Source organism: Halalkalibacter oceani (assembly GCF_023715705.1).
Lineage (GTDB): Bacteria > Bacillota > Bacilli > Bacillales > Bacillaceae_D > Halalkalibacter > Halalkalibacter oceani_A.
The window spans coordinates 115344-230334 of sequence record NZ_JAMBOS010000005.1 but is presented as its reverse complement, the minus strand read 5'-3'; the positions used below and the strand labels follow the sequence as shown (position 1 = coordinate 230334).

The 114991-nt window shown below is 46.2% G+C and carries 121 protein-coding genes, 1 other RNA gene and 4 pseudogenes (2 of these 126 only partly in view); 101 read left to right on the top strand and 25 right to left on the bottom strand.

Going from position 1 to position 114991, the window contains the following annotated elements:
• The 34 genes from uvrA to M3212_RS07445 form a co-directional block, all read left to right on the top strand.
• Positions 1-245: the 3' end of an excinuclease ABC subunit UvrA gene (gene uvrA / locus M3212_RS07610; protein WP_251193351.1), read on the top strand. 2632 nt of this gene lie to the left of the window's left edge; the window shows 245 of its 2877 coding nt (coding positions 2633-2877); its start codon lies off the left edge, out of view; its stop codon occupies positions 243-245.
• 187 nt (positions 246-432) lie between these two features.
• Positions 433-1524 (top strand): DUF4097 family beta strand repeat-containing protein, encoded by a 1092-nt coding sequence (locus M3212_RS07605; RefSeq protein WP_251193350.1) that lies wholly within the window; start codon positions 433-435, stop codon positions 1522-1524.
• A 10-nt stretch (positions 1525-1534) separates the two neighbouring features.
• The gene (locus M3212_RS07600) at positions 1535-1741 is read left to right on the top strand and encodes a PspC domain-containing protein (RefSeq protein ID WP_251193349.1); all 207 of its coding nucleotides are present in this window, start codon (positions 1535-1537) and stop codon (positions 1739-1741) included.
• The gene (locus M3212_RS07595) at positions 1738-2082 is read left to right on the top strand and encodes a phage holin family protein (RefSeq protein ID WP_251193348.1); all 345 of its coding nucleotides are present in this window, start codon (positions 1738-1740) and stop codon (positions 2080-2082) included. The genes M3212_RS07600 and M3212_RS07595 overlap by 4 nt, the downstream gene beginning before the upstream one ends.
• 210 nt (positions 2083-2292) lie before the next feature.
• A complete protein-coding gene (gene hprK / locus M3212_RS07590) occupies positions 2293-3231 on the top strand; it encodes an HPr(Ser) kinase/phosphatase (RefSeq protein WP_251193394.1) in 939 nt (312 codons plus the stop codon).
• 14 nt (positions 3232-3245) lie between these two features.
• Positions 3246-4106: a prolipoprotein diacylglyceryl transferase gene (lgt, locus tag M3212_RS07585; protein WP_251193347.1), complete on the top strand. Its 861-nt coding sequence runs from the start codon at positions 3246-3248 to the stop codon at positions 4104-4106.
• Between the two features lie 35 nt (positions 4107-4141).
• The gene (locus M3212_RS07580; protein ID WP_251193346.1) at positions 4142-5095 is read left to right on the top strand and encodes a nucleoside recognition domain-containing protein; all 954 of its coding nucleotides are present in this window, start codon (positions 4142-4144) and stop codon (positions 5093-5095) included.
• Positions 5085-5732, top strand: coding sequence for a pyrophosphatase PpaX (gene ppaX / locus M3212_RS07575; protein WP_251193345.1), 648 nt, complete (start codon positions 5085-5087; stop codon positions 5730-5732). The genes M3212_RS07580 and ppaX overlap by 11 nt, the downstream gene beginning before the upstream one ends.
• Positions 5729-6241, top strand: coding sequence for an acyltransferase (locus M3212_RS07570; RefSeq protein ID WP_251193344.1), 513 nt, complete (start codon positions 5729-5731; stop codon positions 6239-6241). Before ppaX ends, M3212_RS07570 begins: the two co-directional genes overlap by 4 nt.
• Positions 6242-6315: 74 nt before the next feature.
• Positions 6316-6732: a disulfide oxidoreductase gene (locus M3212_RS07565; protein WP_251193343.1), complete on the top strand. Its 417-nt coding sequence runs from the start codon at positions 6316-6318 to the stop codon at positions 6730-6732.
• Positions 6733-7209: a thioredoxin family protein gene (locus M3212_RS07560; protein WP_251193342.1), complete on the top strand. Its 477-nt coding sequence runs from the start codon at positions 6733-6735 to the stop codon at positions 7207-7209.
• Positions 7210-7438: 229 nt separating this feature from the next.
• Positions 7439-7909: a DUF523 domain-containing protein gene (locus M3212_RS07555; protein ID WP_251193341.1), complete on the top strand. Its 471-nt coding sequence runs from the start codon at positions 7439-7441 to the stop codon at positions 7907-7909.
• 90 nt (positions 7910-7999) lie between these two features.
• Complete coding sequence (locus M3212_RS07550) at positions 8000-8305, top strand: putative quinol monooxygenase (protein ID WP_251193340.1); 306 nt, start codon at positions 8000-8002, stop codon at positions 8303-8305.
• Between the two features lie 244 nt (positions 8306-8549).
• Positions 8550-9788 carry a Zn-dependent hydrolase gene (locus M3212_RS07545; RefSeq protein ID WP_251193339.1) on the top strand — a complete coding sequence of 413 codons (1239 nt, stop codon included), beginning with the start codon at positions 8550-8552 and terminating at the stop codon, positions 9786-9788.
• A gap of 321 nt (positions 9789-10109) precedes the next feature.
• Complete coding sequence (locus M3212_RS07540; RefSeq protein ID WP_251193338.1) at positions 10110-11291, top strand: ATP phosphoribosyltransferase regulatory subunit; 1182 nt, start codon at positions 10110-10112, stop codon at positions 11289-11291.
• A gap of 1 nt (position 11292) precedes the next feature.
• Positions 11293-11931, top strand: coding sequence for an ATP phosphoribosyltransferase (hisG, locus tag M3212_RS07535; RefSeq protein ID WP_251193337.1), 639 nt, complete (start codon positions 11293-11295; stop codon positions 11929-11931).
• A complete protein-coding gene (hisD, locus tag M3212_RS07530; protein ID WP_251193336.1) occupies positions 11928-13202 on the top strand; it encodes a histidinol dehydrogenase in 1275 nt (424 codons plus the stop codon). Before hisG ends, hisD begins: the two co-directional genes overlap by 4 nt.
• Positions 13199-13789, top strand: a complete 591-nt coding sequence (gene hisB / locus M3212_RS07525) for an imidazoleglycerol-phosphate dehydratase HisB (RefSeq protein WP_251193335.1) — start codon at positions 13199-13201, stop codon at positions 13787-13789. The genes hisD and hisB overlap by 4 nt, the downstream gene beginning before the upstream one ends.
• 3 nt (positions 13790-13792) lie before the next feature.
• Positions 13793-14437 carry an imidazole glycerol phosphate synthase subunit HisH gene (gene hisH / locus M3212_RS07520; RefSeq protein WP_251193334.1) on the top strand — a complete coding sequence of 215 codons (645 nt, stop codon included), beginning with the start codon at positions 13793-13795 and terminating at the stop codon, positions 14435-14437.
• Entirely contained in the window at positions 14430-15164 is a 735-nt protein-coding gene (gene hisA / locus M3212_RS07515; RefSeq protein WP_251193333.1) for a 1-(5-phosphoribosyl)-5-[(5-phosphoribosylamino)methylideneamino]imidazole-4-carboxamide isomerase, read from the top strand. The genes hisH and hisA overlap by 8 nt, the downstream gene beginning before the upstream one ends.
• Positions 15165-15166: 2 nt before the next feature.
• Entirely contained in the window at positions 15167-15925 is a 759-nt protein-coding gene (gene hisF / locus M3212_RS07510) for an imidazole glycerol phosphate synthase subunit HisF (RefSeq protein ID WP_251193332.1), read from the top strand.
• A complete protein-coding gene (gene hisIE / locus M3212_RS07505; protein ID WP_251193331.1) occupies positions 15922-16554 on the top strand; it encodes a bifunctional phosphoribosyl-AMP cyclohydrolase/phosphoribosyl-ATP diphosphatase HisIE in 633 nt (210 codons plus the stop codon). Before hisF ends, hisIE begins: the two co-directional genes overlap by 4 nt.
• A gap of 411 nt (positions 16555-16965) precedes the next feature.
• A complete protein-coding gene (locus M3212_RS07500; RefSeq protein WP_251193330.1) occupies positions 16966-17508 on the top strand; it encodes a hypothetical protein in 543 nt (180 codons plus the stop codon).
• A 207-nt stretch (positions 17509-17715) separates the two neighbouring features.
• The gene (locus M3212_RS07495) at positions 17716-18756 is read left to right on the top strand and encodes a tetratricopeptide repeat protein (RefSeq protein ID WP_251193329.1); all 1041 of its coding nucleotides are present in this window, start codon (positions 17716-17718) and stop codon (positions 18754-18756) included.
• 94 nt (positions 18757-18850) lie between these two features.
• A complete protein-coding gene (gene trxB / locus M3212_RS07490) occupies positions 18851-19795 on the top strand; it encodes a thioredoxin-disulfide reductase (RefSeq protein WP_251193328.1) in 945 nt (314 codons plus the stop codon).
• A 333-nt stretch (positions 19796-20128) separates the two neighbouring features.
• A complete protein-coding gene (locus M3212_RS07485; protein ID WP_251193393.1) occupies positions 20129-20593 on the top strand; it encodes an NUDIX hydrolase in 465 nt (154 codons plus the stop codon).
• 25 nt (positions 20594-20618) lie between these two features.
• Positions 20619-21515, top strand: a complete 897-nt coding sequence (gene rapZ, locus M3212_RS07480; protein WP_251193327.1) for an RNase adapter RapZ — start codon at positions 20619-20621, stop codon at positions 21513-21515.
• Positions 21512-22456: a gluconeogenesis factor YvcK family protein gene (locus M3212_RS07475; protein WP_251193326.1), complete on the top strand. Its 945-nt coding sequence runs from the start codon at positions 21512-21514 to the stop codon at positions 22454-22456. The genes rapZ and M3212_RS07475 overlap by 4 nt, the downstream gene beginning before the upstream one ends.
• Positions 22457-22528: 72 nt before the next feature.
• Entirely contained in the window at positions 22529-23485 is a 957-nt protein-coding gene (gene whiA, locus M3212_RS07470) for a DNA-binding protein WhiA (protein ID WP_251193325.1), read from the top strand.
• Positions 23486-23513: 28 nt separating this feature from the next.
• Positions 23514-23768 (top strand): HPr family phosphocarrier protein, encoded by a 255-nt coding sequence (locus M3212_RS07465; protein ID WP_251193324.1) that lies wholly within the window; start codon positions 23514-23516, stop codon positions 23766-23768.
• Positions 23769-23907: 139 nt separating this feature from the next.
• On the top strand, positions 23908-24336 hold the full coding sequence (locus M3212_RS07460) for a DUF4362 domain-containing protein (RefSeq protein WP_251193323.1): 429 nt from the start codon (positions 23908-23910) through the stop codon (positions 24334-24336).
• A gap of 98 nt (positions 24337-24434) precedes the next feature.
• A complete protein-coding gene (locus M3212_RS07455) occupies positions 24435-26051 on the top strand; it encodes an ATP-binding protein (protein ID WP_251193322.1) in 1617 nt (538 codons plus the stop codon).
• Positions 26044-26754 (top strand): response regulator, encoded by a 711-nt coding sequence (locus M3212_RS07450; RefSeq protein ID WP_251193321.1) that lies wholly within the window; start codon positions 26044-26046, stop codon positions 26752-26754. The genes M3212_RS07455 and M3212_RS07450 overlap by 8 nt, the downstream gene beginning before the upstream one ends.
• A 72-nt stretch (positions 26755-26826) precedes the next feature.
• The gene (locus tag M3212_RS07445; RefSeq protein ID WP_251193320.1) at positions 26827-28506 is read left to right on the top strand and encodes an SLC13 family permease; all 1680 of its coding nucleotides are present in this window, start codon (positions 26827-26829) and stop codon (positions 28504-28506) included.
• A 476-nt stretch (positions 28507-28982) separates the two neighbouring features.
• On the opposite strand, the gene clpP is transcribed toward M3212_RS07445, so the two are convergent.
• The gene (clpP, locus tag M3212_RS07440; RefSeq protein ID WP_251193319.1) at positions 28983-29570 is read right to left on the bottom strand and encodes an ATP-dependent Clp endopeptidase proteolytic subunit ClpP; all 588 of its coding nucleotides are present in this window, start codon (positions 29568-29570) and stop codon (positions 28983-28985) included.
• Positions 29571-29868: 298 nt separating this feature from the next.
• Here clpP and rpoN point away from each other — a divergent pair, with 298 nt between their 5' ends.
• From rpoN to nfsA, 23 genes are all read left to right on the top strand, one after another.
• Complete coding sequence (gene rpoN, locus M3212_RS07435) at positions 29869-31203, top strand: RNA polymerase factor sigma-54 (protein WP_251193318.1); 1335 nt, start codon at positions 29869-29871, stop codon at positions 31201-31203.
• A 26-nt stretch (positions 31204-31229) separates the two neighbouring features.
• Positions 31230-31487, top strand: a complete 258-nt coding sequence (locus M3212_RS07430) for a glutaredoxin family protein (protein WP_434084035.1) — start codon at positions 31230-31232, stop codon at positions 31485-31487.
• A 218-nt stretch (positions 31488-31705) separates the two neighbouring features.
• The gene (locus M3212_RS07425) at positions 31706-32737 is read left to right on the top strand and encodes a sugar-binding transcriptional regulator (RefSeq protein ID WP_251193317.1); all 1032 of its coding nucleotides are present in this window, start codon (positions 31706-31708) and stop codon (positions 32735-32737) included.
• A 136-nt stretch (positions 32738-32873) separates the two neighbouring features.
• Complete coding sequence (gap, locus tag M3212_RS07420; RefSeq protein ID WP_251193316.1) at positions 32874-33881, top strand: type I glyceraldehyde-3-phosphate dehydrogenase; 1008 nt, start codon at positions 32874-32876, stop codon at positions 33879-33881.
• 90 nt (positions 33882-33971) lie between these two features.
• Complete coding sequence (locus tag M3212_RS07415; protein WP_251193315.1) at positions 33972-35156, top strand: phosphoglycerate kinase; 1185 nt, start codon at positions 33972-33974, stop codon at positions 35154-35156.
• Positions 35157-35185: 29 nt separating this feature from the next.
• A complete protein-coding gene (gene tpiA, locus M3212_RS07410) occupies positions 35186-35941 on the top strand; it encodes a triose-phosphate isomerase (RefSeq protein ID WP_251193314.1) in 756 nt (251 codons plus the stop codon).
• Positions 35938-37467, top strand: a complete 1530-nt coding sequence (gene gpmI / locus M3212_RS07405; protein WP_251193313.1) for a 2,3-bisphosphoglycerate-independent phosphoglycerate mutase — start codon at positions 35938-35940, stop codon at positions 37465-37467. Before tpiA ends, gpmI begins: the two co-directional genes overlap by 4 nt.
• Positions 37468-37613: 146 nt before the next feature.
• Entirely contained in the window at positions 37614-38903 is a 1290-nt protein-coding gene (eno, locus tag M3212_RS07400; RefSeq protein ID WP_251193312.1) for a phosphopyruvate hydratase, read from the top strand.
• A 178-nt stretch (positions 38904-39081) separates the two neighbouring features.
• Positions 39082-39312: a preprotein translocase subunit SecG gene (gene secG, locus M3212_RS07395; RefSeq protein WP_251193311.1), complete on the top strand. Its 231-nt coding sequence runs from the start codon at positions 39082-39084 to the stop codon at positions 39310-39312.
• Positions 39313-39538: 226 nt separating this feature from the next.
• On the top strand, positions 39539-40255 hold the full coding sequence (locus M3212_RS07390; protein WP_251193310.1) for an alpha/beta hydrolase: 717 nt from the start codon (positions 39539-39541) through the stop codon (positions 40253-40255).
• The gene (locus M3212_RS07385; RefSeq protein ID WP_251193391.1) at positions 40236-40982 is read left to right on the top strand and encodes an alpha/beta hydrolase; all 747 of its coding nucleotides are present in this window, start codon (positions 40236-40238) and stop codon (positions 40980-40982) included. Before M3212_RS07390 ends, M3212_RS07385 begins: the two co-directional genes overlap by 20 nt.
• Positions 40983-41029: 47 nt before the next feature.
• On the top strand, positions 41030-43339 hold the full coding sequence (gene rnr / locus M3212_RS07380) for a ribonuclease R (RefSeq protein ID WP_251193309.1): 2310 nt from the start codon (positions 41030-41032) through the stop codon (positions 43337-43339).
• 68 nt (positions 43340-43407) lie between these two features.
• Positions 43408-43878, top strand: a complete 471-nt coding sequence (smpB, locus tag M3212_RS07375; RefSeq protein ID WP_251193308.1) for an SsrA-binding protein SmpB — start codon at positions 43408-43410, stop codon at positions 43876-43878.
• Positions 43879-44000: 122 nt separating this feature from the next.
• Positions 44001-44360, top strand: a transfer-messenger RNA (tmRNA) gene (gene ssrA, locus M3212_RS07370).
• A gap of 178 nt (positions 44361-44538) precedes the next feature.
• Entirely contained in the window at positions 44539-45243 is a 705-nt protein-coding gene (locus M3212_RS07365) for a FadR/GntR family transcriptional regulator (protein ID WP_251193307.1), read from the top strand.
• Positions 45244-45563: 320 nt separating this feature from the next.
• Complete coding sequence (locus tag M3212_RS07360) at positions 45564-46298, top strand: aspartate/glutamate racemase family protein (protein ID WP_251193306.1); 735 nt, start codon at positions 45564-45566, stop codon at positions 46296-46298.
• Positions 46299-46333: 35 nt separating this feature from the next.
• Complete coding sequence (locus M3212_RS07355) at positions 46334-47353, top strand: sugar ABC transporter substrate-binding protein (protein WP_251193305.1); 1020 nt, start codon at positions 46334-46336, stop codon at positions 47351-47353.
• A 61-nt stretch (positions 47354-47414) separates the two neighbouring features.
• A complete protein-coding gene (locus tag M3212_RS07350) occupies positions 47415-48926 on the top strand; it encodes a sugar ABC transporter ATP-binding protein (protein WP_251193304.1) in 1512 nt (503 codons plus the stop codon).
• Between the two features lie 28 nt (positions 48927-48954).
• Positions 48955-49926: an ABC transporter permease gene (locus tag M3212_RS07345; protein WP_251193303.1), complete on the top strand. Its 972-nt coding sequence runs from the start codon at positions 48955-48957 to the stop codon at positions 49924-49926.
• A 23-nt stretch (positions 49927-49949) separates the two neighbouring features.
• Complete coding sequence (locus tag M3212_RS07340; RefSeq protein WP_251193302.1) at positions 49950-51314, top strand: dihydroorotase; 1365 nt, start codon at positions 49950-49952, stop codon at positions 51312-51314.
• A 12-nt stretch (positions 51315-51326) separates the two neighbouring features.
• Positions 51327-52580 carry a Zn-dependent hydrolase gene (locus M3212_RS07335; protein ID WP_251193301.1) on the top strand — a complete coding sequence of 418 codons (1254 nt, stop codon included), beginning with the start codon at positions 51327-51329 and terminating at the stop codon, positions 52578-52580.
• A 75-nt stretch (positions 52581-52655) separates the two neighbouring features.
• A complete protein-coding gene (locus tag M3212_RS07330) occupies positions 52656-53849 on the top strand; it encodes a pyridoxal phosphate-dependent aminotransferase (protein ID WP_251193300.1) in 1194 nt (397 codons plus the stop codon).
• Positions 53850-53937: 88 nt separating this feature from the next.
• Positions 53938-54675 (top strand): oxygen-insensitive NADPH nitroreductase, encoded by a 738-nt coding sequence (gene nfsA / locus M3212_RS07325; RefSeq protein ID WP_251193299.1) that lies wholly within the window; start codon positions 53938-53940, stop codon positions 54673-54675.
• Between the two features lie 349 nt (positions 54676-55024).
• On the opposite strand, the gene M3212_RS22385 is transcribed toward nfsA, so the two are convergent.
• On the bottom strand, positions 55025-55165 hold the full coding sequence (locus tag M3212_RS22385) for a histidine kinase N-terminal 7TM domain-containing protein (protein WP_434084034.1): 141 nt from the start codon (positions 55163-55165) through the stop codon (positions 55025-55027).
• A 2-nt stretch (positions 55166-55167) separates the two neighbouring features.
• On the bottom strand, positions 55168-55329 hold the full coding sequence (locus M3212_RS07320) for a hypothetical protein (protein ID WP_251193298.1): 162 nt from the start codon (positions 55327-55329) through the stop codon (positions 55168-55170).
• Between the two features lie 504 nt (positions 55330-55833).
• Between M3212_RS07320 and M3212_RS07315 the strand changes: the two genes are divergently transcribed.
• The gene (locus tag M3212_RS07315) at positions 55834-56865 is read left to right on the top strand and encodes a hypothetical protein (protein WP_251193297.1); all 1032 of its coding nucleotides are present in this window, start codon (positions 55834-55836) and stop codon (positions 56863-56865) included.
• A gap of 279 nt (positions 56866-57144) precedes the next feature.
• Here M3212_RS07315 and M3212_RS07310 read toward each other — a convergent pair.
• The 4 genes and pseudogenes from M3212_RS07310 to M3212_RS07295 form a co-directional block, all read right to left on the bottom strand.
• Positions 57145-57840, bottom strand: a pseudogene (locus M3212_RS07310) (IS3 family transposase); the annotation flags it as partial.
• Positions 57841-57947: 107 nt separating this feature from the next.
• Positions 57948-59111: a DUF418 domain-containing protein gene (locus M3212_RS07305; protein WP_251193296.1), complete on the bottom strand. Its 1164-nt coding sequence runs from the start codon at positions 59109-59111 to the stop codon at positions 57948-57950.
• A 16-nt stretch (positions 59112-59127) separates the two neighbouring features.
• Entirely contained in the window at positions 59128-59721 is a 594-nt protein-coding gene (locus M3212_RS07300; RefSeq protein WP_251193295.1) for a TetR/AcrR family transcriptional regulator, read from the bottom strand.
• Complete coding sequence (locus M3212_RS07295) at positions 59697-60212, bottom strand: hypothetical protein (RefSeq protein ID WP_251193294.1); 516 nt, start codon at positions 60210-60212, stop codon at positions 59697-59699. Before M3212_RS07295 ends, M3212_RS07300 begins: the two co-directional genes overlap by 25 nt.
• Before the next feature lie 367 nt (positions 60213-60579).
• On the opposite strand from M3212_RS07295, the pseudogene M3212_RS07290 reads away from it, so the two are divergent.
• Together M3212_RS07290 and M3212_RS07285 are read left to right on the top strand one after the other, a co-directional pair.
• A pseudogene (locus M3212_RS07290) lies at positions 60580-61164 on the top strand (dihydrofolate reductase family protein).
• Between the two features lie 166 nt (positions 61165-61330).
• Positions 61331-62200, top strand: coding sequence for a DNA-3-methyladenine glycosylase family protein (locus M3212_RS07285; RefSeq protein WP_251193293.1), 870 nt, complete (start codon positions 61331-61333; stop codon positions 62198-62200).
• A gap of 134 nt (positions 62201-62334) precedes the next feature.
• On the opposite strand, the gene M3212_RS07280 is transcribed toward M3212_RS07285, so the two are convergent.
• The gene (locus M3212_RS07280; RefSeq protein ID WP_251193292.1) at positions 62335-62490 is read right to left on the bottom strand and encodes a hypothetical protein; all 156 of its coding nucleotides are present in this window, start codon (positions 62488-62490) and stop codon (positions 62335-62337) included.
• Between the two features lie 201 nt (positions 62491-62691).
• Here M3212_RS07280 and M3212_RS07275 point away from each other — a divergent pair, with 201 nt between their 5' ends.
• The 3 genes from M3212_RS07275 to M3212_RS07265 all read left to right on the top strand — a co-directional run bounded on the left by M3212_RS07275 (position 62692) and on the right by M3212_RS07265 (position 65438).
• Positions 62692-63237 carry a cupin domain-containing protein gene (locus M3212_RS07275; RefSeq protein WP_251193291.1) on the top strand — a complete coding sequence of 182 codons (546 nt, stop codon included), beginning with the start codon at positions 62692-62694 and terminating at the stop codon, positions 63235-63237.
• 47 nt (positions 63238-63284) lie between these two features.
• A complete protein-coding gene (locus tag M3212_RS07270; protein WP_251193290.1) occupies positions 63285-64226 on the top strand; it encodes an AEC family transporter in 942 nt (313 codons plus the stop codon).
• A gap of 387 nt (positions 64227-64613) precedes the next feature.
• On the top strand, positions 64614-65438 hold the full coding sequence (locus M3212_RS07265) for an aldo/keto reductase (protein WP_251193289.1): 825 nt from the start codon (positions 64614-64616) through the stop codon (positions 65436-65438).
• 290 nt (positions 65439-65728) lie between these two features.
• Here the strand turns inward: M3212_RS07265 and M3212_RS07260 are convergent, their stop codons facing one another.
• On the bottom strand, positions 65729-66535 hold the full coding sequence (locus M3212_RS07260; RefSeq protein ID WP_251193288.1) for an enoyl-CoA hydratase: 807 nt from the start codon (positions 66533-66535) through the stop codon (positions 65729-65731).
• Between the two features lie 229 nt (positions 66536-66764).
• Between M3212_RS07260 and M3212_RS07255 the strand changes: the two genes are divergently transcribed.
• From M3212_RS07255 to M3212_RS07190, 15 genes are all read left to right on the top strand, one after another.
• Positions 66765-66950: a type II toxin-antitoxin system HicA family toxin gene (locus tag M3212_RS07255; RefSeq protein ID WP_251193287.1), complete on the top strand. Its 186-nt coding sequence runs from the start codon at positions 66765-66767 to the stop codon at positions 66948-66950.
• Between the two features lie 26 nt (positions 66951-66976).
• The gene (locus M3212_RS07250) at positions 66977-67393 is read left to right on the top strand and encodes a type II toxin-antitoxin system HicB family antitoxin (protein ID WP_251193286.1); all 417 of its coding nucleotides are present in this window, start codon (positions 66977-66979) and stop codon (positions 67391-67393) included.
• A gap of 410 nt (positions 67394-67803) precedes the next feature.
• A complete protein-coding gene (locus M3212_RS07245) occupies positions 67804-68823 on the top strand; it encodes a FecCD family ABC transporter permease (RefSeq protein WP_251193285.1) in 1020 nt (339 codons plus the stop codon).
• 13 nt (positions 68824-68836) lie between these two features.
• Positions 68837-69613 carry a heme ABC transporter ATP-binding protein gene (locus M3212_RS07240; RefSeq protein ID WP_251193284.1) on the top strand — a complete coding sequence of 259 codons (777 nt, stop codon included), beginning with the start codon at positions 68837-68839 and terminating at the stop codon, positions 69611-69613.
• Between the two features lie 15 nt (positions 69614-69628).
• Positions 69629-70645: an ABC transporter substrate-binding protein gene (locus M3212_RS07235; RefSeq protein ID WP_251193283.1), complete on the top strand. Its 1017-nt coding sequence runs from the start codon at positions 69629-69631 to the stop codon at positions 70643-70645.
• A gap of 24 nt (positions 70646-70669) precedes the next feature.
• Positions 70670-71359, top strand: a complete 690-nt coding sequence (locus tag M3212_RS07230) for a class I SAM-dependent methyltransferase (protein WP_251193282.1) — start codon at positions 70670-70672, stop codon at positions 71357-71359.
• A 305-nt stretch (positions 71360-71664) separates the two neighbouring features.
• On the top strand, positions 71665-71844 hold the full coding sequence (locus M3212_RS07225) for a Fur-regulated basic protein FbpA (protein WP_251193281.1): 180 nt from the start codon (positions 71665-71667) through the stop codon (positions 71842-71844).
• A 13-nt stretch (positions 71845-71857) separates the two neighbouring features.
• The gene (locus M3212_RS22260; RefSeq protein ID WP_349774175.1) at positions 71858-72184 is read left to right on the top strand and encodes an alpha/beta hydrolase; all 327 of its coding nucleotides are present in this window, start codon (positions 71858-71860) and stop codon (positions 72182-72184) included.
• A complete protein-coding gene (locus M3212_RS22255; RefSeq protein ID WP_349774174.1) occupies positions 72162-72629 on the top strand; it encodes an alpha/beta hydrolase in 468 nt (155 codons plus the stop codon). Before M3212_RS22260 ends, M3212_RS22255 begins: the two co-directional genes overlap by 23 nt.
• A 269-nt stretch (positions 72630-72898) precedes the next feature.
• Complete coding sequence (locus M3212_RS07215) at positions 72899-73846, top strand: metal ABC transporter solute-binding protein, Zn/Mn family (protein WP_251193390.1); 948 nt, start codon at positions 72899-72901, stop codon at positions 73844-73846.
• Position 73847: 1 nt separating this feature from the next.
• The gene (locus M3212_RS07210) at positions 73848-74612 is read left to right on the top strand and encodes a metal ABC transporter ATP-binding protein (RefSeq protein ID WP_251193280.1); all 765 of its coding nucleotides are present in this window, start codon (positions 73848-73850) and stop codon (positions 74610-74612) included.
• The gene (locus tag M3212_RS07205; RefSeq protein WP_251193279.1) at positions 74587-75513 is read left to right on the top strand and encodes a metal ABC transporter permease; all 927 of its coding nucleotides are present in this window, start codon (positions 74587-74589) and stop codon (positions 75511-75513) included. The genes M3212_RS07210 and M3212_RS07205 overlap by 26 nt, the downstream gene beginning before the upstream one ends.
• Positions 75510-76379, top strand: coding sequence for a metal ABC transporter permease (locus tag M3212_RS07200; protein WP_251193278.1), 870 nt, complete (start codon positions 75510-75512; stop codon positions 76377-76379). The genes M3212_RS07205 and M3212_RS07200 overlap by 4 nt, the downstream gene beginning before the upstream one ends.
• Before the next feature lie 333 nt (positions 76380-76712).
• Positions 76713-78002, top strand: a complete 1290-nt coding sequence (gene aceA / locus M3212_RS07195) for an isocitrate lyase (protein WP_251193277.1) — start codon at positions 76713-76715, stop codon at positions 78000-78002.
• A gap of 263 nt (positions 78003-78265) precedes the next feature.
• Positions 78266-78595, top strand: a complete 330-nt coding sequence (locus M3212_RS07190) for a hypothetical protein (protein ID WP_251193276.1) — start codon at positions 78266-78268, stop codon at positions 78593-78595.
• Positions 78596-78632: 37 nt separating this feature from the next.
• Here the strand turns inward: M3212_RS07190 and M3212_RS07185 are convergent, their stop codons facing one another.
• Positions 78633-78911, bottom strand: coding sequence for a cytosolic protein (locus tag M3212_RS07185; protein WP_251193275.1), 279 nt, complete (start codon positions 78909-78911; stop codon positions 78633-78635).
• 172 nt (positions 78912-79083) lie between these two features.
• Here M3212_RS07185 and M3212_RS07180 point away from each other — a divergent pair, with 172 nt between their 5' ends.
• The 6 genes from M3212_RS07180 to cydC all read left to right on the top strand — a co-directional run bounded on the left by M3212_RS07180 (position 79084) and on the right by cydC (position 85516).
• Positions 79084-79512, top strand: a complete 429-nt coding sequence (locus M3212_RS07180) for an SRPBCC family protein (protein WP_251193274.1) — start codon at positions 79084-79086, stop codon at positions 79510-79512.
• The gene (locus M3212_RS07175) at positions 79512-79832 is read left to right on the top strand and encodes an ArsR/SmtB family transcription factor (RefSeq protein WP_251193273.1); all 321 of its coding nucleotides are present in this window, start codon (positions 79512-79514) and stop codon (positions 79830-79832) included. Before M3212_RS07180 ends, M3212_RS07175 begins: the two co-directional genes overlap by 1 nt.
• Before the next feature lie 83 nt (positions 79833-79915).
• Positions 79916-80401 (top strand): MarR family winged helix-turn-helix transcriptional regulator, encoded by a 486-nt coding sequence (locus M3212_RS07170; RefSeq protein ID WP_251193272.1) that lies wholly within the window; start codon positions 79916-79918, stop codon positions 80399-80401.
• Between the two features lie 198 nt (positions 80402-80599).
• Positions 80600-81262 (top strand): NAD(P)H:quinone oxidoreductase, encoded by a 663-nt coding sequence (gene wrbA, locus M3212_RS07165; RefSeq protein ID WP_251193271.1) that lies wholly within the window; start codon positions 80600-80602, stop codon positions 81260-81262.
• An 811-nt stretch (positions 81263-82073) separates the two neighbouring features.
• The gene (gene cydD, locus M3212_RS07160; RefSeq protein WP_251193270.1) at positions 82074-83804 is read left to right on the top strand and encodes a thiol reductant ABC exporter subunit CydD; all 1731 of its coding nucleotides are present in this window, start codon (positions 82074-82076) and stop codon (positions 83802-83804) included.
• Positions 83801-85516: a thiol reductant ABC exporter subunit CydC gene (gene cydC, locus M3212_RS07155; RefSeq protein ID WP_251193269.1), complete on the top strand. Its 1716-nt coding sequence runs from the start codon at positions 83801-83803 to the stop codon at positions 85514-85516. Before cydD ends, cydC begins: the two co-directional genes overlap by 4 nt.
• Before the next feature lie 440 nt (positions 85517-85956).
• On the opposite strand, the gene M3212_RS07150 is transcribed toward cydC, so the two are convergent.
• On the bottom strand, positions 85957-86286 hold the full coding sequence (locus M3212_RS07150) for a hypothetical protein (RefSeq protein ID WP_251193268.1): 330 nt from the start codon (positions 86284-86286) through the stop codon (positions 85957-85959).
• A gap of 161 nt (positions 86287-86447) precedes the next feature.
• Positions 86448-87410, bottom strand: a complete 963-nt coding sequence (locus M3212_RS07145) for a DMT family transporter (protein WP_251193267.1) — start codon at positions 87408-87410, stop codon at positions 86448-86450.
• A 102-nt stretch (positions 87411-87512) separates the two neighbouring features.
• Between M3212_RS07145 and M3212_RS07140 the strand changes: the two genes are divergently transcribed.
• Positions 87513-88085 carry a helix-turn-helix domain-containing protein gene (locus tag M3212_RS07140; RefSeq protein WP_251193266.1) on the top strand — a complete coding sequence of 191 codons (573 nt, stop codon included), beginning with the start codon at positions 87513-87515 and terminating at the stop codon, positions 88083-88085.
• 336 nt (positions 88086-88421) lie between these two features.
• On the opposite strand, the gene M3212_RS07135 is transcribed toward M3212_RS07140, so the two are convergent.
• The 7 genes from M3212_RS07135 to M3212_RS07110 are packed head-to-tail and all read right to left on the bottom strand — an operon-like array spanning position 88422 to position 95220.
• Positions 88422-89636, bottom strand: a complete 1215-nt coding sequence (locus M3212_RS07135; RefSeq protein ID WP_251193265.1) for an MFS transporter — start codon at positions 89634-89636, stop codon at positions 88422-88424.
• Entirely contained in the window at positions 89633-90901 is a 1269-nt protein-coding gene (locus M3212_RS07130; RefSeq protein ID WP_251193264.1) for a CehA/McbA family metallohydrolase, read from the bottom strand. Before M3212_RS07130 ends, M3212_RS07135 begins: the two co-directional genes overlap by 4 nt.
• A gap of 12 nt (positions 90902-90913) precedes the next feature.
• Positions 90914-91759 (bottom strand): carbohydrate ABC transporter permease, encoded by an 846-nt coding sequence (locus M3212_RS07125; protein WP_251193263.1) that lies wholly within the window; start codon positions 91757-91759, stop codon positions 90914-90916.
• A 5-nt stretch (positions 91760-91764) separates the two neighbouring features.
• Positions 91765-92637, bottom strand: a complete 873-nt coding sequence (locus M3212_RS07120) for an ABC transporter permease subunit (protein ID WP_251193262.1) — start codon at positions 92635-92637, stop codon at positions 91765-91767.
• A complete protein-coding gene (locus M3212_RS22040; RefSeq protein ID WP_285874126.1) occupies positions 92627-92755 on the bottom strand; it encodes a hypothetical protein in 129 nt (42 codons plus the stop codon). Before M3212_RS22040 ends, M3212_RS07120 begins: the two co-directional genes overlap by 11 nt.
• Positions 92756-92766: 11 nt before the next feature.
• Positions 92767-94179 carry an extracellular solute-binding protein gene (locus tag M3212_RS07115; RefSeq protein ID WP_251193261.1) on the bottom strand — a complete coding sequence of 471 codons (1413 nt, stop codon included), beginning with the start codon at positions 94177-94179 and terminating at the stop codon, positions 92767-92769.
• Positions 94180-94203: 24 nt separating this feature from the next.
• Positions 94204-95220, bottom strand: a complete 1017-nt coding sequence (locus M3212_RS07110; RefSeq protein ID WP_251193260.1) for a LacI family DNA-binding transcriptional regulator — start codon at positions 95218-95220, stop codon at positions 94204-94206.
• Between the two features lie 355 nt (positions 95221-95575).
• On the opposite strand from M3212_RS07110, the gene M3212_RS07105 reads away from it, so the two are divergent.
• The 4 genes from M3212_RS07105 to M3212_RS07090 all read left to right on the top strand — a co-directional run bounded on the left by M3212_RS07105 (position 95576) and on the right by M3212_RS07090 (position 98574).
• Positions 95576-95752, top strand: a complete 177-nt coding sequence (locus tag M3212_RS07105) for a hypothetical protein (RefSeq protein ID WP_251193259.1) — start codon at positions 95576-95578, stop codon at positions 95750-95752.
• Positions 95753-96038: 286 nt separating this feature from the next.
• Positions 96039-96827, top strand: a complete 789-nt coding sequence (locus M3212_RS07100; protein WP_251193389.1) for an ABC transporter ATP-binding protein — start codon at positions 96039-96041, stop codon at positions 96825-96827.
• A 17-nt stretch (positions 96828-96844) separates the two neighbouring features.
• Positions 96845-97807: an ABC transporter substrate-binding protein gene (locus M3212_RS07095; protein ID WP_251193258.1), complete on the top strand. Its 963-nt coding sequence runs from the start codon at positions 96845-96847 to the stop codon at positions 97805-97807.
• A 23-nt stretch (positions 97808-97830) separates the two neighbouring features.
• Positions 97831-98574, top strand: a complete 744-nt coding sequence (locus M3212_RS07090) for an ABC transporter permease (RefSeq protein ID WP_251193388.1) — start codon at positions 97831-97833, stop codon at positions 98572-98574.
• On the opposite strand, the gene M3212_RS07085 is transcribed toward M3212_RS07090, so the two are convergent.
• Entirely contained in the window at positions 98571-99026 is a 456-nt protein-coding gene (locus M3212_RS07085; protein ID WP_251193257.1) for a winged helix-turn-helix transcriptional regulator, read from the bottom strand. The two genes, M3212_RS07090 and M3212_RS07085, sit on opposite strands and share 4 nt — an antisense overlap.
• Before the next feature lie 171 nt (positions 99027-99197).
• On the opposite strand from M3212_RS07085, the gene M3212_RS07080 reads away from it, so the two are divergent.
• Positions 99198-99725: a DUF4242 domain-containing protein gene (locus tag M3212_RS07080; RefSeq protein WP_251193387.1), complete on the top strand. Its 528-nt coding sequence runs from the start codon at positions 99198-99200 to the stop codon at positions 99723-99725.
• Positions 99726-99751: 26 nt separating this feature from the next.
• Positions 99752-100792 (top strand): acyl-CoA dehydrogenase family protein, encoded by a 1041-nt coding sequence (locus M3212_RS07075; protein ID WP_251193256.1) that lies wholly within the window; start codon positions 99752-99754, stop codon positions 100790-100792.
• Positions 100793-100939: 147 nt separating this feature from the next.
• Here the strand turns inward: M3212_RS07075 and M3212_RS07070 are convergent, their stop codons facing one another.
• Positions 100940-101341 carry a secondary thiamine-phosphate synthase enzyme YjbQ gene (locus M3212_RS07070; RefSeq protein ID WP_251193386.1) on the bottom strand — a complete coding sequence of 134 codons (402 nt, stop codon included), beginning with the start codon at positions 101339-101341 and terminating at the stop codon, positions 100940-100942.
• Positions 101342-101492: 151 nt separating this feature from the next.
• Here M3212_RS07070 and M3212_RS07065 point away from each other — a divergent pair, with 151 nt between their 5' ends.
• Positions 101493-102101 carry a polysaccharide deacetylase family protein gene (locus tag M3212_RS07065; protein WP_251193255.1) on the top strand — a complete coding sequence of 203 codons (609 nt, stop codon included), beginning with the start codon at positions 101493-101495 and terminating at the stop codon, positions 102099-102101.
• A gap of 34 nt (positions 102102-102135) precedes the next feature.
• Here M3212_RS07065 and M3212_RS07060 read toward each other — a convergent pair whose 3' ends face one another.
• The 3 genes and pseudogenes from M3212_RS07060 to M3212_RS07050 form a co-directional block, all read right to left on the bottom strand.
• Positions 102136-102276: a hypothetical protein gene (locus M3212_RS07060; RefSeq protein WP_251193254.1), complete on the bottom strand. Its 141-nt coding sequence runs from the start codon at positions 102274-102276 to the stop codon at positions 102136-102138.
• A gap of 120 nt (positions 102277-102396) precedes the next feature.
• Positions 102397-103281, bottom strand: a pseudogene (locus M3212_RS07055) (zinc-binding dehydrogenase); the annotation flags it as partial.
• Between the two features lie 174 nt (positions 103282-103455).
• Positions 103456-103704: pseudogene (locus tag M3212_RS07050) on the bottom strand (alcohol dehydrogenase catalytic domain-containing protein); the annotation flags it as partial.
• A 110-nt stretch (positions 103705-103814) separates the two neighbouring features.
• Here M3212_RS07050 and M3212_RS07045 point away from each other — a divergent pair.
• Positions 103815-104129 (top strand): hypothetical protein, encoded by a 315-nt coding sequence (locus M3212_RS07045; protein ID WP_251193253.1) that lies wholly within the window; start codon positions 103815-103817, stop codon positions 104127-104129.
• A 46-nt stretch (positions 104130-104175) separates the two neighbouring features.
• Here M3212_RS07045 and M3212_RS07040 read toward each other — a convergent pair whose 3' ends face one another.
• Positions 104176-105276 (bottom strand): CdaR family transcriptional regulator, encoded by a 1101-nt coding sequence (locus tag M3212_RS07040; RefSeq protein ID WP_251193252.1) that lies wholly within the window; start codon positions 105274-105276, stop codon positions 104176-104178.
• Positions 105277-105655: 379 nt separating this feature from the next.
• Here M3212_RS07040 and M3212_RS07035 point away from each other — a divergent pair, with 379 nt between their 5' ends.
• From M3212_RS07035 to M3212_RS07000, 8 genes are all read left to right on the top strand, one after another.
• Positions 105656-106789 carry a glycerate kinase gene (locus tag M3212_RS07035; protein WP_251193251.1) on the top strand — a complete coding sequence of 378 codons (1134 nt, stop codon included), beginning with the start codon at positions 105656-105658 and terminating at the stop codon, positions 106787-106789.
• Positions 106790-106812: 23 nt separating this feature from the next.
• Positions 106813-107886 carry a 2-keto-3-deoxygluconate permease gene (locus M3212_RS07030; protein ID WP_251193250.1) on the top strand — a complete coding sequence of 358 codons (1074 nt, stop codon included), beginning with the start codon at positions 106813-106815 and terminating at the stop codon, positions 107884-107886.
• A gap of 132 nt (positions 107887-108018) precedes the next feature.
• Entirely contained in the window at positions 108019-109281 is a 1263-nt protein-coding gene (larA, locus tag M3212_RS07025) for a nickel-dependent lactate racemase (RefSeq protein WP_251193249.1), read from the top strand.
• A 169-nt stretch (positions 109282-109450) separates the two neighbouring features.
• The gene (locus M3212_RS07020; protein WP_251193248.1) at positions 109451-109951 is read left to right on the top strand and encodes an RNA polymerase sigma factor; all 501 of its coding nucleotides are present in this window, start codon (positions 109451-109453) and stop codon (positions 109949-109951) included.
• The gene (locus M3212_RS07015) at positions 109941-111098 is read left to right on the top strand and encodes an anti-sigma factor (protein ID WP_251193247.1); all 1158 of its coding nucleotides are present in this window, start codon (positions 109941-109943) and stop codon (positions 111096-111098) included. Before M3212_RS07020 ends, M3212_RS07015 begins: the two co-directional genes overlap by 11 nt.
• A gap of 225 nt (positions 111099-111323) precedes the next feature.
• Positions 111324-113180 carry a sigma-54-dependent Fis family transcriptional regulator gene (locus M3212_RS07010; protein WP_251193246.1) on the top strand — a complete coding sequence of 619 codons (1857 nt, stop codon included), beginning with the start codon at positions 111324-111326 and terminating at the stop codon, positions 113178-113180.
• Positions 113181-113314: 134 nt separating this feature from the next.
• Entirely contained in the window at positions 113315-114589 is a 1275-nt protein-coding gene (locus tag M3212_RS07005) for a four-carbon acid sugar kinase family protein (protein WP_251193245.1), read from the top strand.
• An 11-nt stretch (positions 114590-114600) separates the two neighbouring features.
• On the top strand, positions 114601-114991 hold the start of the coding sequence (locus M3212_RS07000; protein ID WP_251193244.1) for a TRAP transporter substrate-binding protein. It continues 629 nt past the right edge of the window; 391 of the gene's 1020 nt are visible here — the first part of the coding sequence; it begins with the start codon at positions 114601-114603; the stop codon falls past the right edge of the window.

The window sequence follows — 114991 nt, the reverse complement described above, 5'->3', positions numbered from 1 at the left end:
ATAACGGTGATACGGTGCTTGTGATTGAGCACAATCTTGATGTGATCAAAACGGTTGACCATATTATTGATCTTGGCCCAGAGGGTGGAGACAAAGGTGGTCAAATTGTCGCTGAGGGGACGCCGGAGCAGGTCGCCGAGGTCGAAGCCTCCTACACAGGGCATTATTTAAAGCCGATTTTGGAACGGGATCGGGCGAGAATGGAAGAGCAGATAAAAGAAAAGGAATTGCAGAGTCAACAGTAGTATAAACTAAAGAGACTACAAGAAATTGTTTTTGATCGTGGCCAGACGGGTATGTCGAACAATGAAGAAAATGTGTAAAGTTTGCCCGGATGATGAAACCTGTTGCCTTTTCCCTCCGTATAGCAATGGTAGAGTGTGATGTTACTGATAGCTGTCTGATTTCACCAATTAAGGAGTGAGTCGAATCATGGAAGAACGTAAAATGATTTTGAAAATGATTGAGGATGGAAAGATTACAGCAGAAGAAGGGATCAAGCTGTTGGAAGCCATTGATAAGGGAGAAAAGGAGCAGCTGGAGACCGGCGTTTCAACAAAGGTGAACTGGGATGAAGGAGAGGGCTACCGGAAGCGTGCCCGTCAAACGACGGCGTCCGCAGCTAATATGTTTACTTCCTTTATTGAAAGCACCATTCAGAAGATTAAAGATGTCGATCTGGACTTCAACTTTGGACCGGCGATTGAGGTTGACCACATCTTCCAACATCGTGACGGCTCACCGACGTCGCTTGATATTTCGTTGGAAAATGGCTCCGTGTCTTTCCGCCCTTGGGATGAAGCCGATGTGCGGATTGAATGTCAGGCAAAGGTTTACCGGGTGAAGGACAGTGAAGAAGCTCGGAGCTTTTTCCTGCAACAGTCGACCTTCCGGGTCAATGAAAATAAGCTGATGTTCCATACGAAAACAAAATCAATGAAGGTCCAGGCAACGGTTTACGTGCCACGGACAACCTTCGATCATATTAAGTTGTACACGTTTAACGGTCAAATAAGCGGAAAAGGGATCGACACGGACACGTTGGATGTCAATGCGATGAATGGCGCGATTTCCTTTGAAGAGGTCAAGGCTAAGAAGGTGATCGCCGAAACAGTCAATGGAGCGATTGAATACAAGAATACGGAAATCGATGTGATCGATGTGAAGACCATTAATGGCGGAATCACATTGATTGGCACGATTCAGGACCTTGACGCCGAAACGGTAAACGGCTCAATCACCTATGAAATGGCAGGACTGAGCGAATCGGGCTATGCGGATTTGAAGGCGACGACCGGCAGTGTTCATTTGTTTGTGCCGAAGAAGCTGCGTGTCGAAGGTAAGTTGAAAACGAACGTCGGCAGCTTTGCCGTCGGTCTCGCAGACTATGAAGTGCTTGAGGAGAAAAAAGAATTTGCCCAGAAATCGTTGAGCTTTATCGGCAACCAGGATTCTTCTCCGCGCGTCAAAATCAATGCATTGACGAATACCGGTTCCATTCATGTGAAGGATTTATACGAATGAGGTGACGAAAGTGAAGAAGCGACTTTATCGATCGCAGTATAATCGAAAAATTGCCGGTGTATGCGGGGGATTGGCGGAATATTTCTCGATTGACGCGACAATTCTCCGGCTGGTGGCTGTGTTTTTATTAATCGTGACGATTGGTTTCCCGATGGTGATCGCCTATGTGATCGCCGCCGTGATTATTCCGAATGACGAAGACGTGAATCCGGCGTGAGATGGCTGATCGGCCTGTTAATCAATGCTGTTATTTTAATCGGGATTTCCTATCTGTTCGAAGGCTTTGAGCTGTCCGGTTTTGCAGCGGCGATTATCGCCAGTTTCCTTCTGTCGATTGTCAATGCGATTGTCAAGCCGATCCTCATTGTGCTAACGCTGCCGATTACCATCCTGACGCTCGGTTTCTTTTTATTCGTGATCAGTGCATTCACCTTGTTGTTAACGGCTGCTTTGATGGGCGATGCTTTTATGATCAGCGGCTTCGGAACGGCCATCGTGGCGGCTATTCTGATTGCGCTGATCCAGACATTCGTCGTGAAGCCGATGCAAAAAGGCTGATTGCACGGGAAACCCTGCTTCTCTCAACCTTAAAAAAGCTATAGCATGGCATTAGCCTGGGAAAAAAGGTGGAACGAACCTTTTTTCCCAGGCTCTTTGCTTTTTAGAATAACGGACTTTTCGGATTTCTGTTAGGTTTTGTGCTAATATATAGAATGTATTAGATTGGATAACGGACAGGATGCTTACGTGAAAGCGAGGGAACTAGCAGTGGATAAGGTAACCGCAAATAATTTGCTGGAGGATTTTCAATTCGAGCTTTTAGCTGGTGAAGAAGGGATTTACCGGCCGATAACGACGAGCGATATTTCCCGGCCGGGGATTGAGATGGCAGGATACTTCACCTATTATCCGGCAAGGCGACTTCAATTGCTTGGACGGACGGAGCTTGGCTTCTTTAAGCAGTTGAACGATCAAGAAAAAGAGAATCGGATGGAGAGGCTTTGTACATATGACACGCCAGGTATTATTATTTCCCGCGATTTGGAAGCGCCGAAGGAATTGCTCCAGGCGGCTGAGGAGTTTGGTGTCCCAATCTTGCGCTCCAGTATGCCAACAACGCGCTTAAGTAGTATTATTACCACATACCTTGAAAGCAAGCTGGCCCCAATGACGGCGGTTCATGGTGTGTTAGTCGATATTTATGGAATCGGCGTCCTGATAACTGGAAACAGTGGAGTCGGAAAAAGTGAAACCGCCCTGGACTTAGTGAGAAGAGGTCATCGCCTCGTCGCGGATGACTCAGTTGAGATCCGTCAGGAGAATGAGGGGACATTGGTCGGTCGTTCGCCTGATTTAATCAAGCATTTACTTGAGATTAGAGGACTCGGCATTATCAATGTCATGACCTTGTTCGGAGCTGGCGCGGTGCGGCCTTATAAACGGATCACCCTTTGCATTCATCTCGAGCTCTGGGATCAGAATAAAGCGTATGACCGTTTAGGACTAGAAGAAGAAAAAATGAGAATTATTGATACGGAAGTGACCAAACTGACTGTACCTGTCCGCCCCGGACGAAACTTAGCCGTTATTATTGAGGTCGCGGCGATGAATTTCCGATTGAAGCGACTTGGTTTTGATGCGGCACAGGAATTTTCCGAGCGGTTAACGGGCGTGATTGAAGCCGGGGATCATGATGAATTTAAATAAAATGAGGTGGCAAGATGGAGGAGACAATTGAACCATTAAGCAGGATTTTTCTTGAATTTGGCCCGATCCGGATTTACTGGTACGGGGTGATTATCGGTATAGGTGTGCTATTAGGCTACTTGCTGGCAGCGAGGGAATCGGTTAAGCGGGGGATGCCAAAGGAAACATTCGCCGATTTGCTTCTTTATGCAATTCCGATTTCGATTATTTCAGCACGAATCTATTATGTCATCTTTCGCTGGGATCAGTTTGCCGACGATCCGATTCGCGTTTTCTATATATGGGAAGGTGGAATCGCGATCCACGGGGCATTGATAGGCGGCGTTTTGACGGCTTATTTCTTCACTAAAAAACACAATCTCTCCTTTTGGCAGCTTGCTGACGTTGCAGCACCAAGCATCCTGCTCGGGCAGGCCATTGGCCGGTGGGGGAACTTTATGAACCAGGAGGTGTACGGAGGCCCTGTTACGAGAGAATTTCTTGAAGGCCTGCTGTTGCCGGAGTTTATTATTAACCAAATGTATATTGATGGTACTTATTATCATCCGACCTTTCTTTATGAATCGTTATGGAGCCTGGTAGGCGTTTTCCTGCTTTTATATTTACGGCGCCTCAACCTGCGTCAAGGGGAAATCTTTTTCACGTACGTCATCTGGTATTCAGTCGGCCGCTTTGTGATTGAAGGGATTCGTTTAGATTATTTGCTGATCGGTGGCGTGCTTAAAACCGCTCAGGTTATTTCGGTCGTCTTGATCGTCGGTGCAGTGATCCTGTGGATTTATCGTCGAAAACAAGGAAATACGCCGCGCTATCACGATCCGGCTCTTCCACCTAAGCAGCAGGCGAAAGGACGCTCAAAAAAGAAAAAGAAATAAGCTTTTAATGAGAGAAAAGAGTGGAGGAGAGACAAATGGGTGTAGTAAAGAGAGGCTTGCGGGTCGGGTTGGAAACGACCTGGACATTAGGTAAGATTATTTTCCCGATTACGCTGATCGTAACGATATTAGGCCATACGCCGGCACTCGATTGGATCGCACGGATGCTGGCGCCGGTAATGGGCTGGATCGGTTTGCCGGGCGAGGCGGCGATTCCGCTTGTTCTCGGGAATATTTTGAACCTATATGCCGGGATCGGCGCGATTTTAACGATGGACTTAACCGTCAAGGAAGTGTTCATCCTTGCTGTGATGCTGTCGTTCTCCCATAATTTATTAGTTGAATCGGCGGTTGCCGCAAAGGTCGGTGTGCGGATGTCGGTCATCCTTGCGGTTCGTATCGGTCTTGCTCTCATTTCCGCTTTTGTCATCAACCTATTTTGGCAGGGTGGCCAGGAAATGGCGCAGTACGGCTTTGTATCCGCCGCCCAGCAGCCGGAGTTGAACAGCTGGCTGGCGATTGGCTGGGATGGGGTCACGAGCGCGGCGCTCGGAATTTTTCAGCTGGCGTTGATCGTCATTCCGTTAATGGTCGTGATTCAGGTGATGAAAGAGCGCAATTGGATTAAGATCATGTCGAAAGCGATGAGACCATTAACGAAACTGCTGCGGGTGCAGGAGAATACGTCAACGACATTAGTCTCCGGCCTGACGATCGGCTTGGCATTCGGAGCCGGCGTGATCATTCAGGCGGCCAAGGAAGATGGAATTTCCAAAAAGGATATGTATTTGATCGTTATCTTTCTCGTCGCCTGTCATGCTGTCGTAGAGGATACGTTGATTTTCATTCCGCTTGGCATCCCTGTATGGCCGCTGCTGATCATTCGTATCCTCACGGCAATTTTGCTGACTTTGGCAATATCCGTCATTTGGGACCGGGTTGAGAAAAAACAAAAGCTAGAGAGAAAGGAAACGAGCTATGAATATTGATACACTGCTTTTTGATTTAGATGGGACGTTAATTAATACGAACGAGCTGATTATCGCGTCATTTCTTCATACGCTTGACAAATATAAGCCGGGTGAATACACACGCGAGCATGCGATTGACTTTATCGGGCCGCCTCTAATTGACAGCTTTCGTAAAGTCGACGCCGAGCGGGTTGATGAGATGATTGAGACGTACCGAGCTTTTAATCACGAAAAGCATGATGAGCTGGTCGAGGAATACGAAGGGGTCTATGAAACGGTTGAACGTCTCCACCAGCAAGGGTATAAGCTGGCGATTGTGACAACGAAAATTAGAAAGACCGCTTTGATGGGATTGAAGCTGACCGGGCTTGACCAATTTTTTGATGTTGTTATCGGACTAGACGATGTGACAAATGCGAAGCCGGATCCGGAGCCTTTGGAAAAGGCGCTGACCGCCTTGGGCGCAAGTAAGGAAACAGCAATGATGATCGGTGACAGTTCTTATGACGTGCAGGCCGGCAAGAATCTTGGCGTGCCAACAGCGATTGTCGGCTGGTCGATTAAAGGGGAGGAAAGGATTCGCTCCTATCAGCCTGATTATATTTTATCGAATATGCGCGATCTGCTGGCGATTATTGGAGCGGACGAATCATGAGCAGAAAAACAGAGCGTTTTCCTGTTGAAACGGCGAATTCACTCTGGCATATTTACAAGACCGTTCCTTTTTGGAAGGTCATGAAAAACTTTATGATCATCCAGCTAGCCCGTTATACACCCTGGCTCCGTCTGAAAAATTGGCTCTATCGGACATTTTTAAAGATGAAGGTCGGTGACGAAACAGCGGTTGCGTTAATGGTGATGATGGATATTATGTTCCCTGAAAAAATCTCAATCGGCCGTAACTCGATTATCGGCTACAACACGACGATTCTGGCGCATGAATATTTGATTAAAGAGTATCGCCTTGGCGATGTGGTGATCGGTGATGAGGTGATGATCGGGGCAAATACGACGATTCTTCCTGGCGTGACGATTGGCAACGGCGCGATCGTCTCGGCGGGGACGCTCGTTCACAAAGATGTCGCTCCGGGTACGTTTGTCGGAGGCAATCCAATGAGGGTGATTCGTGGGGCGACGGAGCCGTTCTCTATCGATGAACGGTAATCATATAACTTTACTTTTGTAAGTAAGGGTGTGTAAAATGAACGTGATGCTAGAGATGAAGTGGGGAACAAGGGATGAGTAAACGAAATGAACAGCTGCTGATGACCGCCTGGCTTTTGTCTTTAATTGCCACGCTTGGCAGTTTGTATTTTTCTGAGGTTGTTGGCTATATTCCATGTGAATTGTGCTGGACGCAACGGATTTTTATGTATCCGATCCCGATTATTCTCGGGGTTGCGCTGATTAGAAAAGAGATTTCCGCGGCTTTTTATGTGCTGCCTTTATCCTTAATTGGCATGGGCTTCTCGATTTATCATTATTTGCTGCAAAAGGTTGATGCTTTGGGACAGACCGATTCCTGCGGTCTGGTTCCATGTGCAATGGAATATATTAATTATGCCGGCTTTATTACGATTCCATTTCTTGCCTTGACCGCCTTTCTCGGAATCACGATTTGTATGGTTATGTTAGTAAAGAGGAGAGGAAAGTAAATGAAAAAGCTTTTGATATATGGCGGAATTGTTGTCGTTTTATTCGCCGCTTTAGCTATCGTCACTTCAATGAAATCGCAACAGGCGTCAGAAGGAAATCCATTTGGAAAAGACCGCCTTGATCCGGGTACGATCAAGCAGCTCGATGACCCGCTGTATCAGAATATCATCCTGCCGGACGAGCTGGAGGCCAGTCTTGCAAATGGGGAAGACAAAACCATATATTTCTACTCTCCGAACTGCCAGGCTTGTCAACAGGCGAGCCCTGTACTCGTTCCGGCAGCGGAAGAAGCAGGTGTAAATCTTGAACTGCTGAACGTACTTGAATTTGATGAGGCGTGGGCGGACTTTGGTATTAACGTGACTCCGACAGTGATTCACTTTGAAAATGGTGAAGAGGAGTCACGGCTCGAAAGCCTGCAAACTCAGGAAGAATACGAGCAGTGGCTGAGCGAGCGCGCGGACAGCGCATCATAGGTGAAAGAAGGTTGCTCCACAGGTGAAGTGTGCCTAAGGAGCAGCCTTTTTCTGTTACGTTGGACGAGGAGCAGTGGTTCCGTTCTGCGCGCAGCAAGAAGGAAAGAAAACACTTTCCTTCTTGCTTTAAAACCCTTTGTGCAGACTGCACTCACTGCTTCAAAATAGAAAAACGAAGAGCGTGTTTTTCTATTAATTAAACGTTTGTTTAATGAGAGGTGGGGGTTGGATGATTGTTGTCAGTTCGTGTTTGGCGGGGCTTCCGGTTCGTTATAATGGGACGGACAGCTTGCATAAAGAGATTAGAAGATTAGTCAGTGAAGAGAAGGCGTTGGCGCTTTGCCCGGAGCTGCTTGGGGGCTTTGTTACTCCACGCGAGCCGGCGGAGATTGTCGGCGGGGACGGGTATGATGTTCTCGATGGACGGGCGAGGGTGGTAGAAAAATCAGGCCAGGATGTGACGGCGCAATATATGGCCGGTGCACAAAGAACATTACAAATAGTTCAAGAGGTACAGGCGAAAGCTGTCATTTTAAAAGAAAACAGTCCTTCCTGTGGCAGCGCCCTGATTTATGATGGGCAATTTCGCAATCGGCGTTTAGCTGGCTGTGGGGTGACGACCGCCTTATTACGACGTCACGGTATCGAAGTTATTTCTGAGGACGAGGCAGCAGACTGGTTGCGCGGCCAAGGCAGATAAGCGAAAAGGTTTAGCAGACCAAAGGAGCGGGGTATAGACGTAAGAGAAAGCGAGCATGTTGTACGTGATTAGCGAAAAGGAGGACGGAAGATGGTGAATGTCGGGTTGTATGTACGTTTGGAGGCTAAACCGGAAAAGGAGGGGGAGATTGAAACCTTTCTGCGCGGAAGCCTGCCGATTATTCAAAGCGAAAAGGAAACGGTGGCATGGTTCGCCTTGCGCCTTGGACCGACGACTTACGGGATCTTTAACGCCTTTCCTGATGATGCCGGACGACAAAAGCACCTATCGGGACTTGTTGCCGAAGAATTAATGAAGAACGCCCCCGATTTGTTTACGCAACCGCCTACGATAGAAAGTGTCGATGTTCTTGCCGTCAAGCTACCCCAGCGATAACAGCTAGCTGAAAACGCTCGTGCTTCCCTTTTTCAGTCGCCCCTACCGGAGAACAAGTTTCTTCCGGTAGGGGCTTTGCGTCTTTGTGATCTTACTTGCTAGCTCAGCTCACTCTGAGTATATAATTCAGAATAGTAAATATTCATAGGCAAATCAAATATTTTATGTAATAATAATATTAATAATAAATTTAATGATTTAATGATATCAACAGGTCAAAAAATATGACAAGGAGTGAAGGAAAATGAGAAAGCAAAAGCTGGTCATCAACGGGGAGCGGTTACGAAAGTCGTTAGAGCAGTTTGCCGTTTTTGGACGGACGGAACGAAACGGAGTCACCCGGTTAGCGTTATCTGAAGAAGATCGACTGGCGCGTGATCATTTTGTTTCGTGCTGTAAGGAGCTTGGCATGGAGGTCAAAGTTGATGATATGGGCAACATTTACGCGACGCTTGCCGGAGTCGAAGATAAGCCGCCGATTGTCATCGGCTCTCATCTTGATTCGGTGAAAAAGGGCGGTCGCTTTGATGGCGTGCTTGGTGTGTTAGCTGGTTTGGAGATTGTTCGGACATTAGTCGATCATCAGGTGAAGCCACAAGTGCCAATTACAATTGTCAATGTGACCAATGAAGAGGGCGCACGCTTTGAACCGTCGATGATGGCATCCGGCGTTCTTTCTGGCAAATTTGATAAAGCGGCGATGATGGAAAAGCAGGATACGGACGGGATTACCTTTAGGGAAGCGCTCGATGAAATCGGCTATGCCGGTGATGAAAGAAACCGCCTCACGGAAGCAGCTGCTTTTCTTGAGCTTCATATTGAACAGGGACCTGTGCTGGAAAGTGAGGGGCTGACGGTCGGAGTGGTTGAATGTGTATTAGGGATGGTCTGCTATGAAATTGAAGTGAATGGGGAATCAGATCATGCCGGGACGACGCCGATGGCGATGAGAAAGGATGCCCTCTTTGCTGCAAATCATTTCATTTCAAAGGCGCGACAGCAATTAAATCAGCTTGATCCGGAGCTTGTCTATACGATGGGAAGGATGAATGTTTGGCCGAATATTCATACTGTCATTCCGAATAAAGTTGTTTTTACGCTGGAAGCAAGGCATAAGGATGCAGAAGAAATTCGTCGGGTCGAGGAGATCGTACAGGGAATTGCGACAATGGAGGATCATGAAGGCTGCGAAGTCAGCGTAACGAAGCTATGGGGCCGTGATACGGTCTGGTTTGATGAAGAGATATGCAATATGCTTGAGCAATCAGCCAAGTCGCTCGACTACCCGTACAAGCGAATGGTGAGCGGGGCCGGGCACGATGCGCAATTTCTCGCCAGCTACATCCCGTCGGCGATGGTTTTTGTTCGCAGTATTAATGGAAAAAGCCATTGTGAGGAGGAGCTGACGACATGGGAGGATTGTGAAAAGGGCGTCAATGTTTTGCTCGAAACGGTGATGACGATGCTGGAGAAGCAGGCATAACCTGTATATTAGCCGGCCGAGCCGCAAACAGTGAGGTTCTGTATCAGGGTGTGTCAAAAGGGAAACAATCCTTTTGACACACCTGTTTTTTTCTTTTGCGGGGAGAGTGGTTTCTTCTGACGAGGAAAAGAGGGGAAATTGACTGAAATGTGATAAAATTAGAAGGGATTTCTCAGAAAAAGCTGAAAAAGACAGCGGAATTTTTGTTGACGGACTACGTCGGGAAGAGTACACTATGAATATGCTTTATCTTGGTAGTATATTAGCGAACTAAAGTAAATGTGACCATAGACGTACAGAAAGTGAAATGGGGGTTCAGTAATGTCAAAGCCATTTATGTTTGAAAAACCGCTTGGAATGCGGGATACGTTACCTGAAATGTATGAGACGAAGAAGCAGATCCGAACGCAGCTGGAAGCAGAAATGGAAGCATGGGGCTATCGAATGATTGAAACGCCGACGCTTGAGTATTATGAAACCGTTGGTGTCGCTTCGGCGATTTTGGATCAGCAGCTCTTTAAGCTGCTCGATCAGCAGGGCAATACACTCGTGCTGCGTCCGGATGTGACAGCACCGATTGCCAGACTGGTCGCCTCAAGCTTAAAGCAGGCCGCCTACCCATTGCGCCTTGCCTATCAGTCAAATGTTTATCGTGCCCAGCAGCATGAGGGCGGGAAGCCGGCCGAATTTGAACAGCTCGGCGTAGAGCTGATCGGCGATGGCACGGTCAGCGCCGACGGGGAGGTCATTGCGTTAATGATCGCTTCGTTAAAGCGGGCCGGCTTGTCACATTTTAAGGTAGCGATCGGGCATATTGGCTATGTGAATGCTCTTTTACTTGATATTGTCGGCAATGCCGAACGGGCTGACACACTACGCAGATTTCTATATGAAAAAAATTATGTCGGCTTTCGGGGGCATGTGAAAAACCTGCCGCTATCGTCGATTGACCAACGCCGGCTTCTCGGTTTGCTGAAGCTGCGCGGAGGCAAAGATACACTTGACTCGGCGAAGGAGTTAGTTTCGACCGAGCAGGGAATGGCGGCGTTGGCCGAGCTGGAGGAATTGTGGAACGTTCTTGAAAGCTACGGAATTGAGGATTTCGTCAAGCTTGATTTAAACCTCGTCCTGCACATGAGCTATTATACGGGAGCGGTGTTTGAAGGCTATGGCAGCAAGCTCGGTGTTCCGCTTTGCAGTGGCGGCCGGTATGATGAGCTGCTTGGCAAGTTTAAGCGCCCGGGGCAGGCGACCGGATTTGGTCTCAGACTGGATTTGCTGGTCGAAGCGATCGGCAAAACAGCGCCGAAGCCAAAGCAAACATGTATTATATTCAGCAAGGAAAGACGGTCCGAGGCTTTTCAGGAGGCGGCACGATTACGGGAAATGGGCGAAGCGGTCATTCTGCAGGATATTGCCGGTGTTGTCGATGTCGACCGGATGTCTGAGCAGTTTGCTGATGTGCTCTATTATATTGGAAAGGCAAAGAGAGGAGAGGCGTGACATGGCGGAATGGTTAACGGTGGCAATGCCAAAAGGGCGGATTTTTGAAGAAGCGGTGGACCTGCTGCGAAAAGCGGGCTACAATCTCCCGGCCGAGTTCGATGATTCGCGCAAGCTGATCGTCGACGTACCGGAAGAAAAGCTCCGCTTCATTCTGGCGAAGCCAATGGACGTCCCGACTTATGTAGAGCACGGCGTCGCCGATGTCGGTGTTGCCGGGAAAGACGTCATGATCGAGGAAGAGCGCGACGTCTATGAAGTGCTTGATCTTGGAATCAGCGCCTGCTATTTAGCTGTTGCCGGGCTTCCGGGCTATGAAAAGTCGGATATCAATCCAAAGGTTGCCTCCAAATATCCGAATTTAGCAACGCAGTATTTCAAGGAGCAGGGCGAACAGGTGGAGATTATTAAGCTTAACGGTTCGATTGAGCTCGCTCCGTTGATCGGTCTTGCGGACCGGATTGTCGATATTGTTTCAACAGGACAAACGTTAAGAGAGAACGGTCTCGTCGAGCTGGAGACGATCGTCCCGATTACTTCGCGCTTAATTGTGAATCCGGTCAGCTACCGGATGGAGGATGAACGGATTGATCAGATGGTCGAGCGCCTATCCCGCTTAATTGAGGAGGAAGAAGAATGAGAATGGTCAAGGTTGAGGCATCGGTCAGCCTCAGGCGCGATTTGGATACTGGAACAGAAATGCAGCGTGATGCTGTCGAAAACATTATAACGCAGGTGATTGAGCAGGGAGATCATGCGCTTTATACGCTGACGAAAACGCTTGACGGGGCGGAGCTCGACCAACTGCGGGTGACTGAAGCGGAAATGGAAGCGGCTTACGCGCAAATGGATGAGGAACTGATCGAAGCACTTCGTGAAGCGATGACCAACATTCGCGACTTTCATCAGCGCCAGCTGCGGCAATCATGGCTGACGACGAAAGAGGATGGCACGATTCTCGGCCAGCAAATAACGGCACTGGATTCCGTTGGCGTCTATGTGCCGGGCGGGAAAGCGGCGTATCCGTCTTCGATTATGATGAATGTCATCCCAGCCCAGGTCGCTGGGGTGAAGCGGATCGTCATGGTGTCGCCACCACAGGCTGATGGAAGCCTGCCTGCCGGTGTGCTTGTAACCGCGAGTGAATTAGGCGTGAAGGAAATTTACAAGGTCGGCGGCGCTCAGGCAGTCGCTGCGCTGGCCTATGGAACGGAAAGCATCACACCGGTTGATAAAATCACCGGGCCGGGCAATATTTACGTCGCCTTGGCAAAGCGGGCAGTATTCGGCAAAGTTGATATCGATATGATCGCCGGTCCAAGTGAAATTGTCGTCCTGGCTGACGAATCAGGAGATCCGGCTTATATTGCCGCCGATCTGCTGTCACAGGCTGAGCATGACGAGCGGGCTTCCGCGGTGCTTGTGACAACCTCAAATGAACTGGCGGAACAAGTGTCCGTCGAAGTCGAAAAACAGCTGGCACTTTTGCCACGGAAAGACATTGCTGCCGCCTCGATTCGTGACTACGGCGTCATTTATATAGCGCGTGACATCGCCGAAGCCGTTCATGTCGTCAATGAGCTTGCGCCCGAGCATTTGGAGCTGTTGACGAAGGAACCGATGAACCTTGTCGGCAAAATCCGTCATGCCGGGGCGATATTTGTCGGCGCCTACAGCTCGGAGCCGGTCGGAGACTATTTCGCTGGACCGAATCACGTTCTGCCTACGAACGGTACGGCGCGCTTTTCTAGTCCGTTAAATGTTGATGATTTTATTAAAAAATCAAGTATTATTGCCTACAGTAAAGAAGCCTTGGAGGCGAACGGCTCGAAAATTTCCGCCCTCGCCCGTTTGGAAGGACTCGAAGCTCACGCCAGAGCAATTGATATCAGGTTGGAGGGAAACAAATGACAGAGCGACGCGCACAAATTGAACGCAATACAGGGGAAACGCAAATTAAGCTCGATTTTACAATTGACGGAGAAGGAAAATCTGAGCTTGAGACGGGGGTTCCGTTTTTAACACATATGCTCGACTTGTTCACAAAGCACGGTCATTATAACCTAATGGTTGAAGCGAATGGGGACACCGATGTCGATGACCACCATACAACAGAAGATATCGGCATCGTCCTTGGACAAGCGATCAAGCAAGCGCTCGGCGATAAAAAAGGGATTCGCCGCTATGGCAATGCCTTTGTGCCAATGGATGAAACGTTGGCTCAGGTTGTCGTTGATTTAAGCAATCGCCCTCATTTGGAATTCCGCGCTGAATTTCCAAAAGAGAAGGTCGGAACATTTGATACAGAGCTTGTCCATGAATTTATGTGGAAGCTGGCATTGGAAGCACGGATGAACCTTCATGTCATCGTCCATTATGGCTTCAATACACATCATATGATTGAAGCGGTATTCAAAGCATTGGCACGCGCTCTTGATGAAGCGACAAGCATAGACGAACGGGTGAAGGGCGTCCCGTCAACGAAGGGATTGTTGTAGAGCATGATTGGCATCGTCGATTACGGAATGGGAAATTTGCATAGTGTCAGCAAAGCGCTCGAACGACTCGAGCTGCCGTATGTCTTGACGGAGGATATTGAGGTTTTACAAAAAACAGACGGTCTGCTGCTGCCCGGAGTTGGGGCTTTTCCTGACGCGATGGCGACATTGAATCAAATGGGGCTGAGCTCCTTTTTACGGGAGTGGGCGGAAGCCGGCAAGCCGCTGCTCGGCATTTGTCTCGGCATGCAGCTTTTATTTGAAGAAAGTGATGAACATGGTCTGACGGAAGGGCTGAAGCTGCTGCCGGGACGTGTTGAGCGTTTCAGCGGGCAGATGGCTGATGGCACAAGCTACAAAGTGCCGCATATGGGCTGGAACAAGCTGACGTTTCAGCAGCCGAACCATCCGCTGCTTAGAAATGTGGAAGAAGGTCATGTCTATTTCGTTCATTCATATGTTGTCAAGGAAGGAAGCGACGATGTGTTAATTGCGACGAGTGAATATGATGGAACCGTTCCGGCGGTCGTTGGACGGGCCAATGTGCTTGGGACACAGTTTCACCCGGAAAAAAGCAGTCATGTCGGGATCAGCATTCTTCGCAATTTTGGTGAACTAGTCGCACAAGGAGGCGGGAAAAGTGAGTAAGTTTGTCATCTATCCAGCAATTGATATGCGTGACGGGAAATGTGTTCGTCTGAAGCAGGGCGATTATAATGAAGAAACCGTCTATGGCGATTCTCCGTTTGCGATGGCGCACCAGTTTGCCGAAGATGGAGCAGAATGGATACACATGGTCGACCTTGACGGAGCCAAGGCGAAAAAACGGATCAATCATGAGCATGTTCTTCGGGTCGCCAACGAGCTTGACGTCCGGGTCCAGGTGGGCGGTGGCATTCGCACAGCGGACGATGTCGCTTTTTATCTCGATCAGGGCGTCGACCGCGTCATTCTCGGCAGTGTCGCCGTTAACGATCCGGCATTTACGAAAGAGATGCTCGCTACATACGGAGGAGAACGGATTGCGATCGGCCTTGATGCCCGCGACGGCTATGTCGCAACGGAAGGCTGGCTGGAAACGTCATCTGTCAAAGCAGAGACGCTGGCGCAGGAGTTGGCCCGCTTCGGAGCAGAGGTATTTATTTTCACTGACATTTCCCGTGACGGAATGCTTTCAGGACCGAATACAGAAGCGATAACGGCGCTCGCTGAAGCAACAGGGAAGCAGGTAATCGCCTCCGGCGGTGTCAGCTCGTTAGCTGATTTATCGGAGCTTCGTCAACGGACGACACGCGGGGTGAGCGGTGCGATTGTCGGGAAGGCGCTCTACACGAATCAATTTACGCTTGCCGAGGCGTTGAAAGGGGACGACTGAGAATGCTGACAAAACGTATTATTCCCTGCCTTGACGTAAAAGAAGGACGCGTTGTCAAAGGTGTCCAATTCGTTGATCTTCGCGATGCCGGTGATCCGGTCGAGCTGGCGGCGTTTTACGATCAGGAAGGCGCCGATGAACTCGTATTTCTTGATATTTCCGCCTCGCATGAGGGTCGGGAAACGATGGTTGAAGTCGTCGAGCAAGTCGCGGGGACGCTGGCGATTCCGTTTACGGTCGGCGGCGGGATCAACTCGCTTGCTGATATGAAGCGCGTGCTGCGTGCCGGCGCCGATAAAGTGTCGCTCAATACCGCGGCTGTCAAACGGCCTGAGCTGATTCGCGAAGGCGCGGACTTTTTTGGCTCGCAATGCATCGTCGTCGCCATTGATGCGAAGTATGATGCCGAGCTTGGCTCGTGGCGGATTTACACCCATGGCGGACGAACACCGACTGACTGGGAGGTTGTCGCTTGGGCGCGCGAAGCTGTCCGGCTTGGAGCAGGAGAAATTTTGCTGACGAGCATGGATCAGGACGGAGCGAAGACCGGCTTTGATCAAGCATTGACAAAAACGGTCAGCGAAGCTGTTACCGTTCCTGTGATCGCCTCCGGCGGGGCGGGGAAAAAGGAAGATTTCGCTGCGGTCTTTCAGGAAGCGAAGGCGGATGCGGCGTTGGCGGCTTCGATTTTTCATTATAAAGAAACATCAGTCACCCAGGTCAAGACGTACTTAAAAGAGCAGGGAGTGAGCATACGATGACAAAACAAGAGATCGCTTTTGATGAGAACGGCCTCGTCCCGGCAATCGTCCAGGATGCCCAAAGCAAGGAAGTGCTGACGTTAGCGTATATGAACAAGGAATCATTGGAGAAATCACTGGAAACGAGAGAGACATGGTTCTATTCACGCTCACGCCAGGAGCTGTGGCATAAAGGCGCAACGTCCGGCAATACACAGAAAATTGTGGATATCCGCTTTGACTGCGATGCCGACGCGCTTGTCGTTCTTGTAGATCCGGCCGGCCCGGCTTGCCATAAAGGAGTGTATTCTTGTTTTAGTGACTCCTTGCTGACGGAGGAAAAGAAAGAACGTAGCGCCAGCCGCTTTGCGATTATTAATGAACTGGAGCAGATCATCGCCGAGCGGGAAGCGGAAATGCCTGAGGGCGCCTACACAACGTATTTATTTGAAAAAGGCGTCGATAAAATTCTGAAAAAAGTTGGAGAAGAAGCGGGCGAAGTGATTATCGCCGCGAAAAACCGCGATCCGGAAGAATTGAAATGGGAAGTCGCCGACCTCCTCTATCACCTTCTCGTCCTTCTCCGCGAACAAAAACTCCCCCTCGACCAAGTCCTAAGCGTCCTTGAAGAACGCCACAGCAGCTCATAAAAAAAGCCCGGTTTAGGCTTTTTTTATGAGCGAACCCCTCCAGCGAAGCCTGCCCCAAAAGTTCTTCACCAGTGTTCTTCTGGTGAAGACGGGCAGAGCGGAGCGAGGGAAAGTCCGGTTTAGGCTTTTTTTATGAGCGAATGGGTGATTCGAGGACGGGCGTCGGCTTCGCGCGTTACACGGATGGCTGAAAAAAGCCCGTTTTCAGCCATCCTTAAACGATTGTAACGGTTCCGCACGCCGCTTCTAAGAAAGGACGCTACGCGTTTTTCTTATGAGCGAAGCCTGCCCCAAAAGTTCTTCACCAGTGCTCTTCTGGTGAAGACGGGCAGAGCGGAGCGGGGCAAAGCCCGGTTTAGGCTTTTTTTATGATAAAGATAATCAGGAGTGAATTTATGCGAAAGAAGCTGAGTGGTCGCATCTTTAATCGTATCTCTCCTCTTGTTTTACGTGCTTCTTCATCAACGTGATCCGCACGAAGGGGACATCTATCGAATAACGGAACCGTGGACGATGCAGGTGACGGATATTCTTGCCATCGAGCAGATCGATGATGACTGGTTTGTCTTTTTTCGAACGAGCGACTTTCTTCATCTTGGGAGATTAGAAAAGAACCTGTTCGGGACGTGGAATCTAGTTGACTTTCATCAAGGTGATGCTTTGTTGGGGAGTATTCCAATCGAAGGTACAGATTCAAATGTCGTGTTAGGGGGCGCGGGCTATTCTGATGCCGGCTCAAATGAAGATAAGTCTTTTTTCTTTGGGATGATTGACAATCCTGCTGTCAATAAAGTGATTGTCGAACAAAAGGATAGCGTGTATGAAATCACTGATTTTATCCACGGAACTCATCAGACACGTCTTTTTTTACTCATTACTGACCAAGAGATCCTGTCTTTTTCAATAACCGCTTATGATCATGATGATACCATTGTTCATTCTTATCCACAGTAGCGGGACAGTGGGCAATTAAGCCCCGGAAATTTGAGGAGGAATTCAAATAAATCATCTATTCCAAAAACATGAACTGATGCAGCTCATGTTTTTTTGTTTTACAATTCGTCATTTTTAATCAGAATGATGGTAAACAACAGAGTATTGCTGAATGCTAAAATGATGTATACTAGGTGGTATGATGAGAAGCTGGAGGACCGTAACTTCATGGATGTAACACCACAAAATGAACAAAACAAACGCAAGGTCGTTCCATTGTATCAAAACGGCGATTATTTCTTTCAACGCGGACTTGAGGCCTACCGCAAAAATCATTTGCAAAAAGCAGTCAGGCTCTTTGAACGGGCGGTCAAGCTCACAGCTCAGGAGCCTGTCTTTCGTATTCAGCTCGCGGCTGTGCTTTCGGAGCTCGGTGAGTATGAGCGGTCAAATGATATTTTGCATGATGTCCTGAATGAAAAAGGGGACAAATTAGCGGAATGCTATTTTTTCATGGCCAACAATTACGCTTATTTAGGCTTGTTTGAACAGGCGGAACGTGCCACTCTGCGCTATTTAGAGCTCCATCCGAATGAACGCTTTTCTTCGGATGCCTATGAGCTGCTCGATTTGCTGCGGTTTGAACGTGAAGAGGACGATGATTGGGAGGAACTCGACGCACAGGAGGATGAACTTGTCGTTAGACACGAGTATGCCCACAGACTGTTGCGTAAAGGCGAGATCCAGTCTTCCATTCCAATCTTACAAGCGATTATTAACGACCATCCAACATGCTGGGCCGCTCACAACCATTTGGCCGAAGCTTTGTTCAGGCAGGGAGAGGAGCGGGCTTTTGCGATATGCGAGGCTGTATTGGAGAAGGATAAGGGAAATTTGATCGCCATTTGCAACCTGGCATTGTTTTATACAGAAAAAGGGGATGCTAAGCAGGCAGACCACTATATACGCGCCTTAAAAAATGTCTATCCTCTTCAGGAAGACCACTATATGAAGATCGCCGAAACCCTATGTGCGGTCGGTCACTATCAAGAGGCATACGAGAGGCTGAAGGAATTACAGCAATGGCAGCTGGAACAACGGCCGGCCCTTCTCTTTTGTTATGCGGTCGCCCTTGCCCATGTTGGCGAGGAGAAAAAGGCGAAGCAGCTGATTGAACGGGCTGCGAGGCTTTCGTGCCGGCAGGCCGAGCAGTTTTTGCAGTCGGGGCTGCTACTTGGTGAGCTGCGGTATCAGATTTGGGCTGAATAACTGAGCAGGAAGTTAGACAAAGAGCTGCTTTTTGGCTACGATATGACTGGATAAAGATAAAAGTGAGCATAAGCAGTAAAAGGAGTGAAGCACGATGTCTGAAGAAAAAGTATATGATGTCATCATCGCCGGGGCGGGACCGGCAGGAATGACGGCGGCCGTCTATACGTCACGCGCCAACCTGTCAACCCTCATGCTTGAGCGTGGTGTGCCGGGCGGACAAATGGCGAACACAGAGGATGTTGAAAATTATCCGGGCTTCGATCATATTCTCGGCCCTGATCTCTCCAATAAAATGTTTGAGCATGCGAAGAAGTTCGGCGCTGAATATGGCTATGGCGACGTTAAGGAAATCGTCGATCAAGGAGATTGGAAGCTCGTGAAAGCGGGAAGCAAGGAATACAAAGCCCGCGCCGTCATTGTAGCTACCGGAGCGGAATACAAGAAGCTCGGCGTTCCTGGTGAACAGGAATTAGGCGGTCGGGGTGTATCCTATTGCGCGGTATGTGACGGAGCTTTCTTTAAAGGCAAAGAGCTTGTCGTTGTCGGCGGGGGCGATTCCGCCGTTGAAGAAGCGGTCTATTTGACGCGTTTTGCTTCGAAGGTGACCGTTGTTCACCGACGTGACCAGCTGCGTGCGCAAAAGATTTTGCAGGACCGCGCTTTTCAAAATGACAAAATTGATTTCATCTGGAACCATGTCGTCAAGGAAATCAATGCGGAGAATGGCAAGGTTGGCAGCGTGACGCTTGAGAGCACGGAAACGGGAGAGCAGCAGGAGTTTAAAACGGACGGCGTCTTTATTTATATTGGAATGCTGCCGCTAAACAACAGCGTGCTATCCTTGGGAATCACCAATGAAGAGGGCTATATCGTGACAAATGAAGAGATGGAAACGAAAGTGCCGGGGATTTTTGCCGCGGGAGATATTCGCGAGAAATCATTGCGGCAAATCGTGACGGCGACAGGAGACGGCAGCCTGGCAGCACAAAATGTGCAGCATTATCTGGAAAGCCTTGAAGAAAAGCTGAACGCTTGATCAATGTAAGAAACGTCATTCGTTCTTAATGCTTCTGTAACACATGTGAAATAAAAAAGGGTTACTATAGGATTAAGTAATTGACCCCCTTTTTTATATAATTGTTGCACGGACCTTTGTGTCCGTGCCCTTTTTTTAACTCTATTTCCTCCAGATTCCTTGCTGCGCCAATAAGTAAGGGCTTACATTATGCTACTGCTTGTCACCTCAGCGCGTTTTACCTTCACAACCGGTGTAACTTTCACTTTTTCTTCTCACAGTGTATAGCTTAGGAATTGTGAGACGTTTGGATTAATTGTATAATAAGTGGATAGGAGAACTGAGGTGAATGGATTGCAACGAGTAGCAAACTGTATCTTGACATCAGGTAATAAAGCTCTGTTATTACAAAAGCCGCGGCGTGGCTGGTGGGTCGCTCCAGGCGGGAAAATGGAACAGGGAGAATCAATAAAGGAAGCCGCAGAGCGCGAGTTTCGCGAGGAAACCGGTGTTTCGCTGAAGGATTGCCAATTGCGGGCTGTGCTGACGATGATCATCATGGAAAATGACAAGCCTGTTGAGGAATGGATGATGTTTACCTTTCAGGCCACCGATTATTCCGGTGAACTCCTTGCAACATCTCCTGAAGGAAAGCTTGCCTGGAAGGAAATCGGTGAAGTAGGCAATCTGCCGATGGCCGAAGGAGATAAGCATATCTTTCATCATATTTTAAAGGAAAAAGGGATGATGTTTGGCACGTTCTATTATACGAAGGATTTTGATTTACTATCTTATCGCTTAGAGCCTGAATATACATAAAACAGGGATGAGGGGGGAGCAAACGATGAAAGCGGAAAAGGAAGAAATCCAAATTGTCATTATTACAGGCATGTCAGGGGCCGGAAAGACTGTTGCGATGCAAAGTTTTGAGGATCTTGGCTATTTCTGTGTCGATAATTTGCCCCCGGCGCTTATTCCAAAATTCGTCGAACTGATTGACGGCTCAAATGGAAAAATGAATAAAGTCGCTCTCGTCATTGATTTACGCGGCAGAAAGTTTTTCGACCATCTTTTTGAAGCGATTGATTCGATTACGCAACCGCCTGATATGAATTTGAAGGTGCAGATTGTCTATTTGGACGCGAAGGATGCAAAGCTCGTCCAACGTTACAAGGAAACGAGACGCTCTCATCCACTCGCTCCGAACGGCCTTCCGCTTGAAGGGATTCAACTTGAGCGGGAAATGCTCGAGGAATTGAAAGGGCGCAGTCAGCAGATTATTGATACGACTGATTTGAAGCCGATTCAATTGCGTGAGCGCATTATTCAGCGTTTTTGTTCAACCGAGCGTCATCCTTTTTCGGTAAACATTATGTCCTTTGGGTTTAAATACGGGATTCCGATAGACGCTGATCTCGTCTTCGATGTTCGTTTTTTGCCCAACCCGCATTATATCGATCATATGCGGCCGAAAACAGGGCTGGAGGAAGAGGTTTCCTCCTATGTGATGAAGTGGTCGGAAACGCAAACATTCGTTGAAAAACTGACCGATCTTCTTTCGTTTATGCTCCCGCAGTATAAACGGGAAGGGAAGAGCCAGGTCGTCATAGGAATTGGTTGCACTGGCGGCAAGCATCGCTCGGTGACACTTGCGGAGTATTTCGGTAAAGCCTTCTCTGAAGAATATATGCTCCATGTCAGTCATCGGGATATTGACAAAGGGAAGGAAAGGATTACGTGAAAAAAAAGAATATTGTTGTCATTGGGGGAGGAACGGGTCTGTCCGTGTTGCTGAGAGGATTGAAAACATTTCCTGTTTCGATTACGGCGATTGTCACAGTCGCCGATGATGGCGGAAGCTCAGGCAGGCTTCGTAAGGAATTGGATATTCCGCCACCGGGGGATGTACGCAACGTTCTCGTCGCATTAGCTGAGGTTGAGCCTTTAGTGGAGCAGCTTTTTCAGCACCGGTTTGAAAACGGGAACGGCTTATCCGGCCATTCTCTTGGGAATTTACTGTTGGCTGGGATGACCTCGATTACAGGTGATTTCGCACGGGGGATATCAGAGCTATCAAAGGTGCTGAACGTCAGGGGGAAAGTCTACCCGGCGGCCAATCGCAGTATTGTCCTTCATGCTGAGATGGAGGATGGCAGCATCGTCACCGGTGAGTCGCAAATTCCGCGGGTTCACAAGAAAATCAAACGGGTGTTTCTGACACCGGAGGAAGTTGAGCCGTTGCAGGAGAGCATCCAGGCGATTGAGGAAGCAGATTTAATTGTTCTCGGACCAGGCAGCTTATATACAAGCGTCCTGCCAAATTTACTCGTTCCGGGTATTGCCGAGACGATTCGAAAGGCGAAAGCAAGAAAAGTGTATATATGCAATGTGATGACTCAGGAAGGTGAAACGGACGGTTATTCCGCTGCCGACCATTTGCAGGCGATTGTCGATCATTGTGGAGAGGGGCTTGTTGAAGACATTCTGGTCCACAGCTCACCGGTTTCGTCCGCTTTGCAGGTAAGATATGCGGAGGAGGGCGCGAGCCAGGTTGTCGTTGATCAGAACCGGTTACGCCATATGGGTGTCGAAATTATAGCAGACCGGTTTGTCCTGGAATGGCATCATATGCTGCGCCACGATGCCGTGAAAGTATCCCACGCCCTGCTAAGTCTTTCATAGAAGTACGAATTAAGAGGTTGGCTGCTCGGAAGGTAGAAAAACTGCCGCCCTCGGCCGAAAGGAGTGAGTACCGTGTCTTTTGCCGCGACGACAAAAAAAGAATTAACGCAGCTTGAACAAGAGGATTGTTGTGCAAAAGCGGAGCTGGCCGCACTCATTCGGATGAACGGGTCGCTTTCCTTTAATCAAAAGAAGCTCGTCTTAGATGTCACAACGGAAAATGCCGCGATCGCCAGACGGATTTATGTCTTGATCAAAAGATTATATGCTAAAATCTTTGTCGAGCTGCTTGTTCGGAAGAAAATGAGATTGAAAAAAAATAATGTCTATCTTGTGCGAATGAAGCATGAAGCGAAAATGCTCTTGGAAGACTTGGGCATTTTAGAGGAAGGATTCGTCATTGTCCGGACGATTTCAAAGGAAATCACGAAGTCCCCCTGCTGCAAGCGCGCTTATTTACGGGGAGCTTTTCTGGCAGGTGGATCTATTAATCATCCGGAAACGTCCTCTTACCATCTGGAGATCTTTTCTCTCTATGGCGAGCATAATCAATCATTATGTGAATTAATGAACGAATATCAATTAAATGCCAAAACGTTGGAACGTAAAAAGGGGTTCATCACGTATATAAAAGAGAGTGAAAAAATTACTGAGTTTCTCAGTATTATAGGAGCCCATCAAGCGTTGCTGTATTTTGAGGATGTCCGGATTATGAAGGATATGCGAAACTCAGTCAATCGACTGGTCAATTGTGAAACCGCTAATCTGAACAAAACGGTCGGAGCAGCGCTGCGTCAGGTTGAGAATATCCGTTTTCTCGAACGGGAAATCGGTCTGAATCAGCTTCCGCCGAAGCTGAGGGAGATTGCTGAGCTTCGCGTGGCGCATCAGGATGTAACGCTTAAGGAGCTCGGTGAAATGGTCGAAAGCGGGAAGGTGAGCAAGTCGGGCGTCAATCACCGGCTGCGCAAAATCGATGAAATTGCCGATAAGCTTCGCAATGGGCAACCGTTTACAGCAAAAAAATAAACTTATTAAGCTAAGGAGGAATACAATTATGGTGAAAAAAGAGGTAGTTGTTAAGAAAAAAACAGGATTGCAGGCAAGACCGGCTGCATTATTCGTACAGGAAGCCAACCGCTTTAACTCAGATGTTTACATTGAGAGAGACAGTAAGAAAGTCAACGCGAAAAGTATTATGGGTCTCATGAGCCTTGCCGTCGGCCACGGAGCGAAAATTACGCTTGTGACGGAAGGACGAGACGAAGAGGAAGCGCTGGAAGCGCTGGTTGCTTTCATCGAGTCCGAATAAAAAATGTCATGGCTTTGGAACCGGGCAAAAGGTAAAAGAACCTTTTGCCCGGTTCCTTTTATTATACCGATGATCGAATACTTGTATAAATCGAGCAACCTTCAGGCGGAGATAACCGTCCTATTCAAGAGGTGAGAGGATGAACCGTTTTTTGTATACAGGGCTTTTACTTGCGATCCTCGCGTTGGCCGCTTGTTCCTATGATTTTGAACAGGGGATCGCGAATGGCGATGTGATGAATGTGCACGGAGATGTCTATAATATGGCTATCTTGCACGCTTTTTTAGCAAATGTCGAGGAGAAGACGCCTGACCAGGTGCGGGTTGTTGAAGATACAAATGAAGGGGACCCCCTGTTATATGACTTAGATTTTGATGGAGAGAAAATAAAGGTTGAAATCGATCGTTCTCAGGATCAATACAGAGGCTCCGGGCCGGTAAAAACAGCAATGAGCTGTAAGGAAATCATCGTAGAAGAGCGCGAGAAGGAGGAAGATTTCTATCTGTTGAGCGGCTGTCAGTCAGGCGCGGACTTTGTCCTCGTCAGGCTGCGGAGAATCATCAACTAGCAGGACTGTGCTCGCCCGCATTCTTCGTCGTTTTTCTTCATGCAAAATTATGGTATTTTTAAAAGGTTGAAGAATGTTGAACGAGGAGAGGGCAGCTTATGAGAAAAAGAAGTCTTCCGCTAACCTATCAGATGATGTTATTTTCCAGTGGCTTAATTTGCCTGACGCTGCTTGTGATGGGGCTGGTGATCGGCTATGGACAGGCGGTGCAGACCAAGGAGGCACTTGCCAGCAAAGCAAGCCTAAGTGCGAGTCACTTTGCGAGAATGCCGCTCGTCGCTGAAGCGCTGGAGGCTGGTAAAGCGAGTGAGGAGCTGCGGGCGCTGGCAAAAAGCATCCGCGAAAGTCATCAGCTGCAATATATCGTCATCGTTGATATGGAAGGAATCCGCTTAACGCATCCGGTGGAAGAGCGGATCGGACAGCACTTTGTCGGTGGGGATGTCGCTGATGTACTGGAAGGAAAAACCTATACTTCGGAGGCGGTTGGCACGCTCGGACCGTCGATGCGGGCATTTGAGCCGGTGTTTCATCAAGGTCGGCAAATCGGCGCCGTTTCGGTCGGTATTTCAACTGAATTCATTGAAGGGGCTGTATGGGAAAGCATCCGCAGCACTTTTTTCGGAACGGCGATCAGTTTAATGCTCGGGCTGCTCGGCTCATATGTGCTGGCAAGCAGGCTGAAGCAGACTTTATTCAATCTTGAGCCGCGGGAGATTGCCAAGATGATGCAGGAGCGAGTGGCGATGCTGGAAAGCGTCGGAGAAGGAATCGTGGCGGTTAATGCCGATCAGACCATCATCATCACAAACCGGGCAGCCGAACGATTATTGCGAACGGCGGGCTATCACGGGAGCCTGGAGGGAGAACCGATCAGCCGGGTCTGGCCTGATCTGACGCTAGATACACAAATTACGAACAAGGAAGCCGTCTATGATCAGGTCGTGCAACTCGGGCAGCTTGAGATGATGACAAGCTCTGTGCCGGTGATTGTCGACGAGGAGTGCGTCGGCGCGCTGGTTACTTTCCGGGATCGCAACGAGCTTGATGCGGTGATGAAAAAGCTTTCCGGAGTAGAATCCTATGCGCATACGCTGAGAATGCAGACACATGAATTTATGAATAAACTACATATTATTGGCGCGATGGTTTATACGGAGTCATATGACGAGTTGAAAGACTATGTGGAACATCTTTCGCAAAACTATCAGAAGGAAACAGGACGGATCTCGGCCCATATTGATGATGTGGCGATTGCCGGTTTTGTCCTGACCCAAATTGAGAGGCTGGAGCATTCGAAGATCACAATTGAGCTGCGCGGGACCAGGAAGTGGCCGTCACTCGATGACCCGGTGATGGTCGACCGCTGGATTACGATTATTGGTAACAGCCTTGAAAACGCGGTTGAAGCGATGGTTGGCCAGACGAATAAGCAAGTAGAATTGACGTTCGAGGTTGAAAACGGGGAGCTCGTTTATCAGCTTCGTGACAACGGCCGTGGTTTTCCACAGGAGAGCTTGCCCTTCCTGCTGGAAAAAGGAGTTTCCACGAAGGGAATAAACAGAGGGTACGGAATGTCGATTATGACCAAGGCGATCGAAGCAGCGGATGGGAGTTTCCATGTCGCATCGGAGCCAGGAGTGGGAACGATCATTCGCGTCAGCATGCCGGTAACGGCATATAAAAACAAAACAGGGGATGAGCAGCATGATTAACATTGTAGCGGTTGAAGATGATCCGCTTGTTGCTAAATTTCACCGCAAATATGTCGAGAAGGTTGAAGGCTTTATGTGGCTTGGCAGCGCCTCGACTATTGAAGAGGGCGAGCTTCTTGTCAGGAAGCCGGAAGTCGATCTGGTGTTGCTTGATATTTACATTCATGAACAAAACGGTCTCGATCTTCTAAAAAAAATCAGGGCGCACAATGTGAACGTCGATGTCATTCTGATCACATCAGCAAATGATCAGCACTCTGTGCAAACCGGCTATCGGTATGGTGTCGTCGACTATTTAATCAAGCCATTTACGTTTGAGCGCTTTCAGGAAGCGCTGCTGCATTATAAGGATGAGATGGCTCTTCCATCAGCACGTTTTCAGCAGGAGGAGGTCGACCGCTTTTTTTATCCGCGCCAGCCGGCACAGCCAAAGAGCAGCTACATTCTTCCGAAAGGAATTACGAAAGAAACGTGCGTGCGGATTATGGAGGCGATGGCGTCGCAGGAGGGCTGGAAATCAGCGTCGGAATTAAGCGAGATGGTCGGCGTGTCCCATGTGTCGCTGCGTAAATATTTACGCTATTTCGAGGAACAGAACTGGATCGAAAAGGATCTCGTCTACCACAGCTTTGGTCGTCCGCTCCAGCAATACCGCCTTCATGAAAGCGGAAAAAAAGCGTTGGAACAATCTGATTTCATTTAGTTAAAAAAACTATACAAAAGTTGTAAGATTTAAGAAAATGACTGTAAGCGATTTCATGAAAGGGAGATAAAAATGAACAATTTGCTTACGTCAACATGGAATAATCTCTGGAAGCAACATCAACGTACGAAAAACCTGTTAAACATATTTGCTTTGCATAAACAAGCGGGCAGTAAAACGAGTGCTGACGGCCAGGGGGGAGCGGATCAGTCCGTCGCCGGACGGGAGCCGGGGCCCCCTTCGGAAAAGCCGGCGCGTCCGTATTCGCAGGCCCAGCTTATCGGTCTTATCCTCGGACCTGCTTTGTTTCTGGCAACGATGCTGTTTTTTCATCCGGAAGGGTTGGCGCCTGAAGGAAAGGCTGTACTGGCTGTTACGCTTTGGATTGCAACATGGTGGATTACGGAAGCGATTCCCATTCCGGCTACGTCGCTCCTGCCATTGATTTTATTGCCGATCATGGGGGCGATGGAGGGCAGTGCGGTAGCATCTTCCTATGGAGATGACATCATTTTCTTATTTCTTGGCGGTTTCTTTATCGCTACAGCGATGGAGAAATGGAATCTGCATAAGCGGATGGCGCTGTTTATTATCGCTGTTATCGGCACGAGTACCCAACGGATTCTGCTGGGCTTTATGGTCGCGACCGGCTTTTTGTCGATGTGGGTTTCGAACACGGCCGCCGTCATGATGATGATTCCGATGGGGCTGGCAATCACAGCCCAAGTCGCTGATGTACTGAAAGGGAAACCGGATGAAAAAGAACTGCCGAAATTTGAAAAATCGCTTATTTTCAGCATTGGCTACGCCGGTACAATTGGCGGACTGGGAACGTTAATCGGTACACCGCCGAATATTATACTTGCCGGTCAATTAGAGCAGCTGTTTGGGATAACGCTTTCTTTTGCGACATGGATGTTATTTGCTGTTCCGGTTGTCATCGTGATGCTTATTTTCACTTGGCTTTATTTAAGCAAGTCCGCCTTTAAAGTGACTCTGACTCAGCTGCCTGGCGGAAAAGAATTAATTCAGCAGGAGCGGCAAAAGCTTGGCAGGATAAAATATGAAGAACAGATGGTCAGCGCTGTCTTTATTTTTGCGGCCTTTATGTGGATTTCACGCAGCTTTCTCTGGTCGGAAGGCGGAATTTATGTGATTCCGGGTCTTTCAGACGGGATGATCGCTGTCCTGGCTGCGGTCCTGCTCTTTACGATTCCGACACGCTTGAACGGCGGACGTCTCTTAACATGGAAAGATTCACGTGATATTCCGTGGGGCGTGCTGCTTCTGTTCGGTGGGGGGCTCGCCATTGCCTCCGGTTTCAGAGAAACCGGATTATCAGATTGGATGGGTGAGCAGCTGACTGTGCTTGATGGCCTGCACTTGATCGTCATTATTACTGCGGCGACATTGCTGATCATGTTTATGACGGAAATCACCTCCAATACCGCGACGGCAACGATGATTCTTCCTGTCGTGGCAGCGTTGGCTCTTGCTTTAAATATCCACCCATTCGCGCTGATGATACCTTGTGCGATGGCGGCCAACTGTGCGTTTATGCTGCCGGTCGGTACACCGCCAAATGCAATCATTTTCGGAACAGGGAAGCTGAAAATAATCGAGATGGCGCGGGCCGGTTTCGTCGTCAATCTCGTCGGTTCCGTTCTGATTGTGGCCAGTGTCTATGTTTTAGTCCCACTCGTCTGGGGCATTGATCTAACGACAATCCCGGCCGAACTACTGCAACGTTGATCTCAAAAGGTGCTTTTCCTTTTGAGATCAACGTCAAGCAGCGAGAGCAGTCTTCGCAAGGGTTTTGAAGCAAGCAGGAAAGCGGGTTTGTTTCCTGCTTGCTGAGCGAAGAACGGAGCGGCTGCCAGCCTTGAGTCGGCAGGAGAAGAGGAAAAGGAAACTCAAAAGGTGCTTTTCCTTTTGAGATCAGCGTCAAGCAGCGAGAGAAGTCTTCGCAAGGGTTTTGAAGCAAGCAGGAAAGCGGGTTTGTTTCCTGCTTGCTGAGCGAAGAACGGAGCGGCTGCCAGCCTTGAGTCGGCAGGAGAAGAGGAAAAGGAAACTCAAAAGGTGCTTTTCCTTTTGAGATCAGCGTCAATCAGCGAGAGAAGTCTTCGCAAGGGTTTTGAAGCAAGCTTTCCTGGAAGCGAGGCCGAAGAATCGAACCCTGACTAATAAAACAAAAAGGAAAGTTCCGCACTTGGAACTTCCCTTTTTGTTTATTTTGTTGTTGCCGGGATAACCTGGTCGATCAAGCCGTATTCTTTTGCTTTTGCAGCGATCATGAAGTTATCGCGGTCTGTATCTTTGGCGATAACATCAATCGGTTGACCTGTACGTTCAGAAAGAATTTGGTTGAGCTTTTCACGCATTTCGATGATTCGGCGGGCGTGAATTTCAATATCAGACGCTTGCCCTTGCGTACCGCCAAGTGGTTGGTGAATCATAATTTCACTGTTTGGCAGGGCGAAGCGTTTCCCTTTCTCACCGGCTGCCAGCAGGAAGGCACCCATTGATGCGGCCATTCCGATACAAATGGTAGAGACATCCGGCTTAATGTATTGCATCGTGTCATAAATCGCCATACCGGCTGTGATTGAGCCGCCCGGGCTGTTAATGTAAAGCGAAATATCTTTTTCAGGGTCCTCGGCCTGCAGGAACAGGAGCTGGGCGACAATCGAGTTGGCGACATTATCGTCGATACCACTTCCGAGCATAATAATACGATCTTTTAATAAGCGGGAATAGATGTCATAAGCACGCTCTCCGCGGTTTGTCTGTTCAATAACTGTTGGAATTAAGTTCATTACTGTTTCCTCCTTAATGTTTGATCATCATGTGCAACTTCTATGTACATCATACCGAAATGGTCAAAGAAGGTCAAATGAGAACACTTCTTTTCTTCATAACTATTCCCTATCAAGCTAAATAAACCCTCCTTTCATGTTATCCGTTTTTCGTTTTTCTCAAACAGCAAAACCTCAGAGAGCGAAAAACAAAAAAACAGCCAAGCGGTTCACGCATTGTCGCAAGCTCTGTTGCATATTGATAAGAAAACGCTTTCATTGAAAAATATGCTATAATAAAAGTGGGAGGGGGTTTGGCATGGAATTTGGACTTTTTCAGCAGCAGTCAACAAGCCTCGTGATGACTCAGGAATTGAGTCAGGCGATTCGTTTATTGCAATATTCAGCCGCGGACCTGACTGAGTACCTCCAGGAGCAGGCGCTTGAAAACCCGTTACTTGATGTGCAGGAACAGCCTGATGATAAAGTGGTGAAAGAAGAGTTTCTCGATGTACACACCTACCCGGTCTATGAACCGTCAGGGCGGGAGGAAAGGATGTCTCCGCTTGATTATGCCGTCATTGACCGCAGAAGCTTAAATGATCATTTGCTTGATCAGCTCACCGAGCTGCGTCTATCTCACACAACGAAAAAAGTAATCACTTATTTTATTTATAGCCTGAGAGAAGACGGTTATTTTTCACGTCCTTTTGAAGAAGTATGTCAGGAGGCGAAATTAACCGTTGAACAGGGAGCAGAATTGCTAGAGATCTTGCAGCGCTTTGAACCGGCCGGGGTCGGCGCGAGAAGCCTGCAGGAATGCCTGTTGCTGCAATTGGAACGGTTGCCGCAGCGTCAGCCGTTGGCAGAAAAAATTGTCGGGCTGTATATGGAGGAATTCGCCAGACGGAAATGGAAAGAGGTGGCGCTTGCACTTGATGTGACGTTATATGAGATCCAGCAGGTCAATGATCTCATCCAAACACTCGATCCACGACCGGGCTTGCAGTTCAGTGCGGAGCCGATTCCATTTGTGACGCCAGAAATCAAAATTTTCCGAGAACAGGACCGGCTCCATGTTCAATTGAATGATGAGCTTATTCCGACGGTCCGTCTTAATACGCATTACGAACGGTTACTGCTCAGCTCTAAGGATCAGACTGCTTCAACTTATGCGAAGGAAAAGGTGCAGCAGGTACACTGGCTGATCCGGAGCATTCAGCAGCGACAGCAGACGATTATCAAGGTTGGCGAGGCAATTGCGAAGCACCAAGTTGATTATTTTCTCCATAATGGTGTGCTAAAACCATTGACGTTAAGGCAAATTGCCGATGAAATAGGGGTTCATGAATCGACGGTAAGCAGGGCGACCACAAATAAATACGCTGAAACCCCGCGGGGCGTCATCGAGCTGAAGGCGCTTTTCTCCTCGGCGGTGAAAGCGGGCAATGGCGACAGCACATCAAGCCAATCGATTAAAGAGCATATGAAGCAATTAATCGCGAAAGAAAATAAGCAAAAACCACTTTCTGATGCTAAAATAGTAGCTGAGCTTAAAGCGCGGGAAGGGATAACGGTTTCCAGAAGAGCCATCGCCAAATACCGCGACGAACTGGGGATTCCGTCTTCATCCAAACGAAAACGCTTTGAGTAAATGAATAAAAAGGGAGATCAGAACGGATGCTGGAGGTAGAACTGTTATCGAAAACGGAATGCCCGCTTTGCGATAAAGCAGTCGCAGTGCTGGAGGAGTTGAAACGGGACATTCCGTTTACGCTGACGATTATCGATATTTATCAGGATGATCAGTTATTGGAAGAGTATCAAATTATGATCCCGGTCGTCCGGATTGGAACGGAAGAAGTCGATTTTGGTCAGATTTCGAAAGAAAAGGTAAGGAAGCGTTTACTTGAAAGGCAAGAAACTAAGAAAGTCTAATCATTTTCTAATTGCTTTGAGGAAGGGCGTCGGCTCCGCGCGCCGCTTCTAAGAAAAACGAGCAGTGTTTTCTTGAAAAATTGAGTGAAATATAACTTGTCGCCCGGCCGTATCCTTGTTAAAATAAAAGCGTAGATAAGGATCTGGTCTTTTTTTGGCTTTATCGGGACGAAAAAAGTCTATGAGGGACATTTTATGTCCAACTGGGAGTGTGGCAGATGCAAGGATTATTGGATATCCAGAAGAAATTATTACCGGATCTGCTTGATGTGATGGTAAAACGCTATCGGATTCTCCATTATATTAAGCTGATGCAACCAATAGGAAGGCGCAGTCTATCTACAAATCTTCAGCTATCAGAACGGGTGTTGAGAGGCGAGGTGACCTTTCTGAAAGAGCAGGGCCTTGTGCACTTTGCGACCGCGGGAATGAGTGTGACTGAAGAGGGTGAACAGCTATTCAGCCAGCTTGAGGATGTGATGAAGGAGCTTTTAGGATTAAGACATTTGGAAATGAGTCTTTCCCAACAGCTCGGTGTCAAGCAGGTGCTTGTTGTAGCCGGAGATAGCGACGAGGATTCCTGGGTGAAGCGCGAAATGGGGCGCGCCTGTATTGGTGAATTAAAAGCAAGGCTGAGGCCAAAAGATGTCGTTGCCGTTATGGGAGGGACAACGTTGGCGGCCGTCGCGGAAATGATGACGCCTGATGCACAAACCCGTGAAGTTGTTTTTGTACCGGCGCGTGGCGGGCTTGGAGAGCAGGTTGAAAATCAGGCAAATACGATCAGCGCCGAGTTTGCGAGCCGGGCCAAGGCGCAGTACCGCCTGCTTCATGTGCCTGATCAACTTAGTGAAGATGCGTATGCTTCCCTTGTATTAGAACCGTCCGTGCAGGATATCCTAAAACTGATAAAGTCTGCTAGCACGGTTATTCATGGTATCGGTGATGCCCGGATGATGGCGGAGCGTCGGGATTCTTCCGGCTCGTTTATCGACAAGCTGAAACGGGAAGAGGCGGTAGCAGAAGCATTTGGCTATTACTTTAACCGGGCCGGTCAGCCGATTCATAAGCAACGGACGATTGGTCTTCAGCTGGATGACTTAGGTGATCACAAATATGTCATCTCTGTTGCCGGCGGGCGTTCGAAGGCAGAAGCGATTGCGGCCTATATGAAGTACCGGCCGAGCGACGTTTTAATTACCGATGAAGCAGCAGCAAAATCATTGCTGCGGGTCCCGGGGAGCGAATGAAGAAGGCAGAACTCCGTGTTGCGTCAGGAACAGCTGAATGAAATGCGGAGAATTGCAGCAGGTGCGGGGAACGGCAAGGCGTTCACTCCGCCTGATATACACAGAATTAGCCTTATACTTTTAGGAGGAATGTAAGATGACAACAAAAATTGGAATTAATGGTTTCGGCCGGATTGGTCGTAATGTGTTTCGTGCAGCATTAAAAAACCCGAATGTAGAAGTAGTAGCGATCAATGATTTAACAGATGCGAAGATGCTTGCTCATTTGTTAAAGTATGATTCTGTGCACGGTAAGCTTGACGCTGACGTGTCAGTGCAGGAAAATGCGCTGATTGTTAACGGACAGGAAATCAACGTTTCAGCAGAACGCGATCCGGCTAAGCTTGCCTGGAATGAGCGTGGCGTGGAAATCGTCGTTGAATCAACAGGCTTCTTCACAAAGCGAGCCGATGCGGCAAAGCATATTGAAGCAGGAGCGAAGAAGGTTATTATTTCTGCGCCGGCTTCCGATGAGGATATTACAATTGTTATGGGAGTTAACGAAGAGAAATATGATGCGGCCAGCCATCATGTTGTCTCCAATGCTTCTTGTACAACAAACTGTCTGGCACCATTTGCAAAAGTACTTAATGACAAGTTCGGCATTAAGCGCGGTATGATGACAACTGTTCACTCGTACACGAACGATCAGCAAATTCTTGACCTGCCGCACAAAGACTACCGTCGCGCACGTGCTGCAGCAGAAAACATTATTCCGACGACAACAGGTGCTGCGAAAGCCGTTGCGCTCGTATTGCCTGAGCTTAAAGGGAAGCTGAACGGTGGCGCAATGCGTGTTCCAACACCTAATGTTTCACTTGTTGATTTAGTAGCAGAGTTGAATCAGGAAGTAACAGCCGAAGAAGTCAACGCGGCATTCCAGGCGGCGGCAGAAGGTCCGTTAAAAGGCATTCTTGCTTACAGCGATGAGCCGCTTGTTTCTGGAGACTACAATGGCAATCCGGCATCTTCGACAATCGATGCTCTTTCCACGATGGTGATGGAAGGAAACATGGTCAAGGTTATCTCTTGGTACGATAACGAATCCGGCTATTCACACCGTGTAATTGATCTTGTTGAATATATGGCAAAGCAAGGTCTATAATCAAGTAGACGGATGCAGAGAGGAGAAAAATAATTCTGCCTCTCTTTTTCCGCTGTTTGCAGAACGTTTTTTAATAAGGAGGTTAGCGGCTTGAACAAATTAACATTGCACGATTTGGAGCTGAAAGGAAAAAAGGTTTTCTGCCGAGTAGACTTTAACGTCCCGATGAAGGATGGGGTCATTACAGATGAAACCCGGATCCGGGCTGCCCTTCCGACGATTGACTATTTAATCGGACAAGGGGCGCGAGTCTTGCTCGCTTCGCATCTCGGCCGCCCAAAAGGGGAAGTGGTGGAAGAGCTGAGACTGGCCCCTGTCGCCACGCGCTTGGGCGAATTGCTTGGAAAAGACGTCAAGATGGTTACGGAAGCTTATGGACCGATTGCCCAGGAAGCAGCAGCGGCATTACAGGACGGCGAAGTCGCACTTCTGGAGAACGTCCGCTTTTATCCGGGGGAAGAGAAAAACGATCCTGAACTGGCAAAAGCCTTTGCCGAACTGGCAGACCTGTATGTCAATGATGCGTTTGGCGCGGCACACCGGGCTCATGCCTCGACAGAAGGGATTGCCCATCATCTTCAGGCGGCGGCCGGCTTTTTAATGGAAAAGGAGCTGGATGTGCTTGGCAGGGCGCTGTCCGATCCTGAGCGGCCATTTACAGCGATTATCGGCGGGGCCAAAGTAAAGGATAAAATTGGTGTGATCGATCACCTGCTTGATAAAGTCGACCATCTGATCATCGGCGGCGGTCTGGCCTATACTTTTGTCAAGGCACGTGGTCATGAGGTTGGGAAATCATTGCTTGAGGAAGATAAAATTGACCTTGCCACATCATTTATGGAAAAGGCGAAGGCGAACGGTGTACAGTTCCATTTACCGCTTGATGTAACCGTAGCCGATGATTTTTCTGATGATGCGAATAAAAAAGTGGTAGATATTGATGCAATTCCCGCGGATTGGGAGGCGTTGGATATCGGACCGAAAACGATTGATACATATCGTAAGGTCATCGAACAATCGAAGCTCGTCATTTGGAATGGGCCGATGGGCGTCTTTGAGCTTGATTCATTTGCAAAAGGAACGAAGGGTGTGGCTGAGGCGCTTGCGGCGAGTACGGACACGTATTCGGTCATCGGCGGTGGAGATTCAGCCGCTGCGGTGGAAAAGTTCAAGCTTGCTGATAAAATGAGTCACATTTCAACCGGTGGCGGGGCGTCACTGGAATTTATGGAAGGCAAGCAGCTTCCAGGTGTTGTGGCATTAACGGATAAATAAGGCAGGAAAGAATTAAAAGAGGTGAAATGATGCGTAAGGCAATTATTGCAGGAAACTGGAAAATGAACAAAACGCTCGGTGAAGCGAAGCAATTTGTGGAGGAAGTAAAAGGGAGCATTCCTTCAGCGGCAGCGGTCGATGCTGTCGTCTGTGCACCGGCTCTTTTTTTGGAAAGCCTGGTGAACGAAGCAGCCGGAACTGATTTGAAGATTGGCGCGCAAAATGTTCACTTTGAAGAAAGCGGCGCGTTCACAGGAGAAATCAGCCCTGTCGCTTTGGCTGATATGAAGGTGGACTATGTGATTATCGGCCACTCGGAGCGGCGTGAGATGTTTGCTGAAACGGATGAAACCGTCAATAAAAAGGTGAAAGCTGCTTTTGCCCATCAGTTGATTCCGATTATGTGCTGCGGCGAGACCGATGCGGAACGTGAAGCAGGAAAAACGAATGATGTTGTCAAATCTCAAGTAGAGGCTGGCCTGAACGGTCTCAATGAGGAGCAAATTAAGCAAACGGTGATTGCTTATGAGCCAATCTGGGCGATCGGTACCGGGAAATCATCCTCTGCCGATGATGCGAATGAAGTGTGCCGCTATATTCGTCAAGTGGTGGCTGAACAGTTTTCCGCAGAAGCTGCACAGGCAATCAGAATACAGTATGGCGGAAGTGTAAAACCTGCTAATATAAAAGAGTATATGGCTCAATCTGACATTGATGGGGCGCTTGTTGGCGGGGCGAGCCTGGAACCTGCTTCATTCGTCGCATTATTGGAGGCGGCTCAATGAGTAAGAAGCCGGTAGCTTTGATTATCCTTGATGGCTTTGCGATCCGTGATGAAGTCATTGGCAACGCGGTGGCGCAGGCCAGAAAGCCGAATTTTGACCGTTTTTGGGAGCAGTACCCGCATGCGACGCTGGAAGCCCAGGGCGAAGCGGTTGGTTTGCCGGAAGGACAGATGGGAAATTCGGAAGTGGGTCATTTAAACATCGGTGCCGGACGGATCGTCTACCAAAGCTTGACGCGGGTCAATCTCTCCATTCGGGAAGGTGAGTTTTTTGAAAATGAAACCTTTTTGAATGCGATGAACCATGTGAAAGCGAAGAAACGAGCATTACATATTTATGGCTTACTTTCTGACGGGGGCATTCACAGTCATATTGATCACTTGTTTGCTTTGCTTGAGCTGGCGAAAAGAGAACAGGTTGAAAAGGTCTATATTCACGGGTTTCTTGATGGACGTGATGTTGGACAAACATCGGCCGAAGTCTATGTGCGCGGTCTTCAGGAGAAGCTCGATGAACTGGGTCTTGGCGAAATCGCCTCCCTGCACGGCCGCTATTATGCGATGGATCGCGATAAGCGCTGGGAGCGCGTCAACAAATCGTACCGCGCGATGGTGTATGGCGAAGGGCCAACCTACAGTGACCCGCTTGAGGTCATCACGGATAGCTATAAAAATGGGATCTTTGATGAGTTTATCATTCCGTCGGTCATCACCCGTGAAAATGGCGAGCCGGTAGCGACGGTTCAGGACGATGATGCGGTGATCTTTTTCAACTTCCGTCCCGACCGCGCGATTCAAATGTCACAAGTGTTTACAAACGATGATTTCCGCGGCTTTGACCGGGGAGAGAAGCAGCCAAAACGGCTCCATTATGTCTGCCTGACTCATTTCAGCGAAACGGTCGACGGCTTTGTCGCGTTTAAACCGACGAACCTCGATAACACGCTTGGTGAAGTGCTGTCGCAGCAGAAGTTTACCCAGCTGCGAATTGCTGAGACGGAAAAGTATCCGCATGTTACCTTCTTTTTTAGCGGAGGACGTGAGGAGCCGTTTCCGGGAGAGGATCGGATTTTAATTGATTCGCCAAAGGTGGCGACATATGATTTGCAGCCGGAGATGAGCGCCTATGAAGTGACGGAGGCGCTGCTTGCCGATATTGAGGCCGATCGCCACGATGCGATCATCTTAAACTTTGCCAACCCTGACATGGTCGGACATTCCGGCATGCTGGAACCGACGATAAAAGCGGTGGAAACCGTTGATGAGTGTCTAGGCCGGATCGTCGACGCGATCATGGCTAAGGGAGGCGCGGCTATCATCACGGCGGATCACGGCAACGCTGACGAGGTTGAGACGTTGGATGGCAAGCCGATGACCGCCCATACGACGAACCGTGTGCCGGTTATCGTGACCGAAAAAGGAGTAACGTTGCGCACGGATGGAATTTTAGCCGACCTGGCTCCAACGTTGCTGAAGCTACTGCAGGCTGAACAACCACCTGAAATGACAGGAAAGCCATTGTTTTAATTCGATAAACTAAAAAAGCGGTGAACAGCGTCACTCCGGGTTTCAGGTAAGAGAGGAGACCGGGGCTCTCTTCTTAAGCAAGTAGTGAACGCAGGCCATCGTCAATTTGAAACAGCCCCATATTTTACTAAAGGAGTGAATGTAAAATGACAATGATTACAGATGTATATGCTCGTGAAGTTCTGGATTCGCGCGGAAATCCTACAGTAGAGGTGGAAGTTTATTTAGAGTCAGGCGCAATGGGTCGCGCACTTGTGCCAAGCGGTGCGTCAACTGGTGAATACGAAGCGGTTGAACTGCGTGACGGCGGCGAGCGTTATATGGGCAAGGGTGTCCTTCAGGCGGTTGACAATGTCAATGAAATCATCGCTCCTGAGCTGATCGGCTTTGACGCGCTTGATCAGCTTGGGATCGACCAGATGATGATCGAGCTTGATGGAACGGATAATAAAGGCAAGCTTGGAGCGAACGCGATCCTTGGTGTATCCATGGCTGTCGCTCATGCTGCCGCTGATGCGCTCGGGCTGCCATTGTACGTCTATTTAGGCGGATTCAATGCGAAGCAGCTTCCAGTACCAATGATGAACATCATCAATGGCGGGGAGCATGCCGATAACAATGTCGATATTCAGGAATTCATGGTGATGCCGGTAGGTGCGGCAAATTTCCGTGAGGCACTACGGATGGGAGCAGAAATCTTTCATAACCTGAAGGCTGTACTGAAGAGCAAAGGCTATAACACGGCAGTCGGCGATGAAGGCGGTTTTGCGCCGAACCTCTCATCAAATGAGGAAGCCCTGTCAACGATTATTGAAGCAATCGAAAAAGCAGGCTATAAGCCGGGTGAAGAAGTCAAGCTGGCGATGGATGTCGCGTCTTCTGAGCTGTTTAATAAAGAAGATGGAAAATACCACCTGGCTGGCGAAGGAAAGGTGCTTTCTTCTGAGGAAATGGTCTCGTTCTATGAAGAGCTTGTCGCGAAATATCCGATCATTTCAATTGAAGACGGATTGGATGAGAACGACTGGGAAGGTCATAAGCTGCTGACAGACCGCCTAGGCAAAAAAGTTCAGCTCGTCGGTGACGATTTGTTTGTCACAAATACGGCGAAGCTTTCAGAAGGAATTGAAAAAGGAGTCGGCAACTCGATCCTCATTAAGGTGAACCAGATCGGAACGCTAACAGAGACCTTTGAAGCGATTGAAATGGCGAAGCGTGCCGGCTACACGGCTGTTATCTCTCACCGTTCCGGTGAAACCGAAGATGCGACGATTGCGGATATCGCCGTCGCGACAAACGCCGGTCAAATTAAGACGGGCGCCCCATCACGGACAGACCGTGTTGCGAAGTACAATCAGCTGCTCCGCATTGAGGACGAGCTTGCCAACGTGGCAACCTATGGCGGCATCAACGCGTTTTATAACTTGAAAAAATAATCGTCGACTAGACTCGGCAAGCAAGGTGAGGAAAGCGGGCTTGGTATTGAGATTCGACCTGCTGCTCTGGGGGTGTGACGAAAGGAAAAAATAATCCTTTTGTCGCACCCTCTTGCTCTTTTATTCCTGCCTGTGGTACATTAATAGAAGCGTAAACTGGGCTTGGAGGTGTTCGACTATGCAAATGGTGGCAACCATTTTACTCGTTATCGTATCAATTAGCTTAATTGCAGTCGTTCTGTTGCAATCTGGAAGAAGTGCAGGTCTTTCCGGCGCGATCTCAGGTGGGGCTGAACAGTTAATTGGAAAACAAAAAGCACGCGGCATTGATGCCGTTTTAAGTAAAGCGACAGTTGTATTAGCTGTGTTATTCTTCTTACTGACGATTACCGTTGCTTACTTTATGTAATTGAGACGACAGGATGTTTCAAAGGGGGGTTCGTTCACTTTGAAGCATCTTTTTTGTTTGTCTGAGAGGGCCGGCACATAACTGCCAGCAGCGGTGGTCCCTTTTTTCAATTGGCCGGGTTTTTCATGTCGCATGGCGCTATTGCGCCGAAGACGAAAAACGATTGTTTATCTCGGGATTAGGGTACAATAAAAGAAATAAGGTCGCGTAGAAAAAGGTGAGAGGGATGATCGGTTGTCTTTGTCTGCATGGCTTTACCGGGGAACCATGGGAAGTTGAGCCTGTGGCGGAATATTTTCTCGAACAGAAAAAATGGCTCGTCTATACACCAACCTTGCCGGGACACGGGCCGAATGGCAACTTAAAGGATGTCACCTATAAAGAATGGGTGTATGTAGCGGAGGTCGCGGTCGAGGAATTGCTCAGCCGCTGTGAAAAAGTCTTTGTGATCGGCTTTTCGATGGGAGGGATACTCGCCTGCTATATTGCGGCCAAGTATCCAATCAATAAGCTTGTGCTGCTGAGCGCGGCAGCTTATTACATTAACCCGCTACAGCTGCTGCACGAGCTGAAGGATGTCGTCCGTCTGAGCTTGCGCGGCGAGCTCGAGGAGGATGAGCATTATCAGCTTTATCGAAAAAAGATTATCGATACGCCGATGACGGCGGTTTTTCAATTTATGCAGGCTGTCAAGAGCATCCGCCCGCATATTAGCCGTGTTCAAGTACCGACATTGATCATTCAGGGAGGCCTGGATGAAGTCGTGCCGCAAAAAAGCGCGACATTTTTGTATGATACGATCCAATCAAACGAGAAAGAAATCCAATTCCTTCCGGAAGCAAGGCATATGATTTGCCATGGTTTTGAACAGAAACAACTAATAAAGAATATCGAAGTATTTTTGTGTGGAGAGGAAGATGAAGATGAAAGTGGTTGCTCCTAAGCCATTTACATTTGAAGGAGGAAAAAGAGCCGTTCTGCTCTTGCACGGTTTTACCGGAACGACGGCAGATGTCAGAATGCTCGGAAGGTATTTACAGAAAGAAGGCTACACATGTCACGCTCCTTTATATGACGGACACGGGGTGCCGCCGGAGCAGCTCGTGCGCACCGGACCTGAAGACTGGTGGGAAAATGTTAAAGTCGGCTACCAGCATTTAAAAGAGCTCGGTCATGATGAAATTGCCGTGGTCGGTCTCTCGCTTGGAGGGGTATTCTCCTTAAAAATCGGTTACACTTTTCCTATAAAGGGTATTGTCCCAATGTGTGCGCCAATGAGGCCGAAAACAGAGGATGCTTTATACAAGGGTGTCCTGGCTTATGCCCGGGAATACAAAAAGCGTGAGCAAAAGCCGGAAGAACAAGTTAATGCTGAAATGGATGCCTTTAAGGAAACACCGATGGATACGCTGCTTGGACTTCAGGATCTTATTGCTGAGGTCAGGGAGCATCTTGATCATATTTATTCCCCGGTGTTCGTCGTTCAGGCCCGGCATGATCAGATGATTGACGTGGACAGTGCGGAAATGATTTATGAGGGCGTCGAGACCGACGAGAAGACTTTAAAGTGGTATGAGAATTCAACCCATGTGATTACGTTAGATAAAGAAAAAGAACAGCTTCATAAGGACGTGTATCATTTCTTAGAAGAACTTGATTGGACAGTCTAATGTGTGATGCGGGCCTGAGCTGTTCGAATACGAAAGGAGTTTTACTTATGAATGAAGCCAAAATCCAGCAATTATTAACATACTTTCGCGAGACAGCAGAAAAGCCGCTAGCAACAAGTGAAATCGAGGAAGCTTTTGGCGTGACCGGAAGTGACGAATTTAAAGAGCTGATCAAAGCGCTCAACGAAATGGAGAGCCGCGGATTGATCGTCCGCACCCGTAGCAACCGTTACGGTGTCCCGGAGAAGATGAACCTGATCCGCGGCCGGGTACAGGGCAATGCAAAAGGGTTTGCTTTTGTTATCCCGGAAGAAGAGGGCCAGGATGATGTTTATGTTGGCCATCCGGACCTTGGCAGCGCGATGAACGGGGATACGGTGCTCGTCCGCTTAAATCAGCGCTCCTCCGGGCAGCGTCCGGAAGGAAAGGTGATCCGCATTCTTGAGCGCGGAACGACCGAGGTCGTCGGAACCTATCTTGACCAGGGAAAGTATGGATTTGTCGCCGCTGATGATAAGCGGATTGCCAACGATCTCTTCATCCCGCAGGGGAGTGAGAAAGGAGCGGTTGACGGTCATAAAGTCGTCGTCAAAATTACAAAGTACCCTGAAGGGCGCATGAGCGCAGAAGGGGAAGTGATAAAAATTCTCGGGCATAAAAACGACCCGGGGATGGATATTTTATCGATCATCTATAAGCATGGCATTCAGGTCGAGTTTCCGGATGAGGTGATCCGGCAGGCAAACGAGGTTCCGGATGAAATTGATCCGGCTGACTTCAATGGACGCCGCGATCTGCGTGAGGAAACGATCGTGACAATTGACGGGGCCGACGCGAAGGATCTCGATGATGCCGTTCACGTCAAACGGCTTGAAAACGGCAACTACCTTCTTGGCGTTCATATCGCCGATGTCAGCCATTATATTAAAGAAGGCTCACCGATTGATCAGGAAGCGGCCGACCGGGCGACGAGCGTTTATTTAGTTGACCGGGTGATTCCGATGATTCCGCACCGCCTGTCAAACGGAATCTGCAGCTTGAATCCCCAGGTCGACCGCTTAACGCTCTCCTGCCACATGGAAATTGACGCGGCGGGGAAAGTCGTCAGCCATGAAATTTTTCCAAGCGTCATTAAAACGACGGAGCGGATGACGTACGCCGATGTGAATAAGATTCTCGTCGAGAAAGACGAAGAAACGCGCGCACGCTATGAAGCGCTCGTGCCATTTTTTGAAGAAATGGAAACGCTCGCCGAAATTTTACGGACAAAGCGGTTTGAGCGTGGGGCGATCGATTTTGATTTTAAAGAGGCGAAAGTGCTTGTCAATGAAGAAGGTAAACCGACCGATGTCGTGTTACGTGAGCGTTCCGTTGCCGAGAAGCTGATTGAGGAATTTATGCTTGCTGCCAATGAAACGGTCGCCGAGCATTTCCACTGGCTGAAGCTGCCGTTCGTTTACCGGATTCACGAGGATCCAAAAGCGGAAAAGCTGAACAAGTTTTTGGAGTTTATCACGAACTTCGGCTATGTCGTTCGCGGCAACGCCAACACCGTTCACCCGCGCGCCCTGCAGCAGCTGCTCGATGAAATCCGCGGCGAGCCAGAGGAAACGGTCATTAGCACCGTCATGCTCCGCTCGATGCAGCAGGCGAAATATGACACAAACAGTCTCGGTCACTTTGGGTTATCAACCGACTTCTATACGCATTTTACATCACCGATCCGCCGTTACCCTGATTTGCTCGTGCACCGCTTAATCCGTACGTATTTGATCAACGGAAAGACCGACCAGCAAACGCAGGAGCATATGAATGATATTCTGCCTGATTTGACAAGGCATGCTTCGGAACGGGAGCGACGGGCGGTTGATGCGGAGCGTGATACCGACAGCGTGAAAAAAGCGCAGTACATGGAGGATAAAATCGGCGAAACATTTGTCGGCATGATCAGCGGAGTGACGAACTTCGGGATGTTCGTCGAGCTTCCGAATACGATTGAGGGCCTCGTTCACGTCAGCTATTTGACCGATGATTACTACCGCTACGATGAAAAGCATTATGCGATGATCGGCGAACGGACAGGGCAGGTGTTCCGCATCGGCGATGAAATTGAAGTTCGGGTCGTCAGCGTCAATATCGACGAAGCCTCTGTCGACTTTGAAATTGTCGGCATGAAGCCGCGCAAGCCACGTGAAAAGAAAGAGCGGCCGAAGGTGATCGTCGGCGGACAGCGGAAGCAGCGCGGTCCAAACGGAGCGCAAACGGAACAAACAGGACGGAAAAAGAAAAAGAAGAAGGCCTTTTATGAAAATGCGCCGAGCGCCAAACGAAAAAAGGGCAAAAAGCGCCGCAAATAGGAAATTGACGCCTAACTTTCCAATTTGCTATGATGAAGTAACGACTTGAGGCAAAAGGGTGTAGGAGAATGGCAAAGAAAAAAGAAGGTCATGTAATCGCACAAAACAAAAAAGCAGGTCATGATTATTTTATCGAAGAAACATATGAAGCAGGGATTGTCTTAAAGGGGACGGAGATAAAATCGATGCGGGCCGGACGGATGAACCTGAAGGATTCCTTCGCCCGCATCTCCAACGGAGAAGCGTTTCTTCATAACGCGCACATAAGCGAATATGAGCAGGGCAACCGCTACAATCACGATCCGGTGCGGGCCCGCAAGCTGCTGCTTCACAAGAAACAAATCAATGAGCTGATCGGTAAGACGCAGCAAAAAGGCTATTCAATTGTTCCGTTGAAGGTCTATTTGAAAAACGGCTTTGCCAAAGTGCTGATCGGTCTGGCCAAAGGGAAGAAAAATTACGATAAGCGTGAAACGCTGAAACGTCAGGATGCGAAGCGCGATATCGACCGCGCTCTGCGCGAACGGCAAAAAGGATAAACCTGACAGTTGCAACCTGGTGACGATATGGTATAATAATAAGTCCAGAGCAATGATGTTCTGGACATACCTTCAATTAAATAGTGATGCTAAGCTCACTATTCCTGAGGTTCTCTGATCATGGGGACGTTTAGGATTCGACAGGGATAGGTCGTGCTTACGTTGCGAGTCGAGGGGGTCGGCCTCGTTAAAACGCCAAAGCCTATAATTGGCAAAGAAAACAACAACTTCGCAGTAGCTGCCTAATAGCACTCTGCGGTTCCACCCTCCATCGCCCATGTGGTAGGATCTGGGACTCACTCTAAGTGGGCTACGCCGGTTGCCCCCCGTCTGAGGGCGAAGGAAGAGAACAATCAGACTAGCCACGCTGAAGCCTGTTGTTGGGCTGACACGTTGGCGAACTGCTAATACAGCAACTACACTCGTAGAAGCGTAAGTGTCGTTATTTCTGGACGTGGGTTCGATTCCCACCGTCTCCACCAATACATAGTTGGTGGTTTTTTTATTTATATAATTGAACAGAAAATTTTGATAATTTTTAATTTTTGTATTGATCTTTTATGCAAAATGTTATATTTTATTTTTAAGCAATTATTGGTGAATGTTTCCTTAATTTAGTTAAATACTATATATGTCAGACAATCGGATGGTGTGATTAAAATGATCGTAGAAATAAAAACATCTACTGCTGCTCAAGAAGTTACAAAGCAAATATTAAGATTAATTAAAGAGGGAAAGTTGAAAAAAGGGGATAAACTACCGAATGAAATGGAACTAATGAAAAAGTTAAATGTTGGTCGTTCTACTGTAAGGGAGGCCAAACAAATATTAATTACTAGGAATTTTTTAGAGGTTTCTCCAGGACGAGGAACTTACATTAAAGAAATAGATTTTGATAGTATATTGGATGAGGATGTATTAGAGGCTTTGTTTCAAGATAATAATGTTCTGTCTTCTGTATATGAAACACGTGATATTTTAGAAACTGAAACTGCTATACGGGCAGCAAAGAGAGCAACTGAAAAAGATTTGAATAATATTTATAATTCATTAAAAATGATGAAAAATGCTAAAGATAAAGAGGAGTTATTTCATAGGGGACAAACGTTCCATATGTCCATCGCTAAAGCTTCACAAAACCCCGTTTTAATACGGTTCTACTATATTATTTTAAAATTATTACAGAACAATCAACTTCCAAACTATAAGGTTAACATAGCGAAAGAAATAGAAATTCACGAAAATATCTTTGAAGCAATAAAATCAAAGGATATTTCTAAAACTAAAGAAGCTATAAGAAATCACTTTGATTATGTTATAGAGAATTCTAATGATATAAATCTGGATTTTGAAGAGGATAACTAAAAAGGGGTAACCAATCTTAAATAGTAATATAAAAAATAACCGAAGTTAAAAGCAATGAAATATTTGCAGTAATTATTTGTCAGACAACATGACAATATATATCGAAGCATTAACTTAATTTATTTTAAATTATAAAAGGAGGTGTATTTTGACCCCATTAATTATTTGGAGTTAAATGACAATTGTTAGTTCCTAAAATTACAGAGAATGGTTGTAGGGAGTTGAATTTTGTTTTGAACATTTGTCAGACAACATGACAATAATTTTAAAAAGGTTAAGCAAAGTACAATTACATTAAAAAGGAAATGAGAGAAAAGTCTATGAGAATAAAAATTATTAATCCGAATACTACTGTCTCAATGACAAAAGCTATTGAACAGGCGGGGAAAAAATTTGCTCGTGCTCGTACTGAAGTTTTCGCAGTTAACCCATCTATTGGTCCTGAAAGCATCGAATCATTTTATGATGAATATCTGTCAATTCCTGGTTTACTTGAAGAAATTATTATAGGAGATAAAGATGAAGGTGTAGATGCATTTATCATCGCCTGTTTCGGTGACCCTGGTCTTTTGGCGGCACGTGAAGTTACTAAGAAACCAGTACTAGGAATAGCAGAAGCTGCTATTACAACAGCAAGGCTAATAGCACCTAATTTCTCTATAGTGATTCCACTACATCGTTCTAGAAGGCTATCTGAAGAGGTTGTTCAAATGCATGGTGCTAAAGATCGTTGTATATCCATACGTACTACGGATTTAACAGTACTTGATTTTGATAAAAACCTAGAAAAAGGACTCAATGTCTTAGAAGAGGAGTGTAAAAGAGCAGTAGAAGAGGATGGCGCTGAATGTGTATTACTCGGTTGTGCTGGATTTGTGACATTTGTAGAAGAGTTACAACAAAAATTGGGAGTTCCAGTTTTTGATGGTGTAAGTCCGGCTGTAAAGCTAGCCGAAGGTTTGGTTGATATGGGAGTTGAAACAAGCAAAGCACTTACATGGAGTCCGCCAGAGAAAAAGGTAATTACCGGTTTTTCTGAAATACTACAACCATAAAACTAATTAAAAAAATAGAATAGGAAGGTAAAATTATGCTCAATAAATTCCGAATATTTATAATATTTTCAATGTTCATTTGCGTTATAACTATAATTTCTGGTTGTTCCGAGCAATCACCAGTAGAGGTAGCGGAGAATGATAAAGAACAACCCCAGGAACGCACTCATGAAACATCAGAACCAACGAATACAGTTGAGCAGGGTGAAAAACTTAGAATCGGTGTGAGTATTAATGCAATAGCAAATATTCATAACCGTCACATGTTTGAATATGCAGAACAGGCGATTAAAGAAGCTGGTCACGAAGCTGTTATGGTTAATGCAAATGGCCACGCAGTCCAACAGGTTACAGATATTGAAAATCTGATTCAACAGGGTGTTGATGTAATTGTTATTCAAAATGGAGATACAGATGCTCTCTTTAATGTTGTTCAAGAAGCAAGTAGTCAAGGAATACCGGTTATTAGTCAAGAGTCCGGATGGATCCCAGGGTCATCAGCTATGTTTGCGATGAATGATTTTGAAGTTGCATCTTCTTTATATATGATGCTAGCCGCGGAAATGGGATATGAAGGCGAAATAATAACAATTAATCACAACGATCATCCGGCCATTCGTGCAAGAAGAAATGTTCAAGAAGCATTCTTGAAAGAATATACAAATATCCAAAATGTGAACACAGTCACTTCTGGTTTTCCCGGGACTGTAGAAATTGCATATAGAGGTGTGGAAAATGCCTTAGCGGCAAATCCAGACGTAAAAGCGATATGGGCAACCTTTGACCTAGAAGCAATTGGAGCAGCACAAGCAGTTATGGCTGCGGGCAGGGACGACATTCTTATTGTCGGGGTCGATGGTGAACAGGAAGCATTAGAATTGATCAAAAATGGAGGTCCGATTATCGCAACAGTAGTAGGTGATTTGAAATCTACTGCTCAAAATGTGTTAGAAGTAGCTGAGGGCTTAGCATATGGGGAAGAGGTTAATCGTTTCTGGGGCATTCCATATGAAATTGTAACTAAAGAAAATGTTGATAAATTCTTAGAAGAGTAGTTTTTAGATGCTGCTTTTAGAGAAAAACCTAAAAGCAGCTCATTAAGGAGTTGATAAAGATATGTCCTTACCTGAGACAGTGGAAAACATTATCGAAATGCAGAATGTAAGCAAGCGATTTGGTGGTATAAAAGCTCTAAGTGATGTTAGTTTTTCTGTAAAAAAAGGGACTGTCCATGCTCTATTAGGAGAAAATGGAGCTGGAAAATCGACGTTAATGAAAATTCTGAGTGGTGTCTATAGTAAAGATGAAGGGAAGATCCTATTAAATGGGAAGGAAATAAATATCCAGGATTACGCACACTCTAAATCCTTAGGTATTGCCTTAGTTCCTCAGGAATTAAGTTTAGTGCCTTATTTTAACGTTGCAGAAAATATTTTTTTAGGAAGAGAGCCCAAGCGAAAAGGGACGTTGCTTGTAGACTGGAAAAAGCTTTATAAAGACACAGAAGAGCTCTTAGAAAGACTACAAATAAACCTAAATCCGCGAACACAAGTAGATAAACTAAGTGTCTCTGACCAGCAAATGACAGTGATTGCAAAGGTACTAGCTCTTGATACAAAAGTGATTATTATGGATGAGCCAACTGCAAGGTTGGGACATAGCGAAGTAGATCATCTACTAGAATACATCGTTAACCTTAAGAAAAGGGGAATTTCCATTATCTATATTTCTCATCACTTGGAAGAGATTATGAAAATTTGTGATGAAGTTACGGTTTTACGTGATGGGAAAAGTGTTACTACTGAAAAGGTTAGCGGTGTAACAATCGATGACTTAATTAAACTGATGGTGAATCGGGAGTTTACTACCACCTTAGAAAAAATAAATAGGGATAATTCTGAAATAGGAAAAGAAGTTTTGAGAGTTGAGAATTTATCACGTAAGAATGTGATCAGTGATATTAATTTCAGTGTGAGGCAGGGTGAAATACTAGGTATATCTGGACTAGTTGGAGCTGGGAGGACAGAGACAATTCGAACGCTTTTAGGAATTGATAAAAAGAGTTCTGGAAAGGTTTATTTAGAAGGAAAAGAAATTAATTTACAAAGTATGGGAGATGCTGTAAAAGCTGGATTAGTTTTAGTTCCAGAGGAAAGGCGAAACCAAGGTGTTGTACTAGATCTATCAATTCGTGCGAATATAAGTCTCGGTACTTTAGGTGATTACTGTAAATTTGGTCTTATAAATCAAAGAAAAGAAAAGCAGGTTGTCTCAAGCTTAGTCAAAAAACTCGGTGTGAAGTCAGGAAGTATCGAGCAAACGGTTTCCAGTTTGAGTGGGGGAAATCAGCAAAAGGTTGTTTTGTCAAAATGGATGAGTAAATCGGTAAAAGTATTCTTTCTAGATGAACCGACAAGAGGGATTGATATCGGAGCAAAAGCAGAAATTTATAATCTGATTAATGATCTGGCCAAGCAAGGTGTAGCGATTGTAATGGTATCTTCTGAGATTCCAGAACTTCAAGCAATCTGTGATCGGGTTTTGGTTATGAAGGAGGGAAGAATTACGGCAGATCTTAACCATAATGAGCTAGATGCAGAAAAACTACTTTCGTACGCAATAAATTAAGGAGGTAGTAAGTAAAAGGGAGGTTACTATGAATATAGAAGTACAAAAGAAAAAATCAGAATCACTTAATTTATCAAGCTTTCTTAAAGTATATGGGACATTAATTGGGCTCGGTGTCTTATGTATCATTTTTGCTATTTTAACACCAGCTTTTGCTACGCTTAGTAATGGGCTTGCAGTTTTACGTCAAATTGCAATGTTGTCAATTATGGCAGCCGGACTCACCGTAGTAATGGTAACGAAAAGAATTGACTTATCCATTGGATATGTTTCCAGTGCTTTGGGAGTACTTGTAGCTGCCCTTATGGTTAGTGGAGTACCAATCTGGATGGCTCTTATTATAACTGTAATAGTAGGTGCTGTTATCGGAATGGTTAATGGATTTTTTGTTGCTTATGTAGGGATTCCTGATTTTATTGCTACATTAGCAGTAGGGTTTCTTATATCAGGTCTGAATCAAGCATATACTCATGGACATCCTATTTCAGGGTTACCAAGCGGATTTGGGGTCTTTGGTCAATGGTATTTATTTGGAATTCCGACAGCTATCTTTGTCATGCTTGGATTCTTGATTTTCATTTTTATTTTTCTTTATCATTCGAGGTATGGACGATATATCCATGCTATTGGAGGCAATGAGGAAGCAACAATGCTATCTGGGGTAAGTACAAAGCGAAATTTAATGTTAGCTTTTGTCATCTCAGGTATAGGTTTGGCTGTTACAGCTGTTGTTCTTACGTCTAGATTGGGAGCAGCTCATCCTTTAGCTGGAGACGGATTATTATTAGATGCAATTGCATGTGTTTTTCTTGGATCAACAGCTTTTAAAAATGGGGAACCGAATCTAGCAGGTACCTTCGTTGGCGCACTTATTATTGGAGTTTTAAGTAATGGATTAACTTTATTAAATGTACCTTACTTTTATCAGGATGTGGCGAAAGGTTTAATCATTATTTTAGCTGTCTCTATTACTTCGTATCAACGTATACGTAGAGCATAATTACACTAAAAGGAGAGGGTAATATGTCAATCGATCTTATTTTAACAGGAAACGTCGTAACTCCATTCAATGTTTATGAAAGAACGTCTATTGCAGTCAAAGGTGGAAAAATAGTTTCCATAGGAGATAAATCTTCTATGCCAGCCGCACAAGAAGAAGTGGATGTAAAAGATTTAGTGATTTTGCCAGGGGCAGTTGATACACATACACACTCTTTAGGGACTCCGGAGGAGGGTCATTGGAATTCTACATCTGCTGCAGCTGCTGGAGGAGTAACTACTATAAATGACCATCCCTTAGATATTGGTGGCGCTCCTAGCAGTCCAAGTGATTTACAAAATAAAGCTGAAAAAACGGCGAAAGAAGCTATTGTAGACTTTTCTTTACTTGCAGGAGGATTACCTGAAAAACTTGATGACATTTTAGCTTCTGCTAATGCAGGAATTACCGGTTATAAAATGCTTATGCATAGTACATCTGGTGCACACTTATACGGTATGAGAGCTGTTGACGATGGAGAGCTATACGCAATGTTCAAAAATATTGCTAAGGTCGATCAAGTAGGTATGGTTCATGCCGAAAATGAGTGGATGATTAACTATTTAGTAGATGAGTGGACTAAACAGAATAAAACGTATTTAGCAGCTCATCATGAAACAAGGCCCGAAGTAGCTGAAACTGTTTCTGTGTGTACAGCGATTGAACTTGCACGTGATTTAAATATGAGGTTGCATATTGTTCACGTTAGTGTACCTCGTTCCTTCGATTTAATAGAACGAGCAAGAGCAGAAGGGGTTAAAGTGACAGGGGAAACATGCCCGCATTATTTGCTAGCTAATCACGACTTATGGAAGGAAGTAGGGTCCCATTTCAAAATTAACCCACCTTTAAGAAGCGAAGAAAGCCGTCAAGGATTATGGAAGAAAATCAGAGAGGGCAAAGTTCATATGATTTCTTCAGATCACGCACCGCACCCTGGTATTCAGGAACCAAATGTATTTGACAATCCTTCTGGTAGTCCTGGAATTGAAACAATGCTTCCGCTTGTCTTCCATGAAGGAGTGTATAAAGGAAATATTGATTTACCTAAACTTGCTCAACTTATGTCGTATAATCCAGCCCGCTTAATGGGGCTTTATCCTCAAAAAGGTAGTATAGAAGTTGGTTCAGATGCTGACTTTGCTATCCTAGATCCACAAAAAGAGTGGGTAATTGAAGGTGGAAAATTAAGAGCACAATCGAAATGGTCAATGTTTGAGGGAATGAAGATTACAGGTAAAGTAGTATCTACTTATGTACGGGGTACAAAAGTATTTGAAGATGAGGAAGTTATTGGTCAAAGAGGTTATGGACAATGGGTTAAAAAAGTAAGAAATTATGACTTGTAAGGAGAAGGAATCATGGAAATTAATTCTGATAGATTGTGGAGCCGAATTCAAGCTTTAGGAGAAATCGGAAGGACGAAAGAAGGTGGAGTAACCCGATTTGCTTTCTCCTCTGAAGATCGGAAAGCAACTGATCAAGTCATGGAATGGATGAAGGAAGCAGGTTTACAGATTTATACAGATAGCATAGGTAATATATTCGGACGCAGAAACGGTCTTGAAGAAGGGGCATCTGTGTTAATAGGGTCTCACATTGATTCCGTTGTAAATGGTGGCAAATTTGATGGAGTAGCTGGGGTATTATCAGCATTGGAGGTAATACAAGTACTAGAAGAAAATAATGAGCATACTAAGCTACCGATAGAAATGGTTATTTTTGTTAATGAGGAAGGAAGTAGATTTCCCGGAGGTTTGATGGGGAGTATGGCTTTAGCAGGAAGATTGCCTAAAGATATAGTGGATACATTAAAAGATAGTGAGGGAATCACATTAAGAGAAGCGTTAAATGAATTTGGATTGTCCCCAGATAAAATCAAAGAAGCACATTGTACAAAAGGCAAGTTCGAAGCATTCTTTGAACTTCATATTGAGCAAGGAGTGGTATTGGAGGATCAGAATGTTCCTGTAGGCATTGTTAATGGAATTGCTGGACCGTACCAGCTCGTTGTTGAAATTAGTGGGAGATCTGGTCATGCCGGTGCTATCCCGATGTACCTTAGAAGGGATCCAATGGTTGTAGCAGGAATGGCAATCCAAGAGGTTGAACGTTCCGCGATTGAAGAAGGTGAAACAATCAGGGGAACAGTTGGAAAGATTGAAGCGTTTCCAGGTGGCCATAATATCATCCCGGCAAAGGTAGAATTTACTGTTGATTATCGAGATATTGATCCTGAAAATAGACTACGCGCAGTGAATAGGCTTAAAAATTTTATTGAGAGACAATGTAAAAAAAGGAAACTTCAATATAAAATAATTACGACTCAGGATACCCCACCTACAATATTAGATCAGAGAATTGTAAATTTTATGGAGGAGACTGCTGAGGAAAATAATATTTCTTCATTTACTATGCCTAGTGGTGCAGCTCATGATGCGATGAATATGCATTCTTTATGTCCAACAGGTATGATTTTTGTTAGAAGTCGAGAGGGGTTAAGTCATTGTCCCGAAGAATACTCGAGTAAAGAGGATCTTACAGAAGCGTCAAGTTTATTGCTGCATACGGTAATCCGTACAGCAAATGGAATATTGGAAAAGATAAAATCGTAATTGCTGTCTCATTTACAAAAAAAGACTGATCTCATACATGGAAGTGGACTTATCCTTTGGTGTTTGAATCAACCTATGAAGATGGAAGGTAGTGAGGGATTGAAAAGTTTTGCTACAAGTCGTGAACAAATACCTATTAATAGTATTCGAGAAATTATGAATATCGCAGAGAACATGGAAGATGTAATTGAGTTACAAATTGGGGAGCCATCAGCTCATACTCCAATGTATATAAGAGAAGCAGCTGTGAAGGCCATGGATGAAGGGTTCACTCATTATACTTCAAATGCAGGGTTAGTGTCGGTAAGGGAAGCAATTTCCAGAAAGATGAAGAGAGAGTTTGATGTTAATGTTCCTATAAATAGGATTATTGTTACGGCGGGGGCAGTTTCAGCTCTTAATATTTCCTTACTATCATTAGTAGAAAGTGGTGAAGAAGTTCTTATTCCAGATCCAGGCTATCCAAATTATGAATCACTGATTCGAATACAAGGTTCCGTTCCTGTATTCTACCCAACAAAGCAAGAGAATGATTTTTTACCAACTGTTTCAGATATAGAAAGTGTAATTACGCCAGCTACCAAAGCTATTATCGTTAATTCACCAAGTAATCCAACTGGTGCAGTTTTTTCTGAGAAGAAATGGAAAGATATTTTAGATCTAGCAAAAAAACATGAACTTTATATCATTTCCGATGAAATTTATGATGGCATCATTTATGAAGGAAGTCACATCTCTCCTCTAGCTGTAAATCCAGCTATGGAAGATCAAATTATTAGCATCTTTGGTTTTTCCAAGGTATATGCAATGACTGGATGGAGGTTGGCCTATGCCATTGTGCCTGAAAAGCTATTTTCATTGATGGGAAAATTACAAGAGCCGATAACTACTTGTGCATCTTCAATCTCGCAAAAAGCAGGTGAAGCTGCCCTAAACGGACCTCAGAAATTCGTGGATGAGATGCGAGAAGTGTATAGACAAAGTAGAGATGTAGCCTGTGAATTACTTGCTCTATATAATTTTAACTATGTAAAACCAAAAGGCGCTTTTTATATTCCAATTGATATATCTACTACTAAATTGAATGCGAAAGAATTTACATTACAATTGCTGCATAGTGAAAAAGTTATGGTCGGTTCCTGTGATACGTTTGGCCCTTCAGGGAGTAATATCATTCGTATCTGTTTTGCCGGCGATGTAGAAGAGCTAAAAGAGGGTATAAAAAGAATGGGGCAATTTTATCAAAAGTTGATCAATAAACACGATTAAAAAGTAATCTATTAATATTAATCATTTATCCACTTAATACTGCTTAAGCTACTAGTGAAAGTCAGATTATATGGAAGGATTATTTTGAATGGTTAATAACATATCGCGGTTGATTCAAAATCATCGTTCAATAAGGAAATACACGGAGGAGCCAATTTCAAGTAGTATTCTTGAGGATATTTTGTCTTGTGCACAATGGGCTTCTTCATCACACAATGTTCAGTCTTATAGTATCATTGTTGTACGTGATAAAGAAGTAAAGAGAATACTTTCAAAGATTTGTAATTCACAAGAGTGGGTGGTGAACTGTCAAATATTCCTTGTGTTTTGTGCGGATTTTTATCGTCTTAAATTGACAACAGAGATGTACTCTACAAACTTTGAAAATGATGAATTTGAAAATTTTCTCGTGGGAACCATAGACACAGCTTTAGCTGCAGAAAATGTTATAATTGCTGCAGAATCCTATGGTGTTGGTGGGGTATTTATGGGAGGAATTCGTAATGATATAGGTACTGTCAATGATTTATTGAATTTACCACAGCTTGTAGTACCATTATTCGGTATGTGTTTAGGATACCCTGCAGAAATCCCCTGCCAAAAACCAAGGTTACCGAAAAAAGTTGTAATACACTATGACTCCTATAAGACTGAAATGTATTCAGAACTAAATGAATATGAAAGAATCTCAGCAGATTATTATGCTAGAAGAACCAATGGAAGGAAAGTAACTGGCTGGACCAAGCAAATGGCTGAATATTTAAGTAAACCACATATTCCCGATTTGAAATCATCAATTCTTAAGCAAGGTTTTCCCCTTAAATAGAGAAGATGATTATATTGTAGAGTAAAGGCTTCGATGCCCTATATAACGGCTATATATAAAGTTTGTCCTTTATTAATGCATCCCAAAAGTTCGAGTAAGCTGATCCAAAAAAGTTAGATACGGTTATTTCATTTAGGCTGCTTGAGTAAAATGAGTTCGATGTTGTATCGAACTCATTTTTAATTATGCCTTCATACGTTCCTAATGAATACTTTATATATATTTTCGAATTTAAATTGTTTTACACTTTCAAATTCCTTTTAGAAGAGGAATTCAGATTTCATACAGCGTACATCTTTCTGCGCGGTCATGTACAACTGGATCTGCCAGAGCTCCACGAGAGGCTCTATCACGAGAATGACATGGCGAACAATCGGTAACACTTTTGAATGCCGATATATTGCACATTGAGCCAAAACTTCGGCTGAGCAAGACTTGTGCTGATGATCTCAAAGCCATACCCGAGAGAATAAAACGAGATGGCCAGCATAATTAATGCGAAGTATCTGGAAAGTTGTCCCGTCTGCGATTTGCAAGAATGGAAATGAAGAGCGTGATAAGGGTCGCAACGAGCAAAATCAAAAACATCCCGATCTCCAGACTCACGACTTCACCCCCAAGCGCCTCGTACTTTTCTAAATGTACATTCGACATGATTCTATTTTTCCCTCTAATTCCCCACTTCCTTTCGGGAAGAAGGGAACCTGTAGAATGTTCGTTCCGGGAAGTCTGTACGATGAAAGATACAAAGATAACATGCGAAAAGGCTATGGTAAATTGTCCATAGCCTAGAGTGTCCGGAGGTAAAAAGCATTCAGGAAGTACTAAAATCAATTCTCATTATTCCGTTGATCCAAGAGAATTCCAACAATAGTTGCTAATAAAGCATTTGTAATTAAAAGTGGGGAAATTGGAGGGAAACCATACAGGAATAAAAAAGTGAGTAACGTAGTAAGCGTAGGGAATATAATAATATTTTTAGACATTTTATCCTCCCTTAAATTTTCTATTCGGGTTACATGTTACTGACATACGTACAATATGTAAAGAACCTAGTTAGATATTTTTAGCTTAAACCACATTTTTTCACAAAAAAGTTTAATTACCTTTTTAAGGGGGTAATGGAAAATTATATTATTTATAAAGAGGTGATGTACATTGAAGTTAAGAATGATTTTAGTAACAATTCCAATTTTCTTTTTTTTCGGAGGGATTGGTCATGCTGATGATCAAAATTCTTTTGTACTAGAAAGTTACTCCATTGACGAGCTTTTACAAATTGAAGGAGATATTACTGAATATTTAACGCAATACGATGAGGTATTTGTGCATAATAATGGAGGAGATATTAAAGCGAGTGTCGCATCAGAATTAATTTCTGGCAGTATTGATTTTACAGAGGAAGAACATTTGCTTGGCTTTACTATAAAAGAAGGAGGGAAAGTAACAGATTTCTACTTTTCAACTTTAACCGAAGAGGAGTATCAAAAAGAAAGCTTTGGCTCTCAATCAATAAATTCGCGAGAAGAATCACTTGATCGAATTAGTCCGTTTGAGAATATAGTAAACAACTTAGGTAGTCAAGTAACTGGTTTTAACACATCTTCTCAAAATCTCAATGCTGATGTTATTGATAATTATATAGTAAGTGTCTACGATGTAACAGATAATAGTATATTAGCTGGCGAAATTAGTTCAACTGTATATTATGAAAATAAAGGAACTGTGACATATGGAAGTGGAATTGCTTCAATTTGGGATGTTGCATACGATAATACTATGAATCCAGCAACTGGATTTCAAAATAATGAACATCATATGAGGGCTAGTGTTGAGCCATATAGCACACAGGACTTGCTTTCGTATGGCCCCCAACTCGAAACGGGATCAAGTCAATTAGAAGTATCGCTAACGGGATCTGTTCCGGGCGTGTCTTGGACTTTTGATATATTGAGCGTTCAATTTACTGATGATTCAAGGCTTGCTTCTGACTATGGTCGATGGGAATTTAACTATGTACTTGGTAGCGCTAATGCACAAAGCCCTCATACAACAAGTCCAGGAATCAGAGTGGCTAATACTCAAAGTATTGCAGCGTTTGAACACAGTTGGTATGGGGATTTTTACCGCAATCTAAACTCTCAGGGAATAGGTTCACAAACATACACGAGAGCGATAGATGACCTTTAAGATAAAAAATCTTTAAACAAGTTTGTTTATAACTTTTTTAAGCCTGCTTAATTGTTTAAAAAGCTTAAATTTATCTAGTAGTAAGATTTAATTCTACTTTGTCCACAATAACTTATAAAGATGGTACAAAAACAATTTCAATAAATTATAAAAAAACTCGGGGTGGGGCAGAAGGCTAAATTGGGATAAACAACATGACAATGGCTCGTTCTGCGCAAAACCCTTAGCGAAAGAAATCCGCTTTGAAGTGACCCTGAAAAGCTAGACACGGTTATTTCATTAGGCAGCGGGTTGGGCATGACTTCGATAGTGTATCGGACTCATGCCTTTTAATTTTGCCTTAATCCGTTTTGGGTTGTAATAAGTTATATACGTTTCTAATTCGCTTTTAAATACTTTGTACAATCCCTCTCGATTCTAGAGCTTGGTGATATTGCTTCATTTGATAATGTCATCCCTGATCTGAATGCATCAATGGGTGATGTTCTTCAGATAGGCGTTTTCAGTATCCCTGAAACAAGCGAATACGTTTAATGGTATAGGTAATAATTTCTTATTAAATAAATCTAAGACAGGTGATAAATAAACTTTCTCGTCCAATAATGTAAATTCCGTGATATCCATTACCCATTTCTGATTTAGGGTATCTGCTGTAAAATTACGATCTGAAATATTTGGTGTAATCTTTCCAACAGCCCCTTTATAAGACTTATATTTTTTCATATGTACATACATGTTAAACCTAATTCTCTCATAATGTGTTGAACCTTCTTATGATTCACTTTTTGTCTACTATTCGCTAGCTTATCACGAACTCATCACGAACACGAAGGTACCCGTAACGGCCTTCATGTTTCTAGTAAATTGCCTTAATTTCAGCTTTGGACAATTCATCTTTTTTACTAAATCGTAATACGTACTCCGTGCCAGACCTGAAACCTTCACAAGTGCTCTCACCAGATATATATGCCTGATATGCCCCCTCTTCGGTAGGGGATTTTAAAAGCAGCCTGTAGATATTTAGTAAGAGTATTAAGTTCATGGGACATTCATTAATGTTTTTTATCCCGGCATTTTTGTTCCTATCCTTTTTTATACGTTACATAACGCATGTATCGCTCTAACGGTCCCTCGATTTGATGACGATCCATCAAGTAGGCGATTGATAACGTCACGACCCACATTGCGAGACCGAATAGGACCGAAGTGGTGACAGTTAAGACAGCCCCTAAATTGAAAGCAATCGGAGACAGGAAAAGAACAATCAAAACTTCATGTGTGACAAAAAAGGTCAGCGAACGTTTTCCCATTGCCGTGATCGCTTTGACAATCGTGCCGTGCTTTTTTATCGTGATTCCTAACAACCCAAACAGTGCAGCATACCCTAAACCGCCTGCAAAACCGGTAATAATATGGACCCCGTATGCAATCCCTGCCGTGAAAAAGTCGGGAAACCAAACATCATTAATCAGTACTAGTGGGATGGCGCCCGCAAGTGAAATGGTGAGACCGCCAATCGTTAATTGCTTCAGCAGTTTGATATGGTCATGCGGCTTAATTAAGATATTTACATTTCCCAGCCAAATGCCCATTAGAACGGAAGGGATCACTGGAAAGAAGAGATGAGTAAACAAGGGAATGATCGGGATAGCAATCAGCCCTTCAAGAAGGGTATTCAAATATGTTTCTTGACCGGTTAATTCTATTGGTAAGCCGTAAGATTGGTTGCCAAGTAAAACAACGCCCCACAATAGGGGGAGATACAGGAGACATATGATTGTAGAAACAAGCACATATTTTACAATTTTGCTGTTGGTCTTGTTTAAACTGGAAACGAGTAGGAGACCAGCAATCCCATACGTCATGAGAATATCCTGCCCACCTGCAACACCAGCGAGTATGGCGCCAAATATGATTAAGTACCAGCACCGTCTTTTTATAATCCGTTTTGCTTCATCGGCACCCTTTCTTTCCTGTTGCTTGCGGTAAATCATAACTAGCCCATAACCAAACAGGATGGCGAATAAGGGACGCGCCCGATTGTCTACGATGATTTCCATTAAAGCATTCAAGAAATGATCTAAAGGGGTACTGCCAGCTACTTTCGTTAGCACACCTGGTTCTATCATGTATAGAAACAAAGGGATATGCGAAAGAATAATCAAAAAGAGCATCGAGCCCCGGGCGATATCTAAAGATAGCGCCCGTTGTTTTTTAGCTGTTTCAGCAGCATCGAATTCAGTCATAAATAAGCCTCCCCATTTACTTAACGACTTTTGTCACCATCGTCACTAAGTCATTTTTGTATTCTTCCAGGTTAAATTCTTCTGCATTCACAAGCATACTTTCAGAGATGGCTCCTTGTATCATAGTAGAAAGGCTTTTTGTTCGAAACGTGGAAAACTCGTTTGTCTTTTGTCCATACTGTAAAATCTCCTGCAAATACACATACAAAGGATCTTCTTCCTCAACTGATAATTTATAATAGGGAATATGATCCTCCGTACGTGCATTAAAGAGAATCTCCAGCAGGGCGATATTATTGACGCTATGCGTCTGATGATAAGCTAACGAAGCCTCAATAAAAGTAACGAGTTGATCATAGGCCGATGCTTTTTGGGAGACTCGTTCTTTAATATAATCAAATTGCGTTTTTACTAAATAAAATAATGTGTGATTGAGCACATCCTCCTTGTCGTTAAAATGATAGGAAATTAATCCTGTACTGACCTTCGCTTTTTTGGCGATTTTAGCCAAACTAATATTTACATAGCCAATTTCATCCAGTACTTCAATCGTCGCTTTTATAATTTGTTCTCTTCTTGCTTCCGCTATAAACGATGGTTGGTCCGCCACAATCGTTCCTCGCTTTCCTTCGTTTTTTGTTTTTTCAGCTTTTGAATGAGCCATAATAGCCCAACAATAAAAAGCGCCGCTAAGATCACAATATCAAATGTGCTTGGGTAGTTCTCAATAAACAATCGAACCGGTTCAGGAAGACTTCCTTGAAAGAGGGAATCGATCATCATTTTTATAATCGTCATAAGAAATAGGATAAGCTGCAGCAGGAGCAGGATAGGTAACAATGCTAACCCGCCAATTAACCATTTCCAAGCTAACTCTGCACGAAAAAAATAAAAAATGGCAGAAAGAAGTAACACCACACTTATCATGGTAAAAACAATCAAACGAACCCATTGCACAAATTCTAATGACTCTTGATTGTATAGATACAACGCATATGAAAAGGCAAGCAGCGATAACATCACGCTTATGAACGGGATCATACGTTGAAGCCAACGGGGAAGGTCACGAAATTCATCTACATTATTACTCGCAGCAATCAACTCCGACTTGATTGACCAATATTTATTTTGATTGATTGATCAAAATTTATCATCTAATAACCCTTCTGTCAAATCATTTTCTCCAATAGTCTAGGCTGATTACGGGATAAAAGCTGATTGGACGAACACATTTAAGCGGGATAACTTTTTTGAATAACGCGCTTTTTTATGTCGTGTGGAAAAAACAAATTACTATCCAGATAGGACATTTTAACCGAATTTAAGTTATTTCTAAAACAAAAAAGCAATCCAAAAGAATTCATTACATATACAACTTGTTAGAATACGAATGACTGAAGCTTGATTGTGAATGAAAAAATATAAATGCTTTTAAAGATGTTGGCAAACAAAGGAGATAACGAACCGAATGAGAAAAGTCGTTTTAAAAATGGATGTCTCTCTTGATGGATTTGTTGCTAAACCGAATGGAGATTTGGACTGGATTTTTGGTAACTTTAATGATGAGTTGAAAGCGTGCCTTGTTGATACGCTACGTCAGGCAGACACGCATATTATGGGAAGAGTAGCCTACAACGATATGGCGGATCATTGGCCTTTTTCAACAGAAGTTTTTGCCCCTCCGATGAACGAAATACCAAAGGTCGTTTTTTCTAAGACATTGAAGGAAGCAAATTGGAACCGATCAAGAGTGGTAAGCGGTGATATTAAGGAGGAAATTTCTCGTCTTAAGCAACAGCCTGGAAAGTATATCTTGGCACACGGTTGAGCAAGATTTGCTTAGTCTCTTTCAAGGTTTGATCTGGTCGATGAATACAGAATAATTATTCATCCAGTGGTATGGGGTAATGGTTTACCCTTATTCAAAAATTTGCCTGATGTGATCAACTTGAAGCTATTACATACAAGGGTATTTCATACAGGAGCTATACTTTATACATATCAACCAGTACGAAGAGGGGGAGTCCGCAGGAAAACTGATAGTCTCGTTTAACAAACGGGGGACAATAAATCAAAACGAAAGAAAACGATTGAGGAAAAGCATTCCCACTCTTTCCACACTATTATCCGATTATCCTTTTTTATTACTTTTGACTAAAACGGACTCTTTTTAATTGGAGGATAAATGGTAATATAGAAGAAAAAGGATGATTTCGACGATGAACATTCCTTTGCAAGAGGATTTTAATTTCGCAGCGGCGGTAACCGATCACGGCTGGTGGATGCTCTCTCCGAATGAGTGGGACGATCAGCGTCACATACTTAGCCGCCCGGTAAGATTGCGCAATCAGAAAAAGGTGCTTGTTCGTATCTCCAAGCTTGAGCATCATTTGCAGCTTGAGATGGAAAGTGAAGCCCCTTTGGATGATGCAGATCAGCAGGACATCAAGGAGCAGGTAGCGTGGATGTTCAGGCTGGACGAGACATTTGAGCCCTTTTATACGATGTGTAGCGACTTTAAAGAGCTGCTTCTTCTCCCTCATACTGGAAGAGGCCGACTTTTGCGCTCGCCGACACTTTTTGAGGATGTTGTTAAAGTGATTTTAACAACGAATACGAGATGGGGACAGACGATCAATATGGCTCGGAACCTCGTCGATCAGCTTGGAGACACACTACCTGTAAATCAACAGGAGTATAAAATTTTTCCCGAACCGGAGAGAATCCTGGAAGCAGGCGAAGCCTTTTTAAAAGAACAAATACGAGTCGGCTATCGCAGTACATATATCATTGATGCTGCTGAAAAAGCGCTGGACCCGGCTTTTGATCTGGAGTCACTTACATCCAGTACAGACGGTTTGGCAAAATTACTCGATATTAAAGGGGTCGGCCCCTATGCGTTCAATACTCTTTCCATGATACTTGGAAAATATGATTCCTTACCGGTTGATTCTGATTATAAAGCGCATGTTATGATGAAATACTTCAACGGTGAAAAAGTAAAGGGACGAAAAATGGAAAGCGTCTATGAGAAATGGGGAGCCTACAAGTTCCTTGCTTATTGGTATGATAAGGACGAAGGCCGCTAAGTGAAAGGGGGGCTGATGCCCTCTCTGTTAACCATCTGACAATACGCGCGCAAAAAAATCGTCATGTCTTTCATATGCGAAAAGGCTATGGACAATTTACCATAGCCTGAAGTGTTCTTTAGGAAGTGCTGAAATTAATTCTCTTTATTCCGTTGATCCAATAGAATTCCAACAATAATTGCTAATAAAGCATTCGTAATTAAAAGGGGGGAAATAGGCGGGAAGCCATAAAGGAATAAAAAAGTGAGTAACGTAGTAAGAGCAGGGAATATAATAATAGTTTTAGACATTTCATCCTCCTTTATGTTCCTTTTCAGGTTACATGTTACTGATATAAGTAGAGGATGTAAAGAGTACGAAAGTCTATTTCAAGAGCGGTGTAGATACACCCTCTTTTTTTGTTAGAAACACAATTTAATAATGAAATATAATTTAACGTATGTTAATCTGTAATTAACGAAATAGGGTTGAATAGTAAGGAGAATGCTGCCATGGAGAATATTGATATCGGGAAAAAGGTCGAAAAGTACAGGAAAGAGAAGGGATGGAGCATCCGGGAGCTGGCCAGGGTGGCCGAGATTACGCCGTCAATGTTAAGTCAGATTGAACGTGGACTGGCTAATCCGTCGATTACGACACTTCGTGTAGTCGCCAAAGCACTTGATGTGCCGACGTTCCATTTTTTAATGGAGGATACGCCGACGGCCGATTTAGTCGTGCGCGCCGGTCAGCGGAAGAAGATGGTGATCGAGGATTTAGCCTATGAGCTTGTTTCGCCGGACTTTACAGGCACTTTGGGGACCGCCATTTTGCAGGTTCCGCCGCAGGCTGCTTCGTCTGAAAAGCTGCTGGCGCACAGAGCGGAGGAGGTCGCCTATGTGCTGGAGGGCAAGGTCAAAGTTTATTTGAATGATGAGGCATATGTATTGGAAGCCGGAGACAGTGTGAAGATTCCGGCGCAAATGAAACACAAATGGGAAAATGACTTTCAGCAACCAGCATCGATTTTATTTTCCGTGACGCCACCGGCGTTCTAAAGAATGACACATAAGATAAAAAGGGCAGAAACAGCAGGTGACACATAATGAATATGATGAGTGTAGTGACGTCAATCAGCATGCTCGGCTTTGTCGTGGTGCTTGGCATGTTGATTGGATCAAGAATAACGATTACGCAAGATGCGAAAAAGCTGTTAATGATCATTATAATAAACATAGCGATCCCGGCTGTCATCTTAAACGGGATCTTCAACACAAAAATAGACGACGGTTTACTCGAAATGATGCTTACGATCTTTCTGCTCTCGATTGCGTTGAATATTTTTTGTCTGGCGCTTAGCTGGGGGGCCGCGCATTTATTTGGCTTCCGCTCCCTCAAGGCGAAAAAGTTTGCTGTTTTGGCGGGGATCGGCAATTCCGGATTTATCGGCATTCCGCTTTGCTCAGAATTATTTGGCCCGACTGGCGGGCTGCTCGCGGGGATTTTCGATGCCGGTTTGGATGTTGTCGTCTTCTCGCTCGTTGTGATCATGCTTCAAGAAGGAAACGGGTTTTCCCTGAAAAGAATGAAAACGCTTATTAATCTGCCATTTCTGGCGGTGGTCACCGGCTTTGTCATCGCATTGTTTGGTTTTGAGACGCCCGTGGTCGCAAAAAATTTGGCCGCGTTTCTGGCTAGTCTCGCTGCTCCGCTGGCGATGATATATATCGGTTTGCTAATACCTGAATTTTTTCGCAAGAAGATTAACATTCCGGTGAAATTTGTCAGTCTTTCGCTGGTGATGAAGCTGCTGCTAATTCCATTGCTGACGATCGCTCTCTTAAGCTTTTTTCCACTGCCGGAGATGGTGCGAAAGGTCACTTATGTGCTGCTGGCAATGCCGACGATTACGCTTGCGCCTGTTCTTCTGGCGCGCTATACAAATGATGAAACGACTGGACTTATTGCAACGATTTATTCCACTGTCTTCTCGTTGCTGACGATTCCGTTCATCCTTTATCTGGTCAGTGCGTTATTTGGATTTTAACGGACCGCTTTTTCTGCCTGAAGAAGCGAAGGTAGATGGCGATCACATTAAACGATGTGGAAAAATCAAAGGAAGTGCTGATGCTAGGGGAGACGCCGTGGAGCGCCTATTATGGGTACGTGAAAGATAAGTTTGATATCAAATCGATGATAGGATGTAAACCTTTAAAATGGCCTTTGCTGCATTAGAAGCTAAATGGACTGCGATTCAAGCTAAATAAGTTACTTTTGTCATTTACTGTATTATAATGAAAGAACTACTTTCCATACTATGGTAGCTTTTGTAAAATAACAGTAGGTGATGCCATGCCATCATCCATTCACCACGAGTTACAAGAATGACAAAAGCTATACGATCAAAGTATGAAGAAAAAGGAGAGAAGCGAAGATGGAATTTGTAACTTTAAACAACGGTTTAAAGATGCCTCAACTTGGATTTGGTGTATGGCAGGTGGAGAATGAGGGGGCGACAGCTGCTGTGGCAAAGGCGCTGGAAGTTGGCTACCGCTCCATCGACACGGCAATGATTTACAAAAATGAAGTCGGTGTCGGGAAAGCGTTGAAAGAATCTTCTGTGCCACGAGAGGAATTGTTCATTACGACAAAAGTGTGGAATAGTGATCAAGGCTACGACAACACGCTGCGTGCCTATGATGAAAGCTTGGAACGGCTCGGTCTTGACTATGTTGACTTGTACTTGATTCACTGGCCGACGCCGAAATTTGATCAATATGTAGATACATATAAAGCGCTTGAAAAGCTTTATAACGATGGCCGTGTGAAAGCGATCGGCGTCTGTAACTTTGAGATTGAGCATCTTGAGCGGCTGCTAAATGAATGTGATGTCAAGCCGGTGCTTAACCAGGTTGAATGCCATCCATATTTGGTTCAAAAGGAAATCAAAGAGTTTTGCGCCAAGCATGATATTTTTGTTGAGGCATGGAGCCCGCTTGAACAAGGTGGAGATGTGCTAAAAGACGAAGTCATTACAAAGATCGCGGCCGTTCACGGGAAAACCCCTGCGCAAACCGTGCTGCGCTGGCATTTGCAAAACAACACAATTGCGATCCCGAAATCGGTAACACCAGCAAGAATCGAAGAGAACTTTAACGTATTCGATTTTGCGTTAACAGCAGAGGAGATCGAGCAGATCAGTCAGTTGAACATCGACAGACGCCGCGGCTCCCATCCGAATGACATGCATGTAAGATAAGGATAAATGGGCTGCCGGTAGCTGGTAATGAAAAATCCTTATTTTGAGGAGGATAACATGGAGGTCTTGCTGAATTATTTCGCCGCAGCGTGGGTTGTCCTTTTATTATTTGTGCTTATTGAACGGAAATACAGATCAAAAGCTCAAAAAGTCGGTTTTTATCTCTTGCTTTTTGTGATGATAAGTAATGTAATCCGGTAAGCAAAAAGCGAATGACGATAAAAGAGAGTACCCTTCATCAGGGCACTCTCTTTAGTATTGCCAGACGGGACAGCAAAGCACCCCTTGGCTTATTTTCCTTGCCAGTTAGGCTTGCGTTTTTCCATGTAGGCTTTCACGCCTTCGGCAAAGTCGTCGCTTCCATATACTTTGGAAACGACATCATCGAAGCTGTCTTCATCTAAAGCGGAAGCCTGAGTCTGGTGGATCCGGTTTAGCGCTTCTTTCGTCGCTTCAATCGTTAATGGGGCATTCTTACTGATCCGCTCTGCAATGGCCATGACTTCGTCGAAGAAATTCTCCTGATCAAAAATCGCAGTTAAAAAGCCGCGTGACAGGGCTTCCTCTGCTTTTAACAGGCGGGAAGTGAACAGTAAGTCCTTCAGCACCATCGAACCAAGCTGGCGGTCTAACCGTTGATAGTTTGCCAGACTGAGGCAGTTTCCAAGTGTTCTCGCCATTGGCGCGCCAAATTGGGCAGCTGGTGTGCCGTAGCGCAAATCACAAGTGGCAGAAATCATCATCCCGCCCCCTACAGCATATCCGTGGACTGCAGCAATGGTTGGCTTTGGAAAGTTTTCGAGCTCGTCAATAATCTTATCAATCCGTTTTTCATAGGCGATCCCGTCCGCTCCGGTAAAGCCTTCAAATTGGGAAATATCTGTTCCAGCCGCAAGCGCTTTCTCGCCATCGCCGCGAATGACCAATGCCCGCACGCTTGAATCCTCTGCTAATTGCTGAAGATACTCCTGAAACTGCTTATACATTTCCCATGTAATCGCATTCAATGCATGGGTGCGGGAAAGAATGAGAACGGCGACGGCCCCCTGCCGCTCTAGCTTGACCGATCCTTGCTCGTTGTTAACTGCTTCTGTCATTGAAAAGTCCTCCTTTAACGTTGCACTATTCTTATCATACCGATAAATAAAAATAATCTCAATACAATGATAAATTTGAAGCGGGAAAATATAATATTCTGTGAACATGCAGCGGCTTAAAGGGTCTCTGTTTATATAGATACGAGATAATATGGATTGAAGTACAAATTATCCATTTGCATTGAACGTGTTATTTGCACGTGTTAAAATAAGAATGGAAGGAGGGGCCATGAAGTCTTCGCGAGAAATCATTAAACTATTGGAGAACGATGGATGGTACTTAGTCAGAGTAGTTGGGAGTCATCATCAATTTAGACATCCTGTGAAAAAAGGCAAAGTAACAGTTCCTCATCCTAGAAAAGACTTCAAGCCCGGAACATTAAAATCAATACTCAGGCAGTCGGGACTGTTATAGCCTGTTGTGAAGGAGGTTTTATAAAAATGGCAAAATATATGTTTCCCGCAATTTTTGATCCTGGTACCGACGGGAGTGAGGGGTATACGATAACATTTCCTGATCTGCCTGGTTGTATTACGGAGGGATCTGATTTAAAAGAAGCAATGTATATGGCAAAGGATGCGTTAGAGGGTTTTTTATATAGTATGGAAGAAGATGGAGAAGAGATTCCAGTTCCTAGTATCCCATCAGCGATATCTGTGCCGGAAGGCGGATTTGTGGCTATTGTAAATGTGTGGACAGATATTGTGCGCGATGAAGTTGAAAATAAATCGATAAAGAAAACATTGACGATTCCCAAATGGTTGAACGATGCCGGAGAAGCAGAGAAGTTAAACTTTTCTCAATTGCTTCAGTTTGCGATTAAAGAACGATTGGGGATTAAACGAGGTGCTAAATAAAGTAGTTTGATGAGTGTGACGCCGCGCCCATCAATCCGCAATGTAAGACGAGACTTCGTATTCTCAACGGGGCAGTGCCGAAAGGTTGTTTTTACCTTTTGACGCTGCCGTTTTTTTTGCAGTGGAAAAAAGATTGATAATTAAAACTATACACGTTCGTCTAATCGTGTTACAATTTTACAGAAACGTAACACCGATCGTTTTATAGTGAATTCAATGTTATGTAGAAAAGATAAGAATGGGTAACAATTTGCGGGATGGTTCACGGAAGATACTGGCTCTGCACCGTGCTGCCAGGAGAAGCCGCAATGTGTTTTATTTGTCGAAAATAAAAAGCTGTGAAAGGAAAGAGAATGTCTGGGAACAAAATAGCCGGAATAAGAAAACTTTTTAACCGGGATGATCCGAATATGAAGGTGATTGTCTCGTTACTCGTCCTCATTAGTATCTTATCGATTATTTTAGCAATTGGAATCGGTCCTGTCTCGGTACATCCACTGACTGTGGCCAAAATTGTCCTCAGCAGGATTCCCTTTCTGTCCGAGTCTTTTGCTGTGAACTGGACGGACCTCGATGAAAATATCGTCTGGGGCTTGCGAATGCCAAGGGTCCTGCTCGGAATGATTGTGGGCGCTTCGCTTGCTGTTACCGGGGTAACGATGCAGGCCCTGGTCCGCAACCATTTAGCCGACCCGTTTATTCTCGGCGTCTCATCAGGAGCGGCGGCAACCGCGACATTGGGCATGCTGTTCGGTGTCTTTGCCTTTTTAGGGACATATGCGCTTTCGATCAGCGCCTTCATCGGGGCGGCGGCGACGATTATCATCGTCTATACGATTTCCCGGGTGAAAGGAAGAATCAACATTACCCAGCTTCTGCTTTCGGGTGTCGCGATCGCGATGATCATGGATGCGATTACAAACATTATAACCTTAAGCGCCCCGAATGCACTAGGGTTACATAATGCCACCTTCTGGATGTCGGGCAGTCTCGCCGGAGCGAAGTGGGGATATTTGCAGCTTCCTCTCATTGTGATCGTCGTTTGTATGACGGTGCTGATGATTCAGCATCGGGCGTTAAATGCCTTATTGCTGGGAGATGAAGCAGCCGGGACATTAGGATTCAATGTGAGCCGACTGCAAAAGCTGCTTGTCCTGATTGCTTCGCTTTTAGCCGGGGTGACGATTGCCGTCAGCGGAGCGATTGGATTCATCGGCTTAATGGTGCCGCATATGACACGCTTGCTCATTGGTTCAGATCATAGGCGGGTACTGATTGTGAGTGCTTTGCTTGGCGGAATTATCGTCGTCTGGACCGATGTCGCGGCGCGAATGGTGATTGCCCCGCAGGAATTGCCGATCGGTCTATTGACCGCTTTAGTAGGCGGACCGTTCTTCATTTGGCTTTTGAAGCGGAAATCACGAGTATGAAGGTGGTGAGAGGATGAAACTGCAAGTAGAGCAGCTGAGCTTTTCGTATGACGAGAACAAAATCATTGAAGATATTCACCTTCATGTGACGAAGGGGGAGTTTATCGGCATTATCGGGCCGAATGGCAGCGGCAAATCGACCGTACTGAAAAATTTATACCGGGCGCTTAAGCCGGATACCGGGGCGATGCTGCTGGACGGCGAAAATTTGTTGAAAATGAACAACAGGAAAGCGGCTCAGAAAATCGGAGTGGTCGGCCAGGAAAATGCGGTCCCGTTTGATTTTAAAGTGGAGGAAATTGTCGCGATGGGACTGAGTCCGCATAAGAAGCTGTTTGATGGCGACACGCCGGAGGATAAAGAAATCGTCGCAAAGGCGTTAGCGCAGACCGGGATGAAAGAGATGGCGAAACGAAATTATCTTCATCTTTCCGGCGGGGAAAAACAACGGGTGTTACTGGCGCGTGTCCTCGCCCAGCAAACGGATTTTCTCTTGTTGGACGAGCCGACCAATCATTTGGATATCCACTATCAGCTGCAAATGTTCGATCTGATTAAAGGGCTCGGCGTAACCGTGTTGTCGGCGATCCATGATTTGAATATCGCTGCCTTGTACTGTGACCGGCTTTACGTGTTAAAGGACGGTCGTCTGCAAAAGGCCGGGACGCCGGAGGAAATTTTGACCCCGGCAACGATTCAGGAGGTTTACGGCATTAAAGCCGATGTGAGGATACATCCGGTAACGAAAAAAATCTCAATTACCTATTTACCGGAAAGCCTAAATTTATAAAAGGAGAGGAACAAGATGAAAAAAAGGTGGATGAGTGTGTTCGTAATAGTCGCGCTGATCGGAGTACTACTGGCCGGCTGCGGCACAGCGGATCAGGAAGCAGGAGAAACGGAAGAAGCAGAGGGCACAGGTGCGCAGGAGGAAACGGGGGCGGCTGAAGAGGCTGTGACGGATGATGAGCCGCTAACCTTTGATAACTACGGGAGAGAAGTAACTGTAACGGAAAAGCCGACGAAGGTGCTGACATTGGGGCCGAACACGACTGAATTGTTTATTGCCCTTGGGTTAACGGATTACGTGATTGGCAATAGCCTTAAAAATCACAGCAGAGGCCCGCTTCCGGAGTATGAGGAAGAGTATGCGAAGATCCCTGAATTGACGTATGGGTCAGCGACGCGAGAAGCGGTGACGACGAGCGGAGCCGATTTTATTTACGGCATTGACTGGGAATTTGGCGGCGAGGGACTTGATGTTGAGGAGTTAGCTGGATTAGGGATGACGACGTACATGAACAGCGCGACGTCTCTGGAGGAAATGTATCAGGAAATTCGCGATCTCGGGAAAATTTTCGGAATTGAAGATGAAGCGGAAGCGTATGTCGCTGATCAGGAAGCACGGATTGCTGCTGTAGAAGAGACGGTTTCCGTTGAAGAACCGGTGAAGGTACTCGTTTATGACAGTGGCGGCGACGGTGTTTTCACAGCCGGCGGAACGAATTTTGAAACATTGCTGATTGAATATGCCGGCGGGAAGAATGTGTTCGATGATATTACCGATCAACAATGGACGACCGTAAGCTATGAAGAAGTGCTGGCGAGAGACCCGGACGTAATCGTCATTCACGATTACGATTCGCCTTCATTGGAGCAGAAAATTGAGGATATTAAAAATGACCCGGCGCTTTCACAACTGGAAGCCGTGCAAAATGAACGATTTGTCGCGATTGAGCTGGAAAGTGTTCTGCCGGGAAACCGGATGGCCTATACGGTGGAAACATTGGCGCAAGGCTTTTATCCAGACCTCTTTAACTAAAATAGAGAAGGAGTGGCAACAGCAATGAGTAAGAATGAACAGCTTTACAATGTCTGGTGGGATCATGCCGCAGAGGAAGAAAACATGGAAGCGCAGCATATTGATGGCTGGAAAGAGATTGTTTCGTATATGAAGGAAGAGGATCTTTCCCCTTATTCGGTGCTTGATTTCGGCTGCAACCGTGGCGGGTTTTTACGCTATCTATACAGCGTGAAGCCGTTTAAAGCAGGCGTCGGCATTGACCGCGGGGTTGAGTCGGTCAAGATTGCCAATGAAAGAAAGCGGGATCTGCCGCTTACCTATGTGGCAACGGGCTCTCCCGAACAGCTTGAGCAAAAGTTTGATCTGGGCTTCGCTTTGTCGGTCATTTATTTAATCGACGATTTGAAAACCCATGCCCGTAAAATCAAGCAGGTGCTCAAGCCGGGCGGGGTGTACTATGTGACGTATACCGATTTGAGTAATAACCCAAGTGCCGATCATTTTCAAAAGACGATTGAGCAGTACAGTCATTTAAAGGCGAATGTTCATACGCTCGATGATATCGCCTCGGCCTTTACACATGAAGGCTTCCATGTCCAGTTAATGAGAAAAAGACCGCGCAGCTTTATCGACATTTCCGGAGAGAGTGAATATTTTCAGTCGGTTCAGGATCAGGTAAAGGCCCAATACGAACAAGCCTATGTATTCAGGTTTTCGTTGCCGGATGCTTAATACTGAAGTGACGAAGACTATGTTGTTATACGTTTTTTAGAAAAACGACCACTTAGGGGCTGGGCAAAAGGTGAAAAAAGACTTTTGTCCCGGCCCTACTTTTTTTATAAAATATAGTTGACAGGTCGGAATAATAAGATTTATAATAAACGTATCTTAAGCTGATCGGCAAACGAAGGCCTAACCTTTTCGTCTTTTAAGGTTAGGCGTTTTTGTTTAGAACAGCCGTCGTTAGCTGAAAGCAAGGAACTGGTTTATCCAATGTCAATTTGATACATGAACCTATCAATTGAGGAGGTAAGCAAATGTCACAATTAAGTGAGGCAGTTCTTCGAAGGAAAGAAGAATTAATTAAAAAATTACTGCACTTAGGCGTTTATAAAAAAGATGGCCATCATCTTTACGAGCTGACCTTATCAGAGGTAGAAACAGAGTATGACAATGTCCGCAAACGAAGAGCGCTTCATAAAAGCGAACAAAGCTAAGGAGGAATTAGAGATGAAAGAAACCTACCCGGTGATTAAAGGAGCAGAAGCTTTTTACAAGGAAGGCAACGATATCGGAATCTTGATCTCGCATGGCTTTGTCGGTACGCCGCAAAGTGTTAAATTTCTCGGGGAAAAGCTGGCGGAATACGGCTATACCGTCTATGCGCCTCGTTTAAAGGGACATGGTACTCATTATAAAGATTTAGAGCGCGCGACATATCAGGACTGGTTTGCCGATGTCGAAGCAGGCTACAACTATTTGAAGGAGCAATGCTCGGCTGTGTTTGTTGTTGGGCAATCCATGGGGGGGAACTTTGGCCCTTTGGCTGGCCGATAAATACCCGGAAGTGAAAGGGCTTGTTCTCATTAATGCCGCTTTGCGTGTTCCTGGCTATGATTATTTGAAGGACGCCGCAGCTTCCACCTATGTTGATGAAGTCAGTCCGGATATTAAACGCCAGGATGTCGAGGAAATCACCTATGAGAAAGTGCCGGTTGCCGCTATTCATCAGTTGCAGGCACTAATGAGCCGTACTCCGGAAAAGCTTGCTCGAATCAATACACCTGTATTCTGCTTCAAATCAACGGAAGATCACGTCGTTCCGCCGGTGAGCACCGATCTCATTTTACGTGATATTGGTTCAGACCAAAAAGGGGTAGTGACGCTGACAAATTCCTACCACGTCGCTTCGCTTGATTATGAAAAAGAACGGATCGCAGAGGAGACTCGGCAGTTTATTGAACGGAATGCAAAGAGCTTTAATTATAAAAGGACGGGATAACATACAGGGGTAGGAATTACCAACAATAAGGGCTGGGAAAAGGCTGTTTTACCTTTTTCCAGCCCTTATATGCGTCAGTGTTTAAACAGGAAGGAGACGGGTATGGAAAAAAAGATATTGACAATGTTTTTTTTTGGGAGTAAAGTTTCCTTAGGGAAACAAACATTACCTAGACAAATATATTTGTCTACATAAAATGTTTGTGCATGTACGCATATTGAAAAAGAAACCAGGTTGATTGACTAAGATTTGGAGGGGAAATCATGAAAATGAAAAATTGGTTGTTCGTTATGCTGGCTGTCCTATTCGGTTCGGTACTAGCTGCTTGTAATCAGGCCGGAACCGGTACAACTGGTGTAGGGGAAGAGGCCGAGGAAACGATAAAAGTCGTGACGACGATCGCGCAAATCGGAGAGCCGTTGTCAGTGATTGGCGGCGAGCATGTTGAGGTAAACAGTTTAATGGGACCGTCCGTCGATCCTCATCTTTACAACGCTACTCAAGGTGATATCGCAACATTGCAGGAAGCGGACGTGATTTTTTACAACGGTCTTGATTTAGAGGTTAATATGGTCGAGATTTTCAATCAAATTGCTGCGGAAAAGCCGGTCATGGCGATTGGCGATACGATTTCAGAGGATCTGTTATTAGAAGAAGAGGATGGCGTGATTGACCCCCATATCTGGTTTGATATCCGCCTTTGGAAGCAGGCACTCGAGGCGGCGGTAGAGGAATTAAAAGCCTATGCCCCGGATCATGCTAATGATTTTGAAGCAAATAAAGACGCGTATTTCGCCGAGCTTGATGAACTTCAACAGGAGGCTGCCGAGAAGCTTGGCGGGATCCCGGAGGATCAGCGTGTTCTTGTAACAGCCCATGATGCCTTCGGGTATTTCGGAAACACATTTGAGATGGAAGTCATCGGCCTCCAGGGACTGAGCACAGAAGATGAGGTTGGCGTTTCTGACATTAACGAGACGATTGCCCTTGTGAAAGAGCATCAAATTCCCGCTATTTTCATTGAGACGAGTATCTCTGACCGGACGATTCAGGCTGTGATTGAAGGAGCGGCAAGTGAGGGAGTCGAGCTTGAATTAGGTGGAGAGCTGTATTCGGATGCGATGGGGGAAGCAGGCACGGAGGAAGGCACGTATATCGGAATGTACCGTCATAATGTGGAGACGATTTATCAAGCTTTAAGCGGAGGAGCTGAGTAAGATGGCAGAAGCTGTGCTGCAAGTGGAAAATTTAGCTGCGGCTTACCGGAAACAAACGGTGTTGCACGATATCGATGTCGAAGTCGAGGCCGGTTCGTTAACGGGAATCGTCGGCCCGAATGGCGCAGGTAAGTCGACGTTTTTGAAAACGATTCTGCAGCTTCATCCTGCTTTGTCAGGAACGGTCCGCTATTTCGGCCTGCCATTCAAAAAAGCGAAGAAACGAATCGGCTATGTGCCGCAAAGAGGCTCAGTTGACTGGGATTTCCCGACCGATGCTTTGGATGTCGTGACGATGGGATTATACGGAAAGGTCGGATGGCTCAAGTGGCCATCCCGTTTGCATCAGAAAAAGGCCTATGAAGCTCTTGAACAAATGGGAATGGCTGATTACGCCAACAGGCAGATCAGCCAGCTGTCAGGAGGGCAGCAGCAGCGCGTCTTTTTAGCGCGGGCGTTAGTTCAGGAGGCCGATCTGTATTTTATGGATGAACCGCTTGCCGGAGTCGATGCCGCGACGGAACGGGCGATTATGACTACGTTAAAAGAATTAAAGGCGCGCGGGAAAACGGTGATGGTTGTCCACCATGATTTGCAGACGGTTGAGGATTATTTCGACCATGTCCTGCTGCTGAACCGGACGGTGATCAACCATGGAAAAACGACCGACGTCTTTACAAATGATATGATTGCGAAGGCATATGGAGGAAATATGCGGTTAGTAAGAGAGGAGCAGCAGCATGTGGTCCATTCTCTTAAGCAGTAACACTCAATGGGTATTAATTAGTACGATGATTCTTGGAATTGCGGCTGGAATAATCGGCTGCCTCGCGTATTGGCGCAAGCAGAGCCTGATGAGCGATGCGCTCGCTCACGCCTCCTTGCCGGGTGTGGTGCTCGCATTTTTAGTAGTAGGAGAAAAGAATCTGTTCATTATGATTATCGGCGCGGCAATCAGTGCCTTGCTCGGTGCTTTCTTTATTCAATGGATTCAGACTGTGACACGGGTGAGCGCTGATACAGCGATGGGAATGGTGCTTTCGGTCTTTTTTGGCCTTGGAATTATGCTGTTGACGGTCGTCAACCGGACAGCCGGCGGAAATCAGAGCGGACTGGACGGCTTTATTTTCGGTCAGGCAGCTTCGATGGTCCGCTCCGATGTGTATACGATGACAAGCCTGGCGCTGTTCGTGATCTTCGTTGTGGTGATCGGTTTTAAAGAGTGGAAGCTTTACTTGTTTGATGCGGGCTTTGCCAAAGGTCTTGGTTTATCGCTAACGTGGATGAATATGCTTTATACGGCTGTGCTGGTGATCACGATCGTTATCGGTATCCAGGCTGTCGGCGTGATCTTAATTGCCGCTTTGCTCATTATTCCTCCGGTCAGCGCACGCTACTGGACGCAATCGTTTAAATGGATGGTCCTGCTTTCAGCACTCGTTGGCGGAATAGCAGGTTCTGCCGGCACTGCGATCAGCGCGCTGGGAAGTGGCTGGCCGACCGGTCCGTTTATTGTTGTCGCCGCGGCTGCCTGCTTTGTCATCTCCCTTCTTTTCGGCAAGGAGAAAGGGGTATTGATCCAATATATGCAATTTAAGGCCCAGAAAAGGCAGGCAGAGCGGGAACGGCTGAAAGCACAGCTTTATACTAAAGGAGCAGAATCATGACGTATACAGCATGGATTATTTTGACGGCGTCGTTAGTTGGTTTGTCCTGTGGTCTGATTGGCGTGTTTCTTATATTGCGAAAGATGGCGATGATGTCGGATGCCATCAGTCATACCGTGTTGCTAGGCATCGTCATTGCTTTTTTGATCACGCGCGAGCTGCAAGGTCCGCATATGTTAATCGGAGCGATCCTCGCCGGCCTGCTGACCGCCTTTCTCGTCCAATGGCTCCATTCATTGGACATTGAGCTTCATGCCTCGATGGGGATCGTATTTACGACCTTGTTTTCAATTGGTGTTATTTTAATTGCGACTTCAGTTGGAAATGCTCACCTCGATGTGAAGCATGCTTTGATGGGGGAGATTACCTTTGTCCCCTTTAACATGATGGAGCTGCCGATCATCGGAGAAATTCCAAGAACGACGGCGATGCTGGGCCTCGTATTTCTGATTGTCCTCTTCTTTGTTATCATTTTGTATAAAGAATGGAAAATTACCTCGTTTGATCCGGCGCTGGCGGCAAGCTTGGGAATACCGGTCCTGCTGATGCACTATCTTTTTATGAGCCTCGTTTCGATAACGACGGTCGCTTCATTCGATGCTGTCGGTGCGATTATGGTCGTGGCGATGCTGATTACTCCGGCGGCATCCGCTTATTTGTGGACAGATAAGCTATTGACGATGCTGATTCTAAGCAGCTCCTTCGGCGTCATTTCAGCAATTGTCGGCTATTATATGGCAGCTTGGATCGATACCTCGATTTCCGGCTCCATGGCATTTGCGACCGGGCTGGTATTTCTGATCAGCTTTGTTTTTTCAGCGAAGCACGGGTTAATTTCTAAGCGGATGAATGTGATAAACTCATAGTGGAAGGCATGCTATCACAGGGTTGGAATTCGACCTTTGCTGGAGCTGCTGAAAAAGTAGGATTTTTACTTTTTCAGCAGCTTTTTTGAGTTACGAAAAAGGGCTTTTTCTTGGTTTTTCTGATATATAACAGAAATGCGGGTTTAGTGGATTCGTATAACAATCAGTTAAAATAATCAAAAAATTTTAAAATAAATGATTGTTTTTATCGACTTTCTGTTATATTATAAAAATGCAAAATATATACTGTTATAGTACATTATTGCACGGAATAATGCGGAATGGCGACAACAGGTATTTTGCAAAAAAAGAAAGACAGGAGATGAGGAGAGTATGACGAAGCAAATTGGGCACATTGAAGCGGCAAGGCTACAGGAGCAATGGGAGACAGAGGGGCGCTGGCAGGGAGTCGATCGGCCATATACGGCAGAAGATGTGATACGTCTTAGAGGGTCGATGCAGATTGAGCATACACTTGCGCGGTCTGGAGCGGAGAAGCTGTGGAAGCTGTTGAGGGAAGAACCGTTTGTTCAGTCACTTGGCGCATTGACAGGTAATCAGGCTGTCCAGCAGGTGAAGGCCGGTTTGAAAGCGATTTATTTAAGTGGCTGGCAGGTGGCGGCGGATGCGAATCTTGCCGGCCAGATGTACCCGGATCAAAGCCTGTATCCGGCCAATTCTGTCCCGCAGGTTGTGAAGCGAATGAATAATGCACTCGCTCGGGCTGATCAGATTCAGCATATGGAAGGAGAAGGCGATGTTGATTATTTCGCGCCGATCGTTGCTGACGCGGAGGCCGGCTTTGGCGGACAGCTGAATGTCTTTGAGCTGATGAAAGCGATGATTGAAGCCGGAGCAGCCGGAGTTCATTTTGAAGACCAGCTCGCTTCCGAGAAGAAATGCGGCCACCTGGGAGGAAAGGTTCTCATTCCGACACAAACGGCGATTCGTAATCTCGTCTCCGCCCGGTTGGCTGCCGACGTTTCCGGTGTGCCGACTGTCATTATTGCCCGGACCGACGCTGATGCCGCCGACCTGATTACGAGTGACATCGATCCAGTAGATGGTCCATTCATTACCGGCGAACGGACAGCTGAAGGCTTTTACCGGACGAAGGCCGGAATTGATCAGGCGATTGCCCGCGGTCTTGCCTATGCGCCGTATGCCGATCTGCTCTGGTGCGAAACATCGAAGCCGAGCCTGGAGGAAGCGCGCCAGTTCGCTGAGGCAATTCATGCTCGTTTTCCTGGGAAAATGCTGGCCTATAATTGTTCGCCTTCATTTAACTGGCAGGCCAATCTCGACCGCGAGACGATTGAAACGTATCAAATTGAATTGAGTAAAATGGGCTACAAATTCCAGTTTGTCACATTAGCCGGCTTCCACTCCTTAAATTACAGCATGTTCGAGCTGGCCAGGGACTATAAAAAACGCGGAATGGGTGCGTATACGGAGCTTCAACAGGCCGAATTTGCGGCGGAGGAGCATGGATACACTGCAACACGCCATCAGCGTGAGGTTGGCACAGGCTACTTTGACGAGGTGGCACAGGTCGTATCGGGCGGGACAGCGTCAACGACTGCCTTGACGGGCTCTACCGAAGAAGCGCAGTTCCAGCAATAATTGTTCCGGCACAAACGTTTATTAGGAAGCCCCCCTCCTGATAAACAAGCGAAGAGCATTTGACCCTGGTCTAAGCAAGGTGCATAACCGCCACTAAAGCCCGTTGTAAGTCAGTTGATCGCAACGGGCTTGTCGCGAATGAAGCCAATGGCCCGGGCTCTGTGAATGCTAATATCTTCAAGCGGAGCCTGTATTTTAGTATAGAGGGAACAGAATGCTCCTCTATATAATGAAAGGAAGACTGAAAAAAGGACTGTGCGCGGATGAACAGACATCAACAAGTGATAAAGAAATACTGTGAAAGCCTGCTGGCGTCAGCCTGCGACGCGGCATTGCCGTCGATTGCCTACCGCTATTTACGCTGGAATGAACAGGAACAGTTTCAAACGAAAAGCATGGAGTGGTTGAGCTTAAATGCAGCATTGCTTGCCGAATTGGAGGAAAGATCACTCGATGACGTTCTGCTCACGGAGTTAAGGCGTGTAGCTCAATTTGAAGACGTGCACCGACTCATACCACATGAGAAAGAGCGGCAGGCCTTTTACCGATTTTCCAAAGTTATTCCTTTTCAAAAAAGAGAGAAAGGTCGCTGATGAAGCTGCTGAAAAGTGACGATTTTCAGCAGCTTGGTTATGTGTAAGGCTCTTCTTCATTTTTATCAGCTTCATCATGCGTATGATGAGCCTCGGGAAACTGCCGGGGAAGATCCTGATGCAAATTCCGGAATTCATAGCCGTAGCTATTATAGTATGTTTGATGCTCCCGCCACGGAGTGTCTTTGTTTTCCACGGGTACGTCCTTTCCTTTCGGCGTGCCGTAAGATCCTTCCGGAAATTCCTCTGCTGTCAGAAACGAGCGCTGTGTTTCGACATTTGAAAAGTCCGTATATTGCTCTTCCTTCTTTGCCATGTCATCACCTCTTTTATGAGTTTGTACATATAGTGTGGCCTTTTGCTGCAAAATTATAGTGGAAATGTAAGGGACGATAAGAAAAAGCCACTCTCCGGATTTTTGTTGACATGTAACCAAAAGGTTTCGTATGATGAGTGCGAAGCTTTAAATAAAAGAGGAGGAACAGGTGATGAGTAAATCTGAAGTACCTGAGATTCGCAAACAGGCGACCTTCCGCGCTTCGATCGAGAAAGTATGGGCGACAGTCGCGACACAAGAGGGAATAGAGGCATGGTTTATGCCGAATGATTTCAAACCTGAACTGGGGCATACGTTTACAATTCAGTCTCCTTTCGGCCCATCAGTTTGCAAAGTGCTGGAAATGGAGCCGCCGAACCGTCTGGCATTTTCCTGGGGAGAGGAAGGCTGGAAGATTACCTTTCTTTTAGAGGAGGCGGGGAATGAAACGGCATTTACACTGATCCACTCGGGCTGGGGAGCTGCCGATGAGATTCATCCGGGAGGACCGGGACAAACAAATAAGGAAATTCGTGAACGGATGAATCAAGGTTGGGAGGCTATCGTTCAAGATAAACTGCGACAAGTGGTGGAGGCATAATGGGAGCTGAAAAGCTTGATGTTTTTCAGGCTATTGCTGACCCGACAAGAAGGAAATTATTACGGTTGCTCGCCGGAGAACGCCAGTCGGTTACGACCCTCAGTCAGCATTTTCCGATAAGCCGGGTTGCTATATCGAAGCATTTGCGCATCTTGGAAGAATCCAAGCTGGTGTCTGTCAAAAGGATTGGACGTGAAAAACGTTATCAGCTTGAAGCCGAAGCGCTGCTTGAGGTGAAGGAGTGGCTTTCCTTTTATGAGCAATTTTGGGATAATAAAATGACGACTCTGAAACATCTGGTCGAAAACGATCATGATTAAGGCTCAAAGGAATGACTTTTAAGCGTGCTGAATGTACGGACAGTAGAGAGAGAAATAGAATACGTTTAAAGGAGGGATAGTAAGTGACTTTAGAGAAAACGAAGGCAACGGGTGAGGAACTATCGTTAAAGTTATTTATCGTATTATCCCGGGCTGTGCAAACAGTAAGAAAAAAAGTGGAGGACGATATCCGTTCCTACGGATTAAATCCGACTGAGTTTGCTGTGCTCGAGCTTATTTACCATAAAGGGGATCAACCAATTCAGAAAATCGGTGAAAAGGTGTTGATTGCCAGCAGCAGCATCACCTATGTCGTTGACAAATTAGAAAAGAAACAACTGATCAAACGAAAGCCCTGTCCGACAGACCGCCGGATCATCCATGCTTCGATTACTGAGAAAGGGAAAGAGCGAATGGACGAGATTTTCCCTCTCCATAAGGAAGCGCTGTTGACGATTTTTGCCGGGCTGGAGTCAGGTGAAAAAACAGACTTGATTGAATTGCTGAAGAAGCTGGGCTATTACGCTCAAGGTCTTGATAAGCTTCGAGATGTGAAAGCCGGGGAATAAAAAATTGGTGCCCTGTGCAACCTAAAGTAGAAGAAGCAAGAGATACAGAAATTCAAATTCACTTACAAAATTAAAGTAATTTATCTTGAATTAAGAATATATTACGTGGTACTATATAAAGCAGAGATAAACGAGCTGAAATTTTTTCGTTTATCGAAGGTTATCCGCGCTCAAAACGTGGAAAGTAGGTGAACAGCAATGGGTTTCTTTGCGAAATTATTTGGTCAATCAAATCAAAAGGAGTTGGAGCATGTGTCAATCAAATTAGCGGTGATTTACTACAGTTCAACAGGAACCAATTATCAAATGGCAAAGTGGGCTGAAGAAGGTGGAAAAGCAGCAGGTGCTGAAGTGAAGGTGCTGAAAGTTCCTGAGCTTGCCCCGGAAGCGGCGATTGCCTCAAATCCGGCATGGAAGGCTCATCTTGAAGCAACGGCGGATGTTCCTGAAGTAACGCTTGACGATCTCGAATGGGCAGATGCGATTATTTTCAGCGCGCCAACACGTTTTGGTAACGTACCTGCGCAATTAAAGCAATTCCTTGACACAACAGGCGGATTATGGGCGACAGGCAAATTAGCGAATAAAGTTGTCAGCGCGATGTCTTCAGCGAGCAACGCTCACGGCGGTCAGGAAGCAACAATTCTTTCCATCTATACGACAATGTATCACTGGGGTGCGATTGTCGCGGCTCCTGGCTATACAGATCCGTTGCTGTTTGCTTCCGGTGGAAATCCGTACGGAACAAGTGTAACCGTCGACCAAGAAGGTAATATGCAGGAAAATGTAGAAGAAGCGGCAAAGTACCAGGCGAAACGCACCGTACAAGTAGCCGAGTCGCTGAAAAAAGGAAATCAATAAAAGCAAAATATCCAAACATTAGTAGCGCAAACCAAGGTGATGGTTTGTGCTACTTTTTTTCGTGAAAGGAAAACCAAATCAAAGAAACGGAGTGCATTGCCAAGAATGAAGAACATTGAATGCATGACCAAAAAAAGATAATATAAGTACTAATAAGTTGATAGCCATTCCACTTACAACGGTCGAAAGTATTTTACTGTTTCCTATTAATGATAGGGGGATAATCAGGTGGAGAATGAGAGAGAGTTTGTTAGTGTTAAAAATTTTATATTTATAAGCTTTTATAGTTTTATTACTTCCATAATGTTTATCTCTATTAATGAAAGTAGAGAAAGAATTATTCTTCACCTTTCAATGCAAGATCTGATTATAAATATCGTTATCTTTTCTGTGTATTTTCTGATTATCTTGTTGATCTATCAATCAATCCTCAGCTTTATTAATAAGAAGTTATCCTTTTCTTCTTCAGTGGTGATAAAAATTCTTTTATTTATTGGGATCGTGTACTTGAGTATAATGAAATTCAAAGTACATGATGGAATACTGTTCAGTAGTTTTCTTGCGATTTATTTAGTGAAAGAAATTGTTTATGATTGAATTTTACTGCATGGAACCATTTTAAGTTTCCAGTGGGGCAGGCTTTTTTTGTCATAAAACAGTCACTCTCAAAGCGGGCATTATTCTCCTGTTTCCACTATAATAATAGGTGAAGTGAAGTCTTTCTAATGTTCCGAAGGTGTATTTGCTTCAGTTGATATGTGAAATGTTTCACTAAATTAAACCAATAATTTGCAGTGAGGAGATTCTTACTATGAAGGAACTCAAGCAATTTGCAAATGAATATAAAATGAGCCGGATATGGCTCGTCGTCATTGCGGTACTGACCGCGGCGACGATTGTTGCCCAGGCCTATTTCTTCGTGACCGTTGTCGAGCGGGTCTTTTTAGCGCATCAGTCTTTTGCCGAAGTTCTGCCATTTTTATACGGGCTGCTCGCCGTTCTTGGAGCGAGAGCGTTTCTTACTTATTTACATGGACGAATCGGAGTGGGGATTGCGACCCGCGTGAAACAGCGGGTTCGTCGGGCCTTGCTTGAAAAATACAGAGATGACCCGCTTCAGACTGCGCTACAGCGTCAGTCGGGGGAGAAGGTGAGCACGATGATGGATGCGGTCGATGAACTGGACAGCTATTACAGCACCTATCTGCCGCAGCTGATTCAAACAACGGTCGTGCCGCTCGTCATTCTCGGGGCGGTCTTTTCCCAGCATATTCCGACCGGGATTATTATGATCATTACAGCGCCGTTCATTCCGCTCTTCATGGCGATCATCGGGATGAAGACACAGGCCAAGTCGGAGGAGCAACTGGAGAAGCTCGCCGCCTTCTCGGGTAGATTTCTTGATACGATTCAAGGGCTCGTGACTCTGAAGCTTTTTGGCCAGGCGAAGCGGCAGAAAGAAGTAATCCGCACAAGCAGTCTCGGCTTTCGTGAGGCGACGATGGAAGTGCTGAAAATTGCCTTCGTCTCCTCGTTGATGCTTGAATTTATTTCAATGCTCAGCATGGGGATTATCGCGCTCGAAGTAAGCTTGCAGCTTATTGTGTTTCAAGGGATCAGTTTCTTTGCCGCCTTCTTTGTGCTCGTGCTCGCTCCTGAATTTTATTTGGCATTAAAAGAACTGGGAAGTGCGTTTCATACCGGGCGCAGCAGCAAGGGGGCTGCGGCAAAAATTTCAGCAGAGCTGGCGGAAGAAGCACGGAGACTGGAGTGGGGAGGATTGTCGCTGCCTGATGAGCAACCTCCGGTAATCGCCTTACGAAATGCCGGCTTTCGTTACGATGAAAAAGGGTTTGTTTTAACGGATGTGACTGTTGATATTCCGCCGTACGCACAAGTGGCAATTGTTGGACCAAGTGGATCGGGGAAAACGACACTTCTTAATGTGCTGAGTGGTCTGCTGCCGCTTTCGCAAGGAGAGCTGCTGGTGAATGGTAAGCCGCTTTCTGCCTATGAGGAAGCTGAGTGGTTCGCTAAGTTAAGCTATATTTCTCAGCAGCCTTACTTATTCAGCGGAACGATTGAAGAGAATATTGCGATTGGCAGTACCAGGGCTGTGAGCAGGCGGGAAATCGAAGAGGCGGCCCGGCAGGCTGGAATGGCCGAGGTGATCGCAAATTTGAAAGACGGTTATCAAACACGAATCGGCGAGGGAGGCCGCGGCCTTTCAGGTGGAGAGCGGCAACGGATTGCCCTCGCACGCGCCTTTCTGAAGCGACCAGCGGTGATTGTCTTTGATGAGCCGACGACCGGTCTTGATTTGCGCACAGAACAGATTCTCTCACAGGGGCTTGCCGAGCTGGCGCAATCATCGACAGTGATCACGGTCGCGCACCGTCTGCACACAATCAAGCATGCTGACCACATTCTTTTTCTAAAGGGTGGGCAAGTGATCGGAGCCGGCACGCATGAGCAGCTGCTGGAGCGTGTGGAAGACTACCGTAAGATGACTTCGATACAGCGGGGAGGGAGAGACGGATGAAGGAACTGGCAGTAGTTATGAAACTGATGCTTCATGAAAAAAGGGACATCGTTTACTCGGTTATCGCCGGCTTTTTAGCCGGAATTGCCGCTGTCGGCCTGTTTGCTTCAAGCGGTTATCTGATCTCCAAGGGGGCGCTCATGCCGCCCTTGTATGCGTTGACGGTGACGATTGCTCTCGTTAAGCTCTTTGGCTTTTTACGGGCGCTCGGGCGCTATGTCGAGCGTTACTATTCGCATCGCGCTACGTTTACGATTTTGAGCCGGCTGCGCCTTTCCTTTTATGAAAAGCTTGAACCGTTGGCGCCAGCGCTTTTTCAAAAGTATCGCAGCGGCGATCTGCTGGCACGAATTGTCGGTGATGTCGAAAGCCTGCAGCATTTCTTTTTACGGGTCTTTTATCCACTCGTCGTTCTGCTGCTCGTTTTTTTCGCGACGATTGTCTTCACCGCCTTTTATTCAGTGGCGATTGCGCTCGTCTTTCTGGCCGGTCTTTTCTTAACGGGGGTCCTCATTCCGGCTTGGTTTGCTCTGCGTCAGCGAAAACTGAAAAGCAATCTCCGTGACAAGCGGGGCGAGCTGTCAACGGAGGTGACGGAGTTTCTTTTCGGCTTTAAAGACCTTACGCTATACCAGCAGCAGGCGAATAAAGAAGCTGAGCTGTCGCAGGCTGCAGCTGAGTATATCAGCGAGCAAGAGAGAGAAGGCCGGCAGATTCTGGCAAGCCACGCGGTCAATACAGCTGCCTCGCTGCTTGTTTCATGGGTTGTGCTAGCTCTCGGCGCCTATTTGGTGACGACAGGAGAGCTTGACGGGCTGTTTTTAGCGATGCTCGTGATGATCTCGCTCACGGTCTTTGAGAACGCGACGCCAATGGCTGCTTTTCCGAGCTATTTTGAAGATAGCCGCAGTGCGGCACGGCGCTTGGCTTCCGTCGTGGAACAGCCAGTGCAGGAAGAGGCAGAAGCGGAGCGACAATCGCCGGGGAATGAAGTGCCGGAGATTCAGTTTGAGCGTGTCAGCTACACCTATCCAGGTGAGGGACGACAGGCGTTAACGGACATCAGCTTCGAACTGAAACGCGGCTCGAAAACGGCGATCGTCGGGGCGAGCGGCTCCGGTAAGTCGACGGTACTCCAATTGCTTCTCGGAATCGTCGGACCTGAGCAGGGCGTCATTCGCTGGAACGGAAGCGAGCTTCAGCAGCTGGAGAAAGAAAAAATATGGGAGCAGGCGAATGTGATTCTACAGGAAAATCACTTCTTCTACGGGACGATTCGTGACAATTTGCAGCTTGCTTCTTCTGGGGCTGACGACTCGGAGATGGAAGCTGTGCTGAAGCGGGTGACGTTGGAGCACCTATCATTAGATGATCATGTGCTCGAAAAAGGGGAAAACCTCTCCGGCGGTGAAAAGCAACGGCTGGCGCTGGCGCGGGCACTGCTGAAAAAGGCGCATATCTGGCTGCTCGATGAGCCGACCTCCTCAGTGGATGCTTTAACCGAAGAGCGCCTTTATCAGGAGCTTTTTCAGCAGGCGTCAGAGGCGACGGTCGTGTTGGTCAGTCATCGTCTGACCGGTTTGGAACAAATGGATCAAATTATTGTGATGGAAGGTGGTCGCGTGGTTGAAGCGGGCAGCTTTGCAGAATTGATCAGAAAGCAGGGCTATTTCTATCAAATGAAGGAAATTGAAAAAGATGTGATCGGGTAAAAAAGAAGGCGGAAATGAAAAGTGGAGCTCCTTTTGTCGAAAAGGAGCTCCACGGAATTGTGTAAAGAGCTTGAGACAAAACTAGCTTTAAAAGATCGGGGCGGTTCCGCTCATTGCTTAGAGGCTGATTTTCTGAATTTCAAGGATTTTTCCTTGTTCACTTAATGTTTTTAAGGATGTAAGCATATGATTTATTTTTTAGCTTACGTTCTGGTAAATAAAGTGGAGGGTGGCCCGCCGCTAACGGTTCGGGACACCCTCCATAACAACCCTCGTAAGGTTTATTTGCTTTTAAACGTATCGAAAAACGCATTGAATCCTTCCACGAATTGAAAGGCAAAAATACTAACCGCAGTTACAGACAGCATTCCAACTACAATCAATCTCATCCACATCATAATCGAACGACCTCCCTGGTAAATTAGTTTTTTATAAAACATTTAATAGGAAGGGGATGAGATGACGTAATTACTTTGATACTTAATCGGCCTTAAGAAAAGAAAGACCCGTAAATAATACCAAACCGGTACGGCGAAGACAAGAAGAAGTACCGGAACGAGCTGTTCCAGCGGGAGAGCCCAGGAAACAACCATTTTCAGCTTACCGTCTCCATGGTCATAAAAAGCATGACCGCTGCCATGATCATAGAAGTGAGTGATGTCGGCCGTTTCCAGCGGATGCATCGTCGTATAGCTCGACTGATCATGAAAGTAGACATAGATTGAAAGAAGAAACGCAGTTAAGATTGTCAAAGCACAAAGTCGTTTCACAGCTGTTTCCTCCCCCATGTAAGCTTACCTCTATCATACTCCGAAAAACACAATTTGAAAATGAATTTCTCACTTATCTGAAAAATTAGTTTTCTCGGAAGCGGAGAAAAAATTAGCTTGAGGAAGTCACCGGCTCCACACTGTAGGTTAAAGAAAAACTGCTACGACGAAGCTGACCTTTGTTGTTGCGGCTTCTTTGTTAAATAGCTGTGAGCCAGCATCCCGGCCATGATCATCAGCAGACCGATGATTGCCGCGGCGGAAGGGAATGGACTGGCCAGCAGCCACATTTCACCGAGCAGCACGAATAAAACCTGGGCTGACTGGGTCGCTTCCACGGCGGCTAAACGATCCGGGTTTTCATGGACACGGTCGGTTGCGATAAAAAACAGCGTCGTAGCAATGACACCGGAGCTGACGGCAACGATAAACGCCTGTAGCAGCTGGCTTGAAGAGGGAGGACCAATCGTGAGCAAGCCATAGACTGCCAGAACGAGCCAAAACGGAAGGGTGGCCAGTGTCATGCCAAACACCCGTTGGAACGTATCGAGCCGCCCGCCGCACAGTTCCATCATTTTGCGGTTTCCTAAAGGGTAGGCAAACGCCGCGACAACGACAGGGAGCATACTGAACAGCACAACTTGAAACGAAACCGTCGTCGCGTGCTGCAGCTGGATTAGCAGGACACCGGCAAGGATGATAAAGGAGATCACCAGTGACTTCAGCGGCAAGCTGTTTTTTATTCGTTCCGTGCCTGTCGCTGTTTTTATTTCATGGAAAAACAACGGCGTAAGCAGTACGCCGGCGACGATCGTCAGCTGCCAGGTGCCGGCGACGAGCCAGCCCGGTCCAAAGGCCGCGGCATAGGTGATCGGCGCGTAAAAGAGTACGAAGCCAACAAAGCTCCAGCCAATCCACGACAGAGGCTGTTTCTTTATTTCAAATAAAACTTGTTTCGTATTCTTTCTTACAAGTACAATAAGAAGAAAAAAGGGAAACATGAAAATAAAGCGCAGTGACGAGCTCCAAATCCAGCTTCCTCCTGTTACTTCCATTGAACGGTTTAAAATAAAGGTCACGGCAAAAAACATGGATGCAATGATTCCAATAAGAATTTCCTTCATCGACTCACCTTTTTCACTCTGTATATTAAAATATACTATTGATAAACTATAATATACTATCTTTCGAATAAAAAAACTACTAAAAAAGGAGGCCTGCTGCCGATGAATTCGAATATTACTGATGCAGAAGCGTTAGCTAAACATCTCGGTGCGACTTTGCGGAAGCTGAGACAAGAGCGGAAAATGAGCTTGCAGGAGTTGGCGGCGGTCACCTCCGTCAGTAAACTGACCCTCGGCAATATCGAGCGGGGGGAAGCGAATCCGTCGCTGGCCGTCATTTGGAAAATCGCCAATGGGTTGGCAGTGCCGCTTTCCGTCCTGCTAAATGAACAGAAGGATATTCAAATTTCGCGCTGCCATGAAGGAAATAAAGTTGTCAGTGCCAATGAAGCGTGCACGCTCGAGCCGATGTTTGAAGTGTCCGGCTACGGCTCCAGCGAGATTCATCGGGCGTTTCTTCAGCCGCACAGCGAGTATCGTCCCGGCGCCCATCAGCAGGGCGTGACGGAGTACGTCACAGTGATGGCGGGGCGCCTGAGAATGAAGATTGAAGAAGAGTATTACGAGCTAAACCAATATGACTCGATCACCTTCAACGGTGACAAAGTGCACGCCTACCAAAATCCCACCTCAGAAATAACCGTCCTCCACTTCGTCATGACCTATACAAATTGAAGATCCTAGGAAAAGGTTGGTTTTTACCTTTTCTTAGGATTGAAACAGTGAGCGGAGTCTGCACCTGGTTTTTAAAAGTTGATACCGAAGTGGGGTTCTTCGGTATCAACTTTGTGCAGAACGGAGCCCCTGTAATGCTTTTTCAAACTGCTTCCATAGACAAGTCCGAAGCAATGAGCGTAACCGCCGCGATCTTTTAAATCCCGGTGTGAGTGGGTTTCTCACACCGGGATTGTGGCGAGTGGAGCATGCTAATATGCAAGGCTGGTTTTATTTTTTCCAAGCCAATGCTTTTGAGCTACCTCTACTATCAGACCTGTTCCAGGTTTCATTTCCTCAAGCTTTTCCAGCCGGCTTCAATTTCCTAACGACAAGAAGCGGGGTCATGCCGATGGCGATCAGCAGTGCTAAAAAGGCCGGGAGGTAGGATTCTGTCGAGCTGGAGCTGTAAACGGCTGCAAGTAACCCGACACTTGACACCCGTCCGGCGCTTAAGGCCATTTCACGGGAGATGACCAATTCAACTCTTGTGGCGCCCCGGTCATCAAGCTCGGCAATATTATTCAGCGACATCGTGTTAAACGGCACTTCAAACAGCGGAATGCTGATTGCCGCGACAATCCCGTACGCGATGAGAATCCCCCAGTTGACGTCAAAAAGAAACAGACTGAGCGCGCTGCTCAAGCCAAGGTTACCCGCGACGAGCAAAACCTGCTTTGACTGACTCATTTTGCATTTTCCGACGATATAATAGGTGAGGACCGACAGAAGCGTTGTGACGAAGACGAAATTACCCAACACCGATTCACTTCCCGTTACCATGAACACCCAGACGACAATCACAAAGGAGATCACCCCGTCCCGGAAAGAGAGACCGACAAAGGCGAGGGAGAGCAGTTTCCATTCACGGTTGTGGTGAACATCGATGATTTTTCGCCAGCGAAACCGTTCTTCCATTTTGTAGGCCGGCAATAAGGTTGTGAGCCAGATTGTATTGGCGAACAAGATGAGAGACAGGAAGAAAATCAGCTGATAGCCATAAAAATGAGGCAGGAAGGTCACGATCAGCCCGGCGATAAAAGGACCGAGCATTTGCGATAGAGAGCCGAACAAGCCGTTTACTCCGTTAAACCAAAGCCGGTTATGCTCACTCGTTAAATCAACGGAGAGAACATTAATCGAAAGCCAGTAAAAGCCTGAGCCGACTCCGAAAATAAAACCAAGTAACGGCACCCAGTCGATTGCCTGCTCAGCTAATGCTAAAATAGCGAGATAAAACAGCAGCTGCAAGCTGCCGCCGATGATCAGGCCGATTTTCCTGTCCTTCTTTTTACAGAGCCAGCCGGCAAAGACGAAGGCTGGCAGCCAGGTAACGTAGGCGATAAAATTAAAGAGAGCCACCTCGTACATATTGTCAGACAGACGAAAGAGAAAGACATTCACAAACACATTCGATAAACTGTTTGCGAGAGCATTGATGCTGATAATGGCCAGAAGCAGCTTCGTCTCCCGGGGGAGGACTGCTTCATGCTGTAAGGAGAGTTCGTTCAACGGCCCGGCTTTCCTTCAAAGTACATCGGGTTGCTCATCGCCGCCATCATTTCCTGTCCAGCCTCTTCGATATATCGCCATACCTCAACTCTGACAAAGAATTGCCCGTTCACTTCAACCGGGACTTCCAGCTGCGTCTCGTCAGCCTGATGAATCAATTCGTTTTCCACCTGATCATTTGATATAAACTTGATTCGGTCCCCGCGCGACAGCCTCTCAAATCGGGCGGTGACCTGTGCAGGAGCCGGAAGTGGGACGACATCGCCCGTTGTATATGACTCGCACGACAGGCTGACAAACGGTCCATCTGGTAAATAGCTTACCGACACTCTCCGCTGTTCGATCGCCCGTAAGATGCTTTCGCCGGAGCGGGAATCGCTGTACACCCACACTGTCGGCGTGCCGTGCTGGACATAACGGTGGGGCCGGTGTGTATCACTGCCGCCAATGGCCGGGATTCGTTTACCTTGACAGAGCTGCTGATGCCACCAGTCAACTGTTTTTGCATTTGCTTCGCGCCAAGGGCCGTTCCAGACTTCGACAAAGTCATAGTCGAGCTCCCAATCCCAATGCCAGCCACACTGCGGACAATGGGGGTGATTGAGGCTTATTTTGGCGCCGGCCGTCTTCGCTTCAGTAAGCCGTTCTCTGACCTGGTCGTCGGAGATCGCCCGGAAATCGCGCACCGGGTCAGCGACACCGAAAAAATTACAATGACCGAAGTTGGTCGTTAATTCCATCCCCGGTATGATCGTAAGGGGGCTTTCTTTATGAATAAACTGATTTTGACTTGTCGTATTATGATCGGTCGTCGCGATAAAGTCCAATCCTTTTTGCTCGCAAAGCTCAACGATCTCATCAAGTGTGTAGGATCCATCGCTGTGAACGGAATGCATATGAAGGTCGCCCTTTAGCCAGGCGGGCTCCATTTCGGTAAGCGTCACTGTTACCGTGACGCTGCACGGGTTTGGCACGCGGTAGGCACCGAGGATGATCGCCCATTCTCCCACGGGGATGCTGCCGGCCCGATAGCCTGGAGTCGCTGTCGTTTCCTCAATATTAAAAGACGAACGGGCGCCGCCACTCCAGCCGCGAACCTGTTCTGTGTCCTGGACACCGAGGTCAATCACGCACTCCCCATCCTCGACGTAATAGTCGGCCTGAATGCCTGCTGTGCGGGGCGGGACGTCGAAGGAAAGCTCAATGTACTGATGTTGTTCTTCGGGCATAATCATTCTCGTAAGTGTGAGTTGTTTCTGTTTCAACACGTCGTCCTCCTATTCTTTCGTTGAACCTGACATAATCCCTTTGACGAAATATTTCTGGATAAACGGATAGATGATCAGCAACGGAATGAGTGCAATCATAATTCCGGCCATGCGAATATTCGGTGTTAAAAAATAGCTGCTGGATGAAGCATCCGACTGCAAAATGAGCGAACGCAAGGCAACCTGCAATGTATATTTACTTGAGTCCGTAATATAAAGGAGCGCCGGGAGAAATTGATTCCATCTGCTCACAAATTCAAACAAGGTCACCGTCGCCAGACCCGGTAAGGACAAAGGCAAGTAAATCAAAAACAGGATGCGAATATGACCGGCTCCATCAATATTGGCTGCTTCTGCCAACGATTTCGGCACACTGAGGAAGTAATTTCTCATTAAAAGAATGCTGAAGCCGGAAACGAGACCAGAGATCACGAGGGAGGCCAGTGTATTTAAAAGGCCGAGGTCACGATTAACGATATACAGCGGAATCATAATCGCCTCAGCCGGGATAATCATCGTTACAATAATAAAGGTCGTCATCAGCTTTCTTCCCGGTAAGTCACGTTGAATCAGGACATAGCCGGCAATCGCCGCCAGGAAAACGTGAAAAAACGTACCGAAAATCGTTACAATTGAGTTGTTCAGAAAAGGACGCCACAGCTCGATCCGGCTCCAGACGGTTGTATAGCCTTCAAGGCTGAACTCTCGCGGCCAAAGCTTCACACCAGGGGACATCGATGCCAGGCTGGTGGACAGCGAAATCGCCAGCGTATTCAGGACAGGCAGCAGCATCGTCAGGACAAGCACGGTTAAAAAAAATCCATTGATAAGTCGAAAAGCTATTCCTCGATTCAAGAAGCTCAATCCTCCTTGTCATAGCGAATGAGAATACGCGTGACAATCGTTAGTAGAAATGTTGCTAGAATAACTAAATAAGCAGCAGCCGAAGCGACACCCATTTGAAATTGCAAAATTCCTTTTTCATAGGTGTACATCATAATGACATCTACCTTGTGGGCAATCGCCGGATTGCTCATCATAAAAATTTGATCAAAGATTTTCAGAACGGACATAATGTTCAGCATTAGGACGATTTTCATCGTGGGTATCAGCTGCGGCAGCGTAATATAACGGGTTTCATGCCAGAAATTAGCCCCATCGATTCGCGCTGACTCATAAAGCGACGGATTGATGCCGACGATCGCCGCTAAATAGATGATGCAGATGTAGCCCATTTCCTTCCAGATGGCCGTGAAGATCATCACCGGGCGGGCGTATTGCTCCTGGGTTAAAAATTGCACCGGCTCCAGCTGAAACCATTTTAATAATTCATTGACAAGGCCCCCATCCGGTGAAAGGATAAAGATCCAAATGCCGCCGACAATGACCCAGGAAAACAAATGGGGGAGATAGATGATCGTTTGCGTAAACTTTTTCAGGAATTGTTTCGTCAGTTCATTAATCGCGATGGCGACAATGATTGGGAACGCAAAGCCGATGATTAAGATGCCGCCGCCGATCAGAACGGTGTTTTTCATCACGAGCCAGAATTGAGGGTCCTGCAGCACGGTGACGTAATTCTGGAAGCCGATAAAGGGTCGGTCGCCGATCAGCCTGAAATCTTGTAAGCTGATCAAAAATCCGCGAACCAGCGGGTAATATGCGAATAAAAGAAAATAGATAAAGATCGGAATCATCATGATATAAAGAGTAAAATGACGTTTAAAAAGCATGCCAATCGTCCTCCTGCATTTGAATAACAGCAGGAACAACAGCCGGAAGCGGCATGATGAAAAGCACCTCCGGCTGCTCATTTACGACAGGGCCGTACTGCTGTTTGTTTCGTTTCATTTCATAGCTGTTTAGTTGTCAATCAGATCAGCTGCGAGCAGCTCGCCATGCATTCTTTCCACCGCTTCTGGGGCCGGCATGTCGCCGGTAATCGCTGCGAACACGTAGCGCTCGACGATTTTCTCGGCCTGTGGCCAATCGGCAGTTGAGACTTCCGGCTGAGCATGCTCGATAATAATCGCCTGCGCCTCTTCAACCCCAGGCAGCGTGCCGAACGGGTTTTCCCAATTCGTGTTATTCGGGAAGACGACACCGTGATCCATATTGGCGATCTCACCTAATTCGGTTAATTCATATTCCCCGTTTTCATCTACTGTGTAATGCAGGTCTTTAACGCCCAACGTACTGACCGTATTACCCTCCGGAGTATGCCAGAACTCAAGAAACTCAAGCGCGGTTTCTGGATGCTCGGCGTTAACTGGGATCGCCCATACACTCGGGTCACCACGGCGCAGCATGAATTCCCCATTTTCATCAGGCGCACCAGGCAGTCCTTTGGCCATAAAGCTCGTATTCGGGTCATCGTTCAAACGGATGTTGTTAAAGAGCCCGACCCATGCATCCCAATATGTGACGACTCCAACACGGTCGGAGAGGAACAGCTCTTGCATGTTACCACTGTCATTTGTCGCGAAGTTCGGGTCGAGAATTCCTTCCTCGTAAAGCTTAGCAAACCATTCATACACCGGAATCGCCGCCTCCGTTGCGTACGGAATCGTCCGCGAGCCATCATCCTCAATCACATAACGCGCCTTCACGCCCGCCGCGCTCATAAACCCTTGAATGTCGTAAAGACCGGCAGTCGTTAAGCCGTACGTGTCATCCTGTCCAGTCCCGTTTGGATCCTGTTCGGTAAAGGCCTTCAGCACTTGGTAGTAGTCATCAAGCGTTGTCGGTTCCTCAAGCCCTAAAGCTTCAAGCCAGTCCTGCCGGATAAGCGGCATCGTTCCGCCTTCAAACTTGTTGAAAACACTATAGATTTTACCGTCGTCGTACGTAATTAGCTCCCATTCTTCCGTTGGAATGACCGTCGGGTCGGAGAGAATCTCGGAATCCTGGATCGATTGAGTGAGCTCTGTCAGCGCCCCTTGGTCAACGAGCACATCCATCATCGGCTTTGTCATATAGACAAGGTCATACTGTTCACCGGCCGACATTGAGGTAAGCAGGCGCTGATCGTAATCAGTCGGTACTTTTTCAATGGTGACGCTAATCCCTGTCAAACGTTCAATTTCCTTTTCAAATTCAGCGTGTTCCTCAGGTGTTTTTCCGCCAACGACACTCGTCAGGATGCGTAATGTTTTTTCCTCTTGCTCTGCGTCCGTTTCTTCTCCTGACTCATCGGCAGTCGACGTTTGCTGACAGGCTGCCAGCAACGTCATTAACAATGCGGCAAGCAATAGTTTTACCATTAAATTTTTCATAGGGTCCTCCTATCATGTAATCGTTTATTTTTTTGCGGTAGAAGCGCGCAAGATCAGATCAGTCGCAATCGTCGTCCTTTTAACGGAAGGGGAGTCGGCTTCAATTTGGTCAATCAACGTATTGGCTGCTTCGATTCCTAGCAACTCGGAATTGAGCTTCATACTGGAAAGCGCCGGGGAAAACTCCGATAAGAAGACAGGCTCATCACTAAAGGCCATCACCGACAAATCGTCGGGAATCACTCGCCCTAATTCAGCCGCCGCTTTATACACCCCGAGCGCGACTTTGTCCGTATCGGCAATTACAGCCGAGATGTCCGGGTTGTTTCGCAGCATGTCCAACGTCCGCTCATAGCCGTAGTCGATCGCCGTTTCTTCCCCCGCCTTGTAGCAGATGAAATGATGGTCGACGTCTGGATATGTAGTGAGCATGATTTTTTTGAATCCGGCTTCGCGGTCAATCGAAACAGTACGTTTTTTGGCGGCATTCAGCAACAGGATATGCCGATGTCCGAGGCGGACTAAATGCTCCGTCACGCGTGCGGACGCTTCGACATTATCGTTATCGACGGTCGCTACCTTGGCGCTGTATTCCCTTGCTGTCCGGCCAATGACGACCATCGGAAGGTTTTTTTCAAGACATTCTTCAATTCTTGGGTCCTTCTCAATCGGATCAAGCAAAATCTCACCGTCAACGGGGTCCGATGATTGAAATTCGACCCGGTTTGCATATTTTTCCGCCAACGTATTGATTAACAGCCGGTATCCGCGCTCGTAGCATTGGCGCAGAACGCCGTTGATCAGTGATAAATGGAATTGGCTGAATTTTGCCTTATCGCCACGCATATTCAAGCCGATAATTCTTGTTTCCCGTGTCGTTAAGCTTCTCGCGAAATAATTCGGCTTATAGTTCAACTGTCTGGCTACTTGTAAAACGTGTTCGCTCACCTCCTTGCTGATCGGTCGTTTTTTACTGAAAACATTGGATACTGTGCTCTTGGAGACACCAGCTTGTTTGGCAACATCATTCATCGTCACCATGTGCATCACTCCTTGGGGCTTATATTAAACTAGTTTCATATAAAGTTGGTTAAGGTGGCGTTAAATTAAAGTGAAGGAACGTAAAAGTGAGAAGAAATGCTGAGAAATAAGGTGTTTTGACTTTTTCAATGACAGCTTATAAGGAAAATCGGTTCGATAATTTCGCTGATATTAAGCTTGTTTTAATTATGTAAAGATGAGGTGGGGGGTGTAGATAACCTACAATGCTTTCGAAGGATAGGGCTCGACGATAACGTCTTTCACATAAGTGGAAACCCTAATCGCCTGATATTCGTCATATGGTTGAGGACGTTATCGAAGAAAGTGACAGCTGTGTCACGGGAGGGGACAATTATTGAAAAAGCTTATTGTCATGATTCTTTTCGTAATTCTCATTTTCGGAGCTTTATCGATGTTTACGTTTGCTACATTTACAAATGAAACAGAAAAAGCGACAAGCGGTGTAACGGACATGGAAGAGAACAGTAAAGAAGCAGAAGAAACGATTGAAGGAGTCTTTGCTGATCATTGACTGTATTGAATAAACCTGAAAGAGCTTGAAAAAATTCCATGCTGCCATGAATCTGAAATAACTGGCGACATGGCACTGGATTTAAGTCGACGTAAAGTCTTAAAAGATAAAAATAACTCACGCCGCAGCCGCCATGGCAGCGGCTTTTTTGTGTAAGCAAGATAAGATTTTTGCTTTGTTGATAATTAGATTGATTTTTTCCACTTTGTATACTAAAATAAACTTATTATTCATATTATTTTTATAGGAATTAACCTATATAGCGTGAAGAGAGGGGTTTGTGACATTGAAGGCAGAGGCGTTTGTCGAGCTTAACGAGGTTGGGAAGGAATTTTCTGCTCAGGGAAAGACGATCAGAGTGCTCTCGAATATCTCCTTTACGATGAAGAAAGGCGAATTTGTATCTGTACTCGGGAAAAGCGGGTGCGGAAAAAGTACATTGCTTAATTTGATCGGTGGCTTTGACAGCCCGTCTGAAGGCAGCGTCTATTTTGATGGGGAAGAGGTGAAGAAGCCGAGCCGGAGGGCGATCATGCTTTTTCAGCATTACGGACTGCTGCCGTGGCGCACGGTTCTGAAAAATGTCGAGCTTGGGCTGGAGCCGGAAAAATCGCTTTCTCCGACAGAAAGAAGGGAGCGCGCCCTTGATTCTATTAAGCTCGTAGGTCTTGAGGAGAGCAAGGATCGTTTCCCGGCACAGCTGTCTGGCGGGATGCAGCAGCGCGTGGCGATTGCCAGGGCGTTGGCGATCCGGCCGGAGCTGATCCTGATGGATGAGCCGTTTGCCGCTTTGGATACATTTAACCGCTATTATTTGCAGGATGAGCTGTTGCGCATCCGTGAGCAGGAGAAAAACAATATTGTGCTTGTCACACATGACATTGATGAAGCGATTTATTTGTCGGACCGCATTCTGATTATGGATGCTCATCCCGGCCGAATTAAGCAAACCCTTGAAATTAACCTGCCTGTCCCGCGGGACAGGAGCCATAGTGACTTTCAATATTATCGCAAGCTGATTCTGGATTCCTTTCATTTTTCGAAGGACGGGGCAACCTTGGAATTTAATATTTAAGTGTGGAGTGTGAGAACATGAATCGGGAGAAAAGAACGTGGGCGAGCCTGATGCTCGCTTTGACTGTGATCCTTTCCTCTTGCGGGGGCGGAGCGCCGCCTGAGGAGAAGGTGATCCGGATCGGCTATTTGCCGATTACACATGCGGCACCTCTTTATTTTGAAAAGCAGTTTGAGGATCAGTATTTGAATGGCGGGCGAATTGAGCTGATTCGCTTCGGCTCGTGGATTGAATTGATGGACGCTTTAAACACAGGACGGATTGATGGCGCTTCGGTGCTGTTCGAGCTGGCGATGAAGGCGCGTGAAAAAGGGATTGATTTAAAGGCTGTCGCGCTCGGTCATCGTGACGGGAACGCTGTTGTGGTCTCGCACGATGTCGAGGAGGTTGCTGATTTGAAAGGGGCTACGGTCGCGATTCCTCATACGCTGTCCGCTCATAATCTTTTGCTTGATGAAATGCTGCAAAATGCCGGCTTAACATATGAGGACGTGAATCCGGTTGAAATGCCTCCGGCTGAGATGCCGGCAGCTCTATCGGAAGGGCGCATCTCAAGCTACATTGTCGCCGAGCCGTTCGGCGCGCTTGGCGTCAGTCTGAACACAGGGAAGGTGCTTTTTCAGTCAAATGAAATCCGAGCCAATTCGTTGTGCTGCGTGCTTGTGCTTCGCAGCGACTTTATCGAACAGCAGCCTGAATTTGCGCAAACCTTTGTGACAGGCTACATTGAAGCCGGGAAGAAAGCCGAAGCTTATGATGTGCATACCCATGACGAGCATGAGGATCCGTTTAAGCAGTTCTTAAATGTTGATGAGGAAGTATTGACGCTGTCGCTTGGCTGGATTTCTTATGATAATCTGCGAATCGATCAGGAAGATTACGAGTATTTGCGCCAGCGCTTAGTCGAGATGGGACTGTCTGAGAACCCGCCGACATACGAGGAGTTTGTTGACCAGTCATTTTTTGAAGAAGCGATGTGAAGAAGGTGAGAGCATTGAAGACGATGAAGTATTTTACGATAGCGTTTATTCTCGTGCTGGTCGTTTGGCAGCTGGTCATTTGGATCGGTGGCTACCCTGAAGCATTATTGCCACCGCCACTGGCAGTCGGCAAAGGGATCGTCGCCTTGGTTAGCGATGGAACATTATTCACCCATGTCCAAATCAGCATGTTCCGGTTTTTGAGCGGGTATTTGACGGCGGTCGTGGTCGCTGTCGTTCTCGGATTAATCCTTGGCCGTTCACCAAAGGTGTGGGCGATTGTCGATCCGGTCATCCAGGTGCTCCGTCCTGTCGCTCCGGTTGCCTGGGCGCCGTTCATCGTGCTCTGGTTCGGGATTGGGAATATGCCGGCGATTGTCATTATTTTTATCGCTGCCTTCTTTCCGGTGCTGCTTTCAACGGTGTCCGCCGTGAAAAAAATCGATCCGACTTATTTAAAGATTGCCGAGAATTTGGAGATGAAGCAGCCGGCCCAGCTGTTTAAAATCATTTTTCCGGCGGCATTTCCGTACATTGCCAATGGCCTGCATATCGCCGTTGGAACGGCGTGGATTTTCCTTGTCGCCGGAGAAATGATCGGTGCGCAGTCGGGGCTTGGCTATCTCATCATTGATTCACGCAATGCGCTTGATCTTGACCTCGTACTCGCCGGAATAATCTTTATCGGGGTGCTCGGGCTGTTGCTTGATAAAGCGATTGGCTTGTTTGAACGCTGGGTTGGCAGACAATGGGGCGTTCAGGGCTAAGCCTGATTTGCCTGGCTTTCCGGTTCAATTGGCACTGCCTGGAGTTCGTCTTTGTCTACATGCTGCTTGCATGAAGGACAGTAATAAAGCAGTTCGACTTCATGCTGGCAGCGTGTGTGAACCAGTTTTTTATAACAGGTTTCAAGATGCTTGCTGCCCCAGAGGACGAAAGCGTGAAAGACATCCTCCAAATCCTGTCCGCTTTCAGTCAAGGTATACTGGTAACGGGGCGGATGCTTGGAATAGACGGTCGACTCAATCAGGCCGACCTCCTCTAAATGCTTCAGCCGGTCTGACAGGAGGTTGGAGGAAATGCCTTCAAGGTTTTTCTTGATTTCATTAAAGGTGGAATGACCGATGAGGATCTCATGAATGACAAGCAGTGTCCAGCGGTCGCCGACAATATTTAATGTTTGCGCGATGTTGCAAGGTAATTTATAACGCTCTTTCACTTTCATCAGACTCCTTTGCTAAAGTTGACATCTTGGACGTTTTTCTTATGAGAAGCAGTCCTAGTATACCACACAATCAAGTAAGTTGTTTTTTAATACTTAATATAATAAAATTACATTAGCGTTCGATGCGATCGAATGACTATCAATCTTTCAAGGGAGGACTGGATGATGGCGTTATATTTAGTGGAATCACAGTTGAGTGAGGAGCTGCAAAATAAGGCGGCTTTTGAAGGGAAAGTAGAGGCATTGAGAGAAGACGATAGCGGGCAGGAGCTAATTGAAGTTCAAGTCGCCAAGGACTTCAACAGAGCATTCTTTATTTTCGAAGCGGCGGAAGAAGGGACGCTTACGCAAAACCTAAGCGATGCCGGTATCGTTCCGTCACTTGTCAAAGAAGTGCGAATTGTCGGGCAGGACTTGGAAGAAGTGAAAAAGCAAAAGGACAAAATCAATTATTTAGTGGAATGGAACTTGCCGGAAGACTTGACAATGGAAGGGTATTTGGCCCGGAAAAAAGCGAATTCTGTTCATTATGCGGAAGTTCCGGAGGTTTCTTTTTCAAGAACGTATGTATGCGAGGATATGACAAAATGCCTTTGCTTCTATGATGCACCGGATGATGAGGCTGTAAAAAGAGCGCGTCAAGCCGTTAAGGCACCGATTGACGCGATAACGGAAATCGCCTCAGATCAGTAAAATTAAAGGAGGACCAGGAAGCCGTGATGACAAACATTCAGCAACGCCTTACCGATTTGTTCGAGAAGGAGCTTAAACCTCAGGTCCGGTCAATTGATGCCGGTTTTTATCCAAAGGAGCTGTTAACGCGATTGGGTGAGGAGGGGTATTTTTCTTCGGAAGGAGCAGCTTCCTCCGCTTATCTTCAGCGAGAGCTTGACGTCGTAGCCGAAGCATCGCGCTTTTGCATGACGACAGGCTTTCTGATTTGGTGCCATTTAGCTGCGCTCACCTATATGCGAAAGAGCGAAAATGATAAGCTGAAAAAGAGAATGCTGTCGCGTCTGGAAAGTGGCAGCACGCTTGCCGGCACGGGACTTTCCAATCCGATGAAATATTATGCCGGGCTGGAGACGCTGCATTTGCAGGCGGCAAAGGTTGATGGCGGCTATGTCGTCAATGGAACGCTGCCATCGGTTTCCAATCTCGATCAGACGCATTGGTTCGGGGCGATTGCTGAAGTGAACGCGGATCAAAGGGTGATGCTGTTTGTCTCATGTGCGGCTGATGGTCTGACACGAAAAGCGAAAACAAATTATCTCGGCATTAACGGCAGCGGTACCTATGCCTGCCACTTTGATGACGTGTTTATTTCGGAGGAGGATGTTCTCGCAGAGGACGCCGATTCGTTTATTAAACAGATTCGGCCGGACTTTCTCGCCTATCAAATTCCGCTTGGCTTCGGCGTAACGAAGGCCGCTCTTGCTTCGATTGAGCGCTATCGAAGCCGGCAGGGAGGCTGCAATCAGTTTTTGCCGCTGCAGCCGGAAGCGATTCAGGCCGAGCTGGAAGAGCTGCAAACAGAGGTCGCCCAACTGGCATCCCGCGGTCTCCGCTGGGATGCCCTGCTCCCGCTCCGCAAACGAACCGCCACTTTAACGATCGAGGCGGTTCATACAGCGATGCTTCATGGCGGTGGAGCGGCCTACCTGAGCAACAGTCCGGAGGCCCGCCGTCTGCGGGAAGCCTATTTCCTCGTTAATTTGACGCCGACGATCAAGCACTTGGAGAAGATGCTGACGGTATAAGACGATAGTCGAAAATAAGGGAGGAACCTGCGGAAGGTTGCCTCCCTTATTGATTTTTGAACGTCTTACTCGCGTACTCTTGATAAATCAAATAAAAGGGTGGAATTCATTCTTTAGAAAAATTGTAAAGATGTCTCCGCTCCGCATTTATCCAGCAATCACCTTGACGACAAAGGAGCGCGTTCTTGGTCCGTCGAATTCGCAGAAGTAGACGCCCTGCCATGTGCCGAGGAGGAGCTGGCCTTGGGAGAGAATCAATGTTTGGGCGTGACCGACCGTGCTCGTTTTTAGGTGGGCGGCGGTGTTTCCTTCGGCGTGGCGATCCTTGGGGTGGTGCCACGGGTAGATTTCCTCAAAGCGGCGCAACATATCTGTTTTGACATCGGGATCGGCATTCTCGTTGACGGTGATTCCGGCTGTCGTGTGGAGCGAGGAGACGACGACGATTCCTTCCTTTACATTGTTGTCGCGCAACCATTCACTGATTCGGTCAGTGATATCAATCATTTGATCGCGTGCTGTTGTCTTCAATTGAAATGTGGCTTGCATCTTCTTCATCCTTTCTCTCTACCGTTCTTTCTCTTTATTTAAGCAAAAATAGTGCCGGATAAAAAGGGGTAAGGCAGGATGATTGAGGGATACTTGCTGTATAATAAAGGGAAAGATCGTGAGGTGGTAAACGATGTGTACACCATGAGTAGTGACAGATCAGGTCGTGTACGATCTGCAGGATGACAGGTGGCTGACAAATCGAAATCAACTGACCCCGACGAGGAAGAAAGTGGTTCTGACCTTTGACGACGGTCCAGGCCGCCATCTCATAAGGATATTGGATATTTTAGCGGAACGGGAAGCTCCGGCGATGTTCTTTTGGCTAACGCGGACGTTCTACGAGGCAAGACCGTGGGAACGGGTGATTGACGAAGGGCATATTATCGGCTCCCACTCGCACAAGCATCAGAACCTGTGCAAATTAACGAGAGAGCAGCAATACAAGCAAATCAAAACGAGTGTCAAGCAGCTTGAAGCGGTCACCGGGGAAACGATCAGGCATTTTCGCCCGCCATTCGGGCAGTTTAACGAGGAGACGATGGACATCCTTGAGGAGCTTAGCTTGCTTCCGGTTATGTGGGAAATCAGCTCCTATGATTGGCAGCTTAAGGAGCAGCCTGAGAAGATAAACGACAACGTCGTCAGCCCTATAAAGGATGGCTCGATCATTTTACTCCATGAACTGCCGCAAACAGCTGCCGTGTTACCGGATATCATTGATGAAGTCCGGAAAAAAGGATTTGATTTCATCGTTTAAAAAGGAAAAGCGGCTACTCATCGTATCGAGTTGGTTACTCCTTGATTCCTTCCAGCCATTCGCTGTAGCAGTGGGGGCAAAGAGCTTTGTCGACATGCTCGTTCTGGTAAATGAATAAGCCATGATGATAGCTGTCTTCAAATGTATCATCACAATAAAAGCATTGTTCTTCCATCGCTTTGATCCTCCTAAAAAAGTGATACTACTATTTTTTTCAACTTGGCGGATTTTATCCAGCACAAAAAACCTGTCCCATGGCGGTTCGCCCTTTTGAGACAGGTTTTTTGTGAGTGAATTAAGGCTTTAACACAACTTTAATACAGTTATCTTTTTTCTTATCGAAGATGTCGTAAGCAGCAGCGGCATCTTTTAGGCTTTCTTTATGGGTAATAATGTCGGTCGGATCGATTGTGCCTTTTTCAACCATTTGATAGAGCTCCGGCATGTAATGGATCACCGGGGCCTGCCCTGCTTTTACTGTAATATTGCGTGAAAAGATCGAGTGCAGCGGATATGCTGTGGCCGGAGCCCCGTAAACGCCGGTCAGTTGGATCGTGCCGAATTTTTTCACCGAGTGGGCGGCGGTAATAATCGGATCAATAGAACCGACCTGTCCGGTCAGCGTTTTTAAATGTTCCTTCAGCGAAACATCGCCGTCCATCCCGACACAGTCGATCACGACTTCGGCTCCCCCTTTCGTGATCTCGTGCAGGTGCTTGCCGATATCTTTATAGTCTTTGAAGTTATAAGTCTCGACATTGTTTGTTCGTTTGGCGTGCTCAAGCCGGTAGGAAACATGGTCGACGGCAATGACCCGCTTCGCTCCTTTCAGCCAGGCGAACTTCTGGGTCATCAGGCCAATCGGCCCGCTTCCGAGGATAATCACCGTGTCTCCGGGCTTGACATCCTCGACGCTCCAATAGGCGGTAGGCATCACGTCCGAGATAAAAAGCAGGCTTTCATCTTCGAGCTCACTGCTCTCCGGCACAACAAATGAAGTAAAGTCGGCATAAGGAACGCGCATGTATTCCGCCTGCCCGCCCGGATAATTTCCAAACATCTCGGAATAGCCGAAGTAGGCGCCGCTATCTTTGTGCGGATTCGAATGATCACATTGACTTTCCATTTGATTTTGGCAAAAATGACATTCGCCGCAGCTTACATTAAACGGGATCACGACCGAGGCCACTGAAAAACCTCTTTTTCCGTAACTCGAAGAAGTGTAATGGCTCCGCGCGTTGCGCGCCTTGCTACGAGAAACCCACTCGTAGCAAGGCTTTCAAAATCAGGCAACGGCTACGCTCATTACTAAAAAGCTGCTGGAAAAGTGGAAATCGTACTTTTTCAGCAGCTTCATCACGACCCGATCCCCTTTTTTAACGTTCTTCACGTCCGGTCCGACTTCTTCGACAATTCCCATCGGTTCATGACCGATAATATAATCTTTGCTCAATGGAATCGAGCTATGATATAAATGAAGATCAGATCCACAAATCGACGTTGACGTTATTTTAATAATCATATCATCCGGCTTTTCAATAGCAGGATCATCTACTTTTTTTACTTCAACTTTCCCTTTTCCCTGATTTGTTAAGGCCAGCATTTGATCGACACTCCTTCTCTCGGAAATTAGTATTTACATGCCCGTATTCCCATCCGGTTAAACGGGAAAGTGAAAATGAGAGCCTGAAGATGAAAGCAAGGGGGAGAATAATGTTTAAACGGTTTGGCGTTGTCGCTTCGCTCGTTTTGATAGGTCTTTCACTGTTCTTGCTGGTCAGCGGGCTGCGGCATGATGATGGAAGCTTTGTTAGAAATGTCGTGTTATTTCTGTTATTGCCAGGCTTTGGCGGGTTGTATGGAACGATAAAAGGGAATGGAAACCTGATGCTGGCGGCGTTCTTGCTTTCTTTACCGCTTTGTCTTTACATTTTGCTGGTGGGGAACGGAGCGATATTCAAACTCTTTTTTCTTCCGCCTGTTCTTTATCTCATCAGCCTCATTTTGAAGCGGGGGAAGAAAGCATAAAATAACGAGTGGGTCGCCGTTTGGCTATCCACTCGTATTCGCATCGTTACATCTTTTCTTCTTCGAGATGAGCGGCGATCCAAATCGCGATTTGCAGCGTAACGGCATCGGCAAATAGCTGTGGATCGTAGCCTGTTTTTTCTTTTATTCGCTTTAGCCGATACATCAGCGTGTTGCGGTGAACGAAGAGGGCTTGCGCTGTTTCGGTTATGTTCAGATTGTATTGAAAGAACGTTTGCAATGTTTCCTTCGTTTTTGGCGTGAGCTGCGGAAACACCCGCGTCAGAAAACGGGATTTTGTCAGCTGATCGAGCTGGTAGATCAGCGCCTCTGTTTCAATGTCCTCATAGGAGACGAATGTTTTGGAGCCCGTGCGAATCCGGAGGGCAAGCTCTGCTTCTTTGAAGGAAATTGCGACCGCTTCAAGTTGCTCAGCAGGTGTGCCGTAGCCGATCTGGCAGCGGACATTGGCTTTTGTCAGCATCTCCTTCACGGCTTGCAGCTTTTTTCGTAAGCGCTGCGGCGTATAGCCCGAGGTAAGCGCGAATATTTTGCTCCCCTCATGGAAGCCGACGAGTGAACGATCCGGATAGATGATTTGCTCAATCTGCTTCAAAATAGTTGTATCAGCCAGCTTCTCCTGCTGCAAGTCAATCAAAAAAACATGGTACGGCGCATGAAGCTGAATCGCTAATTGCTTAAGCTGTTGCTCGATCGGCTCCGCATTTATTGGAGGATTGAGCAGGGCGGTGAAGGTGTCTTCCTTCAAGCGCTGCTGCCATTCCTGTTTTGAGGCCATCGAAGCCTGTTTGATCATCAGCTCGGTTGTCATTTTTACTAAATCACCAAATTCCTCGACATCCTCTTTTTGCCCGGTAATGCCGATCGCCCCGACGATAGCGTGCTGGAATTCGATCGGGAGATTAATGCCGGTTTTACTGCCGGGAAGGTTTTTTTCATTTTCCGCTGTAATGACCAATGGCTGTCCGGTTTTAATCACCTGTAGACCGCCGGCGTGGAAAAGACCAACCCGGCTTGGGTCTCCCGAAGCGATAATGATACCATCAGGATCAATGATGTTAATGTTCCGCTTTAAACGATCCATCGTTTCTTTAACGATTTCTTCTGCGATTTCCTTTGTTAGCACAGTAACCACCTCGGATGTTTCAAAGCTGCTGAAAAAGTACGATTTTCACTTTTGCAGCAGCTTTTTTCGTAATGAGCGTAGCCGTTGCCTGATTTTGAAAGCCTGGCTACGAATGGGTTTGTCGAAGCAAGGCGCAACGCGGAGCCATTACTCTTCTTTAAATTGCGAAAAAGGAAGTTTTTCAATGGCTTCGGATGTTTCTAGCCATTTCATTTTAGGTGTTTCGCCTAAAAAAGACAACAAAAAACGACTTTTTTTTGTGCACAGAACACGAAGATTTATTGATGTAAACGCTGTATAATGAAAACTAATCAAGAGGAAAGTAATTTGAATATAAAGTCAAATCTTTGAAAGCGTTATCTTCTGTGGGGGTGGAGAGATGAAAGTCATTGTCGCGCCGGATTCATTTAAAGGCAGCGTTTCCGCGATGGGAGCCGCCAAAGCAATTGAAAAAGGCATTAAACAGTATCTCCCGGAGGCGGAAACTGTATTAATTCCTGTCGCCGATGGAGGAGAGGGCACGATGGACAGCCTTGTCGCGGCCACAGGTGGAAAAAAAGTTGAGCTTGAAGTAACAGGGCCTTTAGGAGATCCAGTCCGCGCCGCGTACGGTCAGCTTGGGGACGGAAGGACATGTGTCATTGAAATGGCCGATGCGTCCGGTTTATATCTTATCCCTCCCGAACGAAGGGATCCGATGAAAGCGACTACATTCGGCACGGGTCAGCTCATTAAAGCTGCGCTCGATGCCGGCTGCCGTGAATTTATTTTAGCGGTGGGAGGAAGCGCGACGAATGATGGCGGTAGTGGCATGCTGCAGGCGCTCGGGATGAAGCTTTTAACGAAGGATGGTCATGAGGTCGGTTTTGGCGGCGGCGAGCTGGATCAAATTGCTACGATAGACGACCGGGAGTTTGACGAGCGAATTACAGATTCAACTTTTCTGCTGGCCTGTGATGTTCAGAATCCGCTCATTGGTCCAACGGGAGCGTCTCACATATTTGGCCCGCAAAAAGGAGCGACACCTGAGATGGTGGAGATTCTCGATAAAAAGCTGTCTCACTGGGCTGATCTTGTCGAAGCCCAAACAGGGATCGCCCTTCATAACAAGGCCGGTGCAGGAGCGGCAGGCGGGATTGGCGGAGCGTTTCAGGCGTTCTTTTCCGCGGAAATGAGACGGGGAATCGACATTGTCATTGAATATACCGGACTAGAGGAAGCGCTTGCCGGAGCCGATGTCGTGATAACTGGCGAAGGGCAGATTGATTATCAGACAGCCTCAGGGAAAACACCGATGGGGGTCGCCCAGGCGGCGCAGAAGCACGGGATTCCGACAGTTGCCTTTGCCGGTTCAATTGGAAAAGGCATCGAGGAGCTTTACCAGTACGGGATTCAAAGCGTGCACAGTATCGTCAATGGACCGATGTCACTGGCTGATGCGATGAACAAGGCTGAACAGCTGCTCCAGCAAAAAGCGGAGCAAGTGATACGGACGATGTATCCCAATCAATAATTAAGAAGACAGGAGTGAGAAAGATGAGAATTAAACAATCAATTGAAAAAGTACCGGGTGGGCTGATGGTTGTCCCTTTGATGCTTGGGGCACTGATTAATACTATTGATCAGATGCATATCCCGTTTATTATGAATATTCTTCAAGCGCTGGGTGCGGCGCCGAATGCGGATGGTAACTATGAAATGCTGATGATCGGTGGCTTTACCGAAGAACTGTTTAAAACAGGAGCATTGACGTTGATTGGTCTCTTCCTGTTTTGTGCCGGAAGCCAGATGGACTTGCGCGTCGGTGGAAGAGCATTAAAAAAAGGAATTTTGCTTACGACGTCTAAGTACTTAACAGGTCTTGCCGTCGGTTTACTCTTTGGTTATTTCTTTGATCCAATGAATGGTCTGCTCGGCCTATCCACAATCGCAATTATTGCGGCAATGACGAATGGAAATGGCGGGATGTATGCTGCTTTAACTGGACAATATGGAAACAGATCAGATGTTGGCGCGGTGTCAGTTCTTTCTTTGAATGATGGGCCGTTTCTAACGCTGATGGCGCTTGGAATGATGGGGTCAAGTTTCCCTGTTATTGCCTTCATCGCTGTACTGTTACCAATTGGTATTGGGATGTTACTTGGGAATCTCGATCCTGAAATCCGTGATTTCTTACGTCCGGGAGAGTTGCTACCAGTACCGTTCTTCGCTTTTGCTTTGGGAGCCGGAATGAACCTGGCAAACTTCTTTAATCCGGATGTTGTCGGAGCAGGGGTTTTACTTGGTGTTATGACAGTCGTTCTGACAGGGGGAGTAGGTATTCTCGTCTTCAAGCTATTTAAAGAAAAGAGCCAAATTGCTCCGGTCGCTGAAGCGTCAACGGCAGGGAACGCGGCGGCGACACCTGCGGCAATTGCGGCCGCGGCCACAGTCGCCGCTAACTCAGGGATGATGTCGGCTGCGGAAGCGCAAAGTTATCATGATATTGTTAATATTGCGACAGCTCAAATTTCCTTGGCGACTCTTACGACAGCTGTCCTCTGCCCAATTGCCGTTATTCTGATGGATAAATATCAACGAAGTAAAGGAATTGATGGTAAGCAAGAGTAGAATAATAACAGGTGAAGAAAGGGATAAGCGCCCTTATTGGTGGCAGCCCCTGAGGTGGATAACACTTCAGGGGATTTCGCCATATTAAAGTGAGACAAGAAAAACAACATAATGAAAGACGAGGGATTTATGATGGAAACGACATTATTGTACGGAAAACAAGGGTTGACTATCACTGTGCCCGATGAAGCAACAATCGTGGAGCCGAAGGATATACCTAAGCTCGAGGATGATGAGGCCGCTGTTTTGTCAGCCTTACGCAATCCGATCGGGACGGCGCCGCTTCGTGAGATGGTCAAAGAAACGGATAAAGTGGCGATCGTTATTAGCGATATTACACGTCCAACACCAAATGAGAAGCTCGTCCCGTGGCTGATTAAAGAGCTTTCCCATGTGCCGCTTGAGAACTTTGTTGTGATTAATGGCACGGGCACGCATCGCGACCAAACAGAGGAAGAGTTCGTCCAAATGCTTGGGCAATGGGTCGTTGATAATATCCGCATCATTAACAATCACTGCCATGATAAAGAGAGCTTGAAAAAGGTCGGAGAAAGCCGCTTTGGCTGTGATGTGTATTTAAACAAGGAATACGTCGAGGCCGATTTCAAAATTGTCACCGGCTTTATTGAGCCGCACTTTTTTGCCGGCTTCTCAGGTGGACCAAAAGGAATTATGCCGGGCATCGCCGGGATCGAAACGATCATGACCTTTCATAACGCAAGAATGATCGGTGACCCGTTGTCCACCTGGGGGAACATGACAAATAACCCTGTCCAGGATATGACGCGCGAGGTAAACAGCCTCTGCAAGCCTGACTTTATGCTTAATGTCACGTTAAATAAAGAAAAGGAAATTACAAATGTGTTTGCCGGTGAACTATATGAAGCCCACGACGCCGGATGTGCGTACGTGAAGGAGCATACGATGATTGAATGCCCGGAACGTTTTGATGTAGTCATTACCTCAAATTCCGGCTATCCGCTCGATCAGAATCTTTATCAGGCTGTAAAAGGGATGAGTGCTGCCCATAAGATTGTCAAGAAAGGCGGAACGATTATTTGCGCGTCGGAATGCGCGGACGGGCTGCCGAATCACGGCAACTTCGGCGAGATTTTGAAGATGCGCAAAAGCCCGCAGGAAATTCTTGATATGATTAATGATCCCGAGTTTAAAATGTTTGACCAATGGCAAGTGCAAAAGCAGGCCGTAATCCAAGTATGGGCTGATGTCTATGTCTATTCAACGCTGTCCGAGCAGGATGTGGCCGACGCGATGCTCACGCCGACCAATAGCATTGAACAAACGCTCGAGCAACTAAAGCAAAAATACGGAGAGCAGATGACGGTCGCCGTCCTCCCGCTCGGCCCATTAACGATTCCATATGTGAATGAATAAATGGCAGAAGTCGTTCGCGAAGGTGAGAAGCACCTTTGGCGGTCGGCTTCTTTTTTTGCAAAATACATCATGACAGAAATGTTAAAGGGATGTGATCAGTTATAATGAGATTTTATATTTCCTGTTACCGTTTGGTCTTTTATTCGTTTTAATGATGAAGGGGGAGACAATGAAAGAATCTATTGATCGTCTTTATCAACATTATTTTCAAGAAATTTACCGATTTCTGTTCTCCCTTAGTCATGATCATTACACAGCAGAAGATTTGGTGCAGGAAACTTTTTTTCGGGCCTATCTTCATCTTGAGCATTATGATGGGGAAGCGATTAAATCCTGGTTGTTTTCTGTTGCATATCGAGCCTATATCGACTATTACCGAAAACAGAAACGAGTGGTGATCAAGGAGCAAGGTTATTTCTCAACGGTCTTCGACCAAAAAAGAGCCCTATTGGAGTCGCTTATTACGAAGGAGGAAATCAAGGAGATCATTACGCTGCTGGACAGCTTACCGGAGAAGCATAAAACGGCGGTGCTCCTCCACGATTTCCACGGGTTATCACAAGCTGAGGCGGCAGAGATTATGCATATTCAAAAAAGTCATTTCAAAGTATTGCTGTTCAGAGGAAGACAGGCGATCAGGCGCAGAAAGGCGGGAGATCATGAGCGATGAATTTAAACGAAAGCTTGAAGCATATGAAAAGGGAGAATTAGCTGAAGCGGAATTGGACGAATTTGAAAAAGAGTTGGATAAATTGGAAACATACCAGGAATTTTTGCATGAGGCTGACGAGCAAAGGGGCACAAAAACCGATGCCGCTCATGATAAGAGGCAGAAGAAAATTTTAAGACGTGGAAAATGGAAAGCGAGAATTCAAACAGCGTTAGTGGCGCTCTCATTGTTTATCGTGTTCACCATCTTGTCCGGGATTTTTACGGCGTTTTATTACTCGTGGGGAAAACCTGACCGAGTTGATCTGTATCGTAATATTATTGACCACACGCTTACGGTTACAAATCCATATGGCTATCTCGGAAGAACAAGTACGAGCACAAAGGCTTACTTTGGATTAGAGGCGACAAGAAATCTAAATAAAATGGTAGGTCATGATCAAATAATTGTCGGAGAAATGAAAGTGAATTTCCTTTTTTCGTTAATGGCTGTACCGGAGGAGCAGAAGTACGGGAGAGTATCACAGGATTGGCCGGCATTTACTTATCCAGGAGCAGGTCCAAGAGGAATGGCCGATTGGGCGCAGCTGGAGGAGCTGCCAGAAGGAACAGTCATTTCTGCTTATGTCTCTTTTTCTGAGCTACTGGAAACAAATGAAGTGCTGGATGCATTTGAAGGGAAAAACATGGATCTACTATGGCTCGCTGTTGATACTGGAATTGAATTAAATGAACGTACTGAAGGAATCATTTTTGAACCGATTGGTTTTCCGAGCTTCCCGATCTGGCATGATGATGATTTTATTGTCACAGAGAGAAAGGAAGAAGCGAGTGGATGGTTCGGAGGAAGCATCGTAACAGAAAGCGCATCTTCACCAGGATATGAGGGTGGTGATCAAAGCGTATTGCAGCAGCAATTTATGAAGACATTAGCTTTTCTGGAGCAGTATGAGCGTAAAGCTAACAATTTAGTGTTTGACAGGCTTCGACTGGCTGAACGGATTGAGTACCTCGATGAAAATGGATTTCAGCACTATGGAGCGGTTATCACGGGCCCGACAAAGGAACTATTACAGCTGCGGGATGAAGCATGGGTCTCAGAGTTAGAAGTTGATGAAGTCGCTTTTTGGAATTGGGAAGGCCGATAGAAAAAAAGGTCCAGTGATGAACGTGGTATGTTCATTTCAAGTTGCAGCACCAGAAGAATGTGAGAATACATAGGGGCCGGGCAAACGGGGTTAGACAACCATTTGCCCGTGTCCCTTTTCTTCTTCCGACGCTTCCTTGAGAGAATTTTGCCAGATAGTGTTGCAATAAATGAAATTATTCTATACAATCTGATTAATATTGCAACAAGAATTGGGGGAGTTAGATTGTGTAAAATCTTAGTGATCTCACCTTATGTCGGGTTGAAGGATCTCTTTCTTGAAGTGAACAAGGAGTTAAAAAAAGATTTAGACATTTTCGTCGGGAATTTATATGACGGCCTGGCGATTGCCCGTTCGGTTGAACACCGCCAGTATGATGCGATTATTAGCCGCGGGGCGACGGCCAAGCTTTTGCGCAAGCATTTTTCGATACCTGTCTTGGAAGTGCAGATGACGGGTTATGATATTTTACGAACGTTGACATTGCTGAACGGCTATAGTGGTAAAATCGGGATGATGACCTATTTGAACAAAATCCCGGGCGCGAATATGATCGGAAAATTGCTTAATATGGATTTAACCTTTTATCCAATCCTGGAAGAAGGAGAAATTGAAGGTGAAATTGAAAGGGCTTCCAACGAAGGGGTTCAGGTTATTATTGGCGATGTGATTTCGACAACGACTGCTGCAAAGTTCGGTATACAGGGCATCTTGATCTCCTCGGGGAAAGAAGCGGTCGTTGAAACGATTATGAATGCCGAGCAAACGGTCTACTATATGCAAAAAGAAAAGGAAAACTTGAAGAAGATCGAGCAGGTTTTTCATTATATCGATGATGGCGTTCTTGTATTTGATGAAGAAGGGCAATGCATTTTTTCGAATGAAACGGCTAGAAAGCGCTTTCGCCTTGTTGAGGAAGCCGGTCAGTTGAATGTCGGCAAGCTGAGCGAGCTTGTGCCTAGGTTGAACGATCTAATTGAGACAGAAGATGAAGCTGCTAAGGAAGTATATGAAGAGTTCGATAGCAGCTGCATCAGATGGAGAAAAGTCGAGCTGTCTGATGATGGATCTTCTGAGGGGTTCGCTTTGATCATGAAGGAGGAAAAGCGAAAGTTGACGGAACAAACACAGGAGCATTCGGCCTACTTTCATTTCAGCTCTCTCGTTGCGCGTTCGGAAAGCATGCATCAGCTTATTACAGTGGCAAAGAAAATCAGCCGCTCCGATTTACCGGTCATTATTTACGGGGAACCGGGAGTCGGAAAGGATAGTCTCGCCCAGGCGATTCATAATAATAGTGAGCGGGCTCAGGGGCCGTATGTCTTCATTAATTGTGAGGCCTATTCAGAAGGGCAGCTGGAACGGGAACTCTTTGGCATCCCGGGAGTAAATGGACATAAAGGAGCGCTTGAAACGGCGCATAAAGGAACGATCTTTATTGATGCGATTGGCTCGATGCCGCCGAGCATTCAAAGCAAGCTGCTGCTCGTTTTAATCTCAGGACGGATGAACCGGTTTCAGGAAACCGAATCGTTCCCGGTCGATATCCGCTTTATCGCGGCTCATCGCCAGCCACTGGAAGCGTATTTGCGTGACGGCCGATTCCGTGATGATTTTTACCACGCTTTAAACGGATTTACGTTGAAGGTGCCGCCATTACGGGAGCGGATGGACGATCTTGATGATTTGATCAGAATCTTCATTGCTTCCTGCAACACGTCGATGGGGAAACAAATCTCCGGATTACGAGAAACCGTATTAAATGAGTTGAAAACATTTCAATGGCCTGGAAACATCCGGCAGCTGAAACATGTCATTGAGCAAATGTGTTTGATGAGTGACGGTCCTTTTATCGAGAAAAAAGAGGTTCAAGCGCTTTTGCATAAGCTGAGGGAACAAGAAACCGAGAAGGTCCGGGAAACACCAGGACTTCAACTGGCCAATAAAACGTTGCACGAAATCGAGCAGGAAGTCATTTTAGCCGTTTTGAAGCAGGAGGAATACAATCAATCGAAGGCGGCTAGAAGACTTGGAATAAACCGTTCGACATTATGGCGGAAAATTAAACATATTTCGGAGTAAAAACAGAAAACGTTGCAAATTGCGACATTTTCTGTTTTTTATTGTATTGTAATTTGAAACAGCTATGGTCTATAATCAAGTAGGAAATGTTGAAAAATGATCACAATTATCAATTAGGCTTGAGGTGAATAAAAATGATAGTCATCGCAGATGATTTAACGGGAGCTAATGATACAGGTGTTCAGTTTGTCAAACAAGGGAAACCGACAATTGTTCATTTGACTTCTTTCATTGAATCACTTACTCAGACTGAGAAAGTAAACGTTATCAACACCGATTCCCGTTCCTTGTCTCCAGATGAAGCATATAAACGCAACCGAGAGCTTGCGAGGAAGATGAAAGGTGATCAACAACCTTTTATTTATAAAAAGGTTGATTCCACTTTAAGAGGAAATATCGGTCAAGAAATTGATGGCCTGATGGATGAATTGTCGTTTTCATTTTGCGCGGTCGTACCCGCATATCCGCAAAATGGAAGGCAGACGATTGGCGGCTATCATGTAGTTCACGGCACATTGCTTGAAGATAGTGAACTTGCAAACGATGTAAAGTTCCCGATGACGGAATCTTTCATACCTAATTTGTTAGCTGGGCAGACTAAGCGCAGCGTAGGATTTATCGGTGTGAAAACATTGCGTAGGGGCAAGCTGGCAGAAGAAGTAAACGCGCTTCTCGCTCGTGGAATTGAGGTAATTGTTTTTGACAGCGCTATTGATGCCGATTTGAAAACGGTTACTGATTTCCTGAAAACCCAAGAAAAGGTATTGTGGGTCGGGTCTGCCGGATTGGCACAAGCATTTACAAATGAACAAGCGCAGAAGCAAGCTTCCACTACTGTCGAGCAAGCTGAAAATACACCGCCGACGTTAACTGTTGCCGGAAGTGTAAGCACTGTCACAAGAAAGCAGATTGCATTTCAGAAGGAAAAAGGTGCTTTCGTTCAGGCGATTCACCCGCTTCATTTGCTGAAAGATGATCAGGAAGTATTGAGCAAATGGTTTGAAGAAGCAAAGCTAGTCATTGGAAACAACGAGGATCTTGTGATCACAACTGTTTTCACGCCGGAGGTTGCGGTTGAACTGGAGGCGTATATCGCTGAAGTTGGTATTGATAAGCTTGAGCTTGGAAATCAGATCGCCTCAACGCTTGGGACATTTGCAAGCAAGCTGATTAAAGAAGTGAAAGTAAGTGGACTGATCCTCACTGGTGGAGATATTGCCTATCAAACCTGTCTCCAACTTGACATCCATGCTCTGGAGGTCATGAAAGAAATTGAAGAAGGTATTCCACTTTCTAAAGTCGTCGGAGGTCCTTATGCTGACACGGCAATTGTCACAAAGGCAGGCGCATTTGGTCAGGAATCTTCATTGCATCATGCGATGGATATTATAAAAAACACATATAGGTAGGGGGAACTATCATGAAAAAATTACTTATGCTGGCGATGCTGGCAATGATGGTTGCCATCGTTGCAGCATGCGGTGGCGGCTCAGAATCAGAAGGTACAGACGGATCAGGTGAAGAAAGCAGCGGAGAAACAATCACGCTAAAAGTTGGTCACACATTGTCTGACACTTCTCATTATCAGGAAGGACTTGAATATTTCAAGGAAATTCTTGCTGAGAAAACAGATGGCCGTATGGATGTAGAAATCTTCCCGAACGGATCTCTTGGTGGAGAACGTGATATGGTGGAAGGTCTGCAAATCGGAAGTGTTGACTTAGTTCTAACGTCAACTGGACCAATGAGTGGATTTGTTGAAGAAATTACAATTGTTGATTTACCGTTCTTATTCCGTGATGCTGATCATG

What these genes read in the sequence shown, in the direction of transcription:
- M3212_RS07445 (WP_251193320.1), top strand. Translation starts at nt 26,827, where the DNA reads ATGAACAATTTGCTTACGTCAACATGGAATAATCTCTGGAAGCAACAT.
- M3212_RS07240 (WP_251193284.1), top strand. Translation starts at nt 68,837, where the DNA reads ATGAAACTGCAAGTAGAGCAGCTGAGCTTTTCGTATGACGAGAACAAA.
- M3212_RS07215 (WP_251193390.1), top strand. Translation starts at nt 72,899, where the DNA reads ATGAAAAATTGGTTGTTCGTTATGCTGGCTGTCCTATTCGGTTCGGTA.
- M3212_RS07285 (WP_251193293.1), top strand. Translation starts at nt 61,331, where the DNA reads ATGAACATTCCTTTGCAAGAGGATTTTAATTTCGCAGCGGCGGTAACC.
- eno (WP_251193312.1), top strand. Translation starts at nt 37,614, where the DNA reads ATGACAATGATTACAGATGTATATGCTCGTGAAGTTCTGGATTCGCGC.
- cydD (WP_251193270.1), top strand. Translation starts at nt 82,074, where the DNA reads ATGAAGGAACTCAAGCAATTTGCAAATGAATATAAAATGAGCCGGATA.
- clpP (WP_251193319.1), bottom strand. Translation starts at nt 29,570, where the DNA reads ATGAACTTAATTCCAACAGTTATTGAACAGACAAACCGCGGAGAGCGT.
- hisF (WP_251193332.1), top strand. Translation starts at nt 15,167, where the DNA reads ATGCTGACAAAACGTATTATTCCCTGCCTTGACGTAAAAGAAGGACGC.
- M3212_RS07335 (WP_251193301.1), top strand. Translation starts at nt 51,327, where the DNA reads ATGGAAATTAATTCTGATAGATTGTGGAGCCGAATTCAAGCTTTAGGA.
- hisH (WP_251193334.1), top strand. Translation starts at nt 13,793, where the DNA reads ATGATTGGCATCGTCGATTACGGAATGGGAAATTTGCATAGTGTCAGC.
- M3212_RS07075 (WP_251193256.1), top strand. Translation starts at nt 99,752, where the DNA reads ATGACAAACATTCAGCAACGCCTTACCGATTTGTTCGAGAAGGAGCTT.
- M3212_RS07540 (WP_251193338.1), top strand. Translation starts at nt 10,110, where the DNA reads ATGTCAAAGCCATTTATGTTTGAAAAACCGCTTGGAATGCGGGATACG.
- lgt (WP_251193347.1), top strand. Translation starts at nt 3,246, where the DNA reads ATGGAGGAGACAATTGAACCATTAAGCAGGATTTTTCTTGAATTTGGC.
- nfsA (WP_251193299.1), top strand. Translation starts at nt 53,938, where the DNA reads ATGGTTAATAACATATCGCGGTTGATTCAAAATCATCGTTCAATAAGG.
- M3212_RS07355 (WP_251193305.1), top strand. Translation starts at nt 46,334, where the DNA reads ATGCTCAATAAATTCCGAATATTTATAATATTTTCAATGTTCATTTGC.
- M3212_RS07390 (WP_251193310.1), top strand. Translation starts at nt 39,539, where the DNA reads ATGATCGGTTGTCTTTGTCTGCATGGCTTTACCGGGGAACCATGGGAA.
- M3212_RS07225 (WP_251193281.1), top strand. Translation starts at nt 71,665, where the DNA reads ATGTCACAATTAAGTGAGGCAGTTCTTCGAAGGAAAGAAGAATTAATT.
- M3212_RS07495 (WP_251193329.1), top strand. Translation starts at nt 17,716, where the DNA reads ATGGATGTAACACCACAAAATGAACAAAACAAACGCAAGGTCGTTCCA.
- M3212_RS07350 (WP_251193304.1), top strand. Translation starts at nt 47,415, where the DNA reads ATGTCCTTACCTGAGACAGTGGAAAACATTATCGAAATGCAGAATGTA.
- M3212_RS07570 (WP_251193344.1), top strand. Translation starts at nt 5,729, where the DNA reads ATGAGCAGAAAAACAGAGCGTTTTCCTGTTGAAACGGCGAATTCACTC.
- larA (WP_251193249.1), top strand. Translation starts at nt 108,019, where the DNA reads ATGGAAACGACATTATTGTACGGAAAACAAGGGTTGACTATCACTGTG.
- M3212_RS07140 (WP_251193266.1), top strand. Translation starts at nt 87,513, where the DNA reads ATGAATTCGAATATTACTGATGCAGAAGCGTTAGCTAAACATCTCGGT.
- M3212_RS07230 (WP_251193282.1), top strand. Translation starts at nt 70,670, where the DNA reads ATGAGTAAGAATGAACAGCTTTACAATGTCTGGTGGGATCATGCCGCA.
- M3212_RS07210 (WP_251193280.1), top strand. Translation starts at nt 73,848, where the DNA reads ATGGCAGAAGCTGTGCTGCAAGTGGAAAATTTAGCTGCGGCTTACCGG.
- M3212_RS07580 (WP_251193346.1), top strand. Translation starts at nt 4,142, where the DNA reads ATGGGTGTAGTAAAGAGAGGCTTGCGGGTCGGGTTGGAAACGACCTGG.
- M3212_RS07555 (WP_251193341.1), top strand. Translation starts at nt 7,439, where the DNA reads ATGATTGTTGTCAGTTCGTGTTTGGCGGGGCTTCCGGTTCGTTATAAT.
- M3212_RS07550 (WP_251193340.1), top strand. Translation starts at nt 8,000, where the DNA reads ATGGTGAATGTCGGGTTGTATGTACGTTTGGAGGCTAAACCGGAAAAG.
- M3212_RS07605 (WP_251193350.1), top strand. Translation starts at nt 433, where the DNA reads ATGGAAGAACGTAAAATGATTTTGAAAATGATTGAGGATGGAAAGATT.
- M3212_RS07320 (WP_251193298.1), bottom strand. Translation starts at nt 55,329, where the DNA reads ATGTCGAATGTACATTTAGAAAAGTACGAGGCGCTTGGGGGTGAAGTC.
- M3212_RS07280 (WP_251193292.1), bottom strand. Translation starts at nt 62,490, where the DNA reads ATGTCTAAAACTATTATTATATTCCCTGCTCTTACTACGTTACTCACT.
- M3212_RS07330 (WP_251193300.1), top strand. Translation starts at nt 52,656, where the DNA reads ATGAAGATGGAAGGTAGTGAGGGATTGAAAAGTTTTGCTACAAGTCGT.
- M3212_RS07020 (WP_251193248.1), top strand. Translation starts at nt 109,451, where the DNA reads ATGAAAGAATCTATTGATCGTCTTTATCAACATTATTTTCAAGAAATT.
- M3212_RS07305 (WP_251193296.1), bottom strand. Translation starts at nt 59,111, where the DNA reads ATGACTGAATTCGATGCTGCTGAAACAGCTAAAAAACAACGGGCGCTA.
- M3212_RS07185 (WP_251193275.1), bottom strand. Translation starts at nt 78,911, where the DNA reads ATGGCAAAGAAGGAAGAGCAATATACGGACTTTTCAAATGTCGAAACA.
- M3212_RS07070 (WP_251193386.1), bottom strand. Translation starts at nt 101,341, where the DNA reads ATGCAAGCCACATTTCAATTGAAGACAACAGCACGCGATCAAATGATT.
- M3212_RS07560 (WP_251193342.1), top strand. Translation starts at nt 6,733, where the DNA reads ATGAAAAAGCTTTTGATATATGGCGGAATTGTTGTCGTTTTATTCGCC.
- M3212_RS07180 (WP_251193274.1), top strand. Translation starts at nt 79,084, where the DNA reads ATGAGTAAATCTGAAGTACCTGAGATTCGCAAACAGGCGACCTTCCGC.
- M3212_RS07110 (WP_251193260.1), bottom strand. Translation starts at nt 95,220, where the DNA reads ATGGTGACGATGAATGATGTTGCCAAACAAGCTGGTGTCTCCAAGAGC.
- M3212_RS07095 (WP_251193258.1), top strand. Translation starts at nt 96,845, where the DNA reads ATGAATCGGGAGAAAAGAACGTGGGCGAGCCTGATGCTCGCTTTGACT.
- cydC (WP_251193269.1), top strand. Translation starts at nt 83,801, where the DNA reads ATGAAGGAACTGGCAGTAGTTATGAAACTGATGCTTCATGAAAAAAGG.
- M3212_RS07365 (WP_251193307.1), top strand. Translation starts at nt 44,539, where the DNA reads ATGATCGTAGAAATAAAAACATCTACTGCTGCTCAAGAAGTTACAAAG.
- M3212_RS07200 (WP_251193278.1), top strand. Translation starts at nt 75,510, where the DNA reads ATGACGTATACAGCATGGATTATTTTGACGGCGTCGTTAGTTGGTTTG.
- M3212_RS07275 (WP_251193291.1), top strand. Translation starts at nt 62,692, where the DNA reads ATGGAGAATATTGATATCGGGAAAAAGGTCGAAAAGTACAGGAAAGAG.
- M3212_RS07035 (WP_251193251.1), top strand. Translation starts at nt 105,656, where the DNA reads ATGAAAGTCATTGTCGCGCCGGATTCATTTAAAGGCAGCGTTTCCGCG.
- M3212_RS07030 (WP_251193250.1), top strand. Translation starts at nt 106,813, where the DNA reads ATGAGAATTAAACAATCAATTGAAAAAGTACCGGGTGGGCTGATGGTT.
- M3212_RS07455 (WP_251193322.1), top strand. Translation starts at nt 24,435, where the DNA reads ATGAGAAAAAGAAGTCTTCCGCTAACCTATCAGATGATGTTATTTTCC.
- M3212_RS07090 (WP_251193388.1), top strand. Translation starts at nt 97,831, where the DNA reads ATGAAGTATTTTACGATAGCGTTTATTCTCGTGCTGGTCGTTTGGCAG.
- M3212_RS07145 (WP_251193267.1), bottom strand. Translation starts at nt 87,410, where the DNA reads ATGAAGGAAATTCTTATTGGAATCATTGCATCCATGTTTTTTGCCGTG.
- M3212_RS07005 (WP_251193245.1), top strand. Translation starts at nt 113,315, where the DNA reads ATGATAGTCATCGCAGATGATTTAACGGGAGCTAATGATACAGGTGTT.
- M3212_RS07460 (WP_251193323.1), top strand. Translation starts at nt 23,908, where the DNA reads ATGAACCGTTTTTTGTATACAGGGCTTTTACTTGCGATCCTCGCGTTG.
- M3212_RS07255 (WP_251193287.1), top strand. Translation starts at nt 66,765, where the DNA reads ATGAAGTCTTCGCGAGAAATCATTAAACTATTGGAGAACGATGGATGG.
- M3212_RS07265 (WP_251193289.1), top strand. Translation starts at nt 64,614, where the DNA reads ATGGAATTTGTAACTTTAAACAACGGTTTAAAGATGCCTCAACTTGGA.
- M3212_RS07205 (WP_251193279.1), top strand. Translation starts at nt 74,587, where the DNA reads ATGTGGTCCATTCTCTTAAGCAGTAACACTCAATGGGTATTAATTAGT.
- M3212_RS07260 (WP_251193288.1), bottom strand. Translation starts at nt 66,535, where the DNA reads ATGACAGAAGCAGTTAACAACGAGCAAGGATCGGTCAAGCTAGAGCGG.
- gpmI (WP_251193313.1), top strand. Translation starts at nt 35,938, where the DNA reads ATGAGTAAGAAGCCGGTAGCTTTGATTATCCTTGATGGCTTTGCGATC.
- M3212_RS07080 (WP_251193387.1), top strand. Translation starts at nt 99,198, where the DNA reads ATGGCGTTATATTTAGTGGAATCACAGTTGAGTGAGGAGCTGCAAAAT.
- M3212_RS07175 (WP_251193273.1), top strand. Translation starts at nt 79,512, where the DNA reads ATGGGAGCTGAAAAGCTTGATGTTTTTCAGGCTATTGCTGACCCGACA.
- hisD (WP_251193336.1), top strand. Translation starts at nt 11,928, where the DNA reads ATGAGAATGGTCAAGGTTGAGGCATCGGTCAGCCTCAGGCGCGATTTG.
- rnr (WP_251193309.1), top strand. Translation starts at nt 41,030, where the DNA reads ATGAATGAAGCCAAAATCCAGCAATTATTAACATACTTTCGCGAGACA.
- M3212_RS07235 (WP_251193283.1), top strand. Translation starts at nt 69,629, where the DNA reads ATGAAAAAAAGGTGGATGAGTGTGTTCGTAATAGTCGCGCTGATCGGA.
- M3212_RS22385 (WP_434084034.1), bottom strand. Translation starts at nt 55,165, where the DNA reads ATGCTGGCCATCTCGTTTTATTCTCTCGGGTATGGCTTTGAGATCATC.
- M3212_RS07345 (WP_251193303.1), top strand. Translation starts at nt 48,955, where the DNA reads ATGAATATAGAAGTACAAAAGAAAAAATCAGAATCACTTAATTTATCA.
- M3212_RS07430 (WP_434084035.1), top strand. Translation starts at nt 31,230, where the DNA reads ATGCTGGAGGTAGAACTGTTATCGAAAACGGAATGCCCGCTTTGCGAT.
- M3212_RS07340 (WP_251193302.1), top strand. Translation starts at nt 49,950, where the DNA reads ATGTCAATCGATCTTATTTTAACAGGAAACGTCGTAACTCCATTCAAT.
- trxB (WP_251193328.1), top strand. Translation starts at nt 18,851, where the DNA reads ATGTCTGAAGAAAAAGTATATGATGTCATCATCGCCGGGGCGGGACCG.
- M3212_RS07120 (WP_251193262.1), bottom strand. Translation starts at nt 92,637, where the DNA reads ATGCTTTTTAAACGTCATTTTACTCTTTATATCATGATGATTCCGATC.
- hisG (WP_251193337.1), top strand. Translation starts at nt 11,293, where the DNA reads ATGGCGGAATGGTTAACGGTGGCAATGCCAAAAGGGCGGATTTTTGAA.
- rapZ (WP_251193327.1), top strand. Translation starts at nt 20,619, where the DNA reads ATGAAAGCGGAAAAGGAAGAAATCCAAATTGTCATTATTACAGGCATG.
- M3212_RS07190 (WP_251193276.1), top strand. Translation starts at nt 78,266, where the DNA reads ATGAACAGACATCAACAAGTGATAAAGAAATACTGTGAAAGCCTGCTG.
- tpiA (WP_251193314.1), top strand. Translation starts at nt 35,186, where the DNA reads ATGCGTAAGGCAATTATTGCAGGAAACTGGAAAATGAACAAAACGCTC.
- M3212_RS07060 (WP_251193254.1), bottom strand. Translation starts at nt 102,276, where the DNA reads ATGGAAGAACAATGCTTTTATTGTGATGATACATTTGAAGACAGCTAT.
- M3212_RS07045 (WP_251193253.1), top strand. Translation starts at nt 103,815, where the DNA reads ATGTTTAAACGGTTTGGCGTTGTCGCTTCGCTCGTTTTGATAGGTCTT.
- hisB (WP_251193335.1), top strand. Translation starts at nt 13,199, where the DNA reads ATGACAGAGCGACGCGCACAAATTGAACGCAATACAGGGGAAACGCAA.
- M3212_RS07270 (WP_251193290.1), top strand. Translation starts at nt 63,285, where the DNA reads ATGAATATGATGAGTGTAGTGACGTCAATCAGCATGCTCGGCTTTGTC.
- M3212_RS07465 (WP_251193324.1), top strand. Translation starts at nt 23,514, where the DNA reads ATGGTGAAAAAAGAGGTAGTTGTTAAGAAAAAAACAGGATTGCAGGCA.
- M3212_RS22040 (WP_285874126.1), bottom strand. Translation starts at nt 92,755, where the DNA reads ATGAAACGAAACAAACAGCAGTACGGCCCTGTCGTAAATGAGCAGCCG.
- rpoN (WP_251193318.1), top strand. Translation starts at nt 29,869, where the DNA reads ATGGAATTTGGACTTTTTCAGCAGCAGTCAACAAGCCTCGTGATGACT.
- hisIE (WP_251193331.1), top strand. Translation starts at nt 15,922, where the DNA reads ATGACAAAACAAGAGATCGCTTTTGATGAGAACGGCCTCGTCCCGGCA.
- M3212_RS07450 (WP_251193321.1), top strand. Translation starts at nt 26,044, where the DNA reads ATGATTAACATTGTAGCGGTTGAAGATGATCCGCTTGTTGCTAAATTT.
- M3212_RS07015 (WP_251193247.1), top strand. Translation starts at nt 109,941, where the DNA reads ATGAGCGATGAATTTAAACGAAAGCTTGAAGCATATGAAAAGGGAGAA.
- M3212_RS07115 (WP_251193261.1), bottom strand. Translation starts at nt 94,179, where the DNA reads ATGAAAAATTTAATGGTAAAACTATTGCTTGCCGCATTGTTAATGACG.
- M3212_RS07545 (WP_251193339.1), top strand. Translation starts at nt 8,550, where the DNA reads ATGAGAAAGCAAAAGCTGGTCATCAACGGGGAGCGGTTACGAAAGTCG.
- M3212_RS22260 (WP_349774175.1), top strand. Translation starts at nt 71,858, where the DNA reads ATGAAAGAAACCTACCCGGTGATTAAAGGAGCAGAAGCTTTTTACAAG.
- M3212_RS07250 (WP_251193286.1), top strand. Translation starts at nt 66,977, where the DNA reads ATGGCAAAATATATGTTTCCCGCAATTTTTGATCCTGGTACCGACGGG.
- M3212_RS07565 (WP_251193343.1), top strand. Translation starts at nt 6,316, where the DNA reads ATGAGTAAACGAAATGAACAGCTGCTGATGACCGCCTGGCTTTTGTCT.
- M3212_RS07385 (WP_251193391.1), top strand. Translation starts at nt 40,236, where the DNA reads ATGAAAGTGGTTGCTCCTAAGCCATTTACATTTGAAGGAGGAAAAAGA.
- smpB (WP_251193308.1), top strand. Translation starts at nt 43,408, where the DNA reads ATGGCAAAGAAAAAAGAAGGTCATGTAATCGCACAAAACAAAAAAGCA.
- M3212_RS07360 (WP_251193306.1), top strand. Translation starts at nt 45,564, where the DNA reads ATGAGAATAAAAATTATTAATCCGAATACTACTGTCTCAATGACAAAA.
- ppaX (WP_251193345.1), top strand. Translation starts at nt 5,085, where the DNA reads ATGAATATTGATACACTGCTTTTTGATTTAGATGGGACGTTAATTAAT.
- aceA (WP_251193277.1), top strand. Translation starts at nt 76,713, where the DNA reads ATGACGAAGCAAATTGGGCACATTGAAGCGGCAAGGCTACAGGAGCAA.
- M3212_RS07425 (WP_251193317.1), top strand. Translation starts at nt 31,706, where the DNA reads ATGCAAGGATTATTGGATATCCAGAAGAAATTATTACCGGATCTGCTT.
- gap (WP_251193316.1), top strand. Translation starts at nt 32,874, where the DNA reads ATGACAACAAAAATTGGAATTAATGGTTTCGGCCGGATTGGTCGTAAT.
- secG (WP_251193311.1), top strand. Translation starts at nt 39,082, where the DNA reads ATGCAAATGGTGGCAACCATTTTACTCGTTATCGTATCAATTAGCTTA.
- wrbA (WP_251193271.1), top strand. Translation starts at nt 80,600, where the DNA reads ATGGGTTTCTTTGCGAAATTATTTGGTCAATCAAATCAAAAGGAGTTG.
- M3212_RS07245 (WP_251193285.1), top strand. Translation starts at nt 67,804, where the DNA reads ATGAAGGTGATTGTCTCGTTACTCGTCCTCATTAGTATCTTATCGATT.